Origin of the sequence: Microbispora rosea (assembly GCF_900156315.1) — a bacterium.
Classification (GTDB): domain Bacteria; phylum Actinomycetota; class Actinomycetes; order Streptosporangiales; family Streptosporangiaceae; genus Microbispora; species Microbispora rosea.
Map to the genome: position 1 here is coordinate 453757 of NZ_FTNI01000001.1, position 114089 is coordinate 567845.

A 114089-nucleotide genomic window follows, 5' to 3' on the forward strand; every position below is an offset into this window, starting at 1 on the left:
TCCTACGGGGTGCGCGAATGGCGGCTGGAGGCCGGCGACGGCTTCGAAGAGCCGCTGGTCACCTGGGCCGAGCACGGCGTGCCGTTCGTGGCCGCCGCCGAGAACGGCCCCCTCATGGCCACCCAGTTCCACCCGGAGAAGTCGGGGGACGCGGGGGCCGTGCTGCTGTCCAACTGGCTGAGCACGTTGTGAGCGTGTCCAGCAGGCGAAATCTCGCGGCAGCGGTGCGACACTGGAAACCGGCGGGGCCGCGGCGCGTACGGCCGGCCGGGCCGAGGCCGTGACCGGACCTGAGCGGGAGGCCCGATGAGCAAGGAACGGGCCCGCAGGAGGGCGGAGCGCGAAGCCGAGCGCGAACGCCTCGCGGCGGCCCGGGCCGAGCGCGAGGCGAGGGCCGCCAGACGGCGAGAGATGCGCGAGCGGTTCGTCGGGCCCGTCACCGGAGCCGTGGCCGGGGTCGTGGGCGCGGTGCTGCCGCGGCCGGCCAGGCCCGTGCGGGTGGCCCGGCAGCGCGGGTTTCTCGCCCGTCGCCGCCGCACGGAGAACGCCGTCGTCGCCGTGCTGTGGTTCCTCGTCCAGGTGCTCGCCTGGATCCTGCTCGACTCGTGGATGGCCCGGCTGGGCGTGTTCCTCGGCTCGATCCTGCTGCTCCCGGTGCTCGTCACCATCGTTTTCGACCGGAGGTCATGACCAAATGTCGCTCGTATTGCTCCCAGCCGTCGACGTCGCCGACGGCCAAGCCGTCCGCCTCGTGCAGGGCGAGGCGGGGACGGAGACCTCGTACGGGGATCCGCTCGCCGCCGCCCTCGCCTGGCAGAAGGCCGGCGCGGAGTGGATCCACCTGGTCGACCTCGACGCGGCGTTCGGCCGGGGGAACAACCGCGAGCTGCTCGCCTCCGTCGTCGGCGCGCTGGACGTGAACGTGGAGCTGTCCGGCGGGATCCGTGACGACGCCTCGCTTGAGGCCGCGCTGAGCACCGGCTGCCGCCGGGTCAACATCGGCACCGCCGCGCTGGAGAACCCGGAGTGGTGCGCCAAGGCGATCGCCGAGCACGGCGACCGCATCGCGGTGGGGCTCGACGTGCGCGGCACCACGCTGGCCGCCCGCGGCTGGACCCAGGAGGGCGGTGACCTGTGGGATGTGCTCGACCGGCTGGAGTCGGAGGGCTGCCCGCGCTACGTCGTCACCGACGTCACCAAGGACGGCACGCTGCGCGGTCCCAACCTCGACCTGCTGCGCGAGGTGTGCGCGCGGACCGACCGCCCGGTCATCGCCAGTGGCGGGGTGTCCTCGCTCGACGATCTGCGGGCGATCGCGACGCTCGTGCCGGACGGCGTCGAGGGCGCCATCGTGGGCAAGGCGCTGTACGCCCAGGCGTTCACCCTGGAAGAGGCGCTCGCGGCGGTGAAGTCCGCATGAGCGAGCGCGACGCCTGGCGCGTGCCGTTCCGCACCGAATGCGAGGAGGCGGCATGAGCACTCAGATGCCCGAAGGGCGGATCTCCTCCGGCGGCCCGTGGGAGGACCGGTACGGCTACGCCCGTGCGGTCGTGGCCGGGCCGCACGTGCTCGTGTCCGGCTGCACCGCCACCGTGGGCGGCGAGGTCCAGCACGTGGGCGACGCCTACCAGCAGACGCTCACCGCCTTCTCCATCGCGCTGGACGCCGTCGAGAAGGCCGGTATCACCCGGGCCGACGTGGTGCGGACCCGCCTGTACGTGGTGAACGCCGGCGACTTCGACGCCGTCGGCAAGGCCCACGGCGAGATCTTCGGCGATGTGCGGCCCGTCTGCACGAGCGTGCAGGTCGCCGGGCTGGTGGACGAGCGCATGCTGGTCGAGGTCGAGGTCGAGGGCTACCGGCCGGTGGAACGCGGCACCCATGAGGACTGAGCGATGACCGTAGCGGTGCGGGTGATCCCCTGCCTGGACGTCGACGGCGGCCGGGTGGTCAAGGGGGTCAACTTCGAGAATCTCAGGGACGCCGGCGATCCGGTCGAGCTGGCCGCGCGCTACGACGCCGAGGGGGCCGACGAGCTGACCTTCCTCGACATCACCGCCTCCTCGGGCGAGCGCGAGACCATGCTCGACGTGGTGCGCCGTACGGCCGAGCAGGTGTTCATCCCGCTGACGGTCGGCGGCGGCGTGCGGTCGGCCGACGACGTGGACCGGCTGCTGCGCGCGGGGGCCGACAAGGTCGGCATCAACACCGCCGCCATCGCGCGTCCCGAACTGCTGACCGAGACCTCGCGCCGGTTCGGGTCGCAGTGCATCGTGCTGTCGGTGGACGCGCGCCGGGTGGTCGACGGGCCGCCCACGCCCTCCGGGTTCGAGGTGACGACCCACGGCGGGCGCCGGGGGACCGGCATCGACGCGGTGGAGTGGGCGCGCCGCGGGGAGGAGCTCGGCGTCGGCGAGATCCTGCTCAACTCCATGGACGGCGACGGCACCAAGTCGGGCTACGACCTGGAGATGCTGCGGGCCGTGCGGGCGGCGGTGAGCGTCCCGCTGATCGCCTCCGGCGGCGCCGGGCGGCTGGAGGACTTCCCGCCCGCGGTGGACGCCGGGGCGGACGCCGTGCTGGCCGCCTCGGTCTTCCACTTCGGCCAGCTCAAGATCCACGAGGTCAAGGACACGCTGCGCGCGGCCGGTCACCCGGTCCGCTGAGCGCCCGCCGGGGGCCGGGATCCGGCCCCCGGCCGGTGTGTCCTCAGTCGATGTCGACGATCGCCGTGGGGTAGGCGTCAGGGCCGGTCCCGAGCGACGAGGACGCCATCGACTGGTACTGCCACTGTCCCTGGAAGCTGCCGCCCCGGCCGCACCCGTCGTCGCCCCAGCACGTCGTGGCGGCGGACGCCTTGTGGGCCGGCTCGGCCGCCGCGAGCCCGACGGCGACGAGGAACGCCAGGCCCAGCAGGCTCGGGAAACGCTTTGCACGCATAGCTGTCTCCTGTCCGTGAACCGATCATGTGGCGCTCCGGAGTCCGCCTCCTCAATGGTCAGCCGGGTATCACGCAACCGTCCATCCCAATCACCGCAAATAGGACGATAGTGGGCCAAAACCGGCATACGTGATTGTGTGTTCTTTATCGAGATTCGACGTGGCCGGTCAGCGGGGACCGATCGCTCCCGGGCGCGCGTGGGCCCGAGGCGGGGGCTCGAACCCCGGGGGCCGGATGTGCGGGCTCTCCTGCACGAGCCCTAGAGTTGCCAATGATCATCGTCTCGCCGCGCCCCGGAGGAGCATGTGTCCGACCTCGCCTCGCTCGACGACGTCCGCCGCCGGATCGACGAGCTCGACGCCCGTCTGACGACACTGCTGGCCGAGCGGCAGCGTCTCGTGCGCGCCGCAGCGGCTTTCAAGACGGACGAGCAGGCCGTACGGGCTCCCGGCCGGGTGGAGCGGGTCGTGACGGCGGCGCGTGAGCGCGCGGAGCGCGAGGGGCTGTCCCCGGAGGTCGCCGAGGCCGTCTGGCGGGCGATGATCGGGGCGTTCGTGGAGTACGAGCTCACGGAGCACCGGCAGCGCGGGTAGCAGGGCGCCGCGGGCCCGCCGGCATGGAGGGACGCGGAAGGAATGGAGGGACGCGGAAGGAAAGGCCGGCGGAGCAAGGGCGGATGCCCTGCCGGCCTGTGCGCGGAGAGCCTCGGGGCTCTGACTGTCAGTGCGGTTCGTCGATCGTTCGTCGCTGCCTGTGGTCGTGATCGGGGTTACCTGAGGGAGAGCGGGGACGGGCGAGCCGCGGCCTCAACTCAGCACCGAGGTGAAGAAGGTCGCCAACCTGCTGGCTCCGGTGTTGACCGTGTCGAACACGCCTCGCACGGCGCCTGCCGCCGCTTGCGGCTGGCTGTAGAGGTAGAAGACCACGAACGCGATGGCCGCGTACGTAAGAACCTTCTTCGCCTTCATCGGGGGGCCTCCTGCAGTCGGTATCCCGGTCGTTTGTACCCGGCGGCAGTAATGATCATAACTAGCCGAGAGGCCATGAGGCCGTTCCGCCCTCATAGTGAGACGGCGTGATTCAGCGGCTCGTCACGGCGCGACCCGGGCTGCTCGCGGGCCTGCCCGCACCCCCGCCGACCTGCGCGGAAAGAGCGGAGCCCGGCCGGAAAGAGCGAGGCTCGGCCCGGAACGAGCGGGGCTCGGCCTGGCAAGAGCGGGGTTCGGCCCGGAACGTCCGGGGATCACCCCGGAAAGAGCGGGGGCTCAGCCCGAGAAGAGCGAGGTGAAGAACGCGGACAGGCGTTCGGCTCCCGTGCTGACGCCCCCGAACAGGTTCCTGACCGCGCCGGCGGCGTTTGCCGGCTGCGTGAACAAATAGAAGATCACGAACGCGATGACCAGATAGGTCAGGACCTTTTTGAGGTTCATCCGGGGCTCCCAAACGCTCCCACACGTCGTGCGCTGGTCTCACATGCTGCCCCATTGGACGACGTTTACGTGAGAATTCCGGACAACTCCCGCGATTTCGTGCTCAGGGCCCCAATCGGGCTTCCTGTAGCCGGGCGATCGCCGCGGCGTCCCCGTCGTACGTCACCCGGGCGTGCGCCTGCCTGCCGAACGCGAACAGCAGCAGCTCCGACGGCTCGCCGGTGACCACCACGGCGGGCTCCGCCATCCGCCCGGCGGTCTTCGCCCCGTCGGGACGGCGGAGCACGACCCCCACCGGAGCCTTGCGCAGGAAGAGCCGGGCGCCGCCGCGCAGCCGGCCCCAGAACGCCTCCTGCAGGTCCCGCGGGATGACGCGAGGCTCCCAGCCGGCCTGCGCCCGGCGCACGTCCTCGTGGTGGACGAAGAGCTCCACCGTGTTGACGATCTCGTCCAGGCGGGGGACCAGCCCGTACGGCGTCCAGCGCGGCGGGCCGTGACGGACGAGCCCGACCAGCTCGGGATAGGGGTGGCGCCGCTTGATGCGGTCCTGCACGGCGGCGGTGTAGCCCGCCAGGAACGGCAGCGCGATGCCGGGCGCGGCGTCGAGCCGGCGCTCGCGCAGCACGAGGTGGGCCGTGAGGTCCTCGGTCGCCCATCCCTCGCACAGCGTGGGCGCCCCAGGACCGAGGCGGTCGAGCAGGTCGCAGAGCGCCGCGCGCTCCGTCTGGGCGTGTGTCACGCGATCAGCCTATGCGTCCGTCGTCCCGTCCGGACCGGCGGCCGCGCCTGTCCGAGGAATAAACAGGTTGATCAGGATGATAGGGAGTAACTAGCACTGTCTGGCAGATGCCGCCCCTCACGGCGATCCGCGAGACATGACTAGGACCAAGGGCTTGGGCGGCGTCGGTCCGGTGACCGATCCGGTGGCGTCCCCGAGTGAGTAACGTCCCCTCCGGGACGCTCGCAGGGAGCGGCCCCGGCTGGTCCCCCGATCGGAAGGAACGCACCGCGTGCCGACGAAGGAGTCCCCCGCGCGGCCCGGCAGCTCAGTCATGCTCCAGGGTCTCAAGGTCATCGGTGTGGCGATCAGAACCGAGCCGAGGATCTTCACCGGCGCGGTCGTCGCCAGCGCCGTCTACGGCGCGATGACCGTCGCCTCGTCCTGGGCGCTCGGCTGGGCGACCGACAACGCGGTGCTGCCCGCGTTCCGCGACGGCGCGGCGGGCACCGGCACGCTGGTCGTGGCGGCCCTGCTGATCGTGGGCGTGGCGGTGCTCAAGGCCGCGGGGATCATGGGCCGGCGCATCATGGCCGGGATCCACCAGTACCGCATGCAGGCCCACTCGCGCCGCGCCGTGACGCGGCAGTACCTCCGGCTGCCCCTCGCCTGGCACCACCGCCACCCCACCGGGCAGCTCCTGTCCAACGCCAACTCCGACGTCGAGGCGGCCTGGGCGCCGCTCGCCCCGCTGCCGATGGCGGTGGGCGTGGTCGTGATGCTGGTGACGGCCGCCGTGGCGATCGTGCTGGTCGACCCGGTGCTCGCCGTCGTCGGCTTCCTGATCTTCCCGGCCGTGGCCGTGCTCAACCTGGTCTACCAGCGCAGGCTTTCACCGCTCGCGATGCGGGCCCAGCAACTGCGGGCCGAGGTGAGCGAGGTCGCGCACGAGAGCTTCGACGGCGCGCTCGTCGTCAAGACCCTCGGCCGGGAGGACGCGGAGACCGCGCGCTTCCAGGCGAAGGCCGACGCGCTGCGGGACGCGAACGTCGCCGTCGGCCGGGTCCGCGGGCTGTTCGACCCCATGCTCGAGGCGCTGCCCACGCTGGGCGTGCTCGCCGTGCTGCTCGTCGGGTCGCTGCGGCTGGAGTCGGGCGGCGTCGCGGCCGGCGACCTCATCCAGGTCGCCTACCTGTTCACCCTCCTCGCCTTCCCGATCCGGGCGCTCGGCTGGGTGCTGGCCGAGCTGCCGCGCAGCGTCGTCGGCTGGACGCGGGTCACCGACGTCCTCGACGCCACCGGCTCCATGGAGTACGGCACCGCCCGCCTGGACGCCTCCGGCCCGGCCCGGGTGGAGGCCGAGGGCGTCTCCTACGCGTACGTGCCGGGAAGCCCGGTGCTGAAGGACGTGCGCTTCGCCGTGGCGCCGGGCCGTACGATCGCGCTCGTCGGGCCGACCGGGGCGGGCAAGTCGACGCTCACCCAGCTGCTCGCGCGCCTGATCGACCCCGGCGAGGGCGTCGTCCGCGTCGACGGCGTCGACCTGCGCGAGGTGGCCAGGGGCGAGGTGAGCGCCTCGGTGGCGCTCGTCCCGCAGCAGACGTTCCTGTTCGACGACACCGTGCGCGGCAACATCGCCCTCGGCGGGCAGGAGCCGGACGAGCGGGTCTGGGCCGCGCTGCGGCTCGCGCAGGCCGACGGGTTCGTGAGCGCGCTGCCGTCCGGCCTGGACACCCGGATCGGAGAGCGCGGCGCGACGCTGTCGGGCGGTCAGCGCCAGCGTCTCGCACTGGCCCGCGCGCTCGTGCGCGAGCCCCGGCTGCTCATCCTCGACGACGCCACCTCCAGCGTCGACCCGCAGGTCGAAAAGCGCATCCTGTACGGCCTGCGCGACGGCGCCGCCGAGGCCACGGTGATCGTGGTCGCCTACCGGATGGCGACGATCGCGCTCGCCGACGAGGTCGTCTACCTGGAACAGGGCGTGGTCACCGACCACGGCACCCACGAGCAGTTGCTGGCCCGCTGCGCGGGCTACCGCGACCTCGTCACTGCCTACGAGCGCGAGGAGGCCGAACGGGCCGCGCTCGACATCAGCGAAGACACCGATGAGGAGGTCGTGGCATGACGCACGGCCCGAAGCCCTGGACGAGGAGCGTGACGCGGTGACCGCCGTGACCGACCCTGCGACCGGCACGGCCGCAGGAGAGAGCTCGTCCCTGCGGTCGGCCGACCGGGGCGCCCTGGAGACGTTCAAGCAGGGCCTGCGGCTGTCGCCGGAGTTCCGCCACGGGCTCGCCGGGACGCTCGTGCTCGCCGTGCTGGCGACGTTGGGCAAGGTCGTCGTGCCGATCGCCGTGCAGCAGGTGATCGACCGCGGCCTGGGCTCGGGCGAGCCCGACCTGCCGTTCATCCGGAACGCCGTGGCCCTGTGCGCGCTCGCCGTCGTGCTGACCGCGCTGTGCGGCTACCTGATGAACGTCCGGCTCTACCGCTCCACCGAGTCGGGCCTGGCGGCCCTGCGCGGCAAGGGCTTCCGCCACGTGCACGACCTGTCGGTGCTGACGCAGAACACCGAGCGGCGCGGCGGCCTGGTGTCCCGCGTGACCGGCGACGTCGACCAGATCAGCACGTTCATGCAGTGGGGCGGGCTGATGGTCATCGTGTCCGCCGGGCAGCTGGTGGTGGCGACCGTGCTCATGGCCGTCTACTCCTGGCAGCTCACGCTGATCGTGTGGGCCTGCTTCCTGCCGCTGGTGCTGGCGCTGCCCCGGTTCCAGCGCCTGGTGGCCAAGGCGTACACCAAGGTGCGCGAGCGCGCCGGCGACGTCCTCGCCGCCGTCAGCGAGTCGGTCGTCGGCAGCGCGGTGATCCGGGCGTACGGCTCGGAGGACCGCACGGCCGAGCGGATCGACACGGCGGTGGACGGCATGCGCGCGGCGCAGACCCGGGCGCAGAAGATCGTCGGGTTCACGTTCCCGGCCACCGAGCTGGTCGCCTCGATCACGGTCGCGCTGGTGGTCGTGGCCGGAGTCTGGCTGGGCGTCGCCGACTCGATCACGGCGGGCCGGCTCATCGCGTTCCTGTTCCTGATCACGCTGTTCATCAGCCCGTTGCAGACCGCGACCGAGGTGCTGAACGAGGCGCAGAACGCGATCGCCGGATGGCGGCGCATCCTGGGCGTGCTCGACACCCCGGCCGACGTGGCCGACCCCGAGAACGGCGAGACGCTGCCGCGCGGCCCGATCTCGGTCCGCTTCGACGGCGTGGGCTTCGCCTACCCCGGCGGGCCGCCGGTGCTCCACGACGTGTCGGTCGAGATCCCGCCGCGCACGCGGGTCGCCGTGGTGGGGGAGACCGGCTCGGGCAAGACGACCTTCGCCAAGCTGCTCACCCGGCTCATGGACCCGACCTCCGGCCGGATCCTCGTGGACGGGACCGACCTGCGCACGGTGAGCTTCTCCTCGCTCAGGGAGCGGATCGTCATGGTCCCGCAGGACGGGTTCCTATTCGACTCGACGCTTGAGGACAACATCCGCTTCGGGCGGCCCTCGGCGACCCGGGAGGAGATCACCCGGGCCCTGACCGAGCTCGGCCTCGCCGACTGGCTCGACGGCCTGCCCGCGGGCCTGGACAGCCCGGTCGGCCAGCGGGGCGAGTCCCTGTCGGCCGGCGAACGCCAGCTCGTCGCGCTCGCCCGCGCCTACCTCGCCGACCCCGACCTGCTGCTGCTCGACGAGGCCACCTCCGCCGTGGACCCCGCCACCGAGGTGCGCCTCGCCCGCGCCCTCGACGGCGTCACCCGCGGTCGTACGGCCGTCTCGATCGCCCATCGCCTGTCCACCGCACAGGCGGCCGACGAGGTCCTGGTGTTCGAGCACGGCCGGATCGTCCAGCGCGGCCCGCACGCCGTCCTGGTCGAGCAGCCCGGCGTGTACGCCGACCTCTACGCCTCCTGGACCACCGCGACCACCGTCCACTGACGCCGGCGGCCGGCGTCGTCCGGCCCTGATCGCACCGGCCGCCTGAGCCTTTCACGAGCGAGCCGGAACAGGTCGTCGAGGAGATGCTCGACCGGCTCGCCGCCTCGATGGCCGACGAGCCGGTCGAGTCGCTGGCCGTGCTGCGCTCGATGCTGACCCATCCGGGAGCCTCCGACGCCGCAGCGGAGGGGGCGGCCCGCTACCGGGCGCAGATCGCCGAGCTGCTGCGCCCCTGCCTGCGCTCCCTGACGGGCGCGGACGGCTGATCTGCGCCGAGACTGTCATGAAGGAGATCGCCGCCAAGGCGGCGGTATGAGCGGAAGCGAGCGGGACATGGAGGACGTCGTGGGGAAGCCGGTGCTGGTCGAGCGGGGTAGCACGGACAGGATCGCCCCGCCCCTCGGTGCGTACAGCCATGCGGCGCGTGTCTCACCGGAGGGCGCCGTCCTGCACATCGCGGGGCAGGTCGGCAACGCCCCCGACGGAACGGTCGCCCCGGACGCGTACGGGCAGACCGTCCAGGCGTTGCGCAACATCGCCGCGATCGTCGAGGACGCCGGAGGTATCCCGGCGGAGGGGCTGGTCTCGCTGTTCACGATGGTCGCGAGCCGGGAGGCGCTTCCCGGCGTGCGCCGCGGCATCGGCGAGGTCTTCGCCGAGTGGTTCCCTGAGGGGGACTATCCGATCAACTCGTTGTGCGTGGTGGCCGGGCTGGCCCGCGAGGACCTGCTGGTAGAGATCGCCTCGGTGGCGGTGGTGCCGGGATGACGCCGGAGGACATCCCCGCGCTCTTCCCCGCTCTGCGGCAGATGACAGCGGTGGGCGCATAGATCTGCCGTCTCCCGCGCGTTCAGTGGGTCTGCGGGTCTCCGCCGGACAGGCGCTGGGCCAGGTAGATCGGGATCACCGACAGCAGGATCAACGCGGCGGCGACCACGTTGACCACCGGCGCCTGGTTGGGCCGGAACAGGTTCTCGAAGATCCAGATCGGCAGCGTGCGCACGCCGGCCCCGGCGGTGAACGTCGTGACGATGATCTCGTCGAACGACAGCGCGAAGGCGAGCAGCCCGCCCGCGAGCAGCGCCGAGCGCATCATCGGAAACGTCACCAGGCGGAACGTGGTGAACGTGTCCGCCCCGAGGTCGGCCGACGCCTCCTCCAGGTTCAGACCCATGCGGCGCAGCCGGGCCAGCACGTTGTTGTAGACGGTGACCACGCAGAACGTCGCGTGGCCGACGATCACGGTCAGCAGCCCGAGGGGGAGGCCCAGCACCGTGTGGAAGGTGTTGCTCAGCGCGATGCCGGTCACGATGCCGGGCAGCGCGATGGGCAGCACGATCACGAGCGAGACCGTCTCCCGGCCGAAGAACCGGTAGCGCTGCACCGCGAAGGCGGCCATCGTGCCGAGCACGAGCGCGATCGCGGTCGCGCCGAGACCCGCCTGGACCGAGGTCCACAGCGCGTCGCGCAGGCCGGCCGAGTCCCAGGCGGCGCCCCACCAGCGCAGTGTGAACCCGGCGGGCGGCCAGGAGAAGGTCCGATCGGAGTTGAACGAGTTGAGCAGCACCACGGCCAGCGGCACGTAGACGACGGCCAGGCCGATCACCAGCGCCGCCCGCAGCAGCGTCCGGGACGTACGAGAGAGATTCACCGGGCCTCCTTCGCCGGCCGGTGGACCAGATCGCTGTGCTTGCCGGTTCGTTCGCTTCGCTGTCTCACAGGTTCTCCAGCGCTCCGGTGCGGCGTACGGCCGCGAGGTAGACCAGCATGATCACGACGGGGACGGTGGCGACGGCGGCGGCGAAGGGGAGGTTGTTGGCCGCGCCGATGTTGTCGTAGACCACGTTGCCGATGAGCTGGGTCTTGCCGCCGACGATCTTCACGGTGATGTAGTCGCCCAGCGAGAGCGAGAACGTGAAGATCGACCCCGCCACGGCGGCGGGGAAGGTCAGCGGCCAGACCACCGTGCGGAAGGTCCGCCACCCGCGCGCGCCGAGGTCGCCGGCGGCGTCGAGCAGCGAGTCCGGCAGCCGTTCGAGCCCCGCGTAGATCGGCAGGATCATGTACGGCAGCCACAGGTACGACAAGGTCACCACGGTGGCGGTCAGGCCGTAACCCCAGCCGAGCACGCCGTCCGAGGACAGCATCACCCGCCACGCGTACGCCTTGACCAGGTAGGACGCCCACAGCGGGGTGAGCACGGCGATCACCAGCCAGCGCTGGGCCCGCGGCGAGGCCAGCTTGGCCATCGCGAACGCCATGGGGAAGGCCACCACCAGGTCGATCAGCGTGACCGCCGCGGCCACGCCGATCGAGCGCAGGGCGACCGTGCGGTAGACCTCGCCGGTGACCAGGTCGGTGAAGTTGGCCCAGGTGAACACCTTGACCACGTCGCCGGTGAACACGTCGGTCGACCAGAACGCGGTCACGAGAAGGGCCGCGAGCGCGCCCAGGTAGGCCAGCCCCAGCCAGGCCAGGGGCGCCGACAGCAGCAGCGACAGCCGCACCCCGGCGTGCCGGTGCAGGAACGAGGCGGCCCGCCTCCGCATCCCGGGGGAGGCGGCCGTCGTGGTGATGGTCGTCATCGTCTTCTCTCCGTGCGGCTTGTCTCCGTGCGGCCGAGGGGGACGGCTGGGCGGCCGTCCCCCATGGGGAGCGCTCAGCCCTTGATCTCGGTCCAGGCCCGGGTCCACTCGGAGTAGTCGGTGCACTTGACGTCGGTGCGCCCGTCGAGGCACTGCGTGATCGGCGTGGTCCAGTAGTGGACCTTGGAGAAGTACTCCTCGTCGGTCGCGTGGTAGGTGTCGCAGAACGACTTGTCGGAGGTCTGCTCGCACGCCTTGGCGTTGGACGGCGCCTCGCCGAACCACTCGGCGACCTGCGCGTTGGCCGTGGGGGAGATGATCCAGTCGAGCCACTTGTAGGCGCAGTTGGGGTGCTTGGCCTTCGCGGCGACCATCCACGTGTCCGACCAGCCGGTGGAGCCCTCCTTGGGCAGCGTCGTCTTCACGGGCGCCTTGTCGGCCTCCACCAGGTTGGCGATCACCTGCCAGGTCGTGCCCACGACCGTGTCGCCGGACTTGAACGACTGCACCGCCTTGGTGTAGTCGGACCAGTACTCGCCGATGTTCTGCTTCTGCTGCTTGAGCAGGTCGACCGCGGCCTGGAGCTGCTTGTCGTCCAGCGCGTACGGGTCCTTGATCCCCAGCTCGGGCTTGGCCGACATCAGGTAGAGCGCGGCGTCGGCGATGTAGATGGGCGAGTCGTACGCCGTCACCTTGCCCTTGTACGGCGAGGCGGGGTCGAACACGACGCTCCAGGAGTCGGGGGCCGGCTTCACGGTGTCCGTGCGCCACATGAGCAGGTTCGCGCCGCGGCCGTGCGGGATGCCGTACGCGACCCCGTTGACCGAATTCCACGGCTTGAGCTTCAGCCCGTCGAACACGTCCGCGTAGTTCGGCACGAGGTCGGTGTTGACCGGCGCGACCGTGCCCGAGGCGATCAGGCGCAGCGAGGCGTCGCCCGAGGCCGACACGGCGTCGTACTCGCCGGTCTTCATCAGGTTGACCATCTCGTCGGAGGTGCCGGCCGTCTTGGTGTTGACCGTGCAGCCCGTGGCCTTCTCGAACGGGTGGACCCAGTCGACCTTGGGGTCGTTGGAGCCGTCCTCCGCGTACCCGGCCCAGGCGACGAGGTTGACCTGTCCCTCGCCGGGGCCGAGGGACTTCAGGGCCTCGATCTTCGGCGGGGTGAAGGCGCCGCCGCCGGGGGCCGCGGCCGGGCCGCCGCCGGTAGTGGACGACCCGCCGCCGCAGCCCGCGACGGCGGCAAGCGCCAGCGCGGCGGTGACGACGAGAGAAGGCCTGGCGAAACGCGGACGGGGGGACCGCATCGTGGTTCTCCTTGCTGTGAGTGGTGCGAGTCAGCCGGCGGCGACCGGCTCGGCGGGGGCGTCGATGGGGAACTCGTGCCGGCGGTTCCACACGAGGCGGACGCGGGCGCCGCGCAGGCCCGTCACGTCCATGGACGACGCCTGCAGGTTCTGCTGGAGGGCGATCAGGCGCCCGCCCGCGTCGAGGTCCACGACGAACCGGGTCGCCGGACCGGCGTACACGACCTCGCGGATCACGCCGGCGGCCTCGTGCTCGTCCGGGCCCGAAGGCTCCTCGCCGAGCACGACGCGCAGCTTCTCGGGCCGGACGCTGAAGGTCCCCTCCCTGCCCAGCACGGCCCGCGCGGCCTCGCCGGAGATGAGGTTGGAGGTGCCGACGAAGGAGGCGACGAAGGCGGTGGCCGGGCGCTCGTACACCTCGGCGGGGGTGCCGACCTGCTCGATCCCGCCCTGGTTGAACACCGCGATCCGGTCGCTCATCGTCAGCGCCTCCTCCTGGTCGTGGGTCACGAACAGGAACGTGATGCCGACCTCCCGCTGGATCGCCTTCAGCTCGACCTGCATCTCCTCACGGAGCTTGAGGTCGAGGGCGCCGAGCGGCTCGTCGAGCAGGAGCACGCGCGGCCGGTTGACCAGCGCGCGGGCCAGCGCGACCCGCTGGCGCTGGCCGCCGGACAGCTGGGCCGGGCGCCGCTTCTCGAAGCCCTCCAGCCGCACCGAGCGCAGCGTGGCGAGCGCCCGCTCGCGCCGCTCCGCCCTGGGCACCTTCTTCACCCGCAGGCCGTACTCGACGTTGTCCAGCACGCTCATGTGGGGGAACAGCGCGTAGTCCTGGAAGACCGTGTTCACGTCCCGCTCGAACGGCGCGAGCCGCGTGACGTCACGCCCGCCCAGCTCGACCGTCCCTGCGGTGGGCGACTCGAACCCCGCGATCATGCGCAGCACGGTGGTCTTCCCCGAGCCGGACGGCCCGAGCATCGCGAAGAACTCCCCGTCGGCGACGTCGAGGTCGATCCCGGCGACCGCCTCGACCGGCCCGAAGTTCTTGCGCAGGCCACGGAGACTGACTGCTTGGTCTGGCATGACCCAAAACATATGGAGTTAAATGTTTCACGTAAAGACCCGATCCGATATCACTGTTGTCAACTTTCGCGGGAGTCCCCTTTCGCGGACGGCGTGGGCGAACAGGAGTGCGACCGTGAACATGGCTCGCCTGGCCGTCTTCTCACCCGTGGACAGCACCGCGCGGGTGGACGTCGTGGTCCGGCGGCTCGCCGACGCGATCGCGGTCGGCCTGCTCGCCGACGGCGAGCAGCTGCCCAGCGAGGCGGAGCTCGCCGGCAGGCTCGGCGTCTCCACCGTGACCCTGCGGGAGGCGCTCACGGCGCTGCGCCGGCAGGGGATGGTCGAGACGCGGCGCGGCCGCGGCGGCGGCAGCTTCGTACGCCTGCCCGCCGGGCTCGACCCCCTGGCGCGGCTGCGCGCGTTCGCGGCCGACGAGCTGCGCGACTTCGGCGACCACTACGCGGCCATCGCCGGCACGGCGGCCAGGCTCGCGGCCGAGCGCTCGCTGCCCTCGGACGTCGCGCCCCTGTGGCGCACCCTGGACGAGATGGACGCCGTCGCCGCCGCGCCGGAGGCGGCCGGGTCCGCGGAAGCGTGCGCCCGGCTGCGCAGGCTCGACGGCCGGTTCCACATCGAGGTGGCGGCGGCCTCGCAGTCGGCCCGCCTCACTCAGGAGGAGATCCGGTTACAGGCTGACATCGGACCGTTGCTCTGGCTTCCGCACGAGGGCCTGAGCGGGCACGATGAGACGGCGGCACAGCATCGCGCCATCGCCGGGGCCGTCGAGCGCGGCGACGGCGAGCAGGCCAGGGCCGTCGCCGAGCGGCACGTGCTCGACGCGACACGACACCTCATCGAGCTTCGGTTGCGGCTGCGGGAGTAAGAAGCATGAGCACACCGGCGTCACTTGTGCAGGCCGGGCAGGACCACGCCGCCGCGGCGGTGGCGCGGGTGCGCGAGGCGGCCGAGGGCGTCTTCGAGGCGCTGCGCGAGGTCCGCGACGCCGCCGTCGCCTGCGTCCTGCCCGCGGGCGGCACCCGCCGCCCGGTCGTGGCCGACCTCGCGGCGCTGCGCCCGCTGCTGTGGGCCCGGCTGCGCGGCGGCGCGCTGCCCGTCCATCTGCCCGCCCATCTGCCGGTCCATCTTCCGGCGCTGATCGCGGGGATCGGCTTCATCGCCGCGCCCGGCCTGCTGGCCGACGCGCCCTGGTACCTCGAATGGTGGCAGGAGAACCCCTCCGGCGACCCCGTGCAGCTGCTGCGGGACATGGACCCGGCGAGCAGCGCCTTCTACGACTACACCCACTGGGACTGGTACGCCGGCCCGTCCTCCGGCGCGGATCGCACGATCTGCGGCCCGTACGTCGACTACCTGTGCACCGACGAGTACAGCCTCACGCTGTCGGTGCCCGTGCTGGCCGGGGGGAGCTTCGCCGGGGTGGCCGCGGCCGATGTGTTCGTGCGGCGGTTCGAGGCCGCGGTGCTTCCGGCGCTGCGGGAGATCCCCGGCCCGGCGTTCCTGGTCAACGTCGAGGGGCGGGTCGTCGCGTCCAACACCGCGAGCCGGGTCGCGGGGTCGGTCTACCGGGGCGGCTCGCGCGACGGTGACCACGTCGTGCGCCGGGTGGGCGACCTGCCGCTGTCCCTGGTGACCGCGACGGCCTGCGAGGCCGTGTAACGGCGGCGGGGTAGCGGCGGCGGGGGCGGCCGGGACCTGCGGCAGAATTGGCGTCATGGCCCTCGATCCCAAGATCGCCGACCGGCTGAAGCGCACGCCGGACGGCCTGGTGCCCGCGATCGTCCAGCAGCACGACACCGGAGAGGTGCTCATGCTCGCCTGGATGGACGACGAGGCGCTGCACCGCACGCTCACCACCGGCCGGGCGACCTACTGGTCCCGCAGCCGGGGGGAGTACTGGGTGAAGGGCGACACCTCGGGCCACGTGCAGTGGGTCAAGCACGTGGCGCTCGACTGCGACGGCGACACGATCCTGCTCAAGGTCGACCAGGTGGGGGCGGCCTGCCACACGGGCGACCGCACCTGCTTCGACGCCGACGTCCTCGACGTGAGCGGCGCGCCGTGACCGCCCCCGCGCCCGCCCGCGACCAGGCGCGCACGGCGCGGCGCTCGCTGCTGGTGTGGCTGGCCGCCTGCGCCGTGGGCGGCGGGCTCGCGCTGCTGGCCGCGGGCCGCGTGTGGGTCACGCTCGGCACGGCGGGAGGACCCGCGGGAGCGGGCGCCGGCTCCCTCACGGGCAACGACCTGGTCGCCTGGCTCACCCCCGCCGCGCTGGCCGCGCTCGCCGCCGTGCTGGCCGTACTGGCGACCCGGGGGGTCGCGCGGCGGGCGACGAGCGTGGTGGTCGCCCTCCTCGGCGCGGCGGTCGCGGCCGGGGCGTGGGACGGCACGCGCGGCGCGACGATCGCGTCCGCGGCTGCGCAGCACATGACGACCGCGGTGACGTCCTCGGGTCACATCTCCCTGGAGTCGCGCGCCTGGGTCTGGCCGGTGCTGACCGCCGCGGGCGGGCTCGTCCTGGCCGGGGCGGGCGTAGTGGCGGCGATCCTGAGCGTGCGCTGGCCCGGCATGTCGAGCAGGTACGAGCGGGGAGCCGGGCACGAGGGCACGGCCGGCGCCACCAGGGTGAAGGACGCCGACAGGGCGATGTGGGACGCCATCGACGAGGGTGAGGATCCGACCGCGTAGCCGGTCCACCGGGCGGGGGAGGACTGTCCCACACGAGTTGGACCGTTCCCGGCTCAGATTACAAATTGTCCACAAAGCGGATTCTCGTCGGACCGGCCACCCTGCTGCCGATAGGCTTCGCGCCGACCTCTGATCGTCGCACAGGAGACCGAATGAGCCACGGGAGTCGGCCGGGCGGCACGGGCGGCCACGGCCGCCGGCCCGGCCGGGGTGACCGGCTGCCGGCCTCCGGCGGCCATCGCCATCCGCTCCGTTCGGATCGCACCGGCGCCGGCCACCCTCCGGCGCCGACGGGAACGGCATGGTCGTCGCGTCGATCCTCCCCGGCATCCCCGGCCCGTCTCCATGCGGTGCTCCGCGGATTCTCGGGGCCGTCTCCGGTCTCGTCGCGCTGAGGAAGATCCGAGACCTCTTTTTCCCCCACTCACGCAGGAGCATTCCATGACGTACGGCAACGACCCGGGCCAGAACCCGGGTGGTTACCCGCAGAACCAGCCCGGCCCGCAGGGCGGGTATCCCCCGCCGCAGGGTGGTTACCCGCCGCCCCAGGGTGGATACCCCCCGCCGCAGGGCGGTTACCCGCCGCCTTCCCAGGGCGGCTACCAGCAGGGCGGCGGCTACCCGCCCCCGCAGGGCTCGTACCCGGCCGCGCCCGGCGGTGACCAGTACGGCGGTCAGTACGGTGACCAGTACGGCGGCCAGTACGGCGGCGCGTACGGTCCGCCCGGCGGCTACCCGGCTCCCGAGCTCGCCCACTGGGGTCTGCGCGTCGGCGCCACGCTGATCGACGGCCTCATCGTCGGCGTCCCCACCTGGATCCTGAGCATCATCGGCAGCGCCCTGAGCGCCGGCTCGGTGGACCAGGAGACCGGCCAGGTCGGCTCCGGCTTCGGGATCGGCCTGGTGCTCTCCCTCCTGGCCATCGCCGTCGGCCTCGGCCTGGGCCTGTGGCTGAAGCACAAGGAGGGCACGACCGGCCAGACGGTGGGCAAGAAGGTCGTCGGCATCCAGACGGTCAAGGAGCAGACCGGCGAGTACATCGGATTCGGCATGGCCGTCGTCCGGTACATCTGCCACATCGTGGACGGCCTGCCCTGCTACATCGGCTACCTGTGGCCGCTCTGGGACGCCAAGCGGCAGACCTTCGCCGACAAGATCGTCGGCACTGTGGTCGTGCGCGCCCCGCGTTAGGCTGACCTTCATGGAGGTGATCGGACGGCGCGCGCGGGACCGGGTGCGGTCGCTGTGCGCGCCGTTCGGCGCCGCGGCCGTTCTGGCCGCGGCGGTGACATGCCTGGCCGTGGTCGACCCGCACGAGCCGGGTCACTACCCCGCCTGTCCCCTCTATTACCTGACCGGCCTGTACTGCCCCGGCTGCGGCGCGCTGCGCGCCGTCCACGACCTCGCCCACGCCGACCTCGCCGGGGCGGCGCGGATGAACCTGCTCTTTGTCTTCTGCGTTCCTGTCGTAATCACGTTGTGGACCCGTTGGGCGTTACGATCATGGCAGGGACGGCCCACGCGCCCGGACATCGCGCGCCCCGCATACCTGTGGGGACTCCTCGCCGTCGCGGCCGTCTTCGGAGTGGTGCGTAATACGCCTTTCGGGCAATTCCTCGCACCGTGAATCGACCCGGTGGCGGCCCGACGCGAGACGGGCCGATACCATCGCAGGGCAGGACACGCAGAGCAGCCGACCGGAGGGACCCTTACGCGTGAGCGAGCGGACAGGCAAATCGCGCGAGCTCCGAGCCGAAGGCGAGGAGGACGCGTGAGTGTTCTTGAGGAGATCATCTCGGGCGTGCGGGAGGACCTCGAGGAGCGGCAGCGCGACGTGCCGATCGAGGAGCTCAAGCGGCTCGCCGCCCGCGCCCCCGAGCCCCGGGACGCCTATGCCGCGCTCGGCGGCGACCGGGTGTCGGTCATCGCGGAGGTGAAGCGGTCGAGCCCCTCGAAGGGCGCGCTCGCCGCCATCGCCGACCCCGCGGCACTCGCGGCGGACTACGAGGAGGGCGGCGCCCACGTCATCAGCGTGCTGACGGAGCGGCGCAGGTTCGGCGGGACGCTCGCCGACCTCGCGGCCGTGCGCGCGGCCGTGGACATCCCCATCCTGCGCAAGGACTTCATCGTCACCTCCTACCAGCTGTGGGAGGCCAGGGCGCACGGCGCCGACCTCGCCCTGCTCATCGTGGCGGCCCTCGACCAGCAGGCGCTCGTCTCGCTGATCGAGCGGGCCGAGTCGATCGGGCTCGCCCCGCTCGTCGAGGTGCACACCGAGGAGGAGCTGGGCCGCGCGGTCGACGCCGGCGCCAAGATCATCGGCGTGAACGCCCGCAACCTCAAGACGCTCGAGGTGGACCGCGAGGTCTTCGCCACGCTCGCGCCCAAGGTGCCGGACGGCGTCATCAAGATCGCTGAGTCCGGGGTGCGCGGCCCGCACGACCTGCTCGCGTACGCGCGGGCGGGGGCCGACGCCGTGCTGGTGGGCGAGAGCCTGGTCACCGGCAGGGACCCGAAGGCGGCGGTCAACGACCTCGTCACCGCGGGCGCCCACCCGGCCTCCCGGCAGGACACCGGCTCCGAGAGGCACTCGTGAACGACAGCGCATCGGAAGGAGGCCACGTGACCGCGACGGAGGGGCCCATCCTCACCCCCGCGGACCTGGCCGGCAACGGGATCCACGGCAACGACCCGGACATCCACGGCAAGTTCGGCAAGTTCGGCGGCAGGTACGTGCCGGAGGCGCTCATCCCGGCCCTCGACGAGGTCGCCGCGGAGTATGAGAAGGCCAAGACCGACCTGGGCTTCCTGCGCGAGTTCGACCACCTGCTGCGCACGTACGCCGGGCGTCCCACGACGCTGACCGAGGTGCCGCGCTTCGCCGGGCACGCGGGCGGCGCGCGGATCCTGCTCAAGCGCGAGGACCTGACCCACACGGGCGCACACAAGATCAACAATGTGCTCGGGCAGGCGCTGCTGACCAAGCGGCTCGGCAAGCGGCGCGTCATCGCGGAGACCGGAGCGGGCCAGCACGGCGTCGCCACCGCCACCGCCGCGGCGCTCATGGGCCTGGAGTGCGTCATCTACATGGGCGCGGTCGACTGCGAGCGCCAGGCGCTCAACGTCGCCAGGATGAAGCTCCTCGGCGCGACGGTCGTGCCGGTCACCAACGGCAGCCAGACCCTCAAGGACGCCATCAACGAGGCGTTCCGCGACTGGGTCACCAACGTCGACCACACCCACTACCTGTTCGGCACCGTCGCCGGTCCGCACCCGTTCCCGGAGATCGTGCGGGACTTCGCCAGGATCATCGGCGTGGAGGCCCGGCGTCAGGTCCTGGAGCTCACCGGCGGGCTGCCGGACGCGGTCTGCGCCGCCGTCGGCGGCGGGTCGAACGCCATCGGCGTCTTCCACGCCTTCATCGAGGACGAGGACGTCCGGCTGTACGGCTACGAGGCCGGCGGCCGGGGCGTGGAGACCGGCGAGCACGCGCTGACCCTGACCGAGGGCAGCGTCGGCGTGCTGCACGGCGCCCGCACCTACGTCCTGCAGGACGAGGAGGGTCAGACGATCGAGTCGCACTCGATCTCGGCCGGCCTCGACTACCCCGGCGTGGGCCCGGAGCACGCGTGGCTCAAGGACACCGGCCGGGCCACCTACGAGGGCGTGACCGACGAGGAGGCCATGGAGGCCTTCGCCCTGCTCGCCCGCACCGAGGGCATCATCCCGGCCATCGAGTCCTCGCACGCGCTCGCGGGCGCGCTGCGGCTGGGCCGCGAGCTCGGCCCGGACGCCGTCATCCTGGTGAACCTGTCGGGCCGCGGTGACAAGGACATGGGCACCGCCATGAAGTACTTCAACCTCTGATCAGCATCGATAGGGCATCCCGATGACGACACTCCACGCGGTGTTCGACAAGGCCCGCGCCGAGGACAGGGCCGCGCTCGTCGGCTACCTGCCGGCGGGCTTCCCGACCAAGGACGGCGGGGTCGCCGCGGCGACCGCGATGGTCGAGGCCGGCTGCGACGTGATCGAGATCGGCTTGCCGTACTCCGATCCGCTCATGGACGGCCCGACCATCCAGGACGCGGTCCACCGGTCGCTGACCAACGGCACCCGCATCGCCGACGTGCTGCGCACCGTCGAGGGCGTGGCGAAGTCGGGGGCCGCGACGCTGGTCATGACGTACTGGAACCCGATCGACCGCTACGGCGCCGAGCGCTTCGCGCGCGACCTCGCCTCGGCGGGCGGCGTCGGGACCATCACGCCGGACCTGACGCCCGAGGAGTCCGAGCCCTGGCTCGCCGCGAGCAAGGAAGCCGGCATCGACACGGTCTTCCTCGTCGCGCCCAGCTCGCCGGACGAGCGCATCTCCCGGGTCGCCGCCTGCTGCACGGGCTTCGTGTACGCGGCCTCGCTGATGGGCGTGACCGGCGCCAGGGAGACCGTCGGCTCGGCGGCGGAGGGCCTGGTCAAGCGGACCAAGGCGAACACGTCGCTGCCGGTCTGCGTCGGGCTCGGCGTCGGGAACGGCGCCCAGGCGGCCGAGGTCGCGGCGTACGCCGACGGCGTCATCGTCGGGTCAGCCTTCATCCGGCGCCTGCTCGACGCGCCGGACGAGAAGTCCGGTCTTGCGGCGGTACGCGAGCTCGCGTCCGAACTCGCCCGGGGCGTCCGGCGCTGAGCCGCCCTGGGGTTTCCTTCCCGTACAGGCGCCGCGAGCAGCCAAGATAAGGCGGCTTACCATGCTCTTATCCAGCACATGGTGAGGTTGGGTCCCGGTACTGTTCAGTCGGTGTTGCCTACCGGGCGAGGAGACTCATGGTTCAGTTGGCATCCGGCGCCTCGGTGTCCGAACGGTTACAGCCTGCGAAACCCGTGCTCTCCTGGGTCACGACCGCCGCGCGGGTCGTGCTCGCCGGCGTACTGATCGTCGCCGGGGCGCTCAAGATCGGAGCGCCCGCGTTGTCGGTCCAGGCGGTGCGGGCCTATCAGCTCCTGCCCGACTCCGTCGCGCAGGCCGTGGGATACGGCCTGCCGGTGCTGGAGATCATCACGGGCGTGTTGCTGCTCGTCGGCCTGTTCACACGTGCGGTGGCGGCCGTCGGCGGGGTGCTCATGGTGGCGTTCGTCATCGGCATCGCGTCGGCCTGGGCCCGGGGGCTGCGTATCGACTGCGGCTGCTTCGGCGGGGACGGCACCCTCGCCGCGGGACAGGACCCCAACTACTTCTGGGAGCTGATGCGCGACCTCGGGCTGCTGGTCTGCGCGGCGTGGATCGTGGTCAGGCCATCGGGCCGCCTGTCGCTGGACTCCGCGCTGGGCTTCACGGGGGAGCGGGAAACGGCGGACGAGGACGACTCGGACGGCGGCGAGGACGACGCCGCGTGACCGCGGGACACAGCGGCGCGCGGCCGTGTATATAGCCAGGGGGGAAGCTTCGTGAGCAAGCGGACGAGTGAGGCGGCCAGGGCCCGGATCGCGGCCCAACGGGATGCCTTGCGCAAGCAGGAGCGGCGCAAGCGCATCACGATGATCGTCACCATCGCGGTGATCGTCGTGATCGCCGCCGCCTTCACGGTGTGGTCGGTGCGGCAGGGAGCCGCGGAGGAGGCCTCCGGAGGTGTCGCTCCCGTCACCGTGGAGAAGGACGGGACGGTCGTGATGGCCCAGGCCGGCGTGACCAAGCCCGTGGTCGACGTGTTCGAGGACTTCCAGTGCCCGGCGTGCAAACAGTTCGAGGAGACCAGCGGCTCGACGCTGAAGAACCTGGCCGCCGAGGGCAAGGCCAAGGTCGTGTATCACCCGATCACGATCTTCACGCAGGAGCCGACCAAGAGCAACTCGCTGCGCGCGGCCTCCGCGGCTCGCTGCATCACCGACGGGCGGCAGTGGCTGGCGTTCCACGACCTGCTCTACAAGAACCAGCCGAGCGAGACCGTGAGCGGCTTCTCCGCCGACGAGCTGATCAAGTGGGGCAAGCAGGCCGGCGTCACCGCCGAGGACTTCGACAACTGCGTACGGCAGCAGCGCAACGTCGCCGCGCACCAGCAGTTCTCGTCGCAGACCATGACCGCGCAGAAGCTGCAGGGAACGCCGACCATCAAGGTCGACGGCAAGGAACTCGACAGCAACGTCGCCTTCGTGCCGAGCTCGCTGCGTGACGCGGTGGAGAGCGCGGGCAAGTGACCTCCCGCCGGGACGGCCCCCACGCGGGCCGTCCCGATCCTCGCCAAGAATCGGGCAAGGGCCGCGTGCCTCTCCCGTGACGGGGGTATCGAGCGCGATGTCACAGGCTCCGCCGCAGGGCGGGGGAGAGGCCGGTCCGGCCGGAGTGCCGCCCGAGCCTGCCACGAGCGGTTCCGCGTGATGAGCTGAGCGAGGAGGCGCCGTGCCCGCCCACACCGGTGAGAAGGCCCGCAAGACCGGCGTCTTCCACTGCGCCGTCTGCGGGGAGAAGGTGCCGGTCCACGAGGGCGACACGATCCCGAAGTGCCCGAACGGCCACACCGAGTTCGACAGCCGCACCCAAGAGCCGGACAACCGGCCGTGACGGAGCGCCGGCCGACGCCGGTGCCGGCGGGGCGATGAGCGGGCGCGACCTCCCCGGGGAGCAGCCCGCAGGACAGCCCGGCGTCGCCCGTGTCGTGCTGCGGCCCATGGGCAGCCCGCTGCCGCTGGGGTTCCTCGGTCTCGCCCTGGCCACGACCGCCTTCGCCGCCGTGGAGCTCGGCTGGGTGCCCGCCGCACAGGCGCACGTCGCCGCCCTGGCCGCGCTGCTGTTCACCGCGCCGCTGCAGTTCCTCGTCTCGGTGCTCGGCTTCCTCGCCCGCGATGCGGTCGCCGGGGCCGCGATGGGCGTCCTTTCCGGCACCTGGGCGGTGATCGGCGGCGTCACGCTCGTCTCCGCGCCCGGCACCGCCAGCGCGGCGCTCGGCGTCGTCCTGCTCACGGCCGCCGCGGCGATGCTCGTCCCGGCCCTCGCGGGCCTGCCCAAGCTGGTGGCCGCGGCCGTGATGGCGATGTCGGCCACCAGGTTCGCGATCACCGGCGTCTACGAGCTCACCGGGTCGGCGGAATGGAGGACCGCGGCGGGCGTCGCCGGTCTGGTGCTCGCGGTCGTCGCCTACTACGCCGCCCTGGCGTTCGAGCTGGAGGACGCGCACGGGCGTGCGCTCCTCCCCGTGGCCCGCCTCGGCCGGGCCCGTACGGCGGTCCGGGGCGACCTGGGCGACCAGACGAAGGGGCTGGCCCGCGAGGCGGGCGTGCGCGAGCAGCTCTGACGCCCACCAGTCATCCGGTCGTGCGGGAGCGCCCGGATGGCCGGCCCGGCGACCTGAGCGGGCACAGGCGGTGGGTGCCGGGCCCCCGCCCCGGCACGGCCGCGCGCCGGGTTTCGCCTCCGCGGTCGCGGTTAGCATGCCCGCATGCCGTACGACGATCGGTCTCCCCGCACCGAACCCGCGGGCACCGCGAGGAGGATCCACGCTGCGATGATCGCCTTCGCGGCGGGCGACGCGCTCGGCGTGCCCTGGGAGGGCCGCCCGCCGGGGAGCATCGACCCGGCCGAGGTCGTGCGGTTGCCGGCGCCGGACCGGGGGTGGCCGCGCGGTTCGACCTCCGACGACACCGCGCAGATGGTGCTGGTCGCCCGGTGCCTGGCCGACACGGACGGGCGGCCCGCCTCCCTGGACTTCCTGACCCGTCTGGCCGCCGCGGCGCCCGGGGTGCGCGGCCTCGGGCCGACGACGCGGCGGGCCCTCGCGCACTTCCACGCCACGGGGGAGCTCCCGGCGCCCTCGGCCGGCGACCTGCCCACCAACGGCGCGGCCATGCGCATCGCCCCCGTCGGCTGGGCCGTGCCGCCCCACCTCCCGGAACGCCGCCGGAGGCTGTGCGCGGCGCTGTCGGCCGCGACGCACCGCGCGCCGGCGGCCGTGGCGGCGGCCTGCGTGATCGCGGCCATGGCGTCGGCCGCGGCCGAGGGCGCGGACGCGGGAGTGGACGCGGCCGATCTGCCGGACGTGGCGGCGGCGGAGGCCCGCTGGGCGGCCGAGCACCACGGGCCGATGGACCCCGTGGCGGACGCAGCCCGCGGCCGCTGGTCGCCGCCGCCCGAGGGCGTCTCCCTGGACGCCGTGGAGACGGCCGCCGCGGTGGTCCACGTGATCCGCGAGGCCCCCGACCTGGCCGCGGCGCTCCCGTACGCCGTGTCCCTCGGCGGGGACGCCGACACGGTCGCGGCACTGGTGGGCGGCGTCCTCGGCGCCCGCGACCCGGAAGGGATCACCCGGCTCGGCTGGCTGGAGCTGGTGGATCTCGGCGAATATCCGGGCCTGGGAGACCTCGCCGCACGCCTGGCCGCCCTCCGCGGGGCGACCGCCGCCGGGCCCTGATCGCGGTGCGGCGAGTGGTCGGCGCAGGTCGCGGGACGGTTGCCCGCGCCTCGCTCCGGACCCGCCCTCTCTTGCGGTAACGTCACGTTACATGCCCCTCCTCGCCTCGATTCCCAGCCCGTCTCAGGGGGTCTGGAATCTCGGACCGATCCCGATCCGCGCGTACGCGCTGTGCATCGTGCTCGGCGTCATCGTCGCCGTCTGGATCGGCGAACGCCGCTGGCGCGCCCGTGGCGGCGCCCCGGGGACGGTCACCGACCTCGCGGTCTGGGCCGTGCCGTTCGGCCTCGTCGGCGGACGCCTTTATCACGTCATCACCGACTGGCAGATCTACTTCGGCTCGGAAGCGCCCAAGCGGCCGATCGACGCCCTGTTCATCTGGGAGGGCGGCCTCGGCATCTGGGGCGCGATCGCCCTCGGCGCGCTCGGCGTCTGGATCGCCTGCCGCCGGCGCGGCATCTCCTTCACCGCCGTCGCCGACACCCTCGCCCCCGGCGTCGCCGTGGCGCAGGCCATCGGCCGGTGGGGCAACTACTTCAACCAGGAACTGTTCGGCGGTCCGACCGACCTGCCGTGGGGCCTGGAGATCGAGCCGGGCCGCCCGGGCACCATCCCCGGCGCGACCACCTACCACCCGACGTTCCTGTACGAGTCGCTGTGGGACCTCGCGCTCGCCGGTGTGCTGATCCTGGCCGCCCGCAGGTTCGGCCTGCGGCACGGCCGGGTGTTCGCGATGTACGTGGCGGGCTACACGCTCGGCCGGTTCTGGGTCGAGGCGCTGCGGGTGGACCCCGCCCACCACATCCTCGGCCTGCGGCTCAACCAGTGGACCTCGGTCGTCATCTTCCTGTGCGCGCTGGCGTACCTGTGGCTGGCCCGCAACCGTACGGACGAGGAGCCGCTGGGCGCGCCGACCGGCGAGACCGGCGACGACCACGCCGATCCCGCCCACGGACGGGACCTGGCCGACGAGCCGGAACTCCTGCGCGACGAGGAGCGGGCGGACGGGGAGGCGCGAGGCGACGCCGGCGACCCGCCGCCGGACGGTGACACGGGCCCCGGCAAGCAGACGGCGACCGCGGGAGCGGGCGCCGCGAGCGACGGCGCGGCGGTGGAACCGGAGGCCGGCCAGCGATGACGAAGGCCACGACGGGGGCGCGGGCCGAGATCCACCACGAGCATCGGGACGTCAACGGCGGCTGGTTACGCCCCGCCGTCTTCGGCGCGATGGACGGGCTGGTCTCCAACTTCGCGTTGATCGCGGGTGTCGCCGGCGGCACCGCGGAGAGCAGGATCGTCGCTCTCGCCGGCATCGCGGGCCTGGCCGCCGGAGCGTTCTCCATGGCGGGCGGAGAGTACGTGTCGGTCGCCAGCCAGCGCGAGCTCGCCCAGGCGGAGATCGACGTCGAGCGGCGGGAGCTGGAGCGGCACCCCGAGGCCGAGGAGTCCGAGCTCGCCCGGATGTACGAGCAGCGGGGCGTGGACCCGGAGACCGCCAGGGAGGTCGCCCGGCAGATCTCCCGGAACCCGGAGGAGGCCCTGGCGGTCCACACGCGGGCCGAGCTGGGCGTGGACCCCGACGACCTGCCCTCGCCCGTGCTGGCCGCCGTGTCGTCGTTCCTGTCGTTCAGCCTCGGCGCGCTGGTGCCGCTCCTGCCCTACCTGCTGGGCGTGCGCGGGTTGTGGGTCTCCGCGGCGGTGTCGATGGCGGCGTTGTTCGCCGCGGGCGCCGTGGTCTCCCGGGTGACGGCCCGCAGCTGGTGGTTCAGCGGCCTGCGCCAGCTCGTGGTGGGGGCCGTGGCGGCGGCGCTGACCTGGGGCCTCGGTTCGCTGATTGGAACCGGCGGTCTATGACCAAGCGCAAGCGCCGGTCGTCCGCGCCGGTCGAGAGGCGGACCGGGGCCGCCCTCGCCGAGCTGGGGCTGGACGACCGGCAGCAGCGTGTGGTCGTGTGGTCGGTCACCGCTGGAGGAGTGCTGGCGATCGCCCTGGTGCTGACGCTGGTGGTCAACGCGATCGGCGGCGGGCAGTCGCGGCCCGCCCAGGCGTCGGGCGACGTGTCGGGGGAGGGCCTGCCCGCGACCTTCCAGTCCTGGCCGACCCTGAAGGAACTGGCCCCGATCGCCGACAGGAAGGCCGACACCGCTCCGCTGACCGCGAAGGAGGTGTTCGGCGCGCGGGCGCTCACGTCCGGGAAGGTCACACTGCGCAGGCTGGCCAGCCGCCTGGACCAGTCCTGCGCGGGCGCCGTGTGGGGAGTCGACCTCACCGACGCCCTGGCCGGGGCCGGATGCAGCCAGGCCGTCCGCGGCCTGTACGGCACCGCCGACGGGGTGTACGTCGCGCAGTACACCCTGTTCAATTTGGCGGACGTCGCGGCGGCGGAGTCGCTGGCGAAGTCGCTGGCCTCGCTCTACCGGGGCGCCTGGGTGCAGCCGCTGGAGTCGGCGCGGGCGAAGTTCGGCGCCTACAGCGAGGGAAACGCCTACGTCCTGGGGCACTACCTCGGGGTGACCTGGATCGGCAGGGCCGACGGCGCGGAACCGGGGGAGAAGGACGACTTCATCATGCTCGGGCTGGCCGTGCGCGAGGCCGAGAAGGCGGTCTTCCGGCGCGTGGTCAAGGTGGCCGGGGTGCCGTCGGACCCCGCGCAACCGCCGGGCCCGGCCGACACCGCGCAGCCCTCCGAGGAGCCTCCCACCGATCCCGGCGCCTCTCCCGCGGTGTCCGCGAGCACGCCCGCGCAGCCGCCCGCCACGACCTCCTCGGCGGAGCCGCCCCTCGACCGGTAGGCCGGGCTTCGGCGCCGCGGGCGTCACGGGTCTCGGGCCCTCGGCGTGGGGGCGGGGCGGCGTCGTGGGCGCCGGCCGCCGCGGCGCCCCGATCGCAGGGGTCGGATCGGGGCGGTCAGGTCGCGAGGGCCAGGTCGCGAGGGCCAGGTCGCGAGGGCCAGGTCGCGAAGGTCAGGTCGCGGCGATCTGCGCCGTCATCCGGGCGAGCCGGTGGAGGGGGAGTTCGAGCGGGGTGGCGTCGACGGCCCACGGCGCGGTCTCCTCGACGGCGGCCCTGGCCTGCCGCTTGGTGAGCCCGGCTGTCTCGGTCAACGCCTCGCGCCAGGCGTTTCCGGCCTTCCCGTGCGCGCTGTCCATGATCCTGCGCACCACCCGGTCCGGGCCGCCGTCCGGGGGCGACAGCCGTACGGCGTCGAGGACGTGGCCCGCTTCCGGGGGCGCGGCGGCCAGGCGATAGACGGGAGCCAGCAGCGCGGCCAGCGCGGGCAGGTCCACCACAGGGCCCGCGGTGAGCACGCGCACGTGCCGGGCGCGCGTCGCCAGCAGCAGACGGGGCAGCGCCGCCTCCAGCCCGGCCGGCACGGCGATCGCCACCCGCTCGGGGTCGGCGGCGTACGGCTTGGCCAGCAGGGTGGCGAGCCGGGTGCGCGGCACCTGCGGCAGCAGGCCGCGCGGCCAGTCGCCGGCGAGCAGGTCCGGCCCGAACGCCGTGACGGCCGCCTCGTCCGGCGGCGCCGCCGTGGCGGACTCGACGGACTGCGGGCCCTGCGTGTAGATGGCCGTGGCGAGGCGGTCGAGCCGGGAGGCGATCGCCGGCCACGTCTTCGTGGTGGGCCGCAGCACGTACAGGTCCGCCGCGCTGCCGATCGCCTCCGCCCCGAGATACCGATTGAAGTGCGGATAGATCGCCTCGTGCAGCAGGTTGAGGTCGAACAGGGCTTTCTGCACCTTCAGCGCGAGCATCGGAGTGCGCTCGGACGCGCCGTACGCCACGAGGATCCGCCCCTGGTCGCGGTCGCGCAGGCCCTCGGCGGCCCGGGCGGCGAACAGCCCGATCCCCTCGGGCGTGTACGGCGGATCGGTGATCGCGAGGTCGGCCCAGCCGCGCAGCGACGGCGGCAGGCCGAGGCGCAGGTCGGCCCAGCGGGTGCGCACCCCGAGGTCCTGGGCGTCGATGTACTCCAGGATGCGGTCGTCGATGTCGGCCACGGCGACCTCCACCTCGGGATGGACCATCCGCACGGCCAGCGAGGTCAGGTCGTGGTCGCCGACGCACAGCAGGCGGGCGCCGGGAAGCCAGAACCGCCGCCCCAGCAGGAGGGCGCGGCGCAGCACGGTCTCGGCGGTCGCGGAGACGTGGTCGAGCGCGTGCCGCCCCCGGGGGGCCCCGGCGATCAGAGTCTCCAGGCGTTCGAGCGTCTCGGCGTGTGCCGGAACCATTCCGGCGACCGGATTCCCAAGACCGGAAATATCCGTATCAAGCCAGACGTTGTAGCGGTTGACCTGATCACTGGGAATACGGACACGGTCGCCGCTGTGCTCAAGGGGGAGCACTCGCAGCAGCGACTCGATCGTCCGCCGCGACGTCGCGGTCTCCCTGACCAGGTCGGCGAGGGTCCACCAGCGGCCGCCGGACAGGAGCGCCAGCGCTCCGCGCAGGCGCAGGCCGTCAACGCCGGCCTCCGCCAGCAGTTCGTCGATCGCCTCATGACCATCCATGCGCAAACCATATCCACGGCGCTGACCTGTGAAGGTACGCGAAGCGGACCTGGGGGGCACTATTCCGGCAGCGTGTTGTAATCTCTAAGCACCACAACCGCAGCAGGGCCAGCGTCGTCCCTCTGTTCCACGCAGACGTTGACGACGGGAGTGACTACATGCCTGCTGCCCGCCTTGGCCTTCCCGGAGGTCTCCCCGAGCCCCAGGGACTCTACGACCCCGGATTCGAGCATGACGCCTGTGGCGTAGCCATGGTGGCCGATGTCGCGGGCCGCCGCAGCTACGACATCGTCGCCAAGGCACTGACCGCGCTCCGCAACCTCGACCACCGGGGTGCCAGCGGCAGCGAGCCGGACACCGGCGACGGTGCGGGCATCCTCACCCAGATCCCCGACGCGTTCTTCCGCGCCGTCGTGGAGTTCGAGCTTCCCGCGGAGGGCGCGTACGCCGCGGGCACCGCGTTCCTGCCGCTGGACGAGCAGGCCAGGCAGATCGCGATCGGCCTCATCGAGCAGATCGCCGCCGAGGAGGGCGTCACCGTCCTCGGCTGGCGCGACCTGCCGGTGGACCGCGACCTGCCCGGCGCCACCGCCCGCGCGGTCATGCCGCACTTCGCGCAGCTGTTCGTGACCTCGCCCGGCGGCGAGACCGGCGTCGAGCTCGACCGGATCGTGTTCGCCTTCCGCAAGCGGGCCGAGCACGAGGCGGACGTGTACTTCTCCTCGCTGTCCTCGCGGACCGTCGTCTACAAGGGCATGCTGACCTCGCTGCAGGTCGAGCCGTTCTTCGCCGACCTGTCCGACGAGCGCTACGTCAGCGCCATCGCGCTGGTCCACTCGCGCTTCTCGACCAACACCTTCCCCTCCTGGCCGCTGGCCCACCCGTACCGGTACATCGCGCACAACGGCGAGATCAACACCGTGCGCGGCAACCGCAACTGGATGCGGGCCCGCGAGGCCATGCTCGCCACCGGCCTGATCCCGGGCGACCTGCGGCGGCTGTTCCCGATCTGCGACCCCGACGGCTCCGACACCGCCTCGTTCGACGAGACGCTGGAGCTGCTGCACCTCGGCGGCCGGTCGCTGCCGCACGCCGTGCTGATGATGATCCCGGAGGCGTGGGAGAACCACACCGAGATGGACCCGGCCCGCCGGGCCTTCTACGAGTTCCACTCCACCCTCATGGAGGCGTGGGACGGCCCCGCGTCGATCACCTTCTCCGACGGCACGCTGGTCGGCGCGGTCCTCGACCGCAACGGCCTGCGCCCCGGCCGGTTCTGGGTCACCGACGACGGCCTGGTCGTGCTCGCCTCCGAGGCGGGCGTGCTGTCCGACATCCCGCAGGAGAAGGTCGTCCGCAAGGGCCGCCTGCAGCCGGGCCGCATGTTCCTGGTGGACACCGCGCGCGGCCGGATCATCGAGGACGACGAGGTCAAGGCCGAGCTCGCGGCCTCCGAGCCGTACGGCGAGTGGCTGCACGCCGGCCTGGTCCGCTTCGAGGAGCTGCCCGAGCGCGAGCACGAGCACCCCACCCACGAGGCGCTGGTCAAGCGGCAGCAGACCTTCGGCTACACCCAGGAGGAGCTGCGGGTCATCCTCACGCCGATGGCCAGGAACGGCGCCGAGCCGATCGGCTCGATGGGCACCGACAGCCCGGTGGCGGTGCTGAGCGAGAAGCCGAGGCTGCTGTTCGACTACTTCAGCCAGCTGTTCGCGCAGGTCACCAACCCGCCGCTGGACGCCATCCGCGAGGAGCTCGTCACCTCGCTCCAGTCGACGATCGGCCCCGAGGGCAACCTGCTCGACCCGGGCCCGGCCTCGTGCCGCCGGCTCGTGCTGCCCTACCCGGTGATCGACAACGACGAGCTCGCCAAGATCATCCACATCAACGACGAGGGCGCGCTGCCCGGCTTCCAGCCGCACGTCGTGTCCGGCCTGTTCGACGCGGCCGGCGGCGGCGAGGCGCTGGTGCGGCGGCTGGAGGAAATCCGCCAGGAGGTCTCCCGGGCCATCGAGGACGGCGCGCGGATCATCGTGCTGTCGGACCGCGGGTCCTCCCGCGAGAAGGCGCCGATCCCGTCGCTGCTGCTCACCGGCGCGGTGCATCACCACCTCATCCGGGAGAAGTCCCGCACCCGGGTCGGGCTCGTGATCGAGACCGGCGAGGCCCGCGAGTGCCACCACATGGCGCTGCTCATCGGCTACGGCGCGAGCGCGATCAACCCCTACCTCGCGCTGGAGACGGTCGAGGACATGATCGCGACCGGCCAGCTCGACCTCGACCCGCGCAAGGCCGTGCGCAACCTGATCAAGGCGTACGGCAAGGGCGTGCTGAAGGTCATGTCCAAGATGGGCGTGTCCACGGTCGCCTCCTACACCGGCGCGCAGATCTTCGAGGCGCTCGGCCTCGGCGCCGAGGTCATCGAGCAGTGCTTCACCGGCACCACCTCCCGCCTCGGCGGCGTCGGCTTCGACGTGCTCGCCACGGAGGCGCTGGAACGGCACGCGCGGGCCTACCCCCGGGCGGAGAACCCGCACCGGCGGCTGGAGGTCGGCGGCGAGTACCAGTGGCGCCGCGAGGGCGAGCCGCACCTGTTCAACCCGACCACGGTCTTCAAGCTGCAGCACTCCACCCGCACCCGGCGGTACGAGATCTTCAAGGAGTACACGTCCCTGGTGGACGGGCAGTCCGAGAAGCTCATGACGCTGCGCGGCCTGTTCAAGCTGCGTCCCGCCGGCGCGCCCGTGCCGATCGACGAGGTCGAGCCGGTCGAGTCGATCGTCAAGCGGTTCTCCACCGGCGCCATGTCGTACGGCTCCATCTCCATGGAGGCGCACGAGACGCTGGCCATCGCGATGAACCGGCTCGGCGCCAAGTCGAACACCGGTGAGGGCGGCGAGGACCCCGAGCGGCTGCACGACCCCGAGCGGCGCAGCGCGATCAAGCAGGTGGCCTCCGGCCGCTTCGGCGTGACCAGCGAATACCTCGTCAACGCCGACGACCTGCAGATCAAGATGGCGCAGGGCGCCAAGCCCGGCGAGGGCGGCCAGCTGCCCGGCCACAAGGTGTACCCGTGGATCGCCAGGACCCGGCACTCCACGCCCGGCGTCGGCCTCATCTCGCCGCCGCCGCACCACGACATCTACTCGATCGAGGACCTGGCCCAGCTCATCCACGACCTGAAGAACTCCAACCCGCGCGCCCGCGTCCACGTGAAGCTGGTGGCCGAGGTCGGGGTCGGGACCGTGGCGGCTGGCGTCAGCAAGGCCCACGCCGACGTCGTGCTGATCTCCGGCCACGACGGCGGCACCGGCGCCTCCCCGCTGACCTCGGTCAAGCACGCCGGCGCCCCCTGGGAGCTCGGCCTGGCCGAGACCCAGCAGACGCTGCTGCTCAACGGGCTGCGCGACCGCATCGTCGTCCAGGCCGACGGCCAGCTCAAGACCGGCCGCGACGTGGTCATCGCGGCGCTGCTCGGCGCCGAGGAGTACGGCTTCGCCACCGCTCCGCTGGTCGTCTCCGGCTGCGTGATGATGCGGGTCTGCCACCTCGACACCTGCCCGGTGGGCGTGGCCACCCAGAACCCCGAGCTGCGCAAGCGGTTCACCGGCAAGCCCGAGTTCGTGGTGAACTTCTTCGAGTTCATCGCCCAGGAGGTGCGCGAGTACCTCGCCGAGCTCGGCTACCGCTCGCTCGACGAGGTCATCGGGCGCGCCGACCTGCTCGACACCACCCAGGCGATCGAGCACTGGAAGGCCTCCGGCCTCGACCTGTCGCCGATCCTGCACCAGCCGGAGCTGCCCGAGGGCACCCCGCGCCGCAAGGTAGTCGAGCAGGACCACGGGCTCGACAAGGCGCTGGACAACACGCTGATCCAGCTCGCCGAGGGCGCGCTGAACCTCGGCGAGCGGGTGACGCTCGAGCTGCCCATCCGCAACGTCAACCGCACGGTCGGCACGATGCTCGGCCACGAGGTGACCAAGCGGTACGGCGGGGCCGGCCTGCCGGACAACACGATCGACGTGTCGTTCACCGGCTCTGCGGGCAACTCGTTCGGCGCGTTCGTGCCGCGCGGCGTCACGCTGCGGCTGACCGGCGACGCCAACGACTACCTCGGCAAGGGCCTGTCGGGCGGCCGCATCGTCGTCCGCCCGCACCCCGACGCGCCGTTCGAGGCCGAGACGCAGGTCATCTCCGGCAACGTCGGCCTCTACGGCGCGACGTCCGGCGAGGTCTTCGTCCGCGGCATCGTGGGCGAGCGGTTCTGCGTGCGCAACTCCGGCGCGACCGCGGTCGTGGAGGGCGTGGGAGACCACGGCTGCGAGTACATGACCGGCGGCCGGGCCGTCGTCCTCGGCCCGACCGGCCGCAACTTCGCCGCCGGCATGTCGGGCGGCGTCGCGTACGTGCTCGACCTGCGGGCCGAGCGGGTCAACCGCGAGATGGTCGAGCTGGAGGCGCTGGACGACGACGACGCCGAATTCCTGCGGGAGATCGTCGAGAAGCACTTCGCGGAGACCGGATCCACGGTGGCCAAGGCGCTGCTCGCCGAGTGGGACACGGCGCTCGGCCGCTTCTCGAAGGTCATGCCGTCGGACTACAAGCGGGTCCTGCTGGCGCGGGCCGCCGCCGAGGCCGAGGGCCGCGACATCGACGAGGCGGTCATGGCCGCCGCCCACGGGTGACGCCGATGCGAGTCACCACGTCCGTTTCCGCGACCGTTTCCACGCAGGGATAGAGGGGGGTAACACCGTTGGCTGACCCGAAGGGGTTTCTGACACACGGGCGCGAGCTGCCGGCGCGCCGCCCGGTCGACGTTCGCATCCGCGACTGGCGCGAGGTCTACGAGGACTTCCCCCGGCCCGCGCTCACCAAGCAGGCGGCCCGCTGCATGGACTGCGGCATCCCGTTCTGCCACAACGGCTGCCCGCTGGGGAACCTCATCCCCGAGTGGAACGACCTCGTCTACCGCGACGACTGGCGTGAGGCGATCGAGCGGCTGCACGCGACCAACAACTTCCCGGAGTTCACCGGCCGCCTGTGCCCCGCGCCGTGCGAGTCGGCGTGCGTGCTCGGCATCAACTCGGACCCGGTCGCGATCAAGCGGGTCGAGGTCGAGATCGTCGACCGCGCCTTCGCCGAGGGCTGGGTCACGCCGCAGCCGCCCGCCGCCAGGACGGGCAGGAAGGTCGCGGTCGTCGGCTCGGGCCCGGCGGGCCTCGCCGCCGCGCAGCAGCTCACCCGTGCCGGGCACGACGTGGTCGTGTTCGAGCGGGCCGACCGGATCGGCGGGCTGCTCCGCTACGGCATCCCCGAGTTCAAGATGGAGAAGCGGCACGTCGACCGCCGCATCGCCCAGATGGAGGCCGAGGGCACCGAGTTCCGCACCGGCGTCGACGTCGGCGTGGACGTCACGGTGGCGCGGCTCCGCGAGGAGTTCGACGCCGTCGTGCTGGCGGGCGGCGCCACGGCGTGGCGCGATCTGCCGGTTCCCGGCCGCGAGCTCAAGGGCGTCTACCAGGCGATGGAGTACCTCCCGCCCGCCAACAAGACCCAGGAGGGCGACTACGCCGAGTCGCCGATCTCGGCCGAGGGCAAGCACGTCGTCGTGATCGGCGGCGGCGACACCGGAGCCGACTGCATCGGGACGGCGATCCGCCAGGGGGCCCTGTCGGTCACCCAGCTGGAGATCATGCCGAGGCCGCCGGAGACCCGTCCGGGCAGCCAGCCGTGGCCGACCTATCCGATGCTGTTCAAGATGGAGAGCGCGCACGAGGAGCTGGAGGCCGGGGCGGGCGACCGCGTGTACGCGGTGTCCACCACCGGGTTCGCCGGCGACGACGAGGGCAACGTGCGGGCGCTGCGCCTGGTCGAGGTCGAGGGCCCGGCGGCGGGGTTCGCGCCGATCCCCGGCACCGAGCGGGAGATCCCGGCCGAGCTGGTGACGCTCGCCATGGGCTTCCTCGGCCCGGAGAAGGGCCCGCTGCTGAACGACCTCGCGGCGCTGTCCGGCGACCCGGAGTCGTTCTTCGACGCCCGGGGCAACGTGGCCAGGAACGCGTCGTACGAGACGTCCGTCGAGGGCGTGTTCGCGGCCGGGGACATGGGCCGCGGGCAGTCGCTGATCGTCTGGGCGATCGCCGAGGGCCGCTCGGCCGCGGCGGCGGTGGACGGCTACCTGAGCGGGCGGTCCGTCCTGCCCGCTCCCATCCCCCCGACGGCGCGGCCCCTCGTCTGAGGCGTCATCCGGCGGCCGTGGTCCCAGGGGACCGGACCGCGGCCGCCGGAGTGTAAGGGATAAAACGGGCATATCTCAGTCCGGTGGCCGAGTTGCGCGCGCGTACGGCTGCCGGGAGGATGCTGAGCCCGGATCGAGGGGCCCCGGCACCGGGGGCCCACCATCGAGGAGGACCGTTGTACGCACGGGGGCGGCTCGCCGGGGCCATCATGTCCATCACATTGCTCGGCGGGCTGGGGGCCGCCGGCCTGCCGGGGGCGGCGAGCGCGTCCGAACCCGCGCAGAACTACCTGGTCTTCTACAAGGACGGCGGCAAGGACGCGGCGCAGCGGGCGGCCGAGGCCGCCGGAGGAACGGTCCAAGGGCGGGACGACAAGCTCGGCTACCTCATCGTGCGCGCGTCCGACCCCGAGCGGATCGGCGCCGATCCCTCCGTGGTCGGCGTCACGCTCGACCGTCCCATCGGCAAGACCGCCGACGCGCCCGCCGCCTCGGCCCCCCGGCGCGCGAAGCACGCCCGGTCGGCCGCGAAGCATGTCAGGTCAGCACAGGCCGGCGACCCGCTCTCGGACCGCCAGTGGGACATGAAGATGATCGGCGCCACTCCCACCGGGTCGTACGCCAAGGCCCGGGGCAGCCACAAGGTGCTGGTGGGCGTCATCGACACCGGCATCGACGGCGACCACCCCGACATCGCGCCCAACTTCAACCGGGCGCTCAGCCGCAACTTCGTCGCCGACCAGCCCACCGACGAGAACGGCAAGCAACTCGACGGCCCCTGCGAGCACAAGGGCTGCAAGGACCCGGCCGACGTCGACGACGACGGCCACGGCACCCACGTCGCGAGCACGATCGGCTCGCCGATCAACGGCCTCGGCGTCAGCGGGGTCGCCCCCGACGTGTCGCTGGTCAACCTCCGCGCCGGCACCGACTCCGGCTTCTTCTTCCTCAAGCCCACGATGGACGCCCTGGAGTACGCCGCCGACGTCGGCGTCGACGTGGTCAACATGAGCTTCTACGTCGACCCCTGGACGTTCAACTGCGCGAACAACCCGAGCGACACGAACAGGGAGCGCCTCGAGCAGCGGGCGATCCTGGAGGGCATGCGCCGCGCGGTCAAGTACGCCCACACGCGCGGCGTCACACTCGTCAGCGCGATCGGGAACGAGAGCCTCGACCTCGGCAAGGTGAAGACCGACACCTCCAGCCCCGACTTCCCCAAGGGCGCGGAGAAGACGCGGTCCGTCGACAACACCTGCCTCAACGTCCCGGCCGAGCTCGACGGCGTCATCTCGGTGTCCTCCGTCGGCCCCGGCGGGCGTAAGGCGCCGTACTCCGACTACGGCGTCGAGCAGACCGACATCGCCGCGCCGGGCGGCGACATGTTCGACGCCGGCACCGATCTCAAGGGCGTGAGCCGGGAGATCCTGGCCGCCGCTCCCGAGAACGTCCTGCGCGCCAAGGGTCTCCTGTTCGCCAACGGCAAGCCGAAGACGTCCTCGGTGATCCGCGACTGCCATGGCGGCAAGTGCGCCTACTACCAGTACCTGGAGGGCACCTCCATGGCCGCGCCGCACGTCACCGGGGTGGCGGCGCTGATCATCGGGCGGTTCGGCACGCCGGGCAAGGGCGGGCTCCAGATGGACCCCGCGCAGGTGGAGCGCCTGCTGTACGCGACGGCGACTCCGAAGGGCTGCCCCGTGCCCCGCGCCTACCGCTACGGCACCGGCGAGAGCCAGGTCTGCGAGGGGTCCACGGCGAAGAACGGCTTCTTCGGCCACGGCGTGGTCGACGCCGCCCGGGCCGCCACCGTCGCGCCCTGAGCCGCTTCCCGGGGTCTTCCCGTGCCCTTCACGAGCTCATCCCGGCGCCCACTCTGAGGCCCGTTCTGAGGCCCGTTCTGAGGCCCGTTGCGGGGCCCGGAACGGGGCTCGTCCCCACCTGAGTACGCGCCTGAGTAGCCCGCCGGATGTCCGGCGGGCCATGGCGGGCCTACCCTCCTCGCGAAGGAGGGCAGATCATGATCTACCGGCTCGTCTGGCAGGCCACGACGGTGGCGCATTTCCTCGTCATCGCCTACATCGCCCTGGGCGGCTTCCTCGCCTGGTGGCGGCCCCGGCTCGTCTGGCCGCACCTCGCGCTGTGCGCCTGGGGGCTGGTGCAGCTCTCCGGGCTCGTGGAGTGCCCGCTGACCGCGCTGGAGAACTGGGCGCGGGCCAGGGCGGGGGAGCGCGGGCTGCTGCCTGGCGGCTTCATCGACACCTACATCGAGGGCGTCGTCTATCCGGAGGCGTACGTGTGGCACGTGCGGCTGGCGGTGATCGCCGTCGTGCTCGCCTCCTGGGCGGGGCTCGCGATCAGGATCCGCCGACGCCGCAGACGTCCTGCGCGTACGCCAGGAACGTCTGCTGCACCGGAGCCGGAGGCGTCGCGATGAGATAACGTTTTTCGCCGCCGCCCACGGTGCCGTAGATCGGGAACAGGTAGGCCTTCTTGGCCTCGGCGAAGGCGTGCCAGTCGCAGCGCATGGGGGTGACCTCCACGGGGATCTCCAGCCGTGTGGCGTCCGCGGCGAGCACCGCCACCGGCCGGCGACCGCCGGAGCGGGGCAGCATCGTGTAGTGCGTGGTGGCGCCGAGGTCGTCGATGGTGACCGGCTCCGACCCGCCCTTCCTGGTGACGACGAGGTTCCCCCGGAGGGTCCGGCCCACGCGGGTCCAGGTGTCCCCGAACGTCACGTCCACCGACTGGCGCAGGATGTAGGCCCCGCACTCGGCCTTCACCAGCCCGTCCAGGGTGGGATCGGGGTGGTGGACCGGGAACTCCACCTTGCGCAAGGCCCCGTCCCCGACCTGGACGTGCGCCACGACCGTGGCCGGGCGCACCGGCGGGATCTTCTCCGGGTCGCAGCGCGCCTCGCCGTACGGGATCCGCAGGTCCGTGCGCGGCGTCCTGCCGAGGGCGGTGTCCACGCGGGTCGGCGGGAGCGTCGCGAACGAGGCCGTGACAAGTTGGACATCCTGGAAGCGCACGCGCGTGCCGGTGTCGTTGCGCACGGACACCTCAAGGTCGTGGGATGTCTCGTCGCTGCGCCACTGGTTCAGCGACACCGAAACACCCGTCGGCGGCGCCGCCGATTCGGTAGCCTGGCCTCCGCACGCGGCCAGGGTGAACAGCGCCGTTATTACCCCCCAGGTCCGGGTACGTCCCATGACTGCCAAGGCTAGGGCACGCGGGTGATCGCGTGAAGTGTCTGAACATTAGGCGACAGCTGTGTGCGCCGTCACTGCAAGTGGTCTGTACCAATTAGGGTAGTGCTGTGAGTCGTCGAGCAAAGATCGTCTGTACCCTCGGGCCCGCCACCTCCTCACCGGAGCGCCTACGCGAGCTCATCAAGGCGGGCATGAACGTCGCCCGCTTCAACCTCTCGCATGGCAGCCACGAGTTGCACAAGGAGGTGTTCGACCGGGTCAGAGCCGCCGCCGACGAGCTGGGCTGCGCCGTGGGCGTCCTCGCCGACCTCCAGGGTCCCAAGATCCGCGTCGGGCGTTTCGCCTCCGGTCCCGTTCGGCTCGGCTTCGGCGACGTCTTCACGATCACGACCGAGGACGTCCCCGGCGACCGTGACATCGTCTCCACGACGTACGAGGGCCTGCCGGGCGACGTCAAGCCCGGCGACACGATCCTCGTGGACGACGGCCGGCTGAACCTCGAGGTGACCGCGGTCGAGGGGCCGCGCGTCGTCACCCGTGTCGTCATCGGCGGCATGATCTCCGACAACAAGGGTCTCAACCTCCCCGGCGTCGCCGTCAGCGCTCCTGCGCTCACGGAGAAGGACGAGGAGGACCTGCGCTGGGCGCTGCGCACCGGCTTCGACATGATCGCCCTGTCGTTCGTCCGCTCGCCGGACGACGCCGCGCTCGTCCACGCGATCATGGAGGAGGAGGGCGTCAGGCTCCCGCTCCTCGCCAAGGTCGAGAAGCCGCAGGCCGTCGACTGCCTCGAGGAGATCGTGGACGCCTTCGACGGCGTGATGGTCGCCCGCGGCGACCTCGGCGTCGAGCTGCCGCTGGAGCAGGTGCCGATCGTCCAGCGCCGCATCGTCGAGCTGTGCCGCGAGAAGGCCCACCCGGTCATCGTGGCCACCCAGATGCTCGACTCGATGATGAGCGCCCCCCGGCCCACCCGCGCCGAGGCCTCCGACGTCGCGTACGCCGTGATGGACGGCGCGGACGCGGTCATGCTGTCCGGCGAGACCTCGGTGGGCAACTACCCGATCGAGTCGGTGTCCACGATGGCCCGCATCGCGGTCGCCGCCGAGGGCACCACGCTGCAGGCCACCCACACGCTGGACCGCCTGCCCGAGACGACCGGCGGGGCCATCGCCCGCGCGGCGGCCGAGGTCGGCGCGATCGTCGGGGCCAAGGCCCTGGTGGCGTTCACGATGTCGGGCGAGACCGCCCGGCGGCTGGCCCGTTACCGCTCGCCGATCCCGCTGCTGGCGTTCACCTCCAACCCGCAGGTGCGCGGCCAGCTCGCGCTGACCTGGGGTGTGGAGACCTTCGAGGTGCCGTTCGTGCACCACACCGACGACATGGTCCGCCAGGTGGAGGCCTCGCTGCTGTCGCTCGGCGTCTGCGAGAAGGGCGACAAGGTCGTCGTCGTGGCCGGCTCGCCGCCCGGCAACCACGGCTCCACCAACGCCCTGCGCGTCCACACCATCGGCTCGGCGGTCGCCCACCCGTCGACCTGACCCCGGCGGGCGGCCGGGTCCCCGGGCCGCGCGGCCTGGGGCACCCGGCGGTGGGAGAAAACCCCTTGAAGGCGCGGCGCCCTTCGACGGAGCATGGCAGGAGCGAGTCGACATTTCCTGTCAGATGCCGGAGGAGCGCTGCGCCCGTTGATGGACTCCCCTCAGGAACCCGGGCCCGACGCGAGCGACGGCACTGGTCACCGGTCGCCGTGGCGCTCGCTGTGGCGATTGCGGTCCTATCTGCGCCCGTACGTGCCCAGCCTGGTGGTGTCCTGGATCGCCGCACTGCTCGGGATCGCCGCGGGCACGGTGATCCCGCTGGTGAGCAAGGAGATCATCGACGGCCCGGTGGCCCACGGGGACCTCGGCGGGCTGGTCCCGCTCGGGCTGCTGGCCCTCGGCCTCGGCGTCGCCGAGGCCGTTCTCACGTTCGTCCGCCGCTGGTCCCAGGCCGGGCCGGTCCTCGGCCTCGAGACCGCGATCCGGGACGACCTCTACCGGCACCTCCAGCGGCTGCCGATGAGCTTCCACGACGGATGGCAGTCGGGCCAGTTGCTCTCCAGGGCGACGACGGACCTGTCGGCGATCCGCAGGTTCCTCGGCTTCGGCATGCTCTTCCTGATCATGAACATCCTGCAGCTCACCGCGGTCACCGTGGTGCTCCTGCGGATGTACTGGCCACTCGGCCTGCTCGTCGCCGTCTCCGCTGTCCCGGTCGTGATCCTGTCGCTGCGGTTCGAACGGCGCTACATCGTCATCTCCCGTCAGGTGCAGGACCAGCAGGGCGACCTCGCCACGCTGGTCGAGGAGTCGGCCGTGGGAATCCGCACGGTCAAGGCGTTCGGGCGGCGTGAGCACGTCTTCGCGAACTTCGCCGCCGCCGCCCGCGACATTCGCCGCACCTCGCTGGCGAAGGTGCGGCTGGCCTCCCGGTTCTTCACCTTCCTCGAAGTCGTGCCGAACGTCACGCTCGCCCTGATCCTGCTGCTCGGCGCGATCGCGGTCGGCGCCGGCGCGCTGACGCTCGGCACCCTGGTCGCCTTCACCACGCTGGTCCTCCAGCTCGTCTGGCCCGTCGCCTCGCTCGGCTACATCCTCGCCATGGGCCAGGAGGCCATGACCTCGGCCGACCGGGTGGTCGAGGTGCTCGACACGGTGCCCGCGATCAGCGGCGGCCCGGGCGTGATCGAGCGCCCGCGCGGCCACGTGCGCTTCGAGGGCGTCGGGTTCCGCTTCCCTGGCGCCGACCGGCCGGTGCTGCGCGACGTGTGGCTGGAGGTGCGGCCGGGGGAGACCGTCGCCCTCGTGGGGGCCACCGGGTCGGGCAAGACGACGCTCACCGCGCTCGTGCCCCGCCTGATCGACGTCACCTCCGGCCGCGTCACCGTGGACGGGCACGACGTGCGGGACCTGTCGCTGACCTCGCTGCGCTCGGTGGTGGCCACGGCGTTCGAGGAGCCGACGCTGTTCTCGATGAGCGTCCGCGAAAACGTGACGCTCGGCCACGGGCACGCCGCCGAGGAGGAGATCAGGCAGGCTCTGGAGATCGCGCAGGCGACGTTCGTCTACGACCTGCCGTGGGGGCTCGACACGCGCATCGGAGAGCAGGGGATGTCGCTGTCGGGCGGTCAGCGGCAGCGGCTCGCGCTGGCCAGGGCGGTCCTGGGCAGGCCGCGGGTGCTGGTCCTCGACGACACTCTGTCGGCGCTCGACGTGGAGACCGAGGCGCTGGTCGAGGAGGCGCTGCGGCGCGTGCTCGCCGAGGCGACCGGCATCGTCGTGGCGCACCGCGCCTCGACCGTGCTGCTCGCCGACCGGGTGGCGCTGCTGCGCGACGGCACCGTCACCCACATCGGCCGCCACGGCGACCTGCTGTCGGCCGTGCCGGAGTATCGCGAACTGCTCGCCCAGGACGCCGATCTCGACCCCGAGGGATCGATGCGATGAGCCAGGAGACCGGCAACGACGCGGAGACCACCGCGAGAGACACCGAGCGAGCCGGAGACACCGAGCGAGCGGGAGACACAGAGGCGTGGCGCGGGGTCGCCGCCGAGAGCCGGGACGAGATCTCCGAGCGGGTCTCCCTGCTGCTGCGCACCCGGTCGCGCCGCCTGCTCGGCGACCTGCTGCGCCCGCACCGCCGGGCGATCGCCGTGCTCACGGCGGTCATCGTGGTGTCCAACGCCGCCGGGCTGGCCCTGCCGTACCTCGTGAAGGCGGGCATCGACGACGGGATCCCGCCGATGCTGCGGGGGCAGGGCGCGGGCACGCTGCTCGCGATCGTCGGCGCGGTGCTGGCCGCCACGCTCACCCAGGCGCTCACCCGGCAGGCGTTCCTGCAGATGTCGGGCCGGATCGGGCAGGACATCCTGCTGGAGCTGCGCCGCCGGGTCTTCGACCACTTCCAGCGCCTGTCGCTGTCGTTCCACGAGAAGTACACCTCGGGGCGGGTCATCTCCCGGCTCACCTCCGACGTGGACGCGATCGCCGAACTGCTCGACTCCGGTTTCGACGGCCTGGTCACGGCCGTGCTCACGCTGTGCGGCACCGCGGTCATGCTGCTCGTGCTCGACGTGCGCCTCGGCCTGGTGGCGTTGCTGCCGCTGCCGGTCCTGCTGCTGTTCACCCGGTGGTTCCGCCGCCAGTCGAGCGTCACCTACCGCCGTACGCGGGAGGCGGTGGCGCTGGTCATCGTGCACTTCGTGGAGTCGATGACCGGGATCCGGGCGGTGCAGGCGTTCCGGCGGGAGCCGCGCAACCAGGAGATCTTCGAGCGGCTCAACGCGGACTACCGCGCCGCCAACACGCGGGGTATGCGCCTGGTCGCCGTGTTCATGCCCGGCATCAAGCTGATCGGCAACCTCACCGTCGCCGCCGTCCTGCTGTACGGCGGCCTGCTGGCGCTGCGCGGCACGGTCACGGTCGGCGTGCTCGCGGCGTTCCTGCTCTACCTGCGCCAGTTCTACGAGCCGATGCAGGAGATCTCGCAGTTCTACAACGCGCTGCAGTCGGCCGGGGCGGCGCTGGAGAAGCTGTCGGGCGTGCTGGAGGAGCGGCCCTCGGTGGCCCCGCCCCGCCGCCCGGCGCCGCTGCCGCGCGCCGCGGGGGCGCTGCGTTTCGAGGCCGTCCGGTTCGCCTATCCCAGCGGCCCGCCGGTGCTGCCGCTGCTCGACCTGGAGATCCCGGCGGGGCAGACCGTGGCCGTCGTCGGGACCACGGGCGCGGGCAAGACCACCCTGGCCAAGCTCATCGCCCGGTTCCACGACCCGGTCGCCGGGCGGGTGCTGCTCGACGGCGTGGACCTGCGCGACCTGGACGAGAACGCGCTGCGCCGCCATGTGGTGATGGTCACCCAGGAGAACTACCTGTTCAGCGGGACGGTCGCCGACAACGTGCGGTTCGGGCGGCCCGGCGCGCCGGATTCGGAGATCGAGCGGGCCGCGGAGGCCATCGGAGCCCACACGTTCGTCTCCGCGCTGCCGGACGGATTCGAGACACAGGTCGGCAAGCGCGGCGGACGCATGTCGGCGGGGCAGCGCCAGCTCGTCGCGTTCGCCCGGGCGTTCCTCGCCGATCCGGCCGTGCTGATCCTGGACGAGGCCACCTCCAGCCTCGACGTGCCCAGCGAGCGCCTCGTCCAGCGGGCGCTGCGGACGATCCTCGCCGACCGGACCGCGCTGATCATCGCCCACCGTCTGTCCACCGTGGAGATCGCCGACCGGGTGCTCGTCATGGAGCACGGCCGGATCGTGGAGGACGGCCCGCCGGACCGCCTGGTCGCCGGCGCCGGCCGGTTCGCCCGCCTCCACCGTGCCTGGCTCGACAGCCTCGCCTGACCCCTGCCGTCGCCGGCTACTCCCGGGGTCTTAGCCCCGCCGGCCGGGCTGATCCCGGTGGGGTAGCGGCAGAAGACTCCGTGGGTGGGACGCCGCCGGACTCCGGCCGGACGACGATTGGCAGTCATGGAAACCCCACAGAGGTATATCCACGGGGCGGCGTTGCTGGCCACCGGCCTGCTCGCGGGCGCGTTCGGGTACGGCGCGGCCAATGTGATCCCCACGTTCGGGGCCGTTCCGCTGGATGTGCGCCTGACCTTCCACACCACGATGATGAAGGTCAACGAGCCGATCATGCAGAGCGCGATGGCGCTGGCCATCCTCACCACCTTCGGTCTGGCGATCGCCGGTCGCGGCCGGGTGCGCGGGCTGGCGCTCGGCGCCGGTGCGCTGGCGCTGACCTCGCTGCTCGTCACCGTGTTCGGCAACGTCCCGCTGCACGCGCGTTTCCGAGAATGGGCCGCGGGTCCGGTGCCGGACGGCTACGCCGAGGTCTTCCGGCGGTGGGAGCTGTTCCACGACCTGCGCACCCTGACCGCGCTGGCCGCCTTCGCCTTGATCATCACCATCGCCGTCGTCCATCGGCCCTCCGGCCGCTGAGGAGAACGCCCATGTTCCGTTCCACCATGACCATCTTGACCAGCAAGGATCCGACCCCGCGGACCGAGGCTCACCTGCGTGCCCGGGTCGCGTCCGACGCACGGGTGCGGCGCGTCGGCTCGATCATCTGGACGGTGACGCCGTGAACATCACCCTCATCGGCTCCACCGGCCGCACCGGGCGCTACGTCCTGGCCGAGGCGCTGCGCCGCGGTCACCGTGTCACCGCCTTCACCCGCAACGCCGCCGCCCTGGAGGCGCGGCCGCACGCCGTCGTCGAGGGCGACGGCCGAGACCTGGAGAAGATGCGCACGGCGGTGGCGGACGCGGACGCGGTGATCTCCATCATCAACGGCGGCGACAGCCGCGACCCGCATCGCGCGGCCGAGGCCACCCGCACCGTCATGCGGGCCATGACCGAGACCGGGGTGGAGCGGCTGATCGTCACCACTCCCTACCCGATCGTCGCCCGCAGGCCGTTCCTGCTGATCTGGCTGCTGCACCGCCTGCTGGCCACCCAGTACGCCGACGCCCGCGACCTGGAGCAGGCCGTGACCACCGGCGACCTGGACTGGACCATCGTCAGGCTGACCCGGCTCACCGACCGGCCCGCCACCGGGACGGCCGTGATCCGTCGCGAGCTGCTGGGTACGCCGCGTTCCCTGACCAGGGCGGACGTGGCGACCACTCTCCTGGACATCGTCCAGGAGGGTCACCTGAGCCGCGTGGCGGTCAACGTCCAAGGCCGCTGAGCCGGCCACACGGTCACGCCGGGGGCGAGGGGAGGAGCAGGCGTTCCATGGCGGGGCGCAGGGGCGGGCCGATCTCGACGGGGCGGCGGGTGTGCCGGTCCACGAAGACGTGTGTGAAGTCGCCCTCGGCGACCAGCGTGTCCCCGGCGAACAGGGCGAGTTCGTAGCGGACGCTGGACCGGCCGAGGTGCCCGATCCGCAGGCCCACGCTGATCACCTGCGGAAAGGACACCGAGGCGCGGTAGGAGCAGCGCGACTCCACGCACAGCCCGATCGCCGGGCCCTCGTGGATGTCCAGCCCGGCCTCCTCGATCAGCCAGGTGTTGATCACGGTGTCCATCAGCGAGTAGTGCACGACGTTGTTGACGTGCCCGTAGACGTCGTTGTCCTTCCAGCGGGTGGGCACGTCCCGCCAGTGGCGATACGCCGCCCGGTCGTTCACAGGCCCGTTCACAGCCCCGTTCACAGTCCGAGGTCCCGCCCGACGATCTCGCGCATGATCTCGTTGGACCCCGCCCAGATCCGGGTCACCCTGGCGTCCGCCCAGGCCCGCGCCACGCGATACTCCTTCATGTAGCCGTAGCCGCCGTAGAGCTGCACGCAGGCGTCGATCACCTGGTTCTGCACCTCGGCGGTCCACATCTTGGCCTTGGCCGCGTCGACCGCCGTCAGCTCCCCGCCGGCGTGGGCGGCCACGCACTGGTCGACGTACGCCCGGGTCACCTCCACCTTCGTCACGAGGTCGGCCAGGGTGAACTTGTTGTACTGGAAGCTGCCGATCGCCTGGCCGAACGCCCTGCGCTCCTTCACGTACGACAGGGTCTCGGCGAGCACGGCGGCGGCGTGGGCGAGGTTGGTGACGGCGCTGCCGAGCCGTTCCTGGGGGAGGCGCTCCATCATGGCGACGAACCCCCGGTCCACCTCGCCGATCACGTTGGCGGCCGGCACCCGCACGCCCTCGAAGAACAGCTCGGCCGTGTCGGCCTCCGGCTGGCCGATCTTGTCGAGCTTGCGCCCCCGGTGGAAGCCGGGCATGCCCTCCTCGACCGCGAACAGCGTGATGCCCTTGGCCCGCTTCTCCGGGCTGGTCCTTGCCGCCACCACGACGAGGCCGGCCTGGTAGCCGTTCGTGATGAACGTCTTGGAGCCGTCGATGATCCAGTCGGAGCCGTCCCTGACGGCGGTCGTGCGCAGCGCCGCCAGGTCCGACCCGCCGCCCGGCTCGGTCATGCCGATCGCGGTGATCAGCTCTCCCGAGCAGAACGGCGGCAGCCAGCGCTTCTTCTGCTCGTCCGTCGTCAGGTCCACCAGGTAGGGCGCGACCACGTCGAAGTGGATGCCGAAACTGGACGCCAGAGCCATGCCGACCCCGGCCAGTTCCTCGATGAGTACGGCGTTGAAGCGGTAGTCGCCCGCCGCCGCGCCGTCGTACTCCTCGGGGACCTCAAGGCCGAGGAATCCCTGCCGTCCGGCCTCCCGCCACACCTCGCGGTCGATCAGCCGGCGCTCGATGAACTCCTCGGCCCTCGGGGCGACCGAGCGGATCACGAACTGCCGCACGGAGTCGCGGAAGGCCTCGTGGTCCTCGCCGTAAATGGTGCGTCGCATCGATTCTCCAGACGATTATTCGGTAGGGGGACTCTAGCGAGTCACCTCCGGCGCGGACGCGGCGGCCGTCGCCCCTCAGCCCACCGGAACCGGGTAGTCCTTCGCCAGCCCGGAGACCTCCGCCTCCTTGAAGACCACCGCGCCGCCGAGCGCCGCCTTGTCGGGCTTGAGCACGTACGACGACCGGGTGGCGGGCTTGTCGAAGAACGTGAAGTCCATCGGCGTGCCGAAGTCGCCGCCGAAGCCCGACTGCGAGCGGTGCGCGTTCAGTACGCCGTCCCGGGTGAGGTCCTTGGCCTCGCACGCCTTCTTCATCGCCTCGTCCACGATCATCGCGGCGCTCCAGCCGGTGGGCACGCCGCTGTCGAGCGTCTCGCCGGGATACTTCGCCTGGTAGTCGGCCACCAGCCGCTGCATCGCCGCGTTCCCGGCGCTGACCGGCGTCCCCGCCGACACGTAGTAGAAGTCCTTCAGCAGGGCCGGCCCGGCCGGGGTCGCGAGGAGCTGCGGAGAGTAGGCCGAGTTGCTGCCGACGAACGGCACGTCCATCCCCTTGGCCAGGGACACGCCGACCAGCGAGGCCGTCTGCCGGGGCCCCACCGAGACGAGGACGGCCTTCACCCCGGCCGCCTTGAACGCCGCCACCTGGGCGCTCATGTCCTGGTCGGTCGCCTTGATCTTCTGCTCGACGATCTGCAGGCCGAGCTTGCCCGCGGCGTACTTCGAGCCGTTGAGCGAGCTCTCGCCGTAGTCGCCCTCGAAGTACAGGTGCCCGATCTTGTCGCCGGACGTGATCCCCTTCTCCTTCGTGAGGAACTCGACGGCATTGATCATGTCCACGTCGTACGTCGTGCCGGTCACCTGGATGGCCCGGCTGCCGAGCAGCGTGGTCGCCCACGCCATCGGGATCGTGAGCAGCTTGTCGCCGTCGATGCGCTGCTTCAACGCCGTGATCATCGGGGAGCCGATGAACTGCGCGATCGCCGCCGACTTGGGCGCGACCTCGGTGTAGGCGGCCACGGCCTTCTGCGTGTCGTAGCCGTGGTCGCGGACGACCAGCTCGTACTTGCGCCCGCAGACCCCGCCGGCGGCGTTGACCTGGTCGAAGTACAGCTGCTGCGCCTGCGTCTGGCTCTTGCCGAACGACGCGTACGGACCGGTCAGGTCGGTGAGCGCGCTCACGGTGATCGTGGTGGCCGTGACGCCGGGACCCGTCTTGACTCCGTCACCGCCGGCCGCCCCGGCGCCTTCGCCTCCGCCACCGCCCGTGGCCTTGCCGCTCGCGCATCCCGTCGCCGAGGCCGCGACGGCCAGGGACAGCAGGGCTAACGCCGCGACGCCGGCGCGGGTGCCGATTTTGCCCATCTGAGCTCCTTGAGTCGAACGCGGCCGAGCCGCGTGGCGAGCCCGGCCAGACCGCCGGGCAGGAACAGCACCACCGCGACGACGGCGGCGCCGTAGAGGATCCGCGCGGCCTCGGCGGGGGAGACCCCGCCGGAACCCGGCTCGGCCACCAGCGGCAGGGCGTCGCTGTAGCGCGTGAGCAGCTGGGGGAGCAGGGAGACGAACGCGGCCCCGGCGACCGCCCCGGCGACCGACCCCAGGCCGCCGATCACGATCATCGCGAGGTAGTCGAGCGACAGCAGCATGCCGAAGTAGTCCGGCACGACCTGCTGGAAGACCAGGGCGACGAGCACCCCGGCGAGCCCGCCGTACATGGACGACAGGACGAACACGCCCGCGCGGTATCGGGCGACGGGCACGCCCATCACCCCCGCGGCGATCTCGTGGTCCCTGATCGTGTTCATCGCCAGCCCGGGACGGCCGCGCAGCACGCCCCTGGCGAACACGGCCGCGCCCGCGAGCAGCGCGATCCCGAGGAACCACAGCCGTTCGAGCGAACCGAACGGCACGTTCAGCACCACCAGCTCCGGAGTGTCGGCGAAGACGAGGCCGAACAGCTCCATCGGCGGCACCGGCCGTCCGTTGAAGCCGCCGGTCACCGGCTCCGCGTTGAACAGGATGTGCTGGCCGACGAAGATCAGGGCGAGGGTGGCGATGCCCAGGTAGGCGCCCCTGAGGCGGCCGGCGATCGGGCTGAACAGGCCGCCGGACACCCCCGCGACGATCACCGCGGCCACGGCCGCGAGCGGCGTCGGCAGCCCCAGATCGGTCGACAGGAAGACGTAGGAGTACGCCCCGACCGCGAGGAAGAAGGCGTGCCCCAGGGACAGCTGCCCGGTCGCCCCGGTCAGCAGGTTGATCCCGATCGCGCCGATCGCCGCGGACATCGCGAACAGCCCCGTCTGCAGCCAGAACCCCTCCAGGTAGAAGGGCACCGCGACGGACACCATGACGGACACCGCGAGCACCGCGAGCCGCAGCACGGCCCGGAGGGGTCGTGCCGTGCCACGCGCGGGCCAGGGCGTGCTGAGGGCGGGCGTGCTGGGGGCGGGCGTGCTGGGGGCGGGCGTGCTGGGGGCGGGCGTGCTGGGGGCGGGTGCGCCGGGCTCGGGAGTCCCCGCTGCGGGCGAGTCGCGTCCGGGCGTCGCCGCCGTGGGTGTGGGTTCAGACACGGGCCGGCTCCTTCGTGCCGAACAGCCCGGAGGGCCGCAGCAGCAGGATCACGATCATCACGAGGAACGGCGCCGCGTCGCCGATGCCGCGGCCCAGGAAGGCGAGCTCGCTCTGGTAGCCGCTCATCAGCGTCTCGGTGACGCCCACGATCAGCCCGCCGGCCAGCGCGCCGGTGGTCGAGTCGAGCCCGCCGAGGATGGCGGCGGGGAACGCCTTCATCGCCGCCGCGGCCGTGCCCCTGTCCAGACCCGGCGTCGGGAAGACGCACAGGAACATCGCCGCGACCGCGGCCAGCGCCCCGGCGACGGCCCACGCGCTGAGCGAGACCCGGCCGAGCCGCACGCCCATCAGCGCGGCGGTCTCCGCGTCCTCGGCCGTCGCGCGCATCGCCACGCCCCAGCCGGTGAACTTGAAGGCGAGCAGGAACGCCACGATCAGCGCGGCGGCGACCGCGAGCGCCACGACGCGGGTCTCGGCGACCGTGACCGGGCCGAGGCGCAGCACCCGGTCGCCCCAGGGGTCGCCGAGGGCGAGCACCTCGGTGCCGATCCGGCGGGTGAGCTCGGTCGTCAGCAGGATGTCCACGCCGATCGTGACAATGGCCAGCACGCCGCGCGAGCCGACGTGCGCCCGGCGCAGGATCAGGAACTCCACCAGCGCGCCGACCAGGGCCGCCGCCGCGATCCCGGCCGCCAGCGCCGCCCAGAACCCGATCAGCGGGTGCAGCCGGGCGATCACGTAGCCGCCGGCCAGCAGCAGCGACGCGTGCGTGAAGTTGACGACCTCGGTCGCCTTGAAGATCACCACGAAGCCGAGAGCGATCAGTGCGTACACGGCTCCGACCGAGATGCCGTTGACGAGCAGCTCCAGGAAGACCGCCATCACGCCTGCCCCCGCCCACCGGAGGGGCGGCCGTAGTCGCCGAGATAGGCGCGGATCACCTCGGGGTCGCGCTGGACCTCCTCAGGCGGCCCGTCCGCGATCCGCCTGCCGAAGTCGAGCACGGTCACCGCGTCGGCGATCCGCATGACCACGCCCATGTCGTGCTCGACCAGCAGGATCGAGATGCCGAGGCTCTCGCGCACCGACTCGATGAGGCCGGCCATCTCCCGCCGCTCGCCGCCGTTCATCCCCGCCACCGGCTCGTCCAGCAGGAGCAGCCGCGGCTCCATGCACAGCGCCCGGGCCAGCTCCACCCGCTTCTGCACGCCGTACGGCAGCAGCCCCACCGGGATGGACAGCGCGTCGCCGACACCCGCGAACTCCGCGATCTCCGCCACGCGCGCGCCGTGCCGTACGGCCTCGCGCCTCGCCGTGGGCAGCCGCAGGCCGGCCGAGACGAAGCCGGCACGGGTCAGGCGGTGCCGGCCGAGCATGAGGTTGTCGCGGACCGTCAGGTGGGGCGACAGGGCGATGTTCTGGAACGTCCGCGCCACGCCCAGCGCGGCAACCTGGTGCGGGCGCAGCGAGGTCAGTTCGGCGCCGCCGAAGCGCACGCCGCCCGAGGTGGCGCGGTAGACGCCCGACAGCACGTTGAAGCAGGTGGACTTGCCCGCGCCGTTCGGGCCGATCAGCGCGTGCACGCTGCCGGGGGCCACGGTGAAGCTCACCGCGTCGAGGGCCGTGAGCCCGGCGAAGCGCACCGTCACCTCGCTGACCACGAGTTCCGCCGGGCCGTCGCCGGCGGCCGTACCGACCGGTTGGTTTCTGAGGGGTATGCGTCGCCGCCTCGTCGGGTGTGCGCGCGGCTCGCCGCGGCGGTGGGTCATGCCGTCCATCTCGCCAGCCTGGTCCTCTCGTGCCTCGCGGGCCTCTCATGCTCTTCGGGGGTGGGACCGGAGTCGGTACCGACCGGTCGGTCTGAATGGGTCGCGCCGACACCGAGATAGCGGCGGCGCACCTCGTCGCTGGCCGCCAGGTCCGCCGCCGGTCCCGACAGTGCCACCTCGCCGACCTCCAGCACGTACGCCCGCTCGGCCAGCGCGAGCGCCATGGCCGCGTTCTGCTCCACCAGCAGCACCGACGTCCCCTGGGCGTTGATCTGCCGCACGGTGTCGGCGATCCGGGCCGCCATCAGCGGCGCGAGCCCGAGCGTGGGCTCGTCGAGCAGCAGCAGCGACGGCCCGGCCATGAGCGCCCGGCCGATCGCCAGCATCTGCTGTTCGCCGCCCGACAGCAGGCCCGCCCGCTGGTGCGCCCGCTCGGCCAGCACCGGGAAGAGGTCGAGCACCCGCTCACGGGCCGTCGCCGCGAGCCTGCCCGGCACGCCAAGGGCTCCGGCGCGCAGGTTCTCGGCCACCGTCATCCGGGCGAACACCCGTCGCCCCTCCGGCACCTGGACCACGCCGCGCCGCACGACGGCCGCGGCCGGCACTCCGTCGAGCCGGGACCCGCCGAAGGCGACCGTCCCCGACGTGATCGCGCCCCGGTGGAACCGCAGCGTCCCCGAGACGGCCCGCAGCAGCGTCGTCTTTCCCGCACCGTTCGCGCCGAGCACCGCGGCCACCGCGCCCCCGGGCACGGACAGGTGGACGCCCCGCAGGGCGCGTACGGGGCCGTACCGCACCTCCAGGCCCCTGATCTCGAGGCCAACGGTCTTCTCGGGGTCCGTGATCCGCGGGCCCTCGCTCCTTGGGCCGCCGGTCTCCGGGCCCGCCTCACCAGACATCCGCGCCTCCTGTGACTTCGATGAAGGCACACCCAACCCACCGTGGTCGAGGGCCGTCCAGCGCCGGAGGTCAAGTCGGGACCCCAGCCCATGCCCGCCGGTCGTGCCCTGTGCTCCAGCACAATCCCGCATCACGAAACGAGAACCGAACCTTGTTCCGGACGCTGGTGGCTGGCACATTCGGGGCATGAGGTCCAGGACGGACGCCGAGGTCCGGGAACTGCTGCGGACCTCCGCCGCAGGCCTGCTGGAACGGCTCCCCGAGCTCGCCGACGAGCTGGTGAAGCGCGGCAGGGACAGCGACGAGGCCTACCGCATGACGGTCCCCTTCGAGGACCACTGGAAGAGCACCCACGAGGGGCTGCGCGTGGGCATCACCGCGATCCTGCAGCCCCGGCACGAGCGGCGCGACGTCGCGTACGCCCAGACGGTCGGGCGAAGGCGGGCCGAGTTCGGGCTCCCGCTGGACTCCCTCATGCGCAGCTACCGCCTGGCCGCGCAGGTCACCTGGAACGGCGTCATCGACATCATCGGCGACCAGGGCCAGGAGCGGCTGCCCGCCCTGCTGCGCAGCGCCACCCACGTGTGGCACGCCATCGACCGTCAGGCCGTGGCGGCGGCCGACGCCTACCGCCGCCGGGAGAACGAGCTGCTCGGGCGGACCAACCAGCGCGTCAACGCCATGCTCGACGCGCTCCTGGAGGGCCGCGCCGACCCGGCGGTGGCGGGCGTGGCGGCCGGGGCACTCGGCCTACCGGAGCACGGCCGCTATGCGGTCGTCACAACGCGGCTGCCCGCGCAGCCCGACCGGGTGCACCGCCCCGACGAGATCGGCGGGCTGCGCTTCCTATGGCGCATGCGCCCGGACCTGGAGATGGCCGTGGTGTACCTCGGCGACCGGGAGCTGGACGACCTGGTGGCCGCGATCACCCCGGTCGTCTGCGCGAGCGCCGGCGTCAGCCCGGTGGTGGAGAGCCTCGCCGACCTCGGCACGGCCCGGCGGCTGGCGGAGGTGGCCATGCGCACCTGCTCGGGGACCGCGCCGGAGATCGCGCGGCTCGACCGGCGGCTGCCCGCCGCCCTGGTGGTCTGCCAGCCGGAGCTGGCCGGGCACCTCGCGGGCGGCGTCCTCGGCCCGATCATCGCCTCGCCCGACGGCGGCGTGCTGCTCGCGACACTGGAGGCGTGGCTGCGCTGCGAGGGGTCGGCCGTCCGGGCGGCGGTCGAGCTCTACTGCCACCGCAACACCGTCTTCAACCGCGTGCGCCGCATCGAGCAGCTCACCGGCCGGTCGCTGGCCCGTCCCCTGGACGTGGTCGAGCTCTCCCTCGCCCTCGACGCCGTCCGCCTCCTCCCCGGCACCTGATCTCCTGCACTCAGTGTGATGTGCCGCTTACAGCGCGTATCATCTGGCCCACTGTGGCTCTCTTGGCGTTCATCGACGAAAGCATGCGGCGCAGGAGCGGTGACGCCTACGTGTACGCCTTGGCGGCCGTCCTGCTGGAGGAGCATGTCTGCGCGGAGTTACGAGAGCGGATGTTGGGGCTGAGGGTCGGCAGGAGCCAGACGATTCACTGGCGGGATGAATCTCCCGCTCGTCACGTGCTCATCGCCGAGGCCGTGGCGAGGATGCCGTTGCGGGCCATGGTCGTAGTGGACATTTATCCGGAGAACGGCAAAGCGGAGCGAGCGAGGCGCATCTGTCTGGACAGGCTCCTGTGCGAGCTGTCTCAGCAGAAGGTGGAGACGGTCTGCATCGAGACGCGAGACCAATGGCACGACAGACGAGACCGCGCATTGGTGGACGCGCTCCGCGGGGCCGGTCGAGTCGAGCGAGGCCTGCGAGCGCAGTGGAGGAGATCGACGGATGAGCCGCTGCTCTGGCTCGCCGACGTACTCGTGGGCAGCGTCGTGTGGTGGCTCGGCGGCGAGGGTGAGAGCTTCGACATCATCCGGCAGATGATCGAGTTCCTGTGACCGTTCCTCGTGGTGTCCGGTCTGGAAACCGCGAAGCCGGAAACCGCGAAGGCCGGGCGCCCGATTCCATCGGGAGATCCCGGCCTCACTTCCGCGGCCCCAGCGGGGCCCGGCGGTCACAGTATGTCACCGCATACGGCTGGAGCGCAACCACGCCCCCTCGTCGTTCTGGTGGCTTCTCAGGGGGCCACTTTTGGCGCAAGTGCCCCGAGTGGGATTCGAACCCACACTGAATGGATTTTGAGGCCATCGACTCTGCCGATTGGTCTATCGGGGCTATTTCCGGATTTGTCCGGTTTTGGCAATGGGTACCACACAGCAGTCGATCTTGCTTCGAGATCGCTTAGGGCATCCCCTGCCGTGGTCCTAATGTAGCGGACGTCGGTAACCTCTTGTGCGTGAGTACGCAGCGGCGAGTGGTGATCGCGGAAGACGAGGCGCTGATCCGCCTCGACCTGAAGGAGATGCTCGAAGAGGACGGTTACGCCGTGGTCGGCGAGGCCGGCGACGGCGAGACGGCGGTCAAACTCGCCGTGGAGCTCCGCCCAGATCTGGTGATCCTGGACGTCAAGATGCCCGTGCTCGACGGGATCTCCGCGGCCGAGCGCATCGTCTCGGAACGCATAGCGCCGTGCCTCATCCTCACCGCGTTCTCGCAGCGAGACCTGGTCGAACGGGCCAGGGACGCGGGCGCGATGGCCTACCTGGTCAAGCCGTTCACCAAGGGCGACCTGGTGCCGGCCATCGAGATGGCGGTCAGCCGGCACGAGGAGCTCGCCGCGCTGGAGAAGGAGGTCTCCACGCTGTCGGAGCGGCTGGAGACCAGGAAGCTCGTGGAACGGGCGAAGGGCCTGCTCATGGCCCAGCACGGGTGGACCGAGCCGCAGGCCTTCCGGTGGATCCAGAAGGCGTCGATGGACCGGCGCATGAGCATGCGCCAGGTGGCCCAGGTCGTGGTCAACGAGAACGGCGGCGAGGTCCAGCCACCCGCCTGATCGTCGCCCTGCTGATCGCGGAGAAGAAGACTCCTGGTCAGGGGCCGTCCCGCTAAGTTGAGGAGTTATTACGACTCCGCATCCAAGTGCGGACAGTTCTGATGCATCCCTGGTCGGGGCATGCCCCGCCTATGTACCTTTCAGCCATTCGATCGGGACCAGTCGGGAGCGCTGACGATTCCCGGGCCTGGATGAAGGAGATGCTTCATGATCCGCATTGCCCCCCTCGGGCGGGCGCTGGCCGTCGCCGCAGCCGCCAGCCTCGCGCTGACGGCCTGTGGCGGTGGTGAGGACAGCGCCGCGCCGGCTTCCTCGGCGCCGGCGGCCGAGTCCTCGGCACCCGCTGCCGCCACCGCCCAGGGCGATGGCGTTCTCACCGTCGGCACGCTGCTGCCGCAGACCGGCTCGCTCGCCTTCCTCGGCCCGCCGGAGTTCGCGGGTGTCGGGCTGGCGGTCAAGGAGATCAACGACGCCGGTGGTGTCCTCGGCAAGCCGGTGACTCAGATCGACACCGACTCGGGTGACACGTCGACCAACATTGCGTCCCAGTCTGTCGACAAGTTGCTGCAGCAGAAGGCCGACGTGGTCATCGGTGCCGCCTCGTCCTCGGTGTCGCTGTCGGTCATCGACAAGATCACCGGTGCGGGCGTTGTCCAGATCTCGCCGGCGAACACCTCGGACCAGTTCACCACGTACAACGACAAGGGCCTGTACTTCCGTACGGCTCCGCCGGACGTGCTGCAGGGCCGTGTCCTCGGCGACCTCATCCTCGCCGACGGCAACGACACGGTCGGCATCCTGGCCCTCCAGGACGCGTACGGCACCGGCCTCGCGGACAACGTGCAGAAGGCGGTCGAGGGCGGCGGCGGCCAGGTCGTGGAAAAGGTCATCTACGACCCGAAGGCGGCCGACTACTCGGCGGACGTCGCCAAGATCAAGGAAGCCAACCCGAAGGCCGTCGCGCTGATCGGCTTCGACGAGACCAAGAAGATCATTCCTGAGCTCGTCAAGCAGGGCCTGACCGCCAAGAAGGTGAAGTACTACTTCGTCGACGGCAACCTGTCCAACTACGGCACGGGCAAGGACGGCTTCCCCAAGGGCACGCTCGACGGCGCCAAGGGCACCCAGCCGGGCGCCCAGGTCTCCGACGACTTCAAGGCCAAGCTGAAGACGATCGACCCGAACCTGAAGGACTACAACTACGGTCCCGAGTCGTACGACGCGACGATCCTGACCGCGCTCGCGGCGATCGCCGCCAAGAGCGACGCTCCCGCGGACATCGCGGCCCACCTGGCCGAGGTCTCCACCGGCGGGGAGAAGTGCAAGGACTTCAAGTCCTGCAACGACCTGCTGACGGCGGGCAAGGACATCGACTTCGACGGCGCGTCCGGCCCGATCGAGTTCAACGAGGCCGGTGACCCGGCCGAGGCGACGATCGGCATCTACGAGTACGGCGCCGACAACACCAACAAGAACATCGCCTTCAACACCGGCAAGATCGCCGGCTGATAGCGAGCACGAGGGGCCCGCTCCCATGGAGCGGGCCCTTCCGCGTCCCCGGAGCTTGCTGGGACGTGGAGAAGCAGGCGTCTTGCCGCAGGAGGTCAGGAACGCGCCGCAGGGGGTCAGGAACGGCCGCAGGCGGTGAGGACGGCGGCGGACGCCTTGCGATACCGGCGGAGCAGGTCCGTACGGCGGGAACCGGCCGTGCCGGCCCGGGACAGGGTCTCGGCGAGCCCGTCGATGGTCGTGACGGCCGCCGAGGCCGAGGCCGGCAGGTGCGGGCCGTACATCGCCAGGGTGCCGCGCAGATAGCCGAAACGGCCGCGTACGTCCCCATCCCAGTGCTGGGCGTCCTCCTGCCCCGCCGGCAGCAGCGACAGCCCCAGATAGCCGATGGCGGACACCACGCGGGCGCAGGGGTCGTCTCCGGCCTTCGCACCGGTGACGTAGACCGCGCCGCTGGTCTTCCCGTACGCGGTGCTCATGGACGAGACAGCGGCGCCCGGCGACGCGTCGGGCTCCGGGGACGGCGACTGGCAGGCGGACAGGCCCACCGCGAGCGCCGAGGCGACCAGTGCCGTGCGGAGGGGGGTTCGGGTCATACGGCCCATTGTCGCCCCCGCGGTCGCCGATCAGATGGAGATCAGGTCACAGACATACGACGAGGGCCCCGGCGGACTCCTCCGCCGGGGCCCTCGTGCGAGCGGCTCAGGCCCGGGCGAGCGTGCCCAGGTAGAGCTGGATGACCTTCGGGTCGTTGATCAGGTCGCGGCCGCTGGCCATGTAGGCGTTGCGGCCCTGGTCGAGCACGTAGCCGCGGTGGCAGATCTGCAGGCAGCGGCGCGCGTTCTGCTCCACCATGATCACGGTCACGCCGGCCTTGTTGATCTGCTGGGCCTGGATGAAGACCAGGTCCTGCAGCTTGGGCGACAGACCCGCGGACGGCTCGTCCAGGAGCAGGACCGACGGCTCGGTCATGAGCGCCCGGCCCATGGCGACCATCTGCCGCTCACCGCCGGACAGCGAGCCGGCGCGCTGCTTACGGCGCTCCCGGAGGGCGGGGAAGATCTCGCAGACGAACTCGAACCGCTCCTTGAACTTGCCGGGCACCTGGAAGGCGCCCATCTCCAGGTTCTCCTCGATGGTGAGGCTGGGGAAGACGTTGTTCGTCTGCGGGACGTAGCCGACCCCGCGGGCCACGAGCGAGTGCGCCTTGAGGCTGGTGATGTCCTCGCCGTTCAGGGTGACCGAGCCGCTGCGCACCGGCACGAGCCCGAACAGGGTCTTCAGCAGGGTCGACTTGCCGGCGCCGTTCGGGCCGATGATGCCGATCAGCTCGCCCTTCTTCACGTACAGGTCGGCGCCGTTGAGGATGTTGACGCCGGGGATGTAGCCGGCGTACAGCTCGTCGGCCCGCAGCAGCGCGTTCTCGGCCCCGGCGAGGTGGTCGGAGCGGTCGACGACGGCCGCCCCCGAGACGGGCTCGGCGCCGTCCTCGTCCGCCGCCGCGACGGGCGCGGGCACGCCGCCGTCCGCCGTGGCGACGTCCGGCGTGCCGGTGCGGTCCTGCCGGTCGGCCTCGTCCGGCGTGGGCGTGCGGTCCGGCTCTGCGGGGTTCTCCGGCGTGGGGGCGCTCATGCCTTCTCCTCGATCTCGGACTCCAGCTCGGCCTCGGCCTCCTGCAGCTGCTCCTCGAACTCCTCGCTGGACATCGGCGCGTCGTGGTGGGCGCCCAGGTAGGCGTCGATCACGCGCGGGTCCGACATGATGGTGTCCGGCGGCCCCTCCGCGATCACGGCGCCCTGGGCCATCACGATCACCCAGTCGCTGATGTCGCGGACCATGTCCATGTCGTGCTCCACGAAGAGCACGGTCATGCCCTCCTCGCGCAGGTCCTTCACGTGCCCGAGGAGCGACTGGGTCAGGGCCGGGTTCACGCCCGCCATGGGCTCGTCCAGCATGACCAGCTCGGGACCGACCATGAGGGCGCGCGCCATCTCCAGCAGCTTGCGCTGGCCGCCGGACAGCGAGCCGGCGAAGTCGTCGCGCTTGGCGTCGAGCTTGAAGCGCTCGAGGAGCTCCTCGGCGCGCTCGGTGATCTCGTCCTCCTGACGGCGCCAGCTGCCCGGGACCAGCGCGCGGAAGAAGTTCTCGCCGCGCTGGTTCTGCGCGCCGAGCCGCATGTTCTCCATCACGGTGAGCTTCGACAGGGCCTTGGTGAGCTGGAACGTGCGGACCATGCCCGCACGGGCCACCCGGTGGGCGGGCACGCCCTTGAGCTGCTTGCCGTTGAACGTCCAGGACCCCTCGTCGGCGCTGTCGAAGCCGGTGAGCTGGTTGAAGAACGTGGTCTTGCCGGCGCCGTTCGGGCCGATCAGCGCGGTGATCGACCCGCGCTGGACCTCCACGTGGTCGACGTCGACGGCGGTGAGGCCGCCGAACCGGCGTACGACCTTGTCGACGACGAGGATGGGATCGGGCTTGGGCACGCCGGGCTCCTGGTCGAGGCCCGCGAAGGCGGCCAGCGCCGCCGCTTTCCTGCCCGGGGTGGTGTCAGCGTGCATCGAGCGCGATCTCCCTCTTGTCACCGAAGATGCCCTGCGGCCGGAAGATGAGCAGGAGCATCAGGCCGAGACCGACCAGCATGAAGCGGACCGCGCCGATGTTGTTCACGGTGAACAACGAGGGGAGCAGCCCGGCGCTCACGGCCTCGCTGAGCGTGTTGCCGACGAAGACCAGCAGCACCCAGAAGATCGCGGCGCCGACGACGGGGCTGAAGACGCGGGCCGCGCCGCCGAGGATCACGATCGTGTACGCGTAGAAGGTGAACTCCGTGCTGAACAGGTCGGGCTGCACCGACGCCTGGCCGAGCGCGAACAGGAAGCCGCCGAGGCAGCCGACCACGCCGCCGAGCACGAGCGCCTGCATCTTGTAGGAGAAGACGTTCTTGCCGAGGCTGCGCACGGCGTCCTCGTCCTCGCGGATGGCCTTGAGCACGCGGCCCCAGGGGCTCTTCATGAGCAGGTAGACCAGCCCGCAGGCGATCGCGATGAGCACCCAGCCGACGGTCAGCACCCACGTCACCCGCTCGTTGAAGCTGATCGGGCCGATGCCGTACGTGCCGGGGGAGTAGGGGTTCATCGCGAAGAAGTCGCCGGAGAAGTTCTGCCGGCCGTCCGAGCCGCCGAAGACGCTGCTGAACTTGACCGACCTGAAGATGAGCCGGACGATCTCGGCCGCCGCGATGGTGACGATGGCGAGATAGTCGGCGCGCAGCCGCAGGGTGGGGATGCCCAGCAGGAAGGCCAGCACGATGGTGGCCGCCAGCCCGATCAGGATGCCGAGCCAGAACGGCAGGTGGAAGGTGGCCACGGTGACGGCCATGCCGTACGCGGCGACGCCGAGGAAGGCCGCCTGGCCGAAGTTCAGCAGCCCGGCGTAGCCGAACTGGATGTTGACGCCGATCGCGGCGAGCGCGTAGACGACGGTCTCCAGGCCGATCGAGGCCTTGACCGTGGTGACGAAAATGGTGTTCCAGTCCACGTGTGGTCTCCGATCAGCCGATGCGCTCGCGCCGGCCGAGGATGCCCTGTGGCCGGAAGAGCATGACGAGGATGAGCACCAGCAGCGCGCCGACGGTCTTCAGCTCGGTCGGCACCACGACGGTGGACAGCTGGATGAACAGGCCGACGACGATGGAGCCGACGAGGGCGCCGAAGGCGGTGCCGAGGCCGCCGAGGGTGACTCCCGCGAAGACGAGCAGCAGGATCTGGAAGCCCATCTGGTAGCTGACGTTCTGCGACAGGCCGAGCATGACGCCCGCGAGCGACGCGACGGCGCCGCCGACGGTCCAGATGATCCGGATGACGCCGTCGACGTTGATGCCGGAGGAGGCCGCCAGCGCGGGGTTGTCGGCGACGGCCCTGGCCGCCTTGCCGACGCGCGTCTTGAGGAGCGCGAGCCCGACGATCACGAGCACGGCGAGCTCGATGCCCATCGCGATGAAGTTCTTCGGCGCGGCGGAGATCGGGCCCACCTGGATGCCGGGCTGGGCGTTGTAGTCCGCGAACGGAGCGCCCTCGCCGCCGAAGAAGAACAGGAAGACGTAGCGGAGGAAGAGGGCGAGGCCGATCGAGATGATCATCATCGCGACCAAGCTGCTGCCCCGTTTGCGCAGCACTCCCCAGAAGAACCGGTCCTGGGTGTATCCGAAGACCCCGCCGATCACCACCGAGATCACCGCGGCGAGGACGAGCGGGATTCCCAGGACCACGTTGAAGAAGTAGGCGCACATCGCGCCGAACGTGAGCAACTCGCCGTGGGCGAAGTTGGTGAGCCCGGTGGTGCCGAACACCAGGGACAGGCCCATGGCCGCGAGGGCGATGATGAGCCCGAGGTTGAAGCCCTCGAAGGTGAGCTGGGCGACCCGGTCCCAGAAGGAGGAGGAGTCCGACGAGGACTGCGCGGCGCCCCCGCCCTGCTGGCCGGCGGGGGCGAGGGCGAACAGGACGTTGCGCTCGCTTCCCTCGTAGACCTGGACGTTCAGGGTGGCCCGGTCCTTGAACTTCAGCCCGACCCCTTGCGGGAGCGTCGACTGGTCAAGTGTGACCTTGTATGTGCCCGCCTCGGGGACCGGCACCTCCCACTTGCCGTCCGAACCCGTGGTGGCGTCTCCGACGGGTTTGCCGTCTTCGCCTGCCACGCTGATCTTCACGCCGTTCACCGGCTGGCCTTGGTTTTGGAGTGTGCCCTTCAACGCCTCCCCGTCCGCCCAGGCGGGGGAGGAGAGGAGAAATACGAGTCCACCCAGGAAGGCCGTGAACGCGATCACGGCTCTGCGCAATGGTGCTCCCTCTGTTCAGGTCTTGGCGGGGTCGTGCCCCCACTGCGGACGCGCAACATCGTCCAGGTTGCTGCGATGTTGTGGCCGGAGCATAAGCCTGAGACGCCCGTTTCGGGGTCGTTCGTCACCAATTGGTGACCATGGTGTGTCACTGACGTGAGAAAGGCTTCGCAGGTCAGGGCATGTAAGGAGTCAACTGAAGGATCACTGCTGTAGGGGCTGGAGGATCGCCGCCGAGGAAAAGCGTGAGCCCGTGGGAGGACCTTTGGGACCGTACACAGCTTCCCCGGCTCCGCACGTTGTCTACTCGGTCTTCCCACGGGCTCTGGAGCCACAACGGTAGCGACCGGAGCGACTCCCGTGCAAAGAGAGTCGCAAGCCGTTCCGTTATGAGGCCCAACACGTCGTATGTGGTTTTCGTGGTGCTTGCCCGGCCGGCCCGCGGGGGAGCGCGGCCCGCGAGCCGCGCGGTCTCAGCCGGCGTCCCTGAGCATGCAGGTCAGGCGGGCTGTGCAGACCGCCCGGCCCGCGTCGTCGGTGATCTCGATGACGTACGTCGCGAGCGTGCGCCCGCCGTGCACGCGGGTGGCGACGGCGGTGACGTGCCCCGAGGTGGCGGACCGGTGGTGGGTGGCGTTGATCTCGATGCCGACGGCGATCCTGCCCGGGCCGGCGTGCAGGGCGGCGCCGGTCGAGCCGAGGGTCTCTGCCAGCACGCAGGACGCGCCGCCGTGCAGAAGCCCGTGCGGCTGGGTGTTGCCCTTGACGGGCATGCGGCCGACCACCCGCTCGGCGCTGGCCTCCAGGATCTCGAGGCCCATCCGCTGGTGCAGGTGGTCCCCAGGGGCGTTCATCGACGCCACGAACTCCTCGGGATTCGTCAAGGTCAAGGGGACGCCTCCTGTGGGAAGAGCACGGGTTTCTGTCGTACAGGGAGACTAGGCTGCGGATGTGCCGAAGAGTGAAGCGACCCCCACCCGTCCGTGTCTGCTGCTCCTGGACGGGCATTCTCTTGCTTATCGCGCGTTCTACGCGTTGAAGGACGCGAACCTCATGACCACCGACGGTCAGCACACCGAGGCGGTGTACGGCTTCACCTCGATGCTGGCCAACATCCTGCGCGACGAGCAGCCGAGTCACGTCGCGGTGTGCTTCGACCGGAGCGAGCCGACCTTCAGGCACGAGGCGTACGACGGTTACAAGGCCAACAGGGCGGAGACCCCCGAGGACTTCCGCGGGCAGATGCAGCTCATCTTCGAACTGCTCGACGCGCTGCGCATCCCGCGCCTGTCGGTGCCCGGCTTCGAGGCGGACGACCTGATCGCGACGCTGGCGACCCGGGCGTCCGCCGAGGACATGAACGTGCTCATCGTGACCGGCGACCGCGACGCGCTCCAGCTCGTCGACGACAAGGTCACGGTGCTGATGACCAGGCGGGGCATCAGCGACATGACCCGCTTCACCCCCGGCGCCGTCATGGAGAAGTACGGCCTCACCCCGGCGCAGTACCCCGACTTCGCGGCACTGCGCGGCGACCCGAGCGACAACCTGCCGAGCATCCCGAGCGTGGGCGAGAAGACCGCCACCAAGTGGATCGTGGAGTACGGCTCGCTCGACGAGCTGGTCCGGCGGGCCGACGAGGTGAAGGGCAAGGTCGGCGACAAGCTGCGCGAGCACCTCGGCCAGGTGATCCACAACCGGATGCTGACCGAGCTGAAGCGCGACGCCCCGGTCGACGCCGAGGTGGCCGCGCTGACCATGGGCCTGTGGGACCGCGAGGAGGTCAACAAGCTCCTCGACGCGCTGCAGATCCGCGGCGAGCTGCGCGAGCGCCTGTTCAAGACCCTCGGCACCACCGAGCCGGAGGCGGGCGAGGGCTTCGAGCTCGAGGTGACCGTGCTGGAGCCGGGCCAGGTGGCCGGCTGGCTGGCCGCCCTCCCCGAGGCCCGCGCCGGGCTGGCTTTCAAGGGCGTCTACGGCAGCGGCACCGGGGGGCTGGAGGGCGTCGCGATCGCCGGGCCGGACGGCGCCGCCTATCTCGACCCCACGCGCCTCACTGAGGAGGACGAGGCGGCGCTGGCCGCCTGGCTGGCCGACGAGAACCGGCCGAAGGCCGTGCACGACGCCAAGGGGCCGTTGCTCGCGCTGTGGGCGCACGGCCTCGACCTGCGTGGCCTCACCTGCGACACGGCGCTCGCCGCGTATCTGGCGATGCCGGGGCAGCGGTCGTTCCCGCTGGAGGACCTGGTGCTGCGCTACCTCCACCGCGAGCTGCGGGCGGAGTCCGCGCCCGGCGGGCAGACCTCCCTGTTCGAGGACGCCGACGAGGGCGCGGCCCGGGACCTGGCGCTGCGCGCCCAGGCCGTGTGCGACCTGGCCGACGCGCTGGAGGCCCACCTGTCCAAGCGCGGCGGCACCCGGCTGGTGACCGAGGTCGAGCTCCCGCTGGTGCGGGTGCTGGCCCAGGTGGAGAGGGCCGGCATCGCCGCCGACCGGCAGTATTTCGCGGCGCTGGAGGCCGAGTTCGGCGCGGCCGTCAAGCAGGCGGTCGAGGCCGCCCACCAGGCGGTCGGCGAGCAGTTCAACCTCGGCTCGCCCAAGCAGTTGCAGGAGATCCTGTTCGGCAAGCTCGGCCTGCCCAAGACCAAGAAGATCAAGACGGGTTACACGACCGACGCCGACGCGCTCGCCTGGCTGGCCCAGCAGACCGACAACGAGTTGCCGGTGATCCTGCTGCGCCACCGCGACCAGACCAAGCTGCGCACCACGGTCGAGGGCCTGATCAAGGAGATCGCCGACGACGGGCGGATCCACACCACGTTCAACCAGATCGTGGCGGCCACCGGGCGGCTGTCGAGCGAGAAGCCCAACCTGCAGAACATCCCGATCCGCACGGTCGAGGGCCGGCGCATCCGCAAGGGCTTCGTGGTGGGGGAGGGCTACGACACGCTGCTGACGGCCGACTACAGCCAGATCGAGCTGCGGATCATGGCCCACCTGTCCCGGGACGAGTCGCTGATCTCGGCCTTCGAGTCGGGGCACGACTTCCACCAGGCCACCGCGTCCCGCGTCTTCGACCTGCCCCCGGAGCAGGTCGACGCCGACCTGCGCGCCCGGATCAAGGCCATGAACTACGGCCTGGCCTACGGCCTGTCCGACTTCGGCCTGTCGGGGCAGCTCAACATCCCCGTCGCGGAGGCCAGGGCGCTCAAGGAGGAGTACTTCGAGGAGTTCGGCGGTGTCCGCGACTACCTGGAGTCGATCGTCGCCCAGGCCCGCAAGGACGGCTACACCGAGACCATCCTCGGCCGGCGCCGCTACCTGCCCGACCTGACCAGCGACAACCGACAGCGCCGGGAGATGGCCGAGCGGATGGCGCTCAACGCGCCCATCCAGGGCTCGGCCGCCGACATCATCAAGGTCGCCATGCTGAACGTGCAGAAGGCGATCGAGGGCATGCGCTCCCGCATGCTGCTCCAGGTGCACGACGAGCTGGTGTTCGAGGTCGCGCCGGGCGAGCTGGAGGAGCTGACCGAGGTCGTGCGCACGCAGATGTGCGGGGCCTACGACCTGAGCGTGCCGCTGGAGGTCAGCGTGGGCGTCGGGACCACCTGGGAGGACGCCGGCCACTGACCCCGGCCCGTTCGGGGGCTCGCCGGGCTCATCACACGGGGCACATCACACGGGGCTCACCACACGGGCCATCCACCCGGGGCTCGTCGCACAGGGCCGGCTCGCGGGGCCGGCTCGCGGGGCGGCGGGTCAGGGGTGGCCGGTCGGGCGGGTGGGGCTGTGGTCCCGCCCGGCCAGGGCCAGGCCCGCCTGCTCGACCTCCAGCAGGCTCGCCTGGTGCCGCTCGGACTCGTACGCCGCCCGCCCGCCGCGCAGCCCCAACAGGCGCTTGCTCAACGCGATGTACAGCACGGCCGCGATGTTGATCAAGAGGAGCACGATCCGGAACGGGCTCACCTTCTCGGCGATCTCGTAGATCTCCACCGGGATGAACGCCGAGGTGACGATCACCGAGAAGTACTCGCCCCATCGCTTCAGCAGCCACAGGCCGGCCCCCTCGGTCAGCAGCAGGGCCGCGAGGGCGAGCAGGGCGAGGAAGATCCAGGTGAGGGTCGTCGTCCGCGCGCCCAGCGCGGTCCGCAGCGTGTGCACGACGCCCGACTGGTCGAGGTTCCACCCGAACTGGTGGGCCAGCGGCCGGACCAGCGGGAGGTCCTGGTCGAACGCCCGCCGCACGGCGTCGTGATGGGCGCGGAACCGCCACACGCCGTACGCTCCCGCGATCACGAGCACGGCCTTGGCCCAGCGGAAGACGGCGATCAGCCGTAGCACGGTCGCGTCCCGCAGCGCCCTGCCCCGCAGCACGACGGGCGCGTCGCCGGCCGGCCCGGCCCCGCGTGGCGGGCCCAGGGTGAAGTCGCCGCAGCGCAGGCAGCGCCACGCCTCGCCCAGCGCGGTATCGGCGCGCAGGCGGCTACGCAGCGCCTCCTCGTCCGGGGCGTAGGTGACGTGCCCGTGCCGCCCGCAGGCACGCAGGCTCCAGTCCACAGGAAAATTGCAACACACGCGAATGCGGACACGTCGGGCAGTAAGGTCAAATAACTGTGCGCAACGTTGCCCGAATGACTGCAATCGCCAATGTCGTCGTTGTCGTGATCGGTCTTGTCGCGCTCGTGCTGCTGCCCCGGTCCGCGGGCGAGGAACGGTCACAGGTGCGGGTGGCGCCGCCGCGGTCGCCGTCGCCGTCGCCCAGTGCGGCCCCGCCGAAGGCGACCGCCGAGTCCGCCAGGAAGGTCAAGGCGAACGAGGCCGGCCTGGTGCCCGTGATCATGTACCACCGCATCCTGCCCAAGCGGCTGGCGTCCATCGACCGGACCCCCGCCCAGCTGCGCAAGGAACTGGAGCGCCTGGCCAAGGACGGCTACGTGCCGATCACCGCGGCCGAACTGGTGGCAAGGAAGATCGACATCCCGGCCGGGACCCATCCCGTCGTCCTGACCTTCGACGACGGCCACCCCAGCCACTTCGCCATGGACCAGAACGGCATGCCGAAGAACGACACGGCCGTGGGCATCATCTTCGAGGTCGCGGCGAAGTATCCGAACTTCCGGCCCACGGCCACCTTCTGGGTCGGCCGCGACCCCTTCGGGCTGCGTGACCGGGAGCGGCAGAAGCAGGCGGTGAAGTGGCTGCTCGACCACGGCTTCGAGGTGGCCAACCACACCTACTCCCATCCCGATCTCCGCCGGCTCTCCGACAAGAAGGTCGGCGAGCAGATCGTCCGGCAGGAGCGGCTGCTGAAGAAGATCGGCGTGCCGGCCTCCACGACCTTCGCGCTGCCGTACGGGTCGCTGCCGAGGAAGCTGAGCAGGGCGCACGACGGTACCTGGGACGGAACCCGCTACCACTTCGACGCCGTCTTCCTGGCCGGGGCGCAGCCGGCCGTTTCGCCGTACGCGAAAAGTTTTCCGCGATACGCGATCCCGAGGATCCAGTCCAACGGAAAACACGGCGAATGCCGGCGCTGGTGCACGACCTACTGGCTCGACTGGCTCGACAAACATCCAGGAGAGCGTTACACGTCGGATGGGGATCCGGCCCGGGTGTCGGTGCCGCGTAAACTCCGGGCAACGCTCTCGCCTTCCCGGGCGAAGTCGGTGATCACTTACTAGGCGTCCGTCTGGTTGCCTCGGATTGACCCAGCTCGCTCCGTCTCATATGCTGATCGCTGCGCTGTGGGCTCGCGCGCGTCACGGACGGAGCGGGCTCGCGCTCGGTCATCTGGTGGCTCCAGGAAAGCAGCATCCGGTGAACGAAAAACGGCCCGCCGCGCTTCTGTCACAACGACATCTGTCCGGTTCGGAGCAATTCCACACATGACGAGCAGCACTGAGGCCACCTCGAGCACCCCGCAGGTAGCGGTCAACGACATCGGTTCCGAGGAGGCCTTCCTCGCCGCGATCGACGAGACCATCAAGTACTTCAACGACGGAGACATCGTTGAAGGCACCGTTGTCAAGGTCGATCGAGACGAGGTCTTGCTCGACATTGGCTACAAGACCGAGGGCGTTATCCCGTCGCGCGAGCTCTCGATCAAGCACGATGTCGACCCGGCCGAGGTCGTCGAGGTCGGAGAGCACGTCGAGGCCCTGGTTCTCCAGAAGGAGGACAAGGAAGGCCGCCTCATCCTGTCCAAGAAGCGCGCCCAGTACGAGCGCGCGTGGGGCACGATCGAGAAGATCAAGGACGAGGACGGCATCGTCACCGGCACGGTCATCGAGGTCGTCAAGGGTGGCCTGATCCTCGACATCGGTCTGCGCGGCTTCCTCCCCGCCTCCCTGGTGGAGATGCGTCGCGTCCGCGACCTGCAGCCGTACGTCGGGCGCGAGCTCGAGGCCAAGATCATCGAGCTGGACAAGAACCGCAACAACGTGGTCCTGTCCCGCCGTGCCTGGCTGGAGCAGACGCAGTCCGAGGTTCGCCAGACGTTCCTCAACACCCTCCAGAAGGGCCAGGTCCGCAAGGGCGTCGTGTCCTCGATCGTCAACTTCGGTGCGTTCGTGGACCTCGGCGGCGTCGACGGCCTGGTGCACGTGTCCGAGCTGTCTTGGAAGCACATCGACCACCCGTCCGAGGTCGTCGAGGTGGGCCAGGAGGTCACGGTCGAGGTTCTCGACGTCGACATGGAGCGCGAGCGGGTCTCGCTGTCGCTCAAGGCGACGCAGGAGGACCCGTGGCAGCAGTTCGCCCGGACCCACCAGATCGGTCAGGTCGTGCCCGGCCGCGTCACCAAGCTGGTGCCGTTCGGTGCGTTCGTCCGGGTCGAGGAGGGCATCGAGGGCCTGGTCCACATCTCCGAGCTGGCCGAGCGCCACGTGGAGATCCCGGAGCAGGTCGTGCAGGTCGGCGACGAGATCTTCGTGAAGATCATCGACATCGACCTGGACCGCCGCCGCATCTCGCTGTCCCTCAAGCAGGCCAACGAGGGTGTCGGTGCCGAGGTCGAGTTCGACCCCACGCTGTACGGCATGGCGGCGACCTACGACGACCAGGGCAACTACATCTACCCCGAGGGCTTCGACGCCGAGACCGGCGAGTGGCTCGAGGGCTTCGACAAGCAGCGTGAGGAGTGGGAGCGGCAGTACGCCGAGGCCCAGGCCCGCTTCGAGGCGCACCGCTCGCAGATCGAGAAGGCCCGCCAGGAGGAGGCGGCGGCCAGCGAGGCCGCTCCGTCGACCTACAGCGGCGAGACCAGCACGCAGTCGTCCAGCGGCGGTGGCGCCCTCGCCTCCGACGAGGCGCTCGCCGCGCTGCGCGAGAAGCTGGCGGGCGGCCAGAGCTGACACCCGGTCTCCTGACCGGAGGTCACGGCCACGTCCTCCACAGCACCACGAAAGGCCCCGCTTCGGCGGGGCCTTTCGCCGTTTCTGCCGGTCCTTCCCGTGCGGGGGACATCCCGCCCCGGTGGCGGCATGATGGGTCCGTGATCGAACGCGCCGCATCACCGCAGGAGCCGCCGGGAGACGAGGCGGAGTTCCGGCAACTCGTGGAGCGGTATCGCAGGGAGATCTACGCCCACTGCTACCGGATGCTCGGCTCGGTCCAGGACGCCGAGGACGCGCTCCAGGAGTCGCTTCTCGCGGCGTGGCGTGGACTGGACGGCTTCGAGGGCCGCAGCTCGCTGCGGACCTGGCTCTTCCGCGTCGCCACCAACGTCTGCCTGCGGCTGTCGTCGCGGCGGCCCCGCCGGATGCTGTCGTCCGACCACGGCCCCGCCCGCTCCGGCACCCGCGACCTCGGGGAGCCGGTGACCGGGCCCGTGTGGCTCGAGCCGTGGCCCGACGACCTGCCCGCGGACGACGAGCCCGACCCGGCGGCGGCGTACCTGCGGCGGGAGAGCGTCGAGCTCGCCTTCGTCGCCGCGCTGCACCACCTGCCGGGCACACAGCGGGCCGTGCTGATCCTGCGCGAGGTGCTGGGGTTCACGGCGGCGGAGACCGCCGAGATCCTCGGCACCACGTCCGCGTCGGTGAACAGCGCGTTGCAGCGTGCCCACGTGGTCGTACGGGAGCGGCTGCCCAGGCGCTCCCAGCAGGCCGAGCTGGCCACCGTGGGCGCGGACGGACGCCGCGCGCTGGTGAACGCGTTCATGACGGCATGGGAGCGGGCCGACGTCCCCGCGCTGCTCGACCTGCTGTCCGAGGACGCCCGCTTCACCATGCCGCCGCTGCCTGCCTGGTTCGACGGCCGCGAGGACGTCGGCCGGTTCCTGACCGAGCGGGTGTTCGCCACGCCATGGCGGCTGCTGCCCGTCGCGGCGAACGGGCAGCCCGCGTTCGCCTGTTACCAGTACGACGGGGAACGGTTCCGCCTGGGCGCGGTCAACGTGCTGAGCCTGCGGGACGGCCGGGTCTCGTGGATCGCCGGCTTCGTCGACCCCGAAGTGACCCGCCGTTTCCCCGTCCCCGCGGAAATTTCTCCGCAGGACCGATGAATCGGGCGCGGCCGGTGTCTCTGATCGGGTGACGGTTCTCACCATCCGACCCGAAGGACGCACACCATGCGCAAGCTGATCGTTTCCTCCGTCATGTCGCTCGACGGGTACGTCGAGGGGCCGGGCCGCGACGTCATGGCCCTGCCGATGGACGACTTCTTCGACGCGCACAACCTCGAGCGGCAGCGGGCGGCCGACACGCTGCTGCTCGGCGCCACGACGTACACGGGCTTCAAGGCGTACTGGCCTGCGGTGGCTGCCGATCCCGCCCTGTCCCCGGCGGTGGCGAACAACCCCGGCCTGGCCGACCTGCACCGGGAGATCGGCCGGCGGAACAACGAGATGCGAAAGGTCGTGGTGTCCGACTCGCTGACCGAGGAGGACACGGCGCCGTGGACCGGCACCACGACCATCGTGCGGCGGGCCGACGCGCACAAGGCCGTCGCGGAGCTCAAGAGCCGGCCAGGCGGGGACATCCTGATCTTCGGCAGCCGGACGCTCTGGAACGACCTGCTGGCCGCCGGGCTCGTCGACGAACTGCACCTCATGGTCGGCGCCGCCGTCCTGGGCGGAGGCACCGCGGCCTTCGGCGGCGGGCCGGTGCCGCCGCTGCGGCTTCTGGAGACCCGGCGCAGGGACGACTCGGACAACGTGATCCTGCGATACGCGGTGGCCGGCCGCGGCGAGTGACGCCCGGAGGCCCGCCCGGCGGAGGCGGGTGTGCCGATAGGGTGGCCCTCGTGGTGGAGATCGCGAGGGCCCTGCCCGCGGACGCGGGGGAGATCCTCACCCTGCAGCGGGCCGCGTACGTGACCGAGGCACAGCTCTACGGCGACCCGTTCATCGCGCCGCTCGTCGAGTCGCTCGACCAGGTGCGTACGGTGATCGAGACGGCGGTCGTGCTGAAGGCGACGGACGGCGGGCGGGTGGTCGGGGCGGTCCGGGGCAAGATGTCCGGCTCGACCTGCCTGGTGGGCCGGCTCGTGGTCGCGCCCGACCGGCAGGGGCAGGGCATCGGCAGTGCGCTGCTGGCCGCGATGCACGAGGCCGTGCCGGGGGCGGCGGCGTTCGACCTGTTCACCGGGCACCTGTCGGAGGGGAACCTGCGGCTCTACCGCCGCCTCGGCTACCGGGAGACCCAGCGGGAGCGGGTGCAGGATCACCTGACCCTGGTCCACCTGCGCCGGGAGCCCCAGCCCGCCCGATAGGCTGCGGCACGTGCTGAGAGTTGGGCTCACGGGCGGCATAGGCTCGGGCAAGAGCGAGGTGTCGCGCCGGCTCGCGGCCCGCGGCGCCGTCGTCGTCGACGCGGACAAGATCGCCAGAGAGGTCGTGGAGCCGGGCACCCCCGGGCTCGCGGAGATCGTCGAGGCGTTCGGCGAGGACATACTCCGCCCCGACGGCACGCTCGACCGGGAACGGCTCGGCGCGATCGTCTTCGCCGACGCCGAGAAGCTGAAGGTCCTCAACGGGATCGTCCACCCGAAGGTGGGCGAGCGCAGCGAGCGACTCCAGCGGGAGGCCCCCGACGACGCGGTCGTGGTCTACGACGTGCCGCTGCTGGCCGAGAACAACCTGGCCCCGCTGTACGACGTGGTGATCGTGGTGGACACCCCGGACGAGGTGCGGCTGGAGCGTCTGCTGCGGTTTCGCGGCATGCCGGAGGCGGACGCACGCGCCCGGATCGCCGCGCAGGCCTCCCGCGAGGACCGGCTGCGGATCGCCGACATCGTGATCCGCAACGAGGGTTCGCTGGACGACCTGGAGGCCCAGATCGACAAGATCTGGCAGGACCTGAGTGAGCGGGTCGCCCCGAGCGCCTGACTGGGCCGCCACGCCGGAGCTCCGCACGGACGTCCGACGCCGCGAATCTACAACGTAAAGCCGCCGCGCCTGGTCAGGAAACGGCGAGGCCGCGCTCGGGTGCGGCGCCTTCCATCCACGACCGGTAGGCGTCGAGGACGAGGCCGTGGAAGTGATGCACGCCGTGCTCGGACAGCCCGGAGCCGGACGGGTCGTAGACGATGCGGCCCTGGTCGAAGGCCGGGGTGTTCATGCCCCGCTGGACGCTCTCCACGATGGAGATGTCCTGCTGCTGCAGCACCTCGTCGATGTACCGCACCGCCTCCACCTCGGCGTCCGTCAGGTCGGCCGTCTCGAAGTAGAAGTCCCAGGTCTCCAGGGTGCGGTCGGGACCGGCCGGAATGACCTGCAAGACCATGAAGTTGCCGCGGCCGGGGTAGCGCAGCAGGCAGGTGTTGGGCCACAGCCACCACACCGCGTGCTGCGTGACCGACGCGCCCGCGACGTCGTACGCGGCGTTCTCCTGCGTGCCGGCCTCGGCGAAGTGGCTCGACCAGATGCCGTGGGTCTTCACCTCGTAGGTGTCCATGTCGACGAGGTCGACGAACTCCTTGTGGGCGATGTGGCAGTGGTAGCACTCCAGGAAGTTGTCGATGACGTTCTTCCAGTTGGACGCGATGTCGTAGGTCAGCCGCTTCGCGTGGGTCAGCCCGGCCACGTCGGGGGCCCACGTGGCGATGTCGGCCGCCAGATCTCCGGCCTGCTCGGCCAGGGGTGCGGCGCCCGGGTCCAGGTTCACGTAGACGAAGCCGCCGAACTCCTCCACCCGCACCTGGTCGAGGCAGATCTCGTTCTTGTCGAAGGTCTCCATCTTGTCGGCGCGGCGGGCCGCCTTCAGCTGCCCGTCCAGGCCGTAGGTCCACGCGTGGTAGGGGCAGACGATGTTGCGCGTGGTGCCGGACCCCGTGAGCAGCTCATGGGCGCGGTGCTTGCAGACGTTGTAGAACGCGCGCAGCGATCCGTCGCGATCGCGCACGATCGCGATCGGCATGTCGGCGACGGTGGCCGACACGTAGCTGCCGGGGGACGCGAGCTTCTCCACGTGGCAGATCCACTGCCAGGTGCGGGCGAAGATCGCCCGGATGTCGACGTCGAGCCACCGCGGGTCGGTGTACGTCTCGGCCCGCAGCGACATCGATCGTGCGGGGTCCTCGTGGAATCCGGTACCGACGCGGCGTACGTCGTCCATCGTGACTGATGCCATGGCGGGAGCATACGAGCGTCTGAACGATCGTTCAATGTATTCCTGGACGTTCGTTCAAAGCGGTCGGTCAGCCGGCGAGTGCGATCTCCTCGCAGCGGGCGACGTTCCTGCTGATCGAGGCGTGGTCGAGCCCCAGCAGGGCCGTGAGCCACAGGCCGTTCTGGATGACGTCGATGTCGGCGGCCCGCCTGCCGCACTCGTCGTCCGGCAGCTCGGGGCGGGCCGCATGGATGAGGGCGGCGAGTCCGGCGCGGTAGCGTTTCTGGGCCTCCGTGTTGATGCGCTCGAAGTCCTCGTGGGCCTGGGCGAGCGCCCAGAGCTGAAGCCGCAGGGACAGGTACTCCGTCGTCAGGAACTCCGGATCGGCCACCCGCTTCAGCGCGGCACGCAGCCGCTCCTCCGGTTCCAGTGCGAGATCCGGCTCGACCAGTGCGATGTCCTGCTCCTCGATGCGGTGCAGGGCCGCTCGGATCAGGCTCGTCTTGTCCTCGTAGTGGTAGTTCACCAGGCCCAGCGAGACCCGGGCCTCGCGTGCGACGGCGCGCATGCTGACCCCGGAGATGCCCTGCAGGGACAGCAGCCGGAGCGCCGCCTCGAGGATCCGCGCCTGCCGGTCGACTTTCTCGTCGGCGTCCATCGCGCGCACGGGCCTCGGGCTCATCTCCACAACCTTAGCGGCGGCAGGAAGGTCGCGTGAGTGGCCGTTCCTCGCGGTTGAGACGCCGGCGCGCGGCCCGGCCTTGACGTATTCGGCTAATAGTATTAGCCTTTGAGCTATGAACATAAGCCTGGAGGACGGCGTGACCGAGTTCCTGACGATCGGCGACGGCGAGATCGCGTACGACGTGACGGGGGAGGGGCCGCTGGTCGTGATGGTCCCCGGCATGGGAGACAGCCGCCGCGCCTACCGCTTCCTCGTCCCGGCGCTGACGGCCGCCGGATATCGCGTGGCGACCATGGACCTGCGCGGGCACGGCGAGTCGAGCCTCGGCTGGGACTCCTACACCCGCACCGACACCGCGAACGACATCGTCGCCCTGATCGAGCACCTGGGCGGCCCGGCCGTCGTCGTCGGGCACTCGTTCGCCGGGGGAGCGGCCACCGTCGCGGCGGCGCGGCGGCCCGAGCTGGTCGGCGCCCTCGTGGAGGTCGGCCCCTTCACCCGGGCGCAGAAGCCCGACCTGGGCGCGCTGCTGAGCAACGGCCGCTACCGCAAGGGCATGACGCGGCTCATGGGCGTGGCGCTGCTGCGCAGCATCGGGCTGTGGAAGAGCTATCTCGACCACGCCTACCCCGGCGTCAAGCCCGCCGACTGGGCGGACTACCTGGCCGCTCTGGAGAGCGACCTGCGCAGGCCGGGCCGGATGGCCGTGGTGAGCGCGATGGGCGCGTCCGCGCCCACGGACGCCGGCGCCCACCTCGGCGGCATCCGCTGCCCCGCCCTGGTCGTCATGGGCACCCATGACCCCGACTGGGCCGACCCCCGGGCCGAGGCGGACGGCATCGTCGCCGGCATGCCGCAGGGGCTCGGCGACGTGGTGATGATCGACGGCGCCGGGCACTACCCGCACGCGCAGCACCCCGACGAGGTCGCCGCCGCGGTGCTCGCGTTCCTCAAGGAGCGCGTCCGTGGCTAGGGCCGCGCTGTCCCCGGACGCCGTCGTCGACCTCGGGCTGCGAATCGTGGACGAGGAGGGCCCCGAGGCGCTCACCCTGTCCGCGGTCGCCGGGCGGGCGGGCGTCGCCACACCCTCCCTCTACAAGCACGTACGCAACCTCGCCGAGCTGCGCGTCCTGGTGTCAGGGCGGGTGATGGGCGAGCTGGCGGAGGTCGCGAGCGAGGCGGTGCTCGGCCGGTCCGGCGACGAGGCGCTGCGGGCGCTGATGGACGGCTGGCGCTCCTACGCCGCCCGGCATCCACACCGTTACTCCGCGATGATCCAGTCGCCGCGGCCCGAGACGGCCGAGACGGGAGACCGGCTGGTCGGCATCATTCTCGCCGCGCTGCGGGCGTACGGGCTGGAGGGCCAGGCCGCGATCCACGCCGTCCGCTGCCTGCGCGCCGCGATGCACGGCTTCGCCCTTCTGGAGGCGGCGGGCGCGTTCCAGCTCGCCGAGGACCTCGACGAGAGCTACGCCCTGCTGGCGCGCATGGTCGTGTCCGGGCTGCGCGCCGCGGGCGAGCGCTGAACCCTCCATGGTCGTGTCCGGGCTGCGCGCCGCCCGCGAGCGCCGGGCCCTCCACCGTCAGAACGGCTCGTCGAGGGCCAGCCGCCTGACCTCGGGCAGGTATTCGTCCAGCTCACCGGGCTCGAACCGGCACATGCCGATCACGTACCAGAACTGGCCCGTCACGTCGCCCTCCAGCTTGTACAGCCCGTCGGGCGAGAACGCGGCCCATCCCTCGGGCAGGCCGAGCAGGGTGGCGCGGCGTTCGCGCCGGGGAACGTCCCACAGGATCACCACGCCGTCGTCGCCGGCGCTGGCGAGCAGGTCCCCGGAGGGGTGGAACGCGACCGACCAGATCCGGCGGCCGTGACCGGCGAGGGTGCCGACGCGCGCGCCGGAGGCCGGGTCCCACAGGTGGACGGCGAGGTCGTCCCCGGCGGTGGCCAGCAGGTCGCCCGACGGGCTGAAGGCGGCCGTCCACAACCGCCCGCCCCCGGCGAGCACGTGCAGGCACTCGCCGGAGGCGACCTCCCACAGGCGGGCCGTGCCGTCGTTGCTCGCGCTCGCCAGCAGGTCTCCAGACGGGGAGAAGGCAACCGCGTACACCCGGTCGTCGTGGCCGCTCAGCGTCGCCGCCCACTGGCCGGTCGACGCGTCCCACAGCCGCACGTTGCGGTCGTCGCAGCCCGTGGCCACGACCCTGCCGTCGGGGCTGAAGCCGATCGATCTGACCCGGCCCCGGTGCCCGGCGAGGTTGGCGACCTGCCGCCCCGAGGGGCGATACCACAGCCGCACGCTGTCGTCGTCGTTCGCGGTGGCCAGCAGCTGCCCGTCGGGGCTGAACGCCTCGGCCCACACATGGTCGGTCTCGACGTTGAGCTCCCGCTCGTACGCGCCTGCCACCGGGTTCCACAGGTAGACGCCGCCGTCGTTGCTCGCGGTCGCCAGCAGCGGACCGGCCGGGCTGAAGACCGCGGAAACCAGCCGGTCGGCCGCCCCGGTGAGCGAACGCAGGCGGCGGCCCGTGGCCGGATCCCACAGCCGTACGTAACCGTCGTTGCCGCAGGCCGCGAGCATGCCGCCGTCGGCGGAGAAGCGGACCGAGGTGATGCGGCGGCCGTGGCCGCGCAGCGTCTGGACGCACTGCCCGGTGTGCGGGTCCCACAGGCGGGCGGTGCCGTCGTTGCTGCAGGTCGCGAGCTGCCGGCCGTCGGGGCGGAACGCGAACGGCCACACCGAGCCCCGGTGCCCGGTCAGCTCGGCCCGCGCCTGCCCGGTGCGGTGGTCCCAGATCCGGATGACCCCGTCGCTGTCGCCGGTCGCCAGCAGCTCGCCGGTGGGGTCGAACAGGACCTGGTAGACCGCGCCGCGGTGCCCGGGCAGGCTGCCGGCGGCCTCGCCCGTGACCGGGTCCCACAGCCGCACGGCTCCCTCCGTGTCGCCGGAGGCGAGCAGCCGGCCCTCCGGATGGAAGGCGAGGGAGTAGAGCCGGCCGGGATGGCCGGTCATCTCGTGCAACGCGGCGCCGGTGCGGGGGTCCCAGAGGCGCAGCACGCCCTGGCCGTCCCCGGCTGCCAGGCGGGTGCCGTCGGGGCTGAGGACCAGGCGGTAGACCGCTCCGCTGTGGCCGTGCAGGTGGTGGCGCACCCGCCCGGTGGCGAGGTCCCACACGCGGATCGCCCCCGCGCTGTCGCCGGTCACCAGCAGCCCCGGCAGGAACACGGCCGTGTAGATCGGGGCGGTGTGGCCCGGCAGCTCCCACACGAGCTCACCGGACGCCCAGACCCGCATGATCCCGTCCGCGCCGCCGGCCGCGATCAGGTCGCCGGAGGTCACCACAGGCCACACGCCCTCGGGATGGCCGCGCAGGACCTGCGACGGCTCTCCGGTGGCCGGGTCCCACACCCGGACGGTCCCGTCGCTCGCGCCGGTCACCAGCCCGGTCTCGCCGTAGGCGACGTTGTAGACGCGGCCCCGGTGGCCCTGCAGGGTGCGTAGGGCGGACCCGGTGACGCTGTCGCAGACCAGGACGCCGCCGTCCTCCCCGCCGAGGGCGAGCACGCCCCCACCGGGGTCGTAGGCGACCGGTTCGGGCAGGCGGCTGCTGTCGAAGCGATAGCCGTACGGCACGCCGACGACGGCGGGGGCCAGCTCGGCGCCGACCCGGCCGTCGTCCGTCCCGGGGACGCCGGGCGCCACGGCCGCGCCGCGCAGCTCCGGAGCTCCCCGGGGGACGCCGGTGACGTCGATGAGCGCGGCCCGGTCCCAGCGGCTGCCCTCGACGGCGACGTCCCGCAGGTCGGCGCGGGCGAACCGGGCCCGGGTGAGGTCGGCGCCGCGCAGGTCGGCGCCCACCAGCACGGCCTCGTCCAGGCGCGCCCCCGCGAGCCGGGCGTCCCGGAGCACGGCGTGGGACAGGTCGGCCCCGACGAGCCGCGTGTCGGTCAGGTCGGCGCCGGTGAGGTCCACCCCCTGCAGCTCGCGGTAGGACAGGTCCTCGCCGCTGAGCCGGGCTCCGCGCAGGTCGGTCCTGGCTGAGGTGCGCAGCCGGGTGGTCACCTTGATGGCGTTCGCCCGCGCGACGTCGCCCGCGACGGGGGAGGCGAGCGTGCGGGCCGCCCACGCCTGCAGCCGCGAGGCGTCGGCCAGGTCGCACAGGAAGTCCACGGCGAGCGCCGACAACGGCCCCAGGCCGAGCCCCGGCGCGTGGCCGGCGTCGAGCGACCCCGCGAGGTGCCGGGCCACCAGCCACTCCACGACCGAGGCGTGGATGAAGCCGAACAACCCCTCGTCCGTGCGGACCAGCAGGCTGCCGGCTCCGACGGCGTGCGCGGCCTGCTCGGGTGTCAGCCGCGAGGCCCCCTGCCCTCCCGTGGTCGCGCCGCCGTCCGCGTCGGCCGCGCCCGCGGGCTCCGCCTGCCCGGAAGCGACGCGCGGTCCGTACAGCACGCGGCTCTGCGCGTCGGCGGCCAGACCGGTGAGCGTGTCGGCGACCTCGGCCAGCTCCGCCGGCCGCAGGTAGGTCTCGCCGGTCTCCCACAGCCGCAGCGCGAGCGTGGTCGCGGCCCGCCGCAGCTCCTCGCGGGTCAGCCCGCCGGGAGCCCCGGCCACGCCGCGCACGCGCTCCTCCTCGAAGGCCAGCCACGTGTCGAGGATCTCCTGGTAGAGACCGGCGGCGCTGATCGCCTCCCCGGCCTGGGCGACGGCGCGCAGCCGTTCGGCGGGCAGGTCGGCGATGAAGCTGAGCATGCGGGGGTTGTGCGCCAGGCCGAGCAGGTCGCCGATGCCCGTGAGCAGAGCCATGCGCTCGTCGGCCGCCTGCCGCGAGCCGTACCGGTTGACCAGGTAGGCGCGGATCTGCTCCTCGGTGAACTCCTCGATGCTGAGCACCCGCCGGTTCGGCAGCAGGCCGACCTTCTCCCCGAGGGCGGTCATCACCTGGCTGCGCGACTTGAAGTGCTGGGTGCGCCCGGCCACGAGGATCTTCGCCTTGTCCTCCGCCGCGCGCAGCAGGGTGTCGAGATGGTCGGCCGCCCGCTCGTACGTCACGCGGGTGACCAGTTCGTCGAAGCCGTCGAACAGCAGCACGATGCGGCCCTGGCGCAGCATGTAGTTGAACGCCTTGAGGTCGATCAGCTCCTCGCCGTGGTTGGCGAGGTGCGCCGCGACCAGCCCGGCGACCGAGTGCGCCTTGTCGAGGGCGCGCAGCTCGATCAGGATCGGCGTGAGGTGCGGCAGCTCGGCGGGGATGCGCCTGGCCATTTCGCGCAGCGAGAACGTCTTGCCCCGGCCGAAGTCGCCGAGCACGAGCACGAACCGCCCGTGGTCGGCCGCGAGCAGCCGCATCAGCTCGTCGGTCAGGTCGTCGCGCACTTCGCCGCCGGTCCGGTCGAGCTCCCTGAACCGCTGCGGCACGTACAGCTCGGGCGGGTAGCGGCGGTCGCCGCGCAGCCTGGCCGTCTGCCCGGCCACGTAGGACGACAGGTCGAGCAGGCCCTGGAACTCGGTGAAGCTGCGCAGCCGCAGGCCGCGCCGCAGCGCGTCGTCGCGTAACGCCCGCGACGGCTGCGGTCCCTGGTAGACCAGCTCGGCGGCGTGCTCCAGCCCCGCCGCGTGAACGTGACCGAGGAACGTCTCGACCCGGTCCTGGTCCAGCTCCCCGGCGTGCGCGCCGATCAGGACCTGGCGGACGAACCCGTCCTCGGGGTGGGTGACGAGCAGGCGCGGCGGGTCGCCCGCGACGCGGCGGATCTTGGCCCGCTCGAAGCGGGTCTCGCAGACCTCGGCGATCCGGTCCAGCAGCAGGTCGGCCGGGCCCGCGGGCTCCTCCGGCTCCTGCGCCGGCGGCTCCGGAGCCGCCGGGGCGGGGGTCTGCGGCCGCCAGCCGCGCCAGCCGTACGGCAGGACCTCGGGGTCGCCCAGCTCCGGCCGGTCCCTGGTCCACCGGCGCAGCCCCTGCGGGGTGAGCTGGAGGATCTGGTGACGGCCCGGGGCGAGCGCGGGCACGCACGGCAACCCCTCCAGCTCCCAGACCTCCTCAGGGCCGCCGCGCCGGGCGTCCCGCCCGTGGACGAGCAGGTCGAGCCGGGAGCCGAGCAGCCGTTCCAGGGTGGCGGCGTCGCGCAGGCCGGGGCGCGGGGGATGGGCGACGACGCCGATCCGCAGCCATCCTTCGAACGGCCGCAGCCGCTCGGCGAACCACGCCGCCTGGGCCTCGCCGACGAAGCCGTAGTCGTCCTCCTCGCGGTGGCTCATCGCGATCGTGGAGTTGATCCCGGCGACGACCGTGCGCAGCTCGGGCAGTTCGAACAGCGTCCACGGCTGGGCGCTGTCGAAGGCCGGGCCGTCAAGGCCCTGGTAGAGCTCGCCGAAGAGCGTGGAGAAGTGCCGCCACTTGGGCCAGTAGGGCGGCTGCGGGCGCACGTCGTCGGCCTCGCAGGTCGCGAAGTAGGCCCGGCAGGCCGCCTTGGTGACGTCACGCGGCCCGGGGACGACCACCAGCCGTCCGGGTTCCAGCCCCAGCAGCACGCGCAGCCCGGTGAGGAACGCGAGGGCCTGCTCGCATTCGCGGATGCTGCCCGACTCGGTGAGGTCGCCTGTCACCATCAGGAGGTCGGGCCTGGGCACCCCGGCGTCGGCGAGGCGGGTCAGGTCGGCCCACACGCTCGCCTGCAGCTCGCCCGCGTCGAGCGGCTCGTCCGCCTCGGCCAGGCCGCGCCCGAACCGGGGCCCGGCGACGTGCAGCACGGTCACCGCGGAGGCGCCGCCCGCGCGCTCGGCCGTGGGGAACGCCGGTTCGGCCGCCGGGGCGCGCCGGGCCCGGGGCACCCGTACGGCGGGCGGCGCGGGGTCGGCCGGCGGATGGAGGGCACGCGCGCCCGGCCCCGCGGGGAACCGGGGCGGCTCGTCCGGCTTGGCCCGGCCGGCCAGCGCCTGCCTGATCCGCGTCAGCAGCAGCCGCCGCGCCTCGTCGGGGTCGGCCACGCCGAGGAGGTCCACCCAGGTGATCGTGGACAGCAGGCCGTCGAGCGGGCAGTCCTCCAGCCGGACCGTCACGAGCTTGTTGGACGGGTTGTCGGGATCGGCGCGCAGCGCCGCCTGCCACTCGAGCCTGCCGTACCGCGAACCCAGGTAGTTGCGGGTGAGCACGGCGACGACCAGGTCGGCCTCGCTGACCCCGCGGTCCATGAAGTCGATGAAGTTGGTGCCCGGCACGAAGTCCCACGCCTGCAACATCGTGCGATAGCCGGCCGCTTCGAGCTGCCAGGCGATCCACGTCGCCCACCGCTCGTCGGCGGGGGAGTAGCTGACGAAGATCTCGGTCCGCGCGTCCCCCCGCCCCGTGTGCGTCATGGAGCCCAGTATTCACGGTGCCGCCGACGCTTTGGAGGGGTTCGATCATCCTCGGGCCGCCGATATAGGGTGTGCGCGTGGCGACCGGGCTGCGGCGACTGAGCGTTCTCGACTGGATCAGATTCGGGCTGCTCGCGGCGGGCCTGGTCTTCGTGGCCACCGGCCTGCTGCCGGCCGAGGAGGCCAGGGACAGCATCGAACGCATCGCCCCGCTGCTGCTGTTCCTCGGCGCGGTGATCGTGCTGGCGGAGCTGACCAAGGAGGCGCAGGTCTTCGACGTCATCGCGACCCGCATCGCGATCGTCGGCAGGGGGAGCTACGCCGTTCTCTTCCTGTTCTGCACGGCCTTCGCCTCGCTGGTCACGATCGTCCTGAACCTGGACACCACGGCCGTCCTGCTGACGCCGGTCATGCTGGCCCTGGCGCCGCGCGCGAAGATCGCGCCGCTGCCGCTCGTGATGACCACGGTCTGGCTGGCCAACACCGCGAGCCTGCTGCTGCCGGTCTCCAACCTCACCAACCTGCTCGCCATGAACCGGGTCGCGCTGACCACGCAGGAGTTCGCCGCGCGGATGTGGGCGCCCCAGGCCGCGTCGATCGCGGTGACGATGGCGTTCCTGTGGGCGTTCTACTGGCGGCGCGGCGAGCGGGGCGAGGACCGCTACGTGCCGCCGCCTCCGGTGCCGGTGGCCGACCGGGTGCTGTTCGGCGTCGCGGGGGTGGCGTGCCTGCTGTTCATCGCCGCGATCCTGGCGGGCGTGGAGATCGGCGTCGCGGCTCTCGTCGCGGCGGTCGCGGTCGTCGCCGCCTTCGCCTGGCGCGACCGGGCGAAGCTCGTGTGGAGCCTGATCCCCTGGCGGCTGCTGGTCTTCGTCACCGGGCTGTTCCTCGTGGTCCCGACGCTCAGCCGCCTCGGTCTGGCCGACGTGATGCGCGCGCTCGTCGGCGTCGGCGGCGACGGGGACGGCGCCTATCGTGCGGCGGCCGCCGGAGCCGCGCTGTCCAACGTGCTCAACAACCTCCCGGCGTACGTCGCGGGCGAGCAGGTGATCCCCGCGGCCAATCACACGCAGCTGCTGTCGCTGCTCGCGGGCACCAACCTGGGCCCGGTGATCACGCCCTGGGGCTCGCTCGCGACGCTGCTGTGGTTCGAGTGGTGCCGGCGGGGGGACGTGCGGGTGCCGCTGGCCAAGTTCGTCGCCACGGGCGCGGGCCTCGCCGTGACCGGCCTCGCCGCGACGGTGACCGTCCTGATCCTCACCGCCTGATCCCCACTCCCGAGCCGCCTCCCCGAGGGCCGCCCCGGCGCTCGCGGACGGTTCAGCCGCGGGGCGCCCCCGCGTCGTCGTAGCGTCGCCGCGCCCGTTCGACGTGGTCGAGGTTGGTGGCGGCCCACTCGGCGATCTGGGCGAAGACCGGGGAGAGGGTGCGGCCGAGCTCGCTGATCTCGTATTCGACGCGCGGCGGCACCTCGGGATGGTAGGTGCGGACCACCAGGCCGTCGCGCTCCAGCTGGCGCAGGCGCTGGGTGAGCACCTTGGGGGTGATGTTCTCGATGCGCCGCTCCAGCTCGACGAACCGCTGGCGGCCGAAGGCGTGGAGCGACCAGAGGATGGGCGAGGTCCACCGGCTGAACACGATGTCGACGACAGGGGAGATCGGGCAGGCCAGTTCGGGGTCGGCCGTGGGGTCGGCCGTGCGGTCGGCCGCCGGCGGGGTCGTCTCGGTCGCCACGGGTTGCACCCCTCTGAGGTAGTCACTTTCCTCTAGGTACCTACTATACGGAGGCTGTTAGCGTCGCCGTCATCGCGAGAGACCACTGGGAAAGACGCGGGAGTCGATCATGTTTGTGGTGACGGGTGCGACCGGGAACGTCGGTCGGTCGCTGGTGCGGGCCCTGGCGGAGGCCGGGGAGCGGGTGACGGCGGTGTCGAGGGGCACGGCCCCGGTCAACCTGCCGAAGGGGACCGGACACGTACGGGCCGATCTGGCCGCGCCGGAGACCCTGCGGCCCGCTTTCGACGGCGCCGAGGCCCTGTTCCTGCACGACGGCGGCACGGGCGGCGTCGGGCTCGACCCGAGAGCCATCCTGGACGTGGCCAGGGCCGCCGGGATCCCGCGGGTGGTGCTGCTCTCCTCGCAGGGCGTGGTGACCAGGCCACAGTCGGAGTCCCACGGAGGTGTCATGCGGGCGGTCGAGGAGGCGGTGCGCGAGTCGGGCCTGGCCTGGACGATCCTGCGGCCCGGCGTCTTCGCGTCCAACGCCTACGCCTGGGCGGAGTCGGTACGCGCCGAGCGGACGGTCGCCGCGCCGTTCGGCGACGTCGGGATCCCGGTGATCGATCCTGCGGACATCGCGGAGGTCGCGGCCGTGGCTCTGCGCAAGGACGAACACGCGGGCCGTGCCTACGTGCTGAACGGACCGGCGGCCGTCACGCCCCGGCAGCAGGCCGAGGCGATTGGGGCGGCCCTCGGTGAGCCGGTGCGGTTCGTGGAGCTGACCCGGGCCGAGGCGCGGGCGCGGATGGCGCCGTTCATGCCGGAGGCGTCCGTGGAGACCTCACTGGCCGTCCTCGGCGAGCCCAGCGCCGCCGAACTGCGGCTCAGCCCGGACGTCGAGCACGTGCTGGGCCGCGCGCCCCACCCCTTCGCCGAGTGGGCCCGCCGCAACGCCGAAGCCTTCCGGTAACCGCGACGTCGCCTCCGGCGCTCTGGTCACCGGGCGGCCGGCGGCTATGGGCGCCGGTGAGAACGACACGGCGGAATGTTGTGGGAATCCTCATTCGCCGTACGGAGGGTCTTGGTATGGGATCGATCCGTGACAGATGAACAGAGTCCGCATCGGCGGCGCTTCCCCGCGGCGGACATCGCCAGAGTGAGCGTCTTCGCCGCGCTGATCGCCGTGCTCGGCATGCCGGGCGCGCTGAACATCTTCGGCGACGCGGTGCCGATCACGTTGCAGACGCTCGGCGTCATGCTCGCCGGGGCGATCCTCGGCACGTGGCGGTCCGCCCTCGCCGTCGTGGTCCTGCTCGTGCTGGTCGCCGCCGGGCTCCCCCTGCTCGCCGGTGGACGCGGCGGGCTCGGCGTCTTCACCGGGCCCTCGGCCGGCTTCCTGATCGGCTGGCTTCCCGGCGCGGCCGTGACCGGATGGATCGTCGAACGCGGCGGGCGCACGCCGTCCACGGTGCGGCTGGTGATCGCCTGCCTGACCGGCGGCGTCGGCGTGGTCTACCTGTGCGGCATCCCCGTGCAGGCCCTGGTCACCGGGCTGTCCCTGGGCAAGACGGCGCTGCTCAGCGCCGCCTTCCTGCCCGGCGACCTGGCCAAGGCGGTGCTGGCGTCGATCGTGGCGCGGGGCACCCAGCGGGCCTACCCCGACGCGGTCCCCGCGGTGCACAGCGAGCGGCTGCGCGCAGGCGGGCGGTGACGCGCCCGTGCCGGTAGCCGCCCAGGTCATGCGGCATGCCTCTGCCCGCCCCGGCCGGATCGCGGTGTCCGGTCCGGGAGGCGACCTCACCTACGCCGAACTCGCGGACCGGGCCGGCCGCGCCGCCCGCGCCCTCGCCGACGAGGACATCGGGCGCGGCGCGCTCGTCGCGGTCGCCCAGGCCGACCCGGTGGCCCTGCTCGTCGCCGTGCTCGCCGCCGACCTCGTGGGAGCCACGCCGCTGCTGTGCGACCACGCCTGGAGCGAGGAACGGCGGGCGCAGGTCATGGCCGCGGTGCCGGTCGCCGCCCGTTTCGACGACCCGCTGCCGGAGGCGGACGGCCCGGCCGTGGAGCACCGTCCCGCGCCGGACGACCTCACCTGGGCCTGCTTCAGCTCCGGCAGCACCGGCAGGCCCCGCGCCGTGGTGCGCGGCCGGGCCTCGTGGACCGCGTCGTTCGCCCACCTCGACGCGCTGACCGGGATCGGCGCTGACGACGTCGTGCTGATCCCCGGCCCGCTGGTCTCCTCCCTCTACGGCTTCGCCGCGGTGCACGCGCTGGCGGCGGGCGCGACGGCCGTGGTCCCCGGCCGATGGTCGCCCGGCGGGCTGGCCGAGCCGCTGCGGCGGGCCACCGCGGTCCACGTGGTGCCCCACCGCCTGCCGGCCGTGCTGGACGCCCTGGGCACGGCCGGAGGCCCGCTGCGTACGGCAGTGGTCGGCGGGGCCGCCCTCGACGTCGCCGCCAGGACCCGGGCGGCGGCGGCCGGAGTGCGTGTGGTGTCCTATTACGGCGCCACCGAGCTGTCGTTCGTCGCCGTGGACGCCGACGGCGCCGGGCTGCGGCCGTTCCCCGGGGTGGAGATCGACGTCAGGGTGCCGCCCGGACAGGTTCTGGGCGAGGTGTGGGTGCGCTCCCCGTGGCTCTGCGACGGTTACCTGGCCGGTGCGACCGGCCCCCTGCGGCAGGACGACGGCGGCTGGATGACCGTCGGCGACCTGGCGGAGCCGCACCGGCGCGGTGAGGTCCTGCGGCTGCGCGGCCGGGGCGACGGCGCGATCCAGACCGGCGGCGCCACGGTGGTGCCGGAGGACGTCGAGGAGGTGCTGAGGAAGGTGCCGGGAGTGGACGACGTGGTCGTGGTCGGCACGCCGCACCCCTACCTGGGCGCCGTGGTCACCGCGGTCGTCGAGGGGGCCGTCGAGGGGGCCGCCGCGGGCGACGGGGTGTCGAGGGCCGCGCTGGAGGCGGCGGCGCGGGCCGAACTCGACCCGGCGCAGCGGCCCCGGCGCTGGTACGCCGCCGAGTCCCTGCCCCGGACCCCTGCGGGCAAGCCGGCCCGCGGGCTCCTCGCCACCAGGCTGGCCGCGGGTGACGACCCCGGCCTGAGGCGGCTCACCTGACATGGACGAGTGACATGGACGAGCACGCCGTCGTCGTGGCGGCCCGCCGCACGCCCATCGGCACGGCCGGGCACGCGTTCCGGAGCCTGACGGCCGAGCGGCTCGCCGCGCCCGTCATCGAGACGGTCGCCCGCGACGTGGCGCATCTCGGCGTCCCGGTCGACGACGTGGTGCTGGGCAACTGCACGGGACCCGGGGGCAACCTCGCCCGGGTCTGCGCGCTGGCCGCGGGGATGGGTCACGAGGTGCCCGGCGTCACCGTCGACCGGCAGTGCGGCAGCGGGCTCGCCGCGATCCTGCTGGCCGCCCAGGCGGTGCGCTGCGGGGACGCGGACCTCGTCGTCGCCGGGGGCGTCGAGAGCGCCTCCACCGCGCCGCTGCGGGTTCGCCGGCGGGAGGGCGAGCCGGACGTGCCGTACGAGCGGGCGCCGTTCGCCCCCGAGGGGCACCCCGACCCGGACATGGGCCAGGCCGCCGAGGCGCTCGCCGCCGCGCGCGGCGTCACCAGGGAACGCCAGGACGCCTACGCCTGCCGGAGCCACGCCCGGGCGCTGGCCGCCCGGGAGGCCGGGCGCTTCGCCCGCGAGATCGTCCCCATCGGCGGCCGTACGGACGACCAGCGCCCGCGCGTGCTGCGGCCGCCGTCGCTGGCCCGGCTGCCCGCCGCGTTCGTGCCGGGGGGTACCGTGACGGCCGGCAACTCCTCTCCGGTGAGCGACGGCGCCGCGGCCGTCGCGGTCGTGCCCGAGCGGCTGCGTGCCGCGGCCGGCCTGCCCGGCCTGCGGCTGCTGGCGGGCGCCGTCGCCGGCTGCGACCCCGCGCTGCCCGGGTGGGGGCCGGTGCCCGCCGTACGGCGGGTGCTGCGGCGGACCGGCACGGACCTGGCGAGGGTGGCGGCGGTGGAGATCGTGGAGGCGTTCGCGGCGCAGGTGCTCGCGGTCACCGACGCGCTCGGCCTCGATCCCCTCGATGCGGACTCCGAGCGCGTGTGCGCCGACGGCGGCGCGCTCGCCCTCGGCCACCCCTGGGGCGCGAGCGGCGCCGTGGTGGTGACCCGGCTGTTCAGCCGGCTCCTAGGGGCGCCGCAGGGGACGCTGGGCCTGGCGGCGGTGGCGGTCGGCGGCGGTCTCGGGATCGCCGCCCTGTTCGAGGTGGTGTGAGTGATCCGGCTGGAGGACGTCCATGTGCGGCTCGGGCAGCGCGAGGTGCTGCGCGGCGTCACGGCCTCGCTGACCGAGCGCCGCGTGGGTGTGGTCGGGGCCAACGGCTCGGGCAAGAGCACGCTCGCCCGTCTCGTCAACGGCCTGGTCCTGCCGTCGTCGGGCACCGTGACGGTGTCCGGGCTCGACACCCGCCGCCACGCGGCCCGCATCAGGCGCGGCGTGGGGTTCGTGTTCACCGACCCGGACGCGCAGATCGTGATGCCGACGGTGGCCGAGGACGTGGCCTTCTCGCTGCGCCGCAAGGGGCTGACCCGCGAGGAGGTCGAGCGCCGGGTGCGGGAGATCCTGGAGAGGTACGGTCTGGGCGAGCACGCCGACCACCCCGCGCATCACCTGTCAGGCGGTCAGAAGCAGCTGCTCGCCCTCTGCTCGGTCCTGGTGCTCGAACCGGAGATCCTGGTCATGGACGAGCCGACCACGCTGCTCGACCTGCGCCACTCCCGGCAGGTCGCCGCGCTGCTGCGGACGCTTCCGCAACAGGTGGTCGTGGTGACCCACGACCTCCCGCTGCTGGAGGACTTCGACCGCGTGCTCGTGATCGACGAGGGGCGGATCGTCGCCGACGCCGAGCCCGCCGCCGCGATCGGCCACTACAGGAAGACGATGGCGTGAGCGGGCTCACCGGCGCCTACGTTCCCGGCGATTCGCTCCTGCACCGGCTGCCCGCCGGGGCCAAGCTCGCCGGGCTCGCCGTGTCCTGCACGGCGCTCCTGCTGCTGCGCGCGCCCGCGGCGCTGGCGGGCGCGGCGGCCGCCGTCGTGCTGCTGTACGCCGTCTCCGGGGTCGGGCCCGCCGCGGCCTGGGCGCAGGTGCGGCCCGTCCGCTGGTTCGCAGTGGCCCTGTTCGGCGTGCAGCTGGTGTTCGCGGACCTGTCCACGGCGGCGTCCTCGACGCTCCGGGTCGTGCTCGCCGTCGCCCTGGCCGGTCTGGTCACCCTCACGACGCGCACCGGCGCCCTCATGGCCACTCTGGAGCGCTGGCTCGCCCCCGCCAGGTTCGCGGGCCTCGATCCGTTCCGTCTGTCGCTGCTGCTGTCCCTCACGCTCCGGAGCGTGCCGGTGATCGCGGATCTGGTCACCCGGGTGCGGGAGGCCCAGCGCGCCAGAGGGGTCGAACGGAGCCCGCGCGCCTTCGCCGTCCCGCTGGTGGTGGGCGCCCTGCGGCACGCCGACGCGCTGGGCGAGGCGCTCGCCGCGCGCGGTCTCGACGACTGACCCGGGTCGGCGGAGAGTCAGAGCGGCGGCAGGGCGGGCGCCAGGCGGCGGGCCTCGGCGACCAGGTCGAGCAGGTCCCCGACCAGGGCGGGCGGCCCGGCCACGAAGCTGCGATCCTCGGGCGGGCCCTCGGCGGACGCCTCGAAAGGCCCGCCGTCGAGCCCCAGGATCTCCACGCCGGCCTCCTGCGCGATCAGGGCCCCGGCGGGCAGGTCGAGTCCCTCCGCGCGGTAGCCGATCATGCCGTCGATGTCGCCCCGCGCGAGCATGGCCCAGCACAGCAGCGGCGCCCAGAGCTGGAGCACCCGCCGGGCGCGGGCGTCCATCGTCATCTTCAGCGCCCGCGCCGCCGGGTCCAGGCGGGAGACCCCGTGGCCCTGCGTCCAGGCCAGCACCGGCCCGTGCCGGAGGTCGCGCCGCGGCGGCCCGGTCAGCGGCCCCGCCGGCCCGCGGGCCCCGGCGCCGCTGACGGCCGACCAGGTGCGGCCGGAGAGCGGCTCGTGGACCACCCCGAGCACCGGGCGGCCGTCCGCGCACAGCGCCAGGCCCACGACGTACGCGGGGAGGCCGATGGCCACGTTGTTCGTGCCGTCGAGCGGGTCGACCAGCCAGGTCCATCCGCCGTCCGGGCGGTCACCGCGGTGGACGCCCGACTCCTCGGCCACGATCCGGTGGGAGGGGAACTCGGCCCTGATGCGGTCGAGGATCAGCTTCTCGCAGGCCAGGTCGAGGTCGGTCACGACGTCGCCCGACCCGCCCTTGTCGTGGACGGCGACCGCTCCCGGCGCGCTCTCGCGCAGCACGGACCCGGCGGCCAGGGCGGCCTCGACGGCTACCCGCCTGGCGTGTTCGAGGTCCACAGGCTCCTCCTGGCCAGCTCGGCGGCACGTGCGGTCTCGGCGTCGTCGAGGCGTTCCCGCCTGACGTGATGGAGGGGGGTGGCGATCGGCCCGAGCGACAGGTCGTTCAGCCCCGGCCGGCCACGGCCGAGCGCCACGGTGGCGGCCTCGCCGTCCTCGGGGATGACGCTGCTGTGGAAGGCCCCCGCGGCGAGCGTGTAGGTGTCCCCGGCGGCGAACAGCTCGGCGCGTCCCGGGGCGTACGCCACGGTCCTCGGGGTGGGGCGGATCACGTCGCCCGACGGGGTGCTGACGACCTCGAAGACGCGGTGGGTGGGTGACCCGGTGGTGTCGGTCACCACGGCGTGGACGTTGCGCACCTGGCCGTACAGGACGTGGCTGACCAGGTCCCAGCTGTGGCAGTGGACCTGGGAGGTGGTGCTGCGGGCGCGCCGGGCGGCGGCGGTCCACAGGTGCACGCACGCCCCGAGGTCTCCCTCGCGGACCAGCGGCAGGCAGAGGAATCCCAGCGGATGCCGCACCCCCCGCACGCCCGAGCCGCCCGCCGAGATCTCGCCGAGCACGCGCAGGGCCCACTCGCGGGCGCCTCCGCCGTCGAGCACGTCGAGAACGTCGCCGTATCTCATGGCGCGTACGGATCCTTGGCGCGCAGCGCCTTGCGGGTGACCTCGACCACGTCGCGGTCGGTGAACGACTTGGGCAGGGGGAGGTCGACGCGGTCGAACAGTCTGCGGACCTCCTCGACGGTCGGCTCGTCGCTCAGCGGCACCGACCGGTAGCGGTCGATCGCCACGCGGCGGGCCTGCTCGAAGCTCGTGCGCAGCTCGGTGCCGCAGCTCTCGTAGAAGAACGAGCCGCTGAAGGCGATGATGGCCCGGTTGGGGTCCTCGGACGTCATGATCAGGGCGCGGCCCGACATGTCCCAGCGGAAGGTCGTCATGACCGGCGAGAGCCCCACCGCGATGTCGAGCAGGCCGTACCGCTGGCGATACCAGAACGCGGCCAGGACGCTCGCGTACGACTCCTTCCTGGCCCGGTCGGTCGTCCACAGCTCACCGGTGCCGTCCGGTCGGTCCGACAGCGACCTGCGGTAGTGCGCGTAGCTCTCGCACACCGCCGCGTCCGTCGGGTCGATGATCTCCAGCCGGACCGTGAGGTGCCGCTTCTCGCGCCGGGCGGCGGCCACGCACTCGGGCAGCGTGACGGCGCGCATGTAGGTGCCGGTGCCGCCCTTGAACGTCCAGCGGTCGGTGCCCCTGCGGGCGTCCGCGTGCGCCTGCGCGATCTCGTGCTGGCTGCCCAGAATGCGGATGACCGTCATGTCCTCCAGGGCCCGGCGGGTGCCCGCGACCAGGTCCTCCAGCTCGTCGAGGCGGTCCAGGCGTTCGGGCAGCCGCGCGAGGACGCCGGAGGTCGCGTGCATGGCCTCCTCGACGGGCTCCTGCCGGACCCGGTCGCGCAGCAGCGCGGTCGCGACGAGGGCCAGGACGACCAGAGTGGTGCCGCTGACGAGCTGCGTCCTCACCTTGTCGGGGATCACTTCGTCGGGCAGCACGCCGAGGACACCCACCGCCACGGCCAGCACGAGGGCGATGGCCCCGTCGACGTTCTTGGCCGCCCACGCGAGCGACTGGCCGACGGCACTCCGCAACCCCGCCATAGGTCAGCCCCGCCATCCCGTCAGTGTCGGCCCCGACTCGAATCGTAACGACAGGGTCATGGTCCGGCAAAGGGTTCGCCCGACGGGGTGCGGCGGTCCGCGGGCGGGGGCCGGGGCGGGCATCGGGGCCGGAATTGTCGGTCGCCGCGCGTAGGTTATGGAGGTGAACCGGAGCGGGCGTGAGCGCCTCTGTGCGGCCGCCTGCGCCGGTGGACGGGGCGATTGAGGAGCTGAGCGGCGATGACATCCATGATGGACCTGAACCGGAAGGTCGCGCCCTTCCAGGTCGTCACCGACATGACGCCGTCCGGCGACCAGCCGGCGGCGATCGAGGCGCTGGAGCGCCGGGTCAGGGCCGGTGAGAAGGACACAGTCCTGCTCGGCGCGACCGGCACCGGCAAGACCGCGACGGTGGCGTGGCTCATCGAGCGGGTGCAACGCCCGACGCTGGTCATGCAGCCGAACAAGACGCTCGCCGCCCAGTTCGCCAACGAGCTGCGCGAGATGCTGCCGAACAACGCCGTCGAATACTTCGTGTCGTACTACGACTACTACCAGCCCGAGGCGTACGTCCCGCAGAGCGACACCTACATCGAGAAGGACTCCTCGATCAACGAGGAGGTCGAGCGGCTGCGCCACTCGGCGACCTGGTCGCTGGTGTCGCGCCGCGACGTGGTGGTGGTCGCCTCCGTCTCCTGCATCTACGGCCTGGGCACGCCACAGGAGTACGTCGACCGGATGGTCGGGCTCAAGGTCGGCCAGCAGATCGAGCGCGACCAGTTGCTGCGGCGGCTGGTCGACATGCAGTACACGCGCAACGACCTGGCCTTCACCCGGGGCACCTTCCGGGTGCGCGGCGACACGGTCGAGGTCATCCCGGTCTACCAGGAGCTGGCCGTCCGCATCGAGATGTTCGGCGACGAGATCGAGAAGCTGGCGACGCTGCACCCGCTGACCGGCGAGGTCGTCGGCGAGGACGACGAGCTGCACATCTTCCCCGCCTCCCACTACGTGGCCGGTCCCGAGCGGATGGAGCGGGCCATCGCCGGCATCGAGGCGGAGCTCGTCGAGCGGCTCGCCGACCTGGAGCGGCAGGGCAAGCTGCTGGAGGCCCAGCGGCTGCGCATGCGCACCACCTACGACATCGAGATGATGCGCCAGGTCGGCACCTGCGCCGGGATCGAGAACTACTCGCGGCACATCGACGGCCGTGAGGCGGGCACCGCGCCGCACACGCTGCTCGACTTCTTCCCCGACGACTTCCTGCTCGTGCTGGACGAGTCGCACCAGACAGTCCCCCAGATCGGCGCGATGTACGAGGGCGACGCCTCGCGCAAGCGGACGCTGGTCGACCACGGGTTCCGCCTGCCGTCGGCGATGGACAACCGCCCGCTCAAGTGGGAGGAGTTCCTGGAGCGCATCGGCCAGACCGTCTACCTGTCCGCCACGCCGGGGTCGTACGAACTGGGCCGGAGCAAGGGCGAGGTCGTGGAGCAGGTCATCCGCCCCACCGGCCTGATCGATCCCGAGGTGATCATCAAGCCCACCAAGGGCCAGATCGACGACCTCATGGAGGAGATCCGGGCCAGGGCGGAGCGGGACGAGCGGGTCCTGGTCACCACGCTGACCAAGAAGATGGCCGAGGACCTCACCGACTACCTGCTCGACAACGGCATCCGGGTCCGCTACCTGCACAGCGAGGTCGACACGCTGCGCCGCATCGAGCTGCTGCGCGAGCTGCGCATGGGCGAGTTCGATGTGCTGGTCGGCATCAACCTGCTGCGTGAGGGCCTCGACCTGCCCGAGGTGTCGCTGGTGTCGATCCTCGACGCCGACAAGGAGGGCTTCCTGCGCTCGGAGACCTCGCTCATCCAGACGATCGGCCGCGCGGCCCGCAACGTGTCCGGCCAGGTCCACATGTACGCCGACAAGATCACGCCGAGCATGGAGCGGGCGATCGAGGAGACCAACCGGCGCCGGGCCAAGCAGATCGCCTACAACGAGGCGCACGGCATCGACCCGCAGCCGCTGCGCAAGAAGATCGCCGACATCCTGGACAGCCTCGTGCGCGAGGACGCCGACACCGCACAGCTTCTCGGCGGCGCCGGGCGCCAGCAGTCTCGCGGCAAGGCGCCGGTGCCGGGCCTCGCGTCCCGTGGCGCGGGCCAGCACGCGAAGGCGATCGCGGGGGAGATGCCGCGCGCCCAGCTGGAGTCGCTGATCGAGTCGCTGACCGAGCAGATGCACAACGCCGCCGCCGACCTGCAGTTCGAGGTCGCGGCGCGGCTGCGCGACGAGATCAAGGAGCTCAAGCGGGAGGTCCGCGACATGCGCGAGGCCGGCGTGAAGTAAACGGCGCGGCGACCCGCGATCACCGGCCCGGTGACCCCATTTCAGTCGGGCCGCACGACCACGCCGTAGTCGCCCGGGCCCCTCGGCTCGGGCGGCATCGCCTCACGCCCGCCCTTGCGGCCGAATTTCTGCTTCGGCGAATTCTGGTGAATCATGCTCTAGAGCCACTGGTAGGCGAAGTGTGAAAACCCGGCCGAATTCTCGGTGTTCTCACTGCGCCGAAAACGGAGCCGGTCACGTGGAAACAAGCGGGTGCGGCTCCGAACGCGATTGACCTGGTGCGTTGCAGGGAAGGCATTCGTCGGCGTGTGGATGAACGTCCACACATCATGGGGGCCGCTTGTTCGAGCGGCCCCCACCGGGCGAATCCGTCTGTGGCAATCGGGGAAATGATGCGTTCGACGACAATCGCGTCCAGCTATTACGTCCGCCTCGTGCTCAGTGCCGGGTCGGTGACCGCGCTTCTCGCCGGTTGCGGCGAGATTCCGGCGCGGTCGTTCGCCGCGGTGCCGATGAGCCGGCCGGTCGCGTTCGCTCCGCTCTCGCCGAGCCCGTCCGCGACGCCCGTACCGTCGCCCTCGCTCAGCCCGTCGGCGACGCCGGGCGACTTCGCCGGGTGCCGGGACGGCGACTGCGAGGTGCGGGTGCGCGAGGGGGACCGCATCCCGATCGACCCGAGTCTGGGCGTCGACCAGATCACTGTCGTGGGCCTGCGGGGAGACGCAGTCAGGCTCTCCTTCACCGGCACCTCGACGGTCGTCGACGGCGGGAACATCACCATCAGCCGGACCTGCGACAACGACCGCTGCCGGGTCAGGGGAGCGGTGACGATCAGCACCAGCAGGCCGGGCCGCATCGGCGACGTCGCCCTGCGGCTCGCGCAGGTCGCGGGTGACACCGCCGTGCTGGTGCTCGAGCCCGCGACCCGGTAAGGCGACCGGCCCCGCTCTCCGGCCCGCTCTCCGGCCCGCTCTCCGGCCCGCTCTCCGGCCCGCTCTCCGGCAACGAGGGCCGGCCCGCTCTCCGGCAACGAGGGCCGGCCGGAGCCGACGCGATGCCTCGACGCCCGGCGTGCCGAGATGGATCTCCGCGCGGCGGTGGGGCCGGCCCGGTCGGTCGTGATCACAGTTCCGCCCGGCGGCCCAGAAGCCCTTGCCCGGTCCGCTCCACCCAGCCCGATCGGTCCCGCGCACGGCGGCCGCACCACTTCTGACCAGGCACAACGGCTCCCGATCATAATCCTGGATGTGTAGTATCCAGATTATGCGGATGAGTGAAGGCGTCGAGTGGGCGATGCACTGTTGCCTGACGCTGGCATGGCTCGGCAACGAGGTGCCGGTTTCGACGGCGAAGCTCGCCGCCGGGTTCGAGTTGCCGCCCGCGTACCTCAACAAGCAACTCCAGGCACTGGCCAAGGCGGGGATCATGACGTCCACTCCGGGGGCGAGGGGCGGGTTCCGGCTGGCGCGGCCCCTCGAGGAGATCACGGTCATGGAGGTCGTGACGGCGATCGACGGACCTGCCGAAGCGTTCCAGTGCACGGAGATCCGACGGCGCGGGGCCGGGGCGGCGAGGCCGGAGTGGCAGTTCCGCGCCCCGTGCGCGGTTACGACCGCGATGCGCAAGGCCGAGATGGCGTGGCGGCGGGTGCTGGCCGCGCAGACTCTGGCCGATGTGCAGGCCGCGGCGAACCGTCGTGCGCCCCAGGCGGGCGAGGTGATCCGGCGCTGGTACGAGCAGAACTGATCGTCCCATGACGGAAACCATCGCCGGAACCAGGGAGGGAAAACCGGATGTGAACCCGCACTCCATAAAAGCCCGCTCCACGATCGCCGCGGCAGCGCTCTTGCTGCTGGCTCTGGTCGTGGGGGGCGTCGGCCTCGATCTGGCGATCCGCTACAGGATCCAGAACGACGTCTTCTTCTCCGCCGAGCAGATCGCCGCACGATGGAGCGCGGCGGCGCGCAACGGCGCCGTGCCGAATCCGATCCCCGCCCCCACCGACATCACCCTCGTCCAGCTCGTGGACGCCCGCGGCAGGGTCGTCGACTCCAGCCCTCAGGCCGCGGGCATGCCGCCGCTCAGCACGCTGCGGCCTCCAGCAGACGATCGCCTGCAAAAGCGCATGGAGTGCTCCGCGCAGGACCAGTGCGTCATGCTCATGGCCAATCGGGTCACCCCCGCGCCCGACTCGCCGGTCGTCTACGCAGGCACGGCCGAGCCGCCCCTCCTGGCCACGCACAATCTGGAGTACGCCATCGCGGCGGGCGGCGTCCTGATCTTGATTTCGGTGGCCTGGATGACGTGGGTGGCGATGAGCCGGACCCTGCGCTCGGTCGAGCGGGAGCGCCAGTTCGCCTCCACCACCTCCCATGAGCTCAGGACGCCGATCGCCGGCCTGCGGGCGCGATTGGAGGAGGCTCTCCTCTATCCCGACGACGTCGACCCACGTGACACCATCCAGGGAGCCTTGCGGGCCACCGGCCGCCTCGAGGCGATCGTCGACGACCTGTTGGTGCTGACCCGGCTGCGCGGCGCCGACACGGCGGCGCCGGAGCTGATAGAGCTCGGCGCGCTGGTGACGGAGGAGGTGTCGGCCCTGGCCCCCGGGGTGCCGGTGCGCGTTGAGGCGGCCGGCGACGTGCGAGTCCGCGGCTCGCGGATCCGGCTGGCCCGAGTGGTCGGCAACCTCCTGAGCAACGCGCAGCGGCACGCGGTCAGCGCCGTCACGGTGACGGTCGACTCCGTCGGCGGCCAGGCTGTCGTGACGGTCACCGACGACGGGGCGGGCATCCCTCCGGCGGACCGCGAGCGGGTCTTCGAACTTTTCGTTCGCCTGGACGAGGGGCGTCGCCTGGATTCCGGCGGCAGCGGCCTCGGCCTCGCCATCTCTCGCGACATCGCCCGCGCCCACAACGGCACCCTGCGGATCGAGGACTCGCCGGTAGGCGCCCGTTTCGTGCTGATGCTGCCACTGGCGGGGACGGCGGGAGCCCTGGCGGAATGGCCCACCGCGCCCGGGAAGACCGCCGCCAAGCCCAGGAAAAACGTCTGGTTCGCGCGCCGGCCCTCCGCCAGAATCGGCCCATGAGCAAGGCGACCGCGTCGGGTGACGGCCGGGAGCGGAGGTCTGCCCTTCTCCGGGGGTGACGTCGCCACGCGGGTCATCGCCCACAAGGTCCCCGGCGACGACCCGGCCGATGTGCCGGACGTGCGGAGGCGTCCCCCGCGGGAGGTGATCATGCGATCCACGGTGGGCGGGCCGCCGCGGCGGTGCCCGTCCTGTGGCGGCTGGGAGTACGGCGGCGCCCCCGTTTGCCGGCGATGCGCGGAGCTGGTCGACGCCATCGTGGAAGAGGGCTGGCGGGACTTCCTTCTGCGCGAGTTCGGCGACCGTGTCACGCCCACCGAGGAGCGGACGATCGCCGAGATGGTGGCCGACGAGCCGGACCGGCATGACTGGCGCGTGGTCGATGCCGCGCTCGACCGCCTGACCTGCGACCAGTGCGGCGGCCCGCTGGGACGCAGGGCGGGGTGCCCGCGCTGCGACGTGGCACACGGCCTGCGTTACGTCGCCAGGGAGACCGACCGTCCCGGAGTGCCACCGGGCAACGAGCACGCGATCCGGGTGAACGTCTCGGTGGTGCGGCGTCCCGAGGGCATCTCCGCCCCCGAGATGCTCGCCAGACGCCTGCTCCTGCCTGTCATGCTGGCCGGTTTCCTGCCCACGACAGAGCAGGCGCAGCGCCTGGGCGCGCTGGTGAAGCGCGGCGCCCGCGCGGAGGACGTCGCCGCGGCGATCGACGAACTCGCCGCCGCGCCGGGCTGACGCGCCTCGGGGCGTCGAACTTTGCCGGCCCACCGCGTGGGCCTTCGACGACGGCGACGGCAACGTCATTCAGCCGCAGCGATCCTGCGCGCCGATCATTCGATCTCCGGGTCGCGGTCCACGGCCGTGCGTTCATCACGGTGGTCGCCGACGCGGGTGAGAACGGCGGCGGCGATCACCGCCCCGGCCATGGGCGCGAGAAGGTAGACCCACAGGAAATCGAGGTGACCGGAGACGATCGCCGGCCCGAACTGCCGCGCCGGATTGACCGATCCGCCCGTAACGTTGCCCAGGCAGGCGATCGCCGTACCGACCAGAAGCCCGACCAGCCAGGGCACGAACGGCACCAGCCGGGGTTTCCGCAGGAACATGCCGACGAGGGCGACGACGACACCCATGCTGACGGCCTCGGCCGCGAACAGCTCGGCGTCCGACCAGCCGGGGCCCGGCCGCAGCACGGCGTACGCCACCGACGGCCGCCCGACCACCGGGCCCCACACCGCGCGCGCCGCGAGGACGCCCAGCGCCGACCCGGCCAGCTGCGCCGCGATGTACGGCAGCACGGCCGCGCCGGGGAAGACACCGAGGCGCCACATGGCGAGGGTGATCGCCGGGTTGGTGTGCGCTCCCGAGACCTTCCCCGGCCGGCTGAGGATGAGCCCTGTCAGCAGCGGACCCACGCAGGCGCCGACGAGCAGCAGCCGCAGGTGGATCCCCGGAACAGCGTGGGCGATGGGCGAGGGCCCCATGACCCAGCGAGTGATCGTCGTCACCGCGAACAGCACCGCGAACGTCAACACGAACTCCAGCCCGCTGTTCACCGCGATCGTGCCCGCCGCCGGCGCGACGCCCCGCTCCCGCAGGGGGCGTCGCACCAGCTGGGCTGTAGGGGTCACTTCTTGACGAAGCCCGCGCTGACGTAGTTGACGCCCTGCCCCCAGGCACCCATGTGGTCCCTGACGATGGCGTTGACGGCGTCGTACGTCTCCACCCGCGCCCAGTCCCGCTGCAGCTCCGACAGCACGCTCGCGGTGCTGACGGGAACGACGCCCTTCTGGGTCATCCGGATGATCGCGGCGTCGTGCGCCGCGGTGCTGGAGCCCGCAGAGGAGTCGATGACGGCGAAGACCTCGTACCCCGCCTCGGTCGCGGACAACGCGGGGAAGGCCAGGCAGACCTCGGTCCACAGACCGGCGATGATCAGGCGGCGCCGGCCGGTGGCCTCCACCGCGGCCCGGAACGCCCCGTCCTGCCAGGCGTTGATGTGGGAGCGGTCGATGACCTCGATGTCCGGGAAGACGCGGGTGATCTCCGGGATCAGCGGTCCGGAGAAGGTGTCGGCCGCGATGGACGTGAGCACCGTGGGGAGGTTGAACACCTTGGCCATCTTGGCCAGGGCGGTCACGTTGTTGACCAGGCTCTGCGGGTCGGCGCTGCGCGCCCCGAAGATCATCTGGGGCTGGTGGTCGACGAGGAGGAGAGCGGTGTCCTGAGGGGTGAACAGGTTGGCGATCGCGCTGTCGGGCAGGTCCTGCGGGGTGGCGGTGGTGGCCATGGGGATACCTCTTCACGCAGTAGGGGTACGAAGGGATAGCAACTATCTATTAGATGGCGCCTTCCGAGAAGCTAGCGCGAGCCGGTGCTAATGCGCAAGTCGCTATCCATTGGTAAGCTGCCTGCGTGTCCACATACGAGCCTGACTTCTGCCCTCGTTACCACCAGGCCGTTGAGATGATCGGCCGCCGGTGGGCCGGGGTGATCCTGCGCGAGCTGCTCCGGGGGGCCACCCGCTTCCGGCAGATCAGCGACGCCATCCCCGACATCACCGACAAGCTGCTCTCGGAACGGCTCAAGCGCTTCGAGAGCGAGGGCGTCGTCGAGCGCGTCGTGCTCCCGACCACTCCCGTGACCATCGAGTACCGGCTCACGGACAAGGGTCGCGCCCTGGAGGCCGCCGTACGGGAACTGTCCGTCTGGGCCGAGACGTGGCTGCCGGTCGACGGGGAGACGGACCCGGTCCGCTGACCCCCTGACACGGGCCGAGTCCGGCACTCCCGTCGTCTCGACGAGGTGCCGGGCTCGGCGACTTCCCGCTTCAGTATTCGGATAGCAGGGGCTGGTGCAGGTCACGGCCGGGTCGGCCGGGGAACCGTTACATCGGGGGACGGCCAGGCAGTCGTTGACGATGTTGGCGTACGTCGTGGCCGAGGCGCTCTGGACGTCCGGTTCGGTGATTCGAACGTCGACCCCGAGAGCGGCCAGGGTCGTGCGGTGGTTGCTGTTGCAGGCGCTGCCGCCGTTGAAGTGCGGCTGGAAGCCGTTGCAGTCGACCGGCACGCCGCGCGACTTGAAGTCCTTGACCATGTTGTAGACGCCCTGCGTCTCGCGGCCGCTATCGCAGGGCCGTCCAGCGCGTCACCGGGGCTCGGGCCTCCGCGCTCGTAGAGGGGAAGCGGTCTCGACTTCTGCGACTCCACGGGGCTCCGGGTGCTGATCGAGGCACGCACGCGGAGCGTCCGATGTCGAGGATCAGCGTCCGGCATCCGCGGTCAGCGGCGGCACGCCGGTCGGCACCGAAGCGGTGCCGTACTCCGCCGCCCAATGCCACAGACCGCCGCCCGCCGGCCGTCGTCGGCCACGGTGGTGGCGTCGTCCTCGCATGCTCGCGGGTGTCGCGAGCCCGATTCGCGGTAGTGGCCGGGGACACGACGCCGGGGCCGTCCGTTGACGGAAAGGCGGGATCGTCCCGCGGAGGAGGTGCTGATGTTCGCGGCGCTCACCGGGCTCGGACTGTCGACCGCGGCCGGGCTCAACGCGTACATCCCGTTGCTGCTCGTCGGCGTGCTCGCGCGGCTCACCGACGCCGTGCGACTGCCGGCCGAGTACGCCTGGCTGTCAGACACCTGGGTTCTCGCGATCGTCGCCGTGCTGCTGGTCGCCGAGTTCGTCCTCGACAAGGTGCCGGTGGTCGACCACGTCAACGACATGATCCAGACGGCGGTGCGGCCCGCGTCGGGCGGGGTCGTCTTCAGCGCCACGGCGGCCGCGGCGCAGGTCGACAATTCGGCGTGGATGGCCGAGCATCCGGCGGTCGGCTGGCTGCTGGGGATCGCGGTCGCCCTCGCCGTACACGTGATCAAGGCTTCGGCGCGGCCGGTGGTGAACGCCACCACGGCGGGCGTGGGCGCGCCGGTCGTCAGCACGGTCGAGGACGTGGGTTCGCTCGGCATGAGCCTGATCGCGATCTTCCTGCCCGTCCTGGTGGTGGCGGCGCTGGCCGTGCTGGCGTTCGTGGCCTGGCGGCTCATCCGCAGGGTGCGGCGTTACCGGGCGGCCCGTCGCGCCCGCGCGGCCGCGCCGCCCGGCTGACCCGCCGGTCACCCTTCCTGTGGCCGGTGCTCTTCAGCCCGGATCAGTCGAGGAAGCGGCTCAGGTCCAGGTCGATGTCCACCTCGAAGCCGACGTAGGTCGTGAGGCGCTTGCGGTGGATGCCCGTCGGCACGTACGCCTTGACGCTCGGCTCCAGCTCGAACGTGTACGCGACCGCCTGCTCGTCCTCAGGCTCGATCCGCCAGAGGTATTTGATGCCGGCACTGGAATACTTGATCGGCTTCGTCACCCTGTCCCTGTCCGCCGACTCGGGAGACACCACCTCGACGACGAGGTGGACGTCCTCCGGTCTGAAGGACGTCGTTTTGAGGTCGGGCAGAGCGCGGCGATCGACGATCATGAGGTCGGGTTCGGGCCGCTGCCGCAGACCCAGGGTGACACTCATCTCGCGCACGACGCACAGGCCCTGGGGAGGCGAGAGTTCTCTCTCCAAGAGCCTCAGCACGAACATGTGGAATGCGGTCTGCGGGGACATCATGATGAGGGACCCATCGATCAGCTCGACGTGTGCGGGGGCGTCGGGGGGAAGATGGTCGAGCATGTCGGCGGTCCATCCGCCCGGCGGACCGGGATAGAACCACTCGGGGAAAGCCGCGGTCATCCGCTCCCTCCTCTCCCTAGGGTGATTACTCGACATGACAATCCTGCCACGAACGGTAGTCGTGGTCGTTCGAAGCGCGGGCGGGCGCCGGCGTTCGGCTAGGCCGTACGTGACTCGTGTTCGGGCCGGGCGCGGGGGTCGGTGGGCAGGGGAGAGGTGAGGCGGGCGGCCGAGGGGCTGTGCCAGCCGAGGTCGGGGGAGTGCCGTCGGACGACCTTGGCGGGGACCCCGGCGATGACCGAGTGGTCGGGGAACTCTCCGCGTACGACGGCGCCGCCGGCGACCACCGACTGGCGGCCGATGCGCGTCCCCGGCAGGATGATCGCCCCGGTGCCGATCCACGATCCCGAGCCGATGGAGACGGGCTTGTTGCGCGGCCACTGCCGCCCGATGGGCGTCTCGGGATCGTCGTACACGTGGTTCTGGTCGGTGATGTAGACGTAGGGGCCGGTGAAGACGTCGTCGCCGATGTCGATGGACTGGTGGCCGACGATGTGGCTGCCCCTGCCGATCGAGCAGCCCCGGCCGATCCGTACGACCGTGCCGGGCCCGAGGTCCACTCCGGGGCCCATGCCCGCCGAGATCGACACCCGCTCCCCGACGAGCGTGTGCGGGCCGATCTCGATCCACTGTTCGCCGAAGATGGCGCCCTGGGGGAAGGACAGGCATACTCCCTCGCCCATGCTGTGGAACCGGTAGCCGCCCGGGGCGGCCGGGCTGATCGCCGCGGCCTCCCGCACGTAGGTCCACCCCCGGTGGACCAGACGGCCGACGGCGCGCTTCACGAACGACATAACGCGACAAGTTACCGTTAGGTCGGCTTGTTCGCTATGGCGGGTTAGTGCACGTGGCAAGCCCAATGTTGCCGGACGTTTGATATTCTGAGAGCCCGTGGGCATCGCGGCGTCCAATCCGGACGGCCGGATCGACATCGACCACGGGAGCTCTTCTTGCGCAGCGCCGCACAAACCAAGCATCTGTTCGTCACCGGCGGCGTCGCCTCCAGTCTCGGCAAGGGACTCACGGCCTCCAGCCTCGGCCGCCTCCTCAAGCTTCGCGGCCTCCGCGTCACCATGCAGAAGCTCGACCCCTACCTGAACGTCGACCCCGGCACGATGAACCCCTTCCAGCACGGCGAGGTGTTCGTCACCGACGACGGGGCCGAGACGGACCTCGACATCGGCCACTACGAGCGCTTCCTCGACACGGAACTGCACGGCTCCGCCAACGTCACCACCGGCCAGGTCTACTCGAACGTGATCGCCAAGGAGCGGCGCGGCGAGTACCTGGGCGACACCGTCCAGGTCATCCCGCACATCACCAACGAGATCAAGGACCGCATCCGCGGTATGGCGGGCCCGGACGTCGACGTGGTCATCACCGAGGTCGGCGGCACGGTCGGCGACATCGAGTCGCTGCCGTTCCTGGAGGCCGTCCGGCAGGTCCGCCACGAGGTCGGCCGCGACAACGTCTTCTTCCTGCACGTCTCCCTGCTGCCGTACATCGGCCCGAGCGGGGAGCTGAAGACCAAGCCCACGCAGCACTCGGTCGCCGCGCTGCGCAGCATCGGCATCCAGCCCGACGCGATCGTCTGCCGCTCGGACCGGCCGATCACGACCTCGCTCAAGCGCAAGATCAGCCTGATGTGCGACGTGGACGAGGACGCCGTGGTCTCCGCCGTCGACGCCGCCTCGATCTACGACATCCCGAAGGTCCTGCACGCCGAGGGACTCGACGCGTACGTGGTGCGCCGGCTCGGCCTGCCGTTCCGCGACGTGGAGTGGACCGAGTGGGACCAGCTCCTGCGGCGGGTCCACCGGCCCGCCAAGGAGGTCACGATCGCGCTGGTCGGCAAGTACATCGACCTGCCGGACGCGTACCTGTCGGTCACCGAGGCGCTGCGCGCGGGCGGCTTCGCCAACGACGCGCGCGTGAACATCCGCTGGGTCAAGAGCGACGACTGCGAGACCCCCGAGGGCGCGGCCCGCGAGCTGGACGGCGTCGACGGCGTGCTGATCCCCGGCGGCTTCGGCGTGCGCGGCATCGAGGGCAAGGTCGGCGCCGTACGGCACGCGCGTGAGCAGCGCGTCCCGCTGCTCGGCATCTGCCTCGGCATGCAGTGCATCGTCATCGACGCGGCCCGCAACCTGGCCGGGATCGAGGACGCCGACAGCACCGAGTTCGACTCCGAGACCGTCAACCCGGTCATCTCCACGATGGCCGACCAGAAGGACGTCGTCGCCGGTGAGCGCGACATGGGCGGCACCATGCGGCTCGGCCTCTACCCGGCCAAGCTCGTGGACGGCTCGCTGGCCCGCCGCCTGTACGGCAAGGCCAAGGTGGAGGAGCGCCACCGGCACCGCTACGAGGTGAACAACTCCTACCGGGAGCGGCTGGAGAAGGTCGGCATGGTGTTCTCCGGCCTGTCGCCCGACGGCCGCCTCGTCGAGTATGCCGAGCTCGCCACCGACCAGCACCCGTTCTTCATCGGCACCCAGGCCCACCCGGAGTTCCGTTCCCGCCCGACCCGGTCGCATCCGCTGTTCAAGGGGCTGGTCGGGGCCGCCCTGGAGTACGCGGGCCGGCGCGAGAACGTGGCGAAGGCGGGGCGGGCCAAGTGACGGCGGAGAACACGGCGGAGAACACGGCGGAGAGCACCGTGAACGTCGAGGACACCGAAGAGCACTGGAACGTCGTCGCCTCCGCCGAGCGCTTCGCCGGGCGGATCATCAGCGTGCGCACCGACACGGTGGAGATGCCGGGCGGGGTGACCGCCGACCGCGACTACGTCGTCCACCCCGGCTCGGTCGCGGTGCTCGCCCTCGACGACGAGGACCGGGTGCTGCTGATCCGCCAGTATCGGCATCCGGCGCGGCGCCTGCTGTGGGAGCTGCCGGCCGGCATCCGCGACGTGCCGGGCGAACCGCTGGTCGAGTGTGCGGCGCGCGAGCTCGCCGAGGAGGCCGCCTACCGGGCGCGTACGTGGCACACGCTGGTCGACCTGCGTACCTCCCCGGGCATGTCGGACGAGCGGATCCGGGTCTTCCTGGCCCGCGACCTGGAGCCGATCCCCGACGAGGAGAACACGTACGTGCGCCACCACGAGGAGACCGACATGCCGGCGGTCTGGATTCCGCTGGGCGCGGCGGTCGACAAGGCCCTGAGCGGAATGATCCACAATTCTCCTGCGGTCGCCGGTATCCTCGCCGCATACGCTGCTTCCGCCGACGGGTTCAAGGGCCTTCGTCCCGCCGACGCGCCGGAGGCATGATCCCGTAGGGAGACGTCCTGAGCGAGCCCGAGGCGGTGCTGTCCAGCTACCTCGCCCACCTGGCGGTGGAGCGGGGGCTGTCTGCCAACACGCTCGCCTCCTACCGGCGCGACCTGCGCCGATACGTCGAGCATCTCCGGGCGCGCGGGCTCGAGACGTTCGCGCAGGTCGCCGAGTCGGATGTGGTCGCCTTCCTCGCCGCGCTGCGGGAGGGCGACGAGGACCACCCGGCGCTGGTGGCCAGCTCGGCCGCCCGCGCCGTGTCGGCCGTACGCGGGCTGCACCGCTTCGCCCTGCGTGAGGGCGTGGCCGGCCACGACCCCGCGCACGAGGTGCGCCCGCCGCGCCAGCTCCGGCGGCTCCCGAAGGCGATCACCGTCGCGGAGGTCGAGCGGCTGATCGCGGCCTGCGGCCCGGAGGACTCGCCGCTGGCCCTGCGCAACCGCGCGCTGCTGGAGGTCCTGTACGGCACGGGCGCCCGGATCTCGGAGGCCGTGGGGCTGGCGGTGGACGATGTGCCCACGGGGTCGGCTCACGAGGACTATGACCACGACGGGGACCAGGACCAGGTGCGGCTGCGCGGCAAGGGCGGGCGGGCCAGGATCGTGCCGCTCGGCCGCTTCGCCCGCCAGGCGCTCGACGCGTACCTGGTCAGGGCCAGGCCCCGGCTGGCGGCGCACGGCCGGGGGACGCCCGCGCTGTTCCTCAACGCGCGGGGCGGGCGGCTCACGCGGCAGGGCGCCTGGGAGGTGCTGCAGGCGGCGGCGGAACGAGCCGGACTTTCCGGTGTATCGCCGCACATGTTGCGCCATTCGTTCGCAACCCACCTCCTGGACGGGGGTGCCGACGTTAGGGTTGTGCAGGAGTTGCTCGGCCACGCCTCGGTGACCACCACGCAGGTGTACACCCTTGTGACGGTCGACAAGCTCCGGGAGGTCTACGCGGCGGCGCATCCCCGTGCGTTGCATTAGAAGGCCCATCTCGGCGGCCTTTGGCGCGCCGCCTTGCCGACCACGTGCCTACCCTTTAGATTCGATCAGGTTCTAAGGCCGTCAGGGAGGACCAACAGGTGACTGCGACCACAGAGGGGACGTGGGTGGGGGCTCCCGGTGCGATCGGGCCTACCGGCCGTCCCCGTCCGGTGTTCCCCGAGCCGACCCCGCCGGAGTCGCACGGACCCGCGCGCATCGTCGCGATGGTCAACCAGAAGGGCGGCGTCGGCAAGACGACGACCACGATCAACCTGGGTGCCGCGCTCGCCGAGGTCGGCCAGCGGGTGCTGCTCGTCGACTTCGATCCGCAGGGCGCGCTGTCGGTCGGTCTCGGTATCGACCCCCGGCCGCTCGAGGCGACGGTCTACGACCTCATCATGGAGGAGCCCGACGTCACGGTCGAGGACGTGCTGATCGACACCACCGTCGAGGGCATGCAGCTCCTGCCGAGCAACATCTTCCTGTCGGGCGCGGAGATCCGGCTCGTCAACGAGGTCGCGCGGGAATACGCCCTGCAGCGGGCGCTGGAGCCCCTGCTGCCGCACTACGACATCTGTCTGATCGACTGCCAGCCGTCCCTCGGCCTGCTGACGGTCAACGCGCTGACCTGTGCGCACAGCGTGATGATCCCGCTGGAGTGCGAGTTCTTCGCGCTGCGCGGCGTGGCGCTGCTGATGGAGTCGATCGGCAAGGTCCAGGAGCGGCTCAACAAGAACCTGGAGATCGACGGCCTGCTCGCCACCATGTACGACCCCCGCACGCTGCACGCCCGCGAGGTGCTGCAGACGATCATGCAGGGCTTCGGCGACAAGGTGTTCCACACCGTCATCAACCGGACGGTGCGTTTCCCCGACGCCACCCTGGCGGGGGAGCCGATCACGCAGTTCGACCCCGGCTCGATGGGCGCCACCGCCTACCGCGAGCTGGCCCGCGAGCTGCTGGCCAGGTGGCCCGCCCGCATCTGAGCCCGCCGGGCCGCGACGGTAGGGGACAATGGCAGGTGTGACGACCGGCCAGGAGACCGACCAGGGAAGCGAGGAGAGCGCCCCGAGCGGCTTCCAGGTGCACCTGGACGTCTTCGAGGGGCCGTTCGACCTGCTGCTCGGGTTGATCTCCAAGCACAAGCTGGACATCACCGAGGTGTCCCTGCACAAGGTCACCGACGAGTTCATCGCGTACATCCGGTCGCGGGGCCCGGAGTGGGACCTCGATCAGACGAGCCACTTCCTGCTCGTCGCGGCGACCCTCCTCGACCTCAAGGCGGCCCGGCTGCTGCCCACCGGAGAGGTGGAGGACGAGGAGGACCTCGCGCTGCTGGAGGCCCGCGACCTGCTGTTCGCGCGGCTGCTGCAGTATCGGGCGTACAAGGAGGTCGCGAAGATCTTCGCCGGCCGGATGGCGGAGGAGGCGCTGCGCTTCCCGCGCGCCGTCCCGATGGAGAAGCGCTTCGCCGACCTGCTGCCGGAACTCGTGCTCGGCATCGGGCCCGAGCAGCTCGCGAAGATCGCAGCGCGGGCCTTCACTCCCAAGGCCCCGCCGTCGGTGTCGGTCTCGCACATCTACCAACCGCTGGCCAGCGTCAGGGAGCAAGCCGCTATTCTTGTCGAGCGGCTGAGGCGGCTGCGCACGGCGACCTTCCGGGCGCTGACCGCCGACTGCGCGGGGACGTTCGAGATCGTCGCCCGCTTCCTGGCCGTCCTTGAGCTGTTCAGGGAGGCCGCGGTCTCCTTCGAACAGGTCGAACCGCTCGGTGACCTGTACGTCACCTGGACGGGAACCGCCGACGGCGACGTCACGGTCGGTGACGACTACGACGAGGGCCGGCGCGAGGAACGGCCCGCCGAGGCGGCGGCCGCAGGGGACGAGTGAGGCCGGCCATCCGGCCACGTCGACCGAGGACGCCGAACCGGGGACGCCGGACGGACGGCCTGGCGGATGTATGACCCGCACGACGAGCGAGGAGCGATGGAAGCGAGCGACACCCCCCGTGCCGGCGACGACCTCTCCGGCTCCGCCGGCGTTGTGACGGGGCAGGACGGCGGCGTGCTCGCGTCATCCGGCCTCGGGTCGCCGGAGCCGGCCTCCGCTGCCCGGGAGCCCGAGGCGGAGCCGCCCGTGGAGGGGCTCACGCTCACCGCCGCCCTCGAAGCGATCCTGATGGTGGTGGACGAACCGGTCGCCGAGGTGACCCTCGCGCAGGTGCTCGAACGTCCGACGGTGGAGATCGCCGCCGCGCTCCGCGCGCTGTCGGAGGAATACACGGCCGCCGGACGGGGTTTCGACCTTCGAGAGGTGGCCGGAGGCTGGCGCTTCTACACCAGGGCGGAATGCGCCGCGCTGGTGGAGAGGTTCGTCAGGGACGGCCAGCAGGCGCGGCTGACGCAGGCCGCGCTGGAGACCCTCGCCGTGGTCGCCTACCGGCAGCCGGTCAGCCGGGCCCGGGTGGCGGCGGTGCGTGGCGTGAGCAGCGACGGCGTCATGCGGACGCTGGTCGCACGTGGCCTCGTGGAAGAGGCCGGAACCGACCCGGAGAGCCAGGCAGTGCTCTACCGGACGACGAGTTACTTCCTGGAGAGACTGGGGCTGCGGAGCCTCGACGAGCTTCCCGAACTCGCCCCGTTCCTCCCGGACGACGTGGAAATTCTTGAGGAGCAGAAGTAGTGGACAACAGGCGTGGCACCCCGTCCGGTGAGGGACGCGGTCGGAGCCGGAGCACCGGTCAGCAGGGCGCGAGCCCGCGTGGATCCCGTGGCGGATCCGGCGGCGGCTTCCGCCCCCAGGGCGACCGGCGCGGCGGTTCCCGCGTCCCTGGTTCCCGGTCCGGGTACGGTTTCGACTCCAGGTCCGGATCGAGGTCGGACTCCCGGTCCGACAGGCCGGACTCCAGGCGGTATCGCGACGAGGACGCCCCGCGCGGCGACCGGTACGGCGACCGCCGCGCAGGCGACGCCCGTGACGACCGGTTCCGCGGCCGTTCCGGTGACACCGGCCGTTACGGTGACACAGGTCGCCGCGACGCGCGCTCCGGCGGCGAGCGGTATCGCGACGACGCGCGGGCTCCGTTCCGTGCCGAGCGTGGCGGCTCTCGCGGCAGGTACGGCAAGCCCGAGGGCGGCCGTGACGGTGGCCGTGACGGCGGCCGCGGGTTCGACCGTGAGGGCGGCCGCGGGTTCGATCGCGACGGCGGCCGTGGCGGCGCACGTGGCTTCGACCGTGATCGCGGCGCGGGCCGGGAGCGCGGTGGCAGGGACACCTTCTCCGCCGACCGTCCCCCGTTCCGCACGGAGGGGGCCGGTTCGCGCGGCCGGTACGGCAGGCCGGAGGGCGGCCGGGACCGGTCGCGTGACCGTGACGGCGGTTACGAGTCGACTCGTGAGCCGAGGCGGACGGCCTTCCGCGACGAGGACCGCGGCGACCGCCGGACATGGAGCGAGCGCGGCGACAGGGATGCGCGCGGCGGACAGGGCGACCGTGACCAGCGGAGCGCACGTGGTGACCGTCAGCCCTGGAGCGGACGCGGCGACACGGATGCGCGGAGCGGACGTGGCGGCACGGATGCGCGGAGCACACGCGGCGACAGCGATGGGCGCGGCGGACGTGGCGAGCGGGATGCCCGGAGCGGGCGGCCCGAGCGCGGCGGCGACTTCCGCGCGGCGCGCGGCGGCGGCAGGGGCCGTACGGGCCGTGACGAGGTGCAGACGATCGGCCGCCTGGGCGGCGGGCGCGGCCGGCCCGGCGGCGGAGCCGGCGCGGGCTCGCGTGGCGCGGGGCGCCCCTCGGGAGGCTTCAAGAGCCCCGGCGCGAGCGGCCCGGTGAGCAACCCGTTCAAGACGTCCCGCCAGCCGCTGCGCGACCCGGACTTCTACGACGAGGACTACACCGACGAGCGCGACACCACGGAGGTGCCGGGCGGGGAGCGGCTGCAGAAGGTCCTCGCCCAGGCCGGAGTGGCCAGCCGGCGCGCCTGCGAGGAGATGATCGGCGACGGCCGGGTGACGGTGGACGGGCAGACGGTGCGCCGTTTCGGCGCCCGCGTCGATCCCGCCAAGCAGGTCATCCACGTCGACGGCAAGCGCATCCCGACGTCCTCGGAGACCGTCTACTACGCGCTCAACAAGCCGATCGGCGTGGTGAGCACGATGGACGACCCCGATGGCAGGCCGTGCCTGAACGACTACGTGCAGGACCTCGCGCCGCGGCTGTTCCACGTGGGGCGTCTCGACACCGAGACCGAGGGACTGCTGCTGCTGACGAACGACGGCGAGCTCGCCCACCGGCTGACCCACCCGAGCTACGGCGTGCAGAAGAAGTACTGGGCCAAGGTGCCCGGCCCCATCCCGCGCGACCTGCACAAGGTGCTGCGCAAGGGCGTGGAGCTGGAGGACGGCCTGGCCAAGGTGGACGAGTTCCGGGTGGTGCAGGAGCACGGCCAGCAGGCGCTGGTCGAGGTCGTCCTGCACGAGGGCCGCAAGCACATCGTCCGGCGCATGCTGGAGGTGGTCGGGCACCGGGTGATCGACCTGGCCCGCATCGAGTTCGGCCCGGTCAAGCTCGGCCGGCTCAAGCCGGGGACCATCCGGACGCTCACCGTGCAGGAGATCGGTGAGCTGTACGCGGCGGTCGGCCTGTAGCCTTTCCGCGCGGCGGGCGAAAGCCGCAAGCCGGGCAGAATTGGCTGAAGCACGTAGATGGGCCGGGCTCGTCTCCGCAGGAGACCGGTCCGGCCCAGCGAGAGGGGAACGACATGGTGCGGGCGATTCGCGGAGCCATCCAGGTCGACGGCAACGATCGTGACGCGATCCTCGCCGGGACGACCGAGCTGGTGACCGAGGTGATGGGGCGCAACCACCTCACGACCGACGACGTCATCAGCGTGATCTTCACGTGCACGCCCGACCTCACCGCCGAGTTCCCCGCGCTGGCCGCGCGCAAGCTCGGGTTCCACGACGTGCCCCTCATCTGCGCGACGGAGATCAACGTGCCGGGCGCGCTTCCGCACGTGGTGCGGCTGATGGCCCACGTGCAGACCGATCGCCCCCGGCAGGAGATCCAGCACGTGTACCTGCGCGGCGCCGTGGCGCTGCGCGTGGACATCGCCCAGTGAGCATCGCCCATAGGCGTCGCCCGTCGGACATCTCCCGGTAGGCGTCACCCGGCAGGACCACGCCGGCATGGCGGGAGCCGGCGGACCAACCACAATCCACCCACGAGACATCCGTCGCGGGACAGCGCACCTGAGCCGGCGATGGCAGGAAGAACACGATGACTCCCATCGAGGACGCCGAGATCGGCAGTGTGGTCGTTGTCGGGACGGGCCTCATCGGCACGTCGATCGCACTGGCGCTGCGGCAGCGGGACGTGCGGGTCTTCCTGGCCGACCGGGACGCGGGAGCCGTACGGCTCGCGCGGGAGCTGGGTGCGGGGGAGGACTGGACCGGCGAGCAGCGGGTGGATATCGCGGTCGTCGCCGTGCCGCCCCAGTTCGTCGCGCAGCAACTGCTCGACCTGCAAAAGCGCGACAGCGCCCGCTTCTACACCGACGTGGCGAGCGTGAAGGCGCTCCCGCTGGCTCAGGCCGCCCAGCTCGGCTGCGACCTGACGACGTACGTCGCGGGGCATCCGCTGGCGGGTCGCGAGCGGTCCGGCCCGGCGGCGGCCCGCGCCGACCTGTTCCTCGGCCGTCCCTGGGCGTACTGCCCGACGGACGAGGCGTCCCCGCAGGCGGTTGACGCGGTGGAGCGGCTGATCTCGCTGTGCGGCGGCAACGCCGTGCGGCTGGACGCGACCGAGCACGATCGCGCCGTCGCGGTCGTCTCGCACGCCCCGCACGTGACGGCCGCCGCGGTTGCGGCCCGGCTGGCGGAGGCGTCGGAGACGGCCCTCGGGCTGTCGGGGCAGGGCGTGCGCGACGTGACCCGCATCGCCGCCAGCGACCCCGCGCTGTGGACCGGCATCCTCGAGGGCAACGCGCTGCCCGTCGCCGAGGTGCTGGAGGCGCTCGTGGCCGACCTGAGCGCCGCCGCCGGCTCGCTGCGCGCGCTGGCGGGCGACGGCGCGGCCATGGGGCAGGTCACCGACCTCCTGTCGCGCGGTGTGCGGGGGACCGGCAGGATCCCCGGCAAGCACGGCGGCCCGGCGCGCACGTACGCGGTGGTCCAGGTGCTCATCGGCGACCGTCCGGGCGAGCTGGCCCGCCTGGTCCAGGCCGCGGGCGAGACGGGCGTCAACATCGAGGACATCCGCCTGGAGCACGCCACCGGGCTGGAGCTCGGCGCGGCCGAGCTGTACGTCCGGCCGGAGGCGGCGGAGACGCTCACCGAAGGCCTGCGCGAGCGCGGCTGGCAGGTGCCGAGCTGACCCGGTCTCCCGAGGGGGCCGGTGACGTCCTGGCGACCACCGGCTCCGGCTCCGGTCCCGGTTCTGGTTCAGGGCCGGGAGCGGGGGCCGGGGCGGGAGCGATGTAGCGGCGCAGGTCGGGGATCGCCCAGGTGATCGCCGCCACGGTGACCACGGTGAGCAGCCCGCCCGCGCAGATGACGAGGCGTGGGCCGTACAGCACGCCGCCGGCGGCGGCGTCGTGGAGGTGCGCGCCGGTGAGGTCGTGTAAGTGCGCGCTGGCGGAAGCGTGCAGCAGGTTCGCGATCTGCGGCCCTCCGACGAGCACGACGGTGAGCGCGCCCTGCACGCGCCCGCGTACGGCGTCGTCGGTGTGCGCCTGCGTGATCGTGGTGCGGAAGGCGCTCAGCACGCAGTTGACCGCGCCGCCGAGCGCGAGTGCCGCCAGCGCGATCCACAGCTCGGCGGCCAGGCCGACGAGCACGACGGCGATTCCCCAGGCGACGGCGGCGCCCGCCACCAGGGCGCCATGGCGTCGAGCACGGGTGAACGTGCCCGACAGCAGCCCGGCCACGACGACCCCGGCGGGGTAGGCCGCGTAGAGCAGTCCCGTCTCCGGGCCGCCCCCGGCCGTGCCGCCGAAGACGTCACGGGCCAGCTCGGGGAACAGCGCCGACGGCATGCCGAAGACCATGGCCGCGAGGTCCACGGCCAGCACCGCCACGAGCAGCCTGTCGGCCGCCAGGTAGCGGAACCCGGCAAGCATCCGGCCGGCCGCCGAGGAGCCCCGACCGCCGCCCCTCACGCCCGCCATTCCCCCCGCGCCCGCCATTCCCCCCGCGCCCGCCATTCCCCCTGCGCCCGCGGTGCCCGCCGCGTTCGTCATGCCCTCCGCGCCCGAGGGGGTGGCCGCCGCGTCCTGCGTGCCCGCCGCAGGAGGCGGCGGCAGCGGCGGCAACGGCGGCAACATGGCGACGGCCCACACCACGGCGAGCAGAGCGACGGCGTCGAACAGGCACAGCGTGCCGAGCCCCACGACCGGGACCAGCACACCGGCGAGCATCGGCCCCAGGACCGACCCGCCGTAGCGGACCAGCGAGCTGAGGCTGTTGGCCGCGGGTAGCAGCTCGGCCGGGACGAGCCGGGGCACGGTGCTCCCCGTCGTCGTCAGCACCGTCCCGTACGTCAGCCCCTGGAAGGCCACCGCCACCAGCAGGACGGGAACGGAGCGGCCGCCCAGGACCGCCTGGAGCCACAGCGCCGCGTACGTCAGCGCCAGGCCGAGATCGGCGGCCAGCAGCATCGTCCGCCGGTCCATCACGTCGGCGCGGGCGCCGCTCCACACCGCCGCCGCGATCAGCGCGGCGAACGACACCCCTGCGGCGGCTCCCACGGCCCCAGACGAGCCGGTGACCGTGAACAGCTGCGTCGGCACCGCGACCACGCTGAAGGACCCGCCCACGGCACAGATCACCGAGGCGGTCCACATCCGGCGGAACGCCGGGATGGCCAGCGGCCGCCAGTCGACGGTGAAGGCCCGGACGGAGGTCGGTCCGGGGGAACGGGGGGCAGAGCGGGGCTGCCGCACCGTCGTGGCGCTCATCGCGCGGCCCCGGTCTCGCCGGCGGCCATGGGATCCTCGGAATCCGCCACCGAATCCGCCGCCGCGTCCGCCACCGAAGCCGCCGGAGTGCCGGCTATCACGTCCGCGACCACGCAGGCCACGTTGTCGGGGGCTCCGGCGGCGTACGCCAGGTCGATCAGCTCGTCGACGACCTGCTGCGGACCGCCGGGGCCGGCGAGCGTCTCACGCAGGACGCGGGCCGGCACGACAGCGGGCAGCCCGTCCGTGCAGAGCAGGTAACGGTCGCCGGCGACGGCCTCGCGCATCGACAGGTCGGGCAGGCAGGACCCCGCGCCGGTCAGCGCGCGGACGAGAAGCG

110 protein-coding genes, 1 tRNA gene and 1 pseudogene (2 of these 112 only partly in view) are annotated in these 114089 nt (G+C 72.0%); 73 read left to right on the plus strand and 39 right to left on the minus strand.

What is annotated here, in order from left to right; translation table 11 throughout:
• The 5 genes from hisH to hisF form a co-directional block, all read left to right on the plus strand.
• Positions 1–192, plus strand: partial view of an imidazole glycerol phosphate synthase subunit HisH gene (gene hisH / locus BXA11_RS02085; protein WP_167769239.1) — the 3' end only. The gene continues 441 nt to the left of window position 1, outside the view; the window shows 192 of its 633 coding nt (coding positions 442–633); the start codon falls outside the window, past its left edge; its stop codon occupies positions 190–192.
• A 114-nt stretch (positions 193–306) separates the two neighbouring features.
• Complete coding sequence (locus tag BXA11_RS02090; RefSeq protein WP_030509944.1) at positions 307–690, plus strand: hypothetical protein; 384 nt, start codon at positions 307–309, stop codon at positions 688–690.
• A gap of 4 nt (positions 691–694) precedes the next feature.
• Positions 695–1420: a bifunctional 1-(5-phosphoribosyl)-5-((5-phosphoribosylamino)methylideneamino)imidazole-4-carboxamide isomerase/phosphoribosylanthranilate isomerase PriA gene (priA, locus tag BXA11_RS02095; protein ID WP_030509945.1), complete on the plus strand. Its 726-nt coding sequence runs from the start codon at positions 695–697 to the stop codon at positions 1418–1420.
• 52 nt (positions 1421–1472) lie between these two features.
• On the plus strand, positions 1473–1892 hold the full coding sequence (locus BXA11_RS02100; protein ID WP_030509946.1) for a RidA family protein: 420 nt from the start codon (positions 1473–1475) through the stop codon (positions 1890–1892).
• Positions 1893–1895: 3 nt separating this feature from the next.
• On the plus strand, positions 1896–2666 hold the full coding sequence (hisF, locus tag BXA11_RS02105; RefSeq protein ID WP_076432229.1) for an imidazole glycerol phosphate synthase subunit HisF: 771 nt from the start codon (positions 1896–1898) through the stop codon (positions 2664–2666).
• 43 nt (positions 2667–2709) lie between these two features.
• On the opposite strand, the gene BXA11_RS02110 is transcribed toward hisF, so the two are convergent.
• Positions 2710–2940, minus strand: coding sequence for a hypothetical protein (locus BXA11_RS02110; RefSeq protein WP_030509948.1), 231 nt, complete (start codon positions 2938–2940; stop codon positions 2710–2712).
• 306 nt (positions 2941–3246) lie between these two features.
• Here BXA11_RS02110 and BXA11_RS02115 point away from each other — a divergent pair, with 306 nt between their 5' ends.
• Entirely contained in the window at positions 3247–3534 is a 288-nt protein-coding gene (locus tag BXA11_RS02115) for a chorismate mutase (RefSeq protein ID WP_030509949.1), read from the plus strand.
• A gap of 213 nt (positions 3535–3747) precedes the next feature.
• Here the strand turns inward: BXA11_RS02115 and BXA11_RS43605 are convergent, their stop codons facing one another.
• From BXA11_RS43605 to BXA11_RS02120, 3 genes are all read right to left on the minus strand, one after another.
• Positions 3748–3909 carry a hypothetical protein gene (locus BXA11_RS43605; protein ID WP_167530286.1) on the minus strand — a complete coding sequence of 54 codons (162 nt, stop codon included), beginning with the start codon at positions 3907–3909 and terminating at the stop codon, positions 3748–3750.
• A gap of 297 nt (positions 3910–4206) precedes the next feature.
• Positions 4207–4371, minus strand: a complete 165-nt coding sequence (locus tag BXA11_RS43610; protein WP_167769240.1) for a hypothetical protein — start codon at positions 4369–4371, stop codon at positions 4207–4209.
• A 103-nt stretch (positions 4372–4474) separates the two neighbouring features.
• Entirely contained in the window at positions 4475–5110 is a 636-nt protein-coding gene (locus BXA11_RS02120) for a TIGR03085 family metal-binding protein (protein WP_076432231.1), read from the minus strand.
• 313 nt (positions 5111–5423) lie between these two features.
• Between BXA11_RS02120 and BXA11_RS02125 the strand changes: the two genes are divergently transcribed.
• The 4 genes from BXA11_RS02125 to BXA11_RS02140 all read left to right on the plus strand — a co-directional run bounded on the left by BXA11_RS02125 (position 5424) and on the right by BXA11_RS02140 (position 9837).
• Positions 5424–7214 (plus strand): ABC transporter ATP-binding protein, encoded by a 1791-nt coding sequence (locus BXA11_RS02125; protein WP_076432233.1) that lies wholly within the window; start codon positions 5424–5426, stop codon positions 7212–7214.
• On the plus strand, positions 7195–9069 hold the full coding sequence (locus tag BXA11_RS02130; RefSeq protein WP_083743881.1) for an ABC transporter ATP-binding protein: 1875 nt from the start codon (positions 7195–7197) through the stop codon (positions 9067–9069). The genes BXA11_RS02125 and BXA11_RS02130 overlap by 20 nt, the downstream gene beginning before the upstream one ends.
• 83 nt (positions 9070–9152) lie before the next feature.
• Complete coding sequence (locus tag BXA11_RS02135; protein ID WP_076432237.1) at positions 9153–9335, plus strand: hypothetical protein; 183 nt, start codon at positions 9153–9155, stop codon at positions 9333–9335.
• A 46-nt stretch (positions 9336–9381) separates the two neighbouring features.
• Positions 9382–9837 (plus strand): RidA family protein, encoded by a 456-nt coding sequence (locus BXA11_RS02140; protein ID WP_083743882.1) that lies wholly within the window; start codon positions 9382–9384, stop codon positions 9835–9837.
• An 82-nt stretch (positions 9838–9919) separates the two neighbouring features.
• On the opposite strand, the gene BXA11_RS02145 is transcribed toward BXA11_RS02140, so the two are convergent.
• The 4 genes from BXA11_RS02145 to BXA11_RS02160 all read right to left on the minus strand — a co-directional run bounded on the left by BXA11_RS02145 (position 9920) and on the right by BXA11_RS02160 (position 14044).
• Entirely contained in the window at positions 9920–10720 is an 801-nt protein-coding gene (locus tag BXA11_RS02145; RefSeq protein WP_030509955.1) for an ABC transporter permease, read from the minus strand.
• Positions 10721–10784: 64 nt separating this feature from the next.
• The gene (locus tag BXA11_RS02150; RefSeq protein ID WP_076432239.1) at positions 10785–11654 is read right to left on the minus strand and encodes an ABC transporter permease; all 870 of its coding nucleotides are present in this window, start codon (positions 11652–11654) and stop codon (positions 10785–10787) included.
• A 74-nt stretch (positions 11655–11728) separates the two neighbouring features.
• On the minus strand, positions 11729–12961 hold the full coding sequence (locus tag BXA11_RS02155; protein WP_083743883.1) for an ABC transporter substrate-binding protein: 1233 nt from the start codon (positions 12959–12961) through the stop codon (positions 11729–11731).
• Positions 12962–12991: 30 nt separating this feature from the next.
• Positions 12992–14044 carry an ABC transporter ATP-binding protein gene (locus BXA11_RS02160; RefSeq protein WP_030509958.1) on the minus strand — a complete coding sequence of 351 codons (1053 nt, stop codon included), beginning with the start codon at positions 14042–14044 and terminating at the stop codon, positions 12992–12994.
• A gap of 121 nt (positions 14045–14165) precedes the next feature.
• On the opposite strand from BXA11_RS02160, the gene BXA11_RS02165 reads away from it, so the two are divergent.
• From BXA11_RS02165 to BXA11_RS02245, 17 genes are all read left to right on the plus strand, one after another.
• Positions 14166–14909, plus strand: coding sequence for a FadR/GntR family transcriptional regulator (locus BXA11_RS02165; RefSeq protein WP_076432467.1), 744 nt, complete (start codon positions 14166–14168; stop codon positions 14907–14909).
• 5 nt (positions 14910–14914) lie between these two features.
• Complete coding sequence (locus BXA11_RS02170; RefSeq protein WP_076432241.1) at positions 14915–15703, plus strand: cache domain-containing protein; 789 nt, start codon at positions 14915–14917, stop codon at positions 15701–15703.
• A 55-nt stretch (positions 15704–15758) separates the two neighbouring features.
• The gene (hisI, locus tag BXA11_RS02175) at positions 15759–16109 is read left to right on the plus strand and encodes a phosphoribosyl-AMP cyclohydrolase (RefSeq protein WP_030509961.1); all 351 of its coding nucleotides are present in this window, start codon (positions 15759–15761) and stop codon (positions 16107–16109) included.
• On the plus strand, positions 16106–16732 hold the full coding sequence (locus BXA11_RS02180; protein ID WP_076432243.1) for a Trp biosynthesis-associated membrane protein: 627 nt from the start codon (positions 16106–16108) through the stop codon (positions 16730–16732). The genes hisI and BXA11_RS02180 overlap by 4 nt, the downstream gene beginning before the upstream one ends.
• 441 nt (positions 16733–17173) lie before the next feature.
• Complete coding sequence (locus BXA11_RS02185) at positions 17174–17923, plus strand: RDD family protein (protein ID WP_076432245.1); 750 nt, start codon at positions 17174–17176, stop codon at positions 17921–17923.
• A 10-nt stretch (positions 17924–17933) separates the two neighbouring features.
• On the plus strand, positions 17934–18359 hold the full coding sequence (locus BXA11_RS02190; protein WP_076432246.1) for a DUF2752 domain-containing protein: 426 nt from the start codon (positions 17934–17936) through the stop codon (positions 18357–18359).
• Positions 18360–18503: 144 nt separating this feature from the next.
• Positions 18504–19328, plus strand: a complete 825-nt coding sequence (gene trpC, locus BXA11_RS02195; protein WP_030509965.1) for an indole-3-glycerol phosphate synthase TrpC — start codon at positions 18504–18506, stop codon at positions 19326–19328.
• An 80-nt stretch (positions 19329–19408) separates the two neighbouring features.
• Positions 19409–20599 (plus strand): tryptophan synthase subunit beta, encoded by a 1191-nt coding sequence (gene trpB / locus BXA11_RS02200; RefSeq protein WP_239104840.1) that lies wholly within the window; start codon positions 19409–19411, stop codon positions 20597–20599.
• Between the two features lie 22 nt (positions 20600–20621).
• Entirely contained in the window at positions 20622–21416 is a 795-nt protein-coding gene (gene trpA / locus BXA11_RS02205) for a tryptophan synthase subunit alpha (protein ID WP_076432248.1), read from the plus strand.
• Between the two features lie 137 nt (positions 21417–21553).
• Entirely contained in the window at positions 21554–22123 is a 570-nt protein-coding gene (locus BXA11_RS02210) for a DoxX family protein (RefSeq protein WP_076432249.1), read from the plus strand.
• A 51-nt stretch (positions 22124–22174) separates the two neighbouring features.
• Entirely contained in the window at positions 22175–22921 is a 747-nt protein-coding gene (locus tag BXA11_RS02215) for a DsbA family protein (protein WP_076432251.1), read from the plus strand.
• A gap of 202 nt (positions 22922–23123) precedes the next feature.
• Complete coding sequence (locus tag BXA11_RS02220; protein WP_076432253.1) at positions 23124–23285, plus strand: zinc ribbon-containing protein; 162 nt, start codon at positions 23124–23126, stop codon at positions 23283–23285.
• A 34-nt stretch (positions 23286–23319) separates the two neighbouring features.
• The gene (locus BXA11_RS02225; RefSeq protein ID WP_076432255.1) at positions 23320–24015 is read left to right on the plus strand and encodes a GPR1/FUN34/YaaH family transporter; all 696 of its coding nucleotides are present in this window, start codon (positions 23320–23322) and stop codon (positions 24013–24015) included.
• Positions 24016–24159: 144 nt separating this feature from the next.
• Positions 24160–25128 (plus strand): ADP-ribosylglycohydrolase family protein, encoded by a 969-nt coding sequence (locus tag BXA11_RS02230; RefSeq protein WP_076432257.1) that lies wholly within the window; start codon positions 24160–24162, stop codon positions 25126–25128.
• A gap of 91 nt (positions 25129–25219) precedes the next feature.
• Positions 25220–26266: a prolipoprotein diacylglyceryl transferase gene (gene lgt / locus BXA11_RS02235; RefSeq protein ID WP_076432258.1), complete on the plus strand. Its 1047-nt coding sequence runs from the start codon at positions 25220–25222 to the stop codon at positions 26264–26266.
• Complete coding sequence (locus BXA11_RS02240; protein WP_030509974.1) at positions 26263–26982, plus strand: VIT1/CCC1 transporter family protein; 720 nt, start codon at positions 26263–26265, stop codon at positions 26980–26982. The genes lgt and BXA11_RS02240 overlap by 4 nt, the downstream gene beginning before the upstream one ends.
• Positions 26979–27920, plus strand: a complete 942-nt coding sequence (locus BXA11_RS02245) for a hypothetical protein (RefSeq protein ID WP_076432260.1) — start codon at positions 26979–26981, stop codon at positions 27918–27920. Before BXA11_RS02240 ends, BXA11_RS02245 begins: the two co-directional genes overlap by 4 nt.
• Positions 27921–28091: 171 nt before the next feature.
• Here BXA11_RS02245 and BXA11_RS02250 read toward each other — a convergent pair whose 3' ends face one another.
• On the minus strand, positions 28092–29639 hold the full coding sequence (locus BXA11_RS02250; RefSeq protein ID WP_076432262.1) for a bis-aminopropyl spermidine synthase family protein: 1548 nt from the start codon (positions 29637–29639) through the stop codon (positions 28092–28094).
• 158 nt (positions 29640–29797) lie between these two features.
• Between BXA11_RS02250 and gltB the strand changes: the two genes are divergently transcribed.
• The 4 genes from gltB to BXA11_RS02270 all read left to right on the plus strand — a co-directional run bounded on the left by gltB (position 29798) and on the right by BXA11_RS02270 (position 38314).
• Positions 29798–34324: a glutamate synthase large subunit gene (gene gltB / locus BXA11_RS02255; protein ID WP_076432264.1), complete on the plus strand. Its 4527-nt coding sequence runs from the start codon at positions 29798–29800 to the stop codon at positions 34322–34324.
• 68 nt (positions 34325–34392) lie between these two features.
• Positions 34393–35877 (plus strand): glutamate synthase subunit beta, encoded by a 1485-nt coding sequence (locus BXA11_RS02260; RefSeq protein ID WP_076432266.1) that lies wholly within the window; start codon positions 34393–34395, stop codon positions 35875–35877.
• A 176-nt stretch (positions 35878–36053) separates the two neighbouring features.
• The gene (locus BXA11_RS02265; RefSeq protein ID WP_239104827.1) at positions 36054–37700 is read left to right on the plus strand and encodes a S8 family peptidase; all 1647 of its coding nucleotides are present in this window, start codon (positions 36054–36056) and stop codon (positions 37698–37700) included.
• Positions 37701–37897: 197 nt separating this feature from the next.
• Positions 37898–38314, plus strand: a complete 417-nt coding sequence (locus BXA11_RS02270; protein ID WP_076432268.1) for a DUF2784 domain-containing protein — start codon at positions 37898–37900, stop codon at positions 38312–38314.
• Here BXA11_RS02270 and BXA11_RS02275 read toward each other — a convergent pair.
• Positions 38235–39089, minus strand: a complete 855-nt coding sequence (locus tag BXA11_RS02275; protein WP_143734042.1) for a hypothetical protein — start codon at positions 39087–39089, stop codon at positions 38235–38237. The genes BXA11_RS02270 and BXA11_RS02275 overlap by 80 nt on opposite strands.
• Positions 39090–39196: 107 nt before the next feature.
• On the opposite strand from BXA11_RS02275, the gene pyk reads away from it, so the two are divergent.
• The 6 genes from pyk to BXA11_RS02300 all read left to right on the plus strand — a co-directional run bounded on the left by pyk (position 39197) and on the right by BXA11_RS02300 (position 45817).
• Positions 39197–40630 (plus strand): pyruvate kinase, encoded by a 1434-nt coding sequence (gene pyk / locus BXA11_RS02280; protein ID WP_030509982.1) that lies wholly within the window; start codon positions 39197–39199, stop codon positions 40628–40630.
• A 150-nt stretch (positions 40631–40780) separates the two neighbouring features.
• The gene (locus tag BXA11_RS02285; RefSeq protein ID WP_076432272.1) at positions 40781–42577 is read left to right on the plus strand and encodes an ABC transporter ATP-binding protein; all 1797 of its coding nucleotides are present in this window, start codon (positions 40781–40783) and stop codon (positions 42575–42577) included.
• Positions 42574–44466 carry an ABC transporter ATP-binding protein gene (locus BXA11_RS02290; protein WP_083743888.1) on the plus strand — a complete coding sequence of 631 codons (1893 nt, stop codon included), beginning with the start codon at positions 42574–42576 and terminating at the stop codon, positions 44464–44466. The genes BXA11_RS02285 and BXA11_RS02290 overlap by 4 nt, the downstream gene beginning before the upstream one ends.
• A 126-nt stretch (positions 44467–44592) precedes the next feature.
• Positions 44593–45066, plus strand: a complete 474-nt coding sequence (locus tag BXA11_RS02295) for an anthrone oxygenase family protein (protein WP_076432274.1) — start codon at positions 44593–44595, stop codon at positions 45064–45066.
• 11 nt (positions 45067–45077) lie between these two features.
• Entirely contained in the window at positions 45078–45212 is a 135-nt protein-coding gene (locus BXA11_RS45240) for a hypothetical protein (protein WP_275409673.1), read from the plus strand.
• On the plus strand, positions 45209–45817 hold the full coding sequence (locus BXA11_RS02300) for an NAD(P)-dependent oxidoreductase (RefSeq protein WP_076432276.1): 609 nt from the start codon (positions 45209–45211) through the stop codon (positions 45815–45817). The genes BXA11_RS45240 and BXA11_RS02300 overlap by 4 nt, the downstream gene beginning before the upstream one ends.
• 13 nt (positions 45818–45830) lie before the next feature.
• On the opposite strand, the gene BXA11_RS02305 is transcribed toward BXA11_RS02300, so the two are convergent.
• The 7 genes from BXA11_RS02305 to BXA11_RS02335 all read right to left on the minus strand — a co-directional run bounded on the left by BXA11_RS02305 (position 45831) and on the right by BXA11_RS02335 (position 52670).
• Positions 45831–46271, minus strand: a complete 441-nt coding sequence (locus BXA11_RS02305) for an acyl-CoA thioesterase (protein ID WP_239104828.1) — start codon at positions 46269–46271, stop codon at positions 45831–45833.
• Between the two features lie 8 nt (positions 46272–46279).
• Positions 46280–47425 carry an acyl-CoA dehydrogenase family protein gene (locus BXA11_RS02310; RefSeq protein WP_076432280.1) on the minus strand — a complete coding sequence of 382 codons (1146 nt, stop codon included), beginning with the start codon at positions 47423–47425 and terminating at the stop codon, positions 46280–46282.
• A gap of 75 nt (positions 47426–47500) precedes the next feature.
• Positions 47501–48790, minus strand: coding sequence for an ABC transporter substrate-binding protein (locus BXA11_RS02315; protein WP_076432282.1), 1290 nt, complete (start codon positions 48788–48790; stop codon positions 47501–47503).
• Positions 48751–49779 carry a branched-chain amino acid ABC transporter permease gene (locus tag BXA11_RS02320; RefSeq protein ID WP_076432475.1) on the minus strand — a complete coding sequence of 343 codons (1029 nt, stop codon included), beginning with the start codon at positions 49777–49779 and terminating at the stop codon, positions 48751–48753. The genes BXA11_RS02315 and BXA11_RS02320 overlap by 40 nt, the downstream gene beginning before the upstream one ends.
• A 214-nt stretch (positions 49780–49993) precedes the next feature.
• Entirely contained in the window at positions 49994–50884 is an 891-nt protein-coding gene (locus BXA11_RS02325; protein WP_030509991.1) for a branched-chain amino acid ABC transporter permease, read from the minus strand.
• Positions 50884–51780, minus strand: a complete 897-nt coding sequence (locus BXA11_RS02330; RefSeq protein ID WP_244303564.1) for an ABC transporter ATP-binding protein — start codon at positions 51778–51780, stop codon at positions 50884–50886. The genes BXA11_RS02325 and BXA11_RS02330 overlap by 1 nt, the downstream gene beginning before the upstream one ends.
• Entirely contained in the window at positions 51768–52670 is a 903-nt protein-coding gene (locus BXA11_RS02335) for an ABC transporter ATP-binding protein (protein WP_083743891.1), read from the minus strand. Before BXA11_RS02335 ends, BXA11_RS02330 begins: the two co-directional genes overlap by 13 nt.
• 187 nt (positions 52671–52857) lie before the next feature.
• Here BXA11_RS02335 and BXA11_RS02340 point away from each other — a divergent pair, with 187 nt between their 5' ends.
• Together BXA11_RS02340 and BXA11_RS02345 are read left to right on the plus strand one after the other, a co-directional pair.
• Positions 52858–54036, plus strand: a complete 1179-nt coding sequence (locus BXA11_RS02340; protein ID WP_076432284.1) for a PucR family transcriptional regulator — start codon at positions 52858–52860, stop codon at positions 54034–54036.
• A gap of 62 nt (positions 54037–54098) precedes the next feature.
• Complete coding sequence (locus BXA11_RS02345; RefSeq protein WP_143734043.1) at positions 54099–54647, plus strand: DUF3800 domain-containing protein; 549 nt, start codon at positions 54099–54101, stop codon at positions 54645–54647.
• Between the two features lie 203 nt (positions 54648–54850).
• Here the strand turns inward: BXA11_RS02345 and BXA11_RS02350 are convergent.
• A tRNA-Leu gene (locus tag BXA11_RS02350) sits at positions 54851–54924 on the minus strand.
• Between the two features lie 121 nt (positions 54925–55045).
• Between BXA11_RS02350 and BXA11_RS02355 the strand changes: the two genes are divergently transcribed.
• Entirely contained in the window at positions 55046–55642 is a 597-nt protein-coding gene (locus BXA11_RS02355) for an ANTAR domain-containing response regulator (protein ID WP_269321804.1), read from the plus strand.
• Between the two features lie 207 nt (positions 55643–55849).
• On the plus strand, positions 55850–57151 hold the full coding sequence (locus tag BXA11_RS02360) for an ABC transporter substrate-binding protein (RefSeq protein ID WP_030509996.1): 1302 nt from the start codon (positions 55850–55852) through the stop codon (positions 57149–57151).
• A 116-nt stretch (positions 57152–57267) separates the two neighbouring features.
• Here BXA11_RS02360 and BXA11_RS02365 read toward each other — a convergent pair whose 3' ends face one another.
• The 6 genes from BXA11_RS02365 to BXA11_RS02390 all read right to left on the minus strand — a co-directional run bounded on the left by BXA11_RS02365 (position 57268) and on the right by BXA11_RS02390 (position 62842).
• Complete coding sequence (locus tag BXA11_RS02365) at positions 57268–57747, minus strand: hypothetical protein (protein ID WP_076432288.1); 480 nt, start codon at positions 57745–57747, stop codon at positions 57268–57270.
• A 106-nt stretch (positions 57748–57853) separates the two neighbouring features.
• A complete protein-coding gene (locus BXA11_RS02370; protein ID WP_239104829.1) occupies positions 57854–58783 on the minus strand; it encodes an ABC transporter ATP-binding protein in 930 nt (309 codons plus the stop codon).
• Positions 58780–59709, minus strand: a complete 930-nt coding sequence (locus BXA11_RS02375; protein WP_076432290.1) for an ABC transporter ATP-binding protein — start codon at positions 59707–59709, stop codon at positions 58780–58782. The genes BXA11_RS02370 and BXA11_RS02375 overlap by 4 nt, the downstream gene beginning before the upstream one ends.
• Positions 59699–60688, minus strand: a complete 990-nt coding sequence (locus BXA11_RS02380) for a branched-chain amino acid ABC transporter permease (protein ID WP_030510000.1) — start codon at positions 60686–60688, stop codon at positions 59699–59701. Before BXA11_RS02380 ends, BXA11_RS02375 begins: the two co-directional genes overlap by 11 nt.
• 13 nt (positions 60689–60701) lie before the next feature.
• Positions 60702–61988, minus strand: coding sequence for a branched-chain amino acid ABC transporter permease (locus BXA11_RS02385; RefSeq protein ID WP_239104830.1), 1287 nt, complete (start codon positions 61986–61988; stop codon positions 60702–60704).
• A gap of 473 nt (positions 61989–62461) precedes the next feature.
• A complete protein-coding gene (locus BXA11_RS02390; RefSeq protein WP_143734051.1) occupies positions 62462–62842 on the minus strand; it encodes a PaaI family thioesterase in 381 nt (126 codons plus the stop codon).
• Positions 62843–62939: 97 nt separating this feature from the next.
• On the opposite strand from BXA11_RS02390, the gene polA reads away from it, so the two are divergent.
• Complete coding sequence (gene polA, locus BXA11_RS02395; protein WP_076432296.1) at positions 62940–65621, plus strand: DNA polymerase I; 2682 nt, start codon at positions 62940–62942, stop codon at positions 65619–65621.
• A 129-nt stretch (positions 65622–65750) separates the two neighbouring features.
• Here the strand turns inward: polA and BXA11_RS02400 are convergent, their stop codons facing one another.
• Positions 65751–66548: a DUF2127 domain-containing protein gene (locus BXA11_RS02400; protein WP_076432298.1), complete on the minus strand. Its 798-nt coding sequence runs from the start codon at positions 66546–66548 to the stop codon at positions 65751–65753.
• Positions 66549–66622: 74 nt separating this feature from the next.
• Between BXA11_RS02400 and BXA11_RS02405 the strand changes: the two genes are divergently transcribed.
• The 6 genes from BXA11_RS02405 (at position 66623) to coaE (ending at position 72318) form a co-directional block, all read left to right on the plus strand.
• Entirely contained in the window at positions 66623–67672 is a 1050-nt protein-coding gene (locus tag BXA11_RS02405; protein ID WP_076432300.1) for a polysaccharide deacetylase family protein, read from the plus strand.
• Positions 67673–67876: 204 nt separating this feature from the next.
• Positions 67877–69343, plus strand: a complete 1467-nt coding sequence (gene rpsA / locus BXA11_RS02410; RefSeq protein WP_076432302.1) for a 30S ribosomal protein S1 — start codon at positions 67877–67879, stop codon at positions 69341–69343.
• Positions 69344–69483: 140 nt separating this feature from the next.
• Positions 69484–70494, plus strand: coding sequence for an RNA polymerase subunit sigma-70 (locus BXA11_RS02415; protein ID WP_076432303.1), 1011 nt, complete (start codon positions 69484–69486; stop codon positions 70492–70494).
• Between the two features lie 66 nt (positions 70495–70560).
• A complete protein-coding gene (locus BXA11_RS02420) occupies positions 70561–71184 on the plus strand; it encodes a dihydrofolate reductase family protein (protein WP_076432305.1) in 624 nt (207 codons plus the stop codon).
• A 50-nt stretch (positions 71185–71234) separates the two neighbouring features.
• Entirely contained in the window at positions 71235–71702 is a 468-nt protein-coding gene (locus tag BXA11_RS02425) for a GNAT family N-acetyltransferase (protein WP_076432481.1), read from the plus strand.
• A 10-nt stretch (positions 71703–71712) separates the two neighbouring features.
• Positions 71713–72318, plus strand: a complete 606-nt coding sequence (gene coaE, locus BXA11_RS02430) for a dephospho-CoA kinase (RefSeq protein ID WP_076432307.1) — start codon at positions 71713–71715, stop codon at positions 72316–72318.
• A 73-nt stretch (positions 72319–72391) separates the two neighbouring features.
• On the opposite strand, the gene BXA11_RS02435 is transcribed toward coaE, so the two are convergent.
• Together BXA11_RS02435 and BXA11_RS02440 are read right to left on the minus strand one after the other, a co-directional pair.
• The gene (locus BXA11_RS02435) at positions 72392–73561 is read right to left on the minus strand and encodes an aromatic ring-hydroxylating oxygenase subunit alpha (protein ID WP_076432309.1); all 1170 of its coding nucleotides are present in this window, start codon (positions 73559–73561) and stop codon (positions 72392–72394) included.
• Positions 73562–73628: 67 nt separating this feature from the next.
• Positions 73629–74222 (minus strand): TetR/AcrR family transcriptional regulator, encoded by a 594-nt coding sequence (locus BXA11_RS02440; protein ID WP_239104831.1) that lies wholly within the window; start codon positions 74220–74222, stop codon positions 73629–73631.
• A 115-nt stretch (positions 74223–74337) separates the two neighbouring features.
• Between BXA11_RS02440 and BXA11_RS02445 the strand changes: the two genes are divergently transcribed.
• Together BXA11_RS02445 and BXA11_RS02450 are read left to right on the plus strand one after the other, a co-directional pair.
• Positions 74338–75198 carry an alpha/beta fold hydrolase gene (locus tag BXA11_RS02445; protein ID WP_239104832.1) on the plus strand — a complete coding sequence of 287 codons (861 nt, stop codon included), beginning with the start codon at positions 74338–74340 and terminating at the stop codon, positions 75196–75198.
• Positions 75191–75751: a TetR/AcrR family transcriptional regulator gene (locus BXA11_RS02450; RefSeq protein ID WP_076432313.1), complete on the plus strand. Its 561-nt coding sequence runs from the start codon at positions 75191–75193 to the stop codon at positions 75749–75751. The genes BXA11_RS02445 and BXA11_RS02450 overlap by 8 nt, the downstream gene beginning before the upstream one ends.
• Before the next feature lie 57 nt (positions 75752–75808).
• Here the strand turns inward: BXA11_RS02450 and BXA11_RS02455 are convergent, their stop codons facing one another.
• Complete coding sequence (locus tag BXA11_RS02455) at positions 75809–81583, minus strand: WD40 domain-containing protein (protein WP_076432315.1); 5775 nt, start codon at positions 81581–81583, stop codon at positions 75809–75811.
• 77 nt (positions 81584–81660) lie between these two features.
• Between BXA11_RS02455 and BXA11_RS02460 the strand changes: the two genes are divergently transcribed.
• Positions 81661–82851, plus strand: coding sequence for an ArsB/NhaD family transporter (locus BXA11_RS02460; RefSeq protein ID WP_143734044.1), 1191 nt, complete (start codon positions 81661–81663; stop codon positions 82849–82851).
• Between the two features lie 52 nt (positions 82852–82903).
• Here BXA11_RS02460 and BXA11_RS02465 read toward each other — a convergent pair whose 3' ends face one another.
• A complete protein-coding gene (locus BXA11_RS02465; protein ID WP_036407876.1) occupies positions 82904–83317 on the minus strand; it encodes a winged helix-turn-helix transcriptional regulator in 414 nt (137 codons plus the stop codon).
• Positions 83318–83426: 109 nt separating this feature from the next.
• Here BXA11_RS02465 and BXA11_RS02470 point away from each other — a divergent pair, with 109 nt between their 5' ends.
• From BXA11_RS02470 to BXA11_RS02495, 6 genes are all read left to right on the plus strand, one after another.
• A complete protein-coding gene (locus tag BXA11_RS02470; protein ID WP_076432319.1) occupies positions 83427–84272 on the plus strand; it encodes an NAD(P)H-binding protein in 846 nt (281 codons plus the stop codon).
• 129 nt (positions 84273–84401) lie between these two features.
• Positions 84402–85013 carry a biotin transporter BioY gene (locus BXA11_RS02475; protein ID WP_231514037.1) on the plus strand — a complete coding sequence of 204 codons (612 nt, stop codon included), beginning with the start codon at positions 84402–84404 and terminating at the stop codon, positions 85011–85013.
• Between the two features lie 28 nt (positions 85014–85041).
• Positions 85042–86418 (plus strand): AMP-binding protein, encoded by a 1377-nt coding sequence (locus BXA11_RS02480; protein WP_076432485.1) that lies wholly within the window; start codon positions 85042–85044, stop codon positions 86416–86418.
• A gap of 14 nt (positions 86419–86432) precedes the next feature.
• Positions 86433–87578 (plus strand): thiolase family protein, encoded by a 1146-nt coding sequence (locus BXA11_RS02485; RefSeq protein WP_076432321.1) that lies wholly within the window; start codon positions 86433–86435, stop codon positions 87576–87578.
• Positions 87579–88253 (plus strand): energy-coupling factor ABC transporter ATP-binding protein, encoded by a 675-nt coding sequence (locus tag BXA11_RS02490; RefSeq protein WP_076432323.1) that lies wholly within the window; start codon positions 87579–87581, stop codon positions 88251–88253. It begins immediately after the preceding gene.
• The gene (locus BXA11_RS02495; protein ID WP_030510023.1) at positions 88250–88855 is read left to right on the plus strand and encodes an energy-coupling factor transporter transmembrane component T family protein; all 606 of its coding nucleotides are present in this window, start codon (positions 88250–88252) and stop codon (positions 88853–88855) included. The genes BXA11_RS02490 and BXA11_RS02495 overlap by 4 nt, the downstream gene beginning before the upstream one ends.
• Before the next feature lie 17 nt (positions 88856–88872).
• Here the strand turns inward: BXA11_RS02495 and BXA11_RS02500 are convergent, their stop codons facing one another.
• Genes BXA11_RS02500 through BXA11_RS02510 form a run of 3 tightly spaced genes read right to left on the minus strand, consistent with a single transcriptional unit; the run spans position 88873 to position 91375 of the window.
• Complete coding sequence (locus tag BXA11_RS02500; protein WP_076432325.1) at positions 88873–89715, minus strand: inositol monophosphatase family protein; 843 nt, start codon at positions 89713–89715, stop codon at positions 88873–88875.
• Positions 89688–90341 (minus strand): hypothetical protein, encoded by a 654-nt coding sequence (locus BXA11_RS02505; RefSeq protein ID WP_076432327.1) that lies wholly within the window; start codon positions 90339–90341, stop codon positions 89688–89690. The genes BXA11_RS02500 and BXA11_RS02505 overlap by 28 nt, the downstream gene beginning before the upstream one ends.
• Positions 90338–91375, minus strand: coding sequence for a hypothetical protein (locus tag BXA11_RS02510; RefSeq protein WP_030510026.1), 1038 nt, complete (start codon positions 91373–91375; stop codon positions 90338–90340). The genes BXA11_RS02505 and BXA11_RS02510 overlap by 4 nt, the downstream gene beginning before the upstream one ends.
• 240 nt (positions 91376–91615) lie before the next feature.
• Between BXA11_RS02510 and uvrB the strand changes: the two genes are divergently transcribed.
• The 5 genes from uvrB to BXA11_RS43810 all read left to right on the plus strand — a co-directional run bounded on the left by uvrB (position 91616) and on the right by BXA11_RS43810 (position 97556).
• Entirely contained in the window at positions 91616–93727 is a 2112-nt protein-coding gene (uvrB, locus tag BXA11_RS02515) for an excinuclease ABC subunit UvrB (RefSeq protein ID WP_076432329.1), read from the plus strand.
• A 392-nt stretch (positions 93728–94119) separates the two neighbouring features.
• On the plus strand, positions 94120–94659 hold the full coding sequence (locus BXA11_RS02520; RefSeq protein ID WP_143734045.1) for a hypothetical protein: 540 nt from the start codon (positions 94120–94122) through the stop codon (positions 94657–94659).
• 337 nt (positions 94660–94996) lie between these two features.
• Entirely contained in the window at positions 94997–95473 is a 477-nt protein-coding gene (locus BXA11_RS02525; RefSeq protein ID WP_231514039.1) for an RrF2 family transcriptional regulator, read from the plus strand.
• A 7-nt stretch (positions 95474–95480) separates the two neighbouring features.
• A complete protein-coding gene (locus tag BXA11_RS02530) occupies positions 95481–96818 on the plus strand; it encodes a sensor histidine kinase (RefSeq protein ID WP_083743894.1) in 1338 nt (445 codons plus the stop codon).
• 18 nt (positions 96819–96836) lie between these two features.
• Positions 96837–97556, plus strand: coding sequence for a hypothetical protein (locus BXA11_RS43810; protein WP_204053488.1), 720 nt, complete (start codon positions 96837–96839; stop codon positions 97554–97556).
• 95 nt (positions 97557–97651) lie between these two features.
• On the opposite strand, the gene BXA11_RS02540 is transcribed toward BXA11_RS43810, so the two are convergent.
• Entirely contained in the window at positions 97652–98431 is a 780-nt protein-coding gene (locus BXA11_RS02540) for an MIP/aquaporin family protein (protein ID WP_083743895.1), read from the minus strand.
• 17 nt (positions 98432–98448) lie between these two features.
• Positions 98449–99111: a hydrolase gene (locus BXA11_RS02545; RefSeq protein WP_076432335.1), complete on the minus strand. Its 663-nt coding sequence runs from the start codon at positions 99109–99111 to the stop codon at positions 98449–98451.
• A gap of 125 nt (positions 99112–99236) precedes the next feature.
• Between BXA11_RS02545 and BXA11_RS02550 the strand changes: the two genes are divergently transcribed.
• Positions 99237–99581, plus strand: coding sequence for a winged helix-turn-helix transcriptional regulator (locus BXA11_RS02550; RefSeq protein ID WP_204053489.1), 345 nt, complete (start codon positions 99237–99239; stop codon positions 99579–99581).
• Positions 99582–99716: 135 nt separating this feature from the next.
• On the opposite strand, the pseudogene BXA11_RS02555 reads toward BXA11_RS02550, so the two are convergent.
• Positions 99717–99932: pseudogene (locus BXA11_RS02555) on the minus strand (endo-1,4-beta-xylanase); the annotation flags it as partial.
• Between the two features lie 387 nt (positions 99933–100319).
• On the opposite strand from BXA11_RS02555, the gene BXA11_RS02560 reads away from it, so the two are divergent.
• The gene (locus BXA11_RS02560; protein WP_076432339.1) at positions 100320–100925 is read left to right on the plus strand and encodes a DUF4126 domain-containing protein; all 606 of its coding nucleotides are present in this window, start codon (positions 100320–100322) and stop codon (positions 100923–100925) included.
• A gap of 43 nt (positions 100926–100968) precedes the next feature.
• Here the strand turns inward: BXA11_RS02560 and BXA11_RS02565 are convergent, their stop codons facing one another.
• Together BXA11_RS02565 and BXA11_RS02570 are read right to left on the minus strand one after the other, a co-directional pair.
• Entirely contained in the window at positions 100969–101547 is a 579-nt protein-coding gene (locus BXA11_RS02565; RefSeq protein ID WP_083743896.1) for a Uma2 family endonuclease, read from the minus strand.
• Between the two features lie 98 nt (positions 101548–101645).
• A complete protein-coding gene (locus tag BXA11_RS02570; RefSeq protein WP_076432343.1) occupies positions 101646–102341 on the minus strand; it encodes an acyltransferase in 696 nt (231 codons plus the stop codon).
• A 156-nt stretch (positions 102342–102497) separates the two neighbouring features.
• Between BXA11_RS02570 and BXA11_RS02575 the strand changes: the two genes are divergently transcribed.
• From BXA11_RS02575 to BXA11_RS02615, 9 genes are all read left to right on the plus strand, one after another.
• Positions 102498–104168, plus strand: coding sequence for a CTP synthase (locus tag BXA11_RS02575; protein ID WP_030510035.1), 1671 nt, complete (start codon positions 102498–102500; stop codon positions 104166–104168).
• The gene (locus BXA11_RS02580; RefSeq protein ID WP_239104833.1) at positions 104165–104818 is read left to right on the plus strand and encodes an NUDIX domain-containing protein; all 654 of its coding nucleotides are present in this window, start codon (positions 104165–104167) and stop codon (positions 104816–104818) included. The genes BXA11_RS02575 and BXA11_RS02580 overlap by 4 nt, the downstream gene beginning before the upstream one ends.
• Before the next feature lie 35 nt (positions 104819–104853).
• Positions 104854–105789, plus strand: coding sequence for a site-specific tyrosine recombinase XerD (locus tag BXA11_RS02585; protein ID WP_231514040.1), 936 nt, complete (start codon positions 104854–104856; stop codon positions 105787–105789).
• Positions 105790–105887: 98 nt separating this feature from the next.
• A complete protein-coding gene (locus BXA11_RS02590; protein WP_030510038.1) occupies positions 105888–106775 on the plus strand; it encodes a ParA family protein in 888 nt (295 codons plus the stop codon).
• Between the two features lie 28 nt (positions 106776–106803).
• A complete protein-coding gene (locus tag BXA11_RS02595) occupies positions 106804–107679 on the plus strand; it encodes a segregation and condensation protein A (protein ID WP_076432345.1) in 876 nt (291 codons plus the stop codon).
• A gap of 96 nt (positions 107680–107775) precedes the next feature.
• The gene (gene scpB / locus BXA11_RS02600; protein ID WP_083743897.1) at positions 107776–108471 is read left to right on the plus strand and encodes an SMC-Scp complex subunit ScpB; all 696 of its coding nucleotides are present in this window, start codon (positions 107776–107778) and stop codon (positions 108469–108471) included.
• Positions 108471–110441 (plus strand): pseudouridine synthase, encoded by a 1971-nt coding sequence (locus BXA11_RS02605; RefSeq protein ID WP_076432347.1) that lies wholly within the window; start codon positions 108471–108473, stop codon positions 110439–110441. The genes scpB and BXA11_RS02605 overlap by 1 nt, the downstream gene beginning before the upstream one ends.
• A 113-nt stretch (positions 110442–110554) precedes the next feature.
• On the plus strand, positions 110555–110914 hold the full coding sequence (gene aroH, locus BXA11_RS02610) for a chorismate mutase (protein WP_030510042.1): 360 nt from the start codon (positions 110555–110557) through the stop codon (positions 110912–110914).
• Between the two features lie 158 nt (positions 110915–111072).
• On the plus strand, positions 111073–112167 hold the full coding sequence (locus tag BXA11_RS02615; protein WP_076432349.1) for a prephenate dehydrogenase: 1095 nt from the start codon (positions 111073–111075) through the stop codon (positions 112165–112167).
• Here the strand turns inward: BXA11_RS02615 and BXA11_RS02620 are convergent.
• Both BXA11_RS02620 and BXA11_RS02625 read right to left on the minus strand, forming a co-directional pair.
• Positions 112124–113749, minus strand: a complete 1626-nt coding sequence (locus BXA11_RS02620; protein WP_076432351.1) for an MFS transporter — start codon at positions 113747–113749, stop codon at positions 112124–112126. The genes BXA11_RS02615 and BXA11_RS02620 overlap by 44 nt on opposite strands.
• Positions 113746–114089, minus strand: the final stretch of a protein-coding gene (locus BXA11_RS02625) for a MerR family transcriptional regulator (protein WP_076432353.1). It continues 823 nt past the right edge of the window; only the last 344 of its 1167 coding nucleotides appear in the window; the start codon falls outside the window, past its right edge; its stop codon occupies positions 113746–113748. Before BXA11_RS02625 ends, BXA11_RS02620 begins: the two co-directional genes overlap by 4 nt.

Coding starts and splice junctions, on each gene's coding strand:
- BXA11_RS02090 (WP_030509944.1), top strand. CDS start 307: ATGAGCAAGGAACGGGCCCGCAGGAGGGCGGAGCGCGAAGCCGAGCGC.
- priA (WP_030509945.1), top strand. CDS start 695: ATGTCGCTCGTATTGCTCCCAGCCGTCGACGTCGCCGACGGCCAAGCC.
- BXA11_RS02100 (WP_030509946.1), top strand. CDS start 1,473: ATGAGCACTCAGATGCCCGAAGGGCGGATCTCCTCCGGCGGCCCGTGG.
- hisF (WP_076432229.1), top strand. CDS start 1,896: ATGACCGTAGCGGTGCGGGTGATCCCCTGCCTGGACGTCGACGGCGGC.
- BXA11_RS02110 (WP_030509948.1), bottom strand. CDS start 2,940: ATGCGTGCAAAGCGTTTCCCGAGCCTGCTGGGCCTGGCGTTCCTCGTC.
- BXA11_RS43605 (WP_167530286.1), bottom strand. CDS start 3,909: ATGAAGGCGAAGAAGGTTCTTACGTACGCGGCCATCGCGTTCGTGGTC.
- BXA11_RS43610 (WP_167769240.1), bottom strand. CDS start 4,371: ATGAACCTCAAAAAGGTCCTGACCTATCTGGTCATCGCGTTCGTGATC.
- BXA11_RS02125 (WP_076432233.1), top strand. CDS start 5,424: ATGCTCCAGGGTCTCAAGGTCATCGGTGTGGCGATCAGAACCGAGCCG.
- BXA11_RS02130 (WP_083743881.1), top strand. CDS start 7,195: ATGAGGAGGTCGTGGCATGACGCACGGCCCGAAGCCCTGGACGAGGAG.
- BXA11_RS02135 (WP_076432237.1), top strand. CDS start 9,153: ATGCTCGACCGGCTCGCCGCCTCGATGGCCGACGAGCCGGTCGAGTCG.
- BXA11_RS02140 (WP_083743882.1), top strand. CDS start 9,382: ATGAGCGGAAGCGAGCGGGACATGGAGGACGTCGTGGGGAAGCCGGTG.
- BXA11_RS02150 (WP_076432239.1), bottom strand. CDS start 11,654: ATGACGACCATCACCACGACGGCCGCCTCCCCCGGGATGCGGAGGCGG.
- BXA11_RS02155 (WP_083743883.1), bottom strand. CDS start 12,961: ATGCGGTCCCCCCGTCCGCGTTTCGCCAGGCCTTCTCTCGTCGTCACC.
- BXA11_RS02160 (WP_030509958.1), bottom strand. CDS start 14,044: ATGCCAGACCAAGCAGTCAGTCTCCGTGGCCTGCGCAAGAACTTCGGG.
- BXA11_RS02165 (WP_076432467.1), top strand. CDS start 14,166: ATGGCTCGCCTGGCCGTCTTCTCACCCGTGGACAGCACCGCGCGGGTG.
- BXA11_RS02170 (WP_076432241.1), top strand. CDS start 14,915: ATGAGCACACCGGCGTCACTTGTGCAGGCCGGGCAGGACCACGCCGCC.
- hisI (WP_030509961.1), top strand. CDS start 15,759: ATGGCCCTCGATCCCAAGATCGCCGACCGGCTGAAGCGCACGCCGGAC.
- BXA11_RS02185 (WP_076432245.1), top strand. CDS start 17,174: ATGACGTACGGCAACGACCCGGGCCAGAACCCGGGTGGTTACCCGCAG.
- BXA11_RS02190 (WP_076432246.1), top strand. CDS start 17,934: ATGGAGGTGATCGGACGGCGCGCGCGGGACCGGGTGCGGTCGCTGTGC.
- trpA (WP_076432248.1), top strand. CDS start 20,622: ATGACGACACTCCACGCGGTGTTCGACAAGGCCCGCGCCGAGGACAGG.
- BXA11_RS02210 (WP_076432249.1), top strand. CDS start 21,554: ATGGTTCAGTTGGCATCCGGCGCCTCGGTGTCCGAACGGTTACAGCCT.
- BXA11_RS02225 (WP_076432255.1), top strand. CDS start 23,320: ATGAGCGGGCGCGACCTCCCCGGGGAGCAGCCCGCAGGACAGCCCGGC.
- BXA11_RS02230 (WP_076432257.1), top strand. CDS start 24,160: ATGCCGTACGACGATCGGTCTCCCCGCACCGAACCCGCGGGCACCGCG.
- lgt (WP_076432258.1), top strand. CDS start 25,220: ATGCCCCTCCTCGCCTCGATTCCCAGCCCGTCTCAGGGGGTCTGGAAT.
- BXA11_RS02240 (WP_030509974.1), top strand. CDS start 26,263: ATGACGAAGGCCACGACGGGGGCGCGGGCCGAGATCCACCACGAGCAT.
- BXA11_RS02245 (WP_076432260.1), top strand. CDS start 26,979: ATGACCAAGCGCAAGCGCCGGTCGTCCGCGCCGGTCGAGAGGCGGACC.
- BXA11_RS02250 (WP_076432262.1), bottom strand. CDS start 29,639: ATGGATGGTCATGAGGCGATCGACGAACTGCTGGCGGAGGCCGGCGTT.
- gltB (WP_076432264.1), top strand. CDS start 29,798: ATGCCTGCTGCCCGCCTTGGCCTTCCCGGAGGTCTCCCCGAGCCCCAG.
- BXA11_RS02270 (WP_076432268.1), top strand. CDS start 37,898: ATGATCTACCGGCTCGTCTGGCAGGCCACGACGGTGGCGCATTTCCTC.
- BXA11_RS02275 (WP_143734042.1), bottom strand. CDS start 39,089: ATGGGACGTACCCGGACCTGGGGGGTAATAACGGCGCTGTTCACCCTG.
- BXA11_RS02285 (WP_076432272.1), top strand. CDS start 40,781: ATGGACTCCCCTCAGGAACCCGGGCCCGACGCGAGCGACGGCACTGGT.
- BXA11_RS02290 (WP_083743888.1), top strand. CDS start 42,574: ATGAGCCAGGAGACCGGCAACGACGCGGAGACCACCGCGAGAGACACC.
- BXA11_RS02295 (WP_076432274.1), top strand. CDS start 44,593: ATGGAAACCCCACAGAGGTATATCCACGGGGCGGCGTTGCTGGCCACC.
- BXA11_RS45240 (WP_275409673.1), top strand. CDS start 45,078: ATGTTCCGTTCCACCATGACCATCTTGACCAGCAAGGATCCGACCCCG.
- BXA11_RS02310 (WP_076432280.1), bottom strand. CDS start 47,425: ATGCGACGCACCATTTACGGCGAGGACCACGAGGCCTTCCGCGACTCC.
- BXA11_RS02315 (WP_076432282.1), bottom strand. CDS start 48,790: ATGGGCAAAATCGGCACCCGCGCCGGCGTCGCGGCGTTAGCCCTGCTG.
- BXA11_RS02320 (WP_076432475.1), bottom strand. CDS start 49,779: ATGGTGTCCGTCGCGGTGCCCTTCTACCTGGAGGGGTTCTGGCTGCAG.
- BXA11_RS02325 (WP_030509991.1), bottom strand. CDS start 50,884: ATGGCGGTCTTCCTGGAGCTGCTCGTCAACGGCATCTCGGTCGGAGCC.
- BXA11_RS02330 (WP_244303564.1), bottom strand. CDS start 51,780: ATGGACGGCATGACCCACCGCCGCGGCGAGCCGCGCGCACACCCGACG.
- BXA11_RS02335 (WP_083743891.1), bottom strand. CDS start 52,670: ATGTCTGGTGAGGCGGGCCCGGAGACCGGCGGCCCAAGGAGCGAGGGC.
- BXA11_RS02340 (WP_076432284.1), top strand. CDS start 52,858: ATGAGGTCCAGGACGGACGCCGAGGTCCGGGAACTGCTGCGGACCTCC.
- BXA11_RS02360 (WP_030509996.1), top strand. CDS start 55,850: ATGATCCGCATTGCCCCCCTCGGGCGGGCGCTGGCCGTCGCCGCAGCC.
- BXA11_RS02365 (WP_076432288.1), bottom strand. CDS start 57,747: ATGACCCGAACCCCCCTCCGCACGGCACTGGTCGCCTCGGCGCTCGCG.
- BXA11_RS02370 (WP_239104829.1), bottom strand. CDS start 58,783: ATGAGCGCCCCCACGCCGGAGAACCCCGCAGAGCCGGACCGCACGCCC.
- BXA11_RS02375 (WP_076432290.1), bottom strand. CDS start 59,709: ATGCACGCTGACACCACCCCGGGCAGGAAAGCGGCGGCGCTGGCCGCC.
- BXA11_RS02390 (WP_143734051.1), bottom strand. CDS start 62,842: ATGAACGCCCCTGGGGACCACCTGCACCAGCGGATGGGCCTCGAGATC.
- BXA11_RS02405 (WP_076432300.1), top strand. CDS start 66,623: ATGACTGCAATCGCCAATGTCGTCGTTGTCGTGATCGGTCTTGTCGCG.
- rpsA (WP_076432302.1), top strand. CDS start 67,877: ATGACGAGCAGCACTGAGGCCACCTCGAGCACCCCGCAGGTAGCGGTC.
- BXA11_RS02420 (WP_076432305.1), top strand. CDS start 70,561: ATGCGCAAGCTGATCGTTTCCTCCGTCATGTCGCTCGACGGGTACGTC.
- BXA11_RS02435 (WP_076432309.1), bottom strand. CDS start 73,561: ATGGCATCAGTCACGATGGACGACGTACGCCGCGTCGGTACCGGATTC.
- BXA11_RS02440 (WP_239104831.1), bottom strand. CDS start 74,222: ATGAGCCCGAGGCCCGTGCGCGCGATGGACGCCGACGAGAAAGTCGAC.
- BXA11_RS02445 (WP_239104832.1), top strand. CDS start 74,338: ATGAACATAAGCCTGGAGGACGGCGTGACCGAGTTCCTGACGATCGGC.
- BXA11_RS02455 (WP_076432315.1), bottom strand. CDS start 81,583: ATGACGCACACGGGGCGGGGGGACGCGCGGACCGAGATCTTCGTCAGC.
- BXA11_RS02470 (WP_076432319.1), top strand. CDS start 83,427: ATGTTTGTGGTGACGGGTGCGACCGGGAACGTCGGTCGGTCGCTGGTG.
- BXA11_RS02480 (WP_076432485.1), top strand. CDS start 85,042: ATGCGGCATGCCTCTGCCCGCCCCGGCCGGATCGCGGTGTCCGGTCCG.
- BXA11_RS02485 (WP_076432321.1), top strand. CDS start 86,433: ATGGACGAGCACGCCGTCGTCGTGGCGGCCCGCCGCACGCCCATCGGC.
- BXA11_RS02505 (WP_076432327.1), bottom strand. CDS start 90,341: ATGAGATACGGCGACGTTCTCGACGTGCTCGACGGCGGAGGCGCCCGC.
- BXA11_RS02510 (WP_030510026.1), bottom strand. CDS start 91,375: ATGGCGGGGTTGCGGAGTGCCGTCGGCCAGTCGCTCGCGTGGGCGGCC.
- uvrB (WP_076432329.1), top strand. CDS start 91,616: ATGACATCCATGATGGACCTGAACCGGAAGGTCGCGCCCTTCCAGGTC.
- BXA11_RS02520 (WP_143734045.1), top strand. CDS start 94,120: ATGCGTTCGACGACAATCGCGTCCAGCTATTACGTCCGCCTCGTGCTC.
- BXA11_RS02525 (WP_231514039.1), top strand. CDS start 94,997: ATGAGTGAAGGCGTCGAGTGGGCGATGCACTGTTGCCTGACGCTGGCA.
- BXA11_RS02530 (WP_083743894.1), top strand. CDS start 95,481: ATGACGGAAACCATCGCCGGAACCAGGGAGGGAAAACCGGATGTGAAC.
- BXA11_RS02545 (WP_076432335.1), bottom strand. CDS start 99,111: ATGGCCACCACCGCCACCCCGCAGGACCTGCCCGACAGCGCGATCGCC.
- BXA11_RS02560 (WP_076432339.1), top strand. CDS start 100,320: ATGTTCGCGGCGCTCACCGGGCTCGGACTGTCGACCGCGGCCGGGCTC.
- BXA11_RS02565 (WP_083743896.1), bottom strand. CDS start 101,547: ATGACCGCGGCTTTCCCCGAGTGGTTCTATCCCGGTCCGCCGGGCGGA.
- BXA11_RS02570 (WP_076432343.1), bottom strand. CDS start 102,341: ATGTCGTTCGTGAAGCGCGCCGTCGGCCGTCTGGTCCACCGGGGGTGG.
- BXA11_RS02595 (WP_076432345.1), top strand. CDS start 106,804: ATGGCAGGTGTGACGACCGGCCAGGAGACCGACCAGGGAAGCGAGGAG.
- scpB (WP_083743897.1), top strand. CDS start 107,776: ATGGAAGCGAGCGACACCCCCCGTGCCGGCGACGACCTCTCCGGCTCC.
- aroH (WP_030510042.1), top strand. CDS start 110,555: ATGGTGCGGGCGATTCGCGGAGCCATCCAGGTCGACGGCAACGATCGT.
- BXA11_RS02615 (WP_076432349.1), top strand. CDS start 111,073: ATGACTCCCATCGAGGACGCCGAGATCGGCAGTGTGGTCGTTGTCGGG.
- BXA11_RS02620 (WP_076432351.1), bottom strand. CDS start 113,749: ATGAGCGCCACGACGGTGCGGCAGCCCCGCTCTGCCCCCCGTTCCCCC.